This is a genomic window from Pilimelia anulata (assembly GCF_014647895.1).
Taxonomy (GTDB): domain Bacteria; phylum Actinomycetota; class Actinomycetes; order Mycobacteriales; family Micromonosporaceae; genus Pilimelia; species Pilimelia anulata.
In genome coordinates, this window is the sequence record NZ_BMQB01000002.1 from 1 (window position 1) to 113,881 (window position 113,881).

The window sequence follows — 113,881 nt, forward strand, 5'->3', positions numbered from 1 at the left end:
GCTCATAACGACGGATCACACCTCACATCATCCGACACCACCACACTTTGAAGACACGCCCTAGGGGCGGGCGACCGGGGTCGGCGTCGGGACGCCGACCGACTCCGGTACCGGTACGGCCGCCGCGGCCTCCAGCGTGATCACCAGCCGCGCCCCGCGCGGGTCCGCCGGCTCGTACCGGATCGTGCCCCCGTTCAGCTCCACGAGGTGCCGCACGATGAACAGCCCCAGCCCGGTCCCCTTGACCCGCTTCTTGTCGCCGCTGCGCCGCGCCACCCGCTCGAACAGCGTCGGCCGGTCCTCCACCGGGATGCCCGGCCCGTGGTCCCGGACGGCGATCTCCACGCCCTCGCCCCGCCGCTCGGTGGTGATCTCCACGGGCGGGTCGCCGTACTGCACGGCGTTGTCCACCAGGTTGTGCAGGACCTGCCACAGGTGCCCCCGGTCGACCAGGGCCAGCAGGTGCGGGTCCACGCCCGCGCCGAGGGTGATCTCCGGCGGTACGGCGTCGGTGACCGTCTCGATCACCTCGGCCACCGAGACGGTCGCCCGGCGGGCCGTCACCACCCCGGCGTCCAGCCGGAACAGCAGCAGCATGTCGTTGATCATGCCGGTGAGCCGGCGGGTGTTCCGGTCGATCTTGCTGACCAGCTCCAGCCGCATGTCGTCGGGGAGTTCGGCCCACTCGGTCGTGAGCAGCTCGGACAGGCTGGCCACCGAGCTGAGCGGCTGGGACACCTCGTGCGAGACGATCGACATCAGGTCGCCCTTGAACGCCGCCGCCTCCATCAGCTCGGCGTGCCGCAGTTCCAGCTCGCCGTTGGTCGACTCCAACTCGGCCGCGTGCTCGGCCAGCCGGTCCTCGGCCGCCTGGCGCTCGGTCATGTCGACGAACGTGTTCACGTACGCCCGGGGGCGGCTCTGCTCGTCCAGCACCGGCGAGGTCATCGCCAGGACCGGCACCCGGCTGCCGTCGGGCCGGGTGACGTACCGGGGGAGGCCCGCGCCGGCCCGGTAGCCGGGGTCGCCGGCCTGCCAGGTGTACGGGGGGCGCTGGCCGACCAGGCCCGCCCGGGTGAGGCCGAGCAGCGTGCAGGCGCCGGGGTTGACGTCGATCACCCGCAGCTCGGCGTCCAGGACGACGACGGCCTCGGTGACCGAGGCGAGCAGCGTCCGGGTGAAGTCCCGCTCGGCGGCCAGCGCGTCGACCAGGCCGCGCTGCCGGTCGTCGGCGGCGTCGATCACGCCGGCGGTGCCGCCGAGGACGATGAGCAGGACGAGGACGAACGCGGTCGAGCTGAGCGCCACGGTCAGCGCCGGCTCGCCCCAGCCGGCCTGGATGATCGCCCCGGACAGCAGCGCGATGCCGAACGGCAGCAGCAGCAGCGTCGGCCCGACCCGGCGGGCCAGCGTGCCGCCGGGGCCGAAGCCCTCCAGCGGGCGCAGCAGGCCCTGGCCCGGCCGGACGGCGAAGATCCCCGCGGTCAGCGTGATCACGCAGAGCGCGGTCAGCGGGGTCATCGCCACCAGGGCGCCGACCGCGGGCACGGAGGTCTCCCGGAACAGGTACGCCAGCATCGTCACCGCGGCGATCGTCGCCGCGGCCGGGGCGAACACCTGGGGCCAGGTCACGTAGCGGGCCGGGCGCACGTCGAGGGTGGCCAGGGCGAGGCCGAGCAGCAGCAGGGCGCAGCCGGTGGCGGCGGACATCGGCGGGGCGATCCCGCCGTGGACCAGGTCCCGGGCGGCCTCGCCGGCGGGGGAGCGGTCGACGAGCCGGCCGCGTTCGAGGATGCCGAGCATGCCGATCAGGGACACCGCGCCGCCGAGTACCCGGACGGCCCAGCGCCGGGCCGCGCCGGGGCGGCCGACCGCGCCGCACAGGGCGGCGCCGGCGAGCACCAGGCCGACGGCGGCCTCCGGCGGCGGGGTGCCCACGCCGGAGGGCACGCCGGTGCCGCCGCGGGCACCGGCGAGCCACCGGGCCAGTGCCCCCGCGCCCAGCAGGATCGCGGTGGCACCGGTGAGGACCGCCAGCGCCGCGGCGAGGCGGTGTACTCCGGGAGAGCGCGGCACGCTCGACCTCCCACCCCTGCGGCGACGCCCAAGCCTAAACGAGAAAGTACCTCATGTCAGGACAGGAGAGGAAAGGTCCGATTCCCGGTTCCGCTAGCGCTTGCGGGCCAGCGTCAGGCCGTCGGCGAACAGCAGCATCACCGACTCGACCCGGTCGTCCTTGGCGACCAGCTCGTTGAACGCCTGCAGCGCGCGGGTGTCCGGGTCGGCGGCGCCGGGCTCCAGCACCCGGCCGCTCCACAGCACGTTGTCGACGATGACCAGGCCGCCGGGGCGCAGCCGGGGGATCAGCTCGGCCCAGTACCGCGCGTAGTTGACCTTGTCGGCGTCGATGAAGGCCAGGTCGAACTGCGGCTCGGCCGGCAGCGCGGCCAGCGTCTCGGTGGCCGGGCCCAGCGTCAGGGTGACCCGGTCGGCCACGCCGGCCCGCTCCCAGAACTCGCGGGCGATGGCCGTGTACTCCGGCGAGATGTCGAAGCAGGCGATCGTGCCGTCCGCGGGCAGCGCCCGGGCCACGGCGAGCGAGCTGAGCCCGGTGAACGTGCCCACCTCGACGGCGTTGCGGACGCCGGCGAGCCGGGTCAGCAGCCCGAGCAGGGTCGCCTGCTCGGGGCAGATCTGCATGGTCGCCTGGCCGGGCAGCGCCGCCCGGGTCCGGGCCACCAGCTCGCCGACGAGGTCGTCCGGCGGGGTGGTGTGGGCCAGCGTGTACGCGTGCAGCTCGTCCGGCAGGAACTTGTTGGAGGAAGCCATGCCCACACGCTAGTCCGCGCCCCGCCCGCCCGGGGCGGTGCGCTGCGTCACGCGGTACGCCCGGGGCGGGTGCGGCGCGGCCCCGCGGCGGCCGGCGTACCGGCGGCCCCGGGGCCGATGCGCGTGGGGGTCAGCCGGCGGCGACGCGGTCGGCGCCCTGCCAGACGAAGCCGGCCTCGATCACGACGACGGCCGCCGAGCGCAGGATGTCCTCGGTGTGCCGGTTCGCGTGGTGTCCGCAGAACACCAGCTCACCGCCGGCGGGCAGCCGGAAGATCAGCTTCGCGGCGGCGGCGCAGCGGTCGCAGCGCTCGGTCAGCTCCGGCACGACGTCCAAGCGAGGCGGCGGCAGCAGCGTCGACGACATGGCGACCTCCCTGGTCGGTAGCGGTGTGGTGCGGCACCCGTACCCATCGACCCGGCGCGCGGCGCATTGAGGGGAACGCCCCGCAACCCGGGCCGCCCCGCTCCCCGGGCGTCCGGTTGCCGGCCGGTTGCCGGCTCCTGTCGGCCGTCCGGCCGGCTCACTCCCGTTTGGCAACGCGCCGCGAACCGGGCGGCTCTCCGCACCCCGGACTGTCGTAAGTGGTCGCGGTGCGGTACCGCGGCTGCATCACATGTGAGGGAGACTTCGTGACCCAGCGAACCACCACCCGGTTCCGGAACACCCGTCGGATGACCCGCCGCGCCGCGGTCGGCGTCCTCGCCACCACCGGCCTGCTCGGCTCGGGCGTCCTCGTCGCCACCGGCGCGGCCGCCGCCACCACGCAGACCGTGGCGTACACCGCCACCGAGGACGGCTACACCGCCAGCGGCTCGGCGACCACGTCGACGGGTACCTGGGCCAAGCTCGTCTCCGGCCGCTCGGGCACGCAGGACTACCTCAGCTTCCTCAAGTTCAATGTGGGTGCGCTCGCCGCCGGCACCACGGTGCAGAAGGCGACGCTGACGCTGACCCGCGAGGAGGTCGCCCTCCCCGCCTCGCTGAAGATCAAGAAGGTCGGCACGACCTCGTGGACCGAGGCCGGCCTGACCCACAAGACCCGCCCGACCGTCGGCGAGGACGTGGCCACCGCCGCCCCGGCCGCCACCGCCGCGACCGTCGCGTTCGACCTGACCAAGGCCGTCCGCGCCGCCGGCACGTACGCCTTCGCGGTCAACGTGCCCAGCAACGACCGGCTCGCCCGGTTCAAGTCGTCGGAGGCCGCCGCCGGCAAGCCGACGCTGTCGCTGGTGCTGAGCAAGGCCGACACCCCGGCGCCGACCACCCCGACCACCGCCGCGCCGAAGCCGACCACCCCGGCCACCACCGCGCCGAAGCCGGCCGAGTGCACCGTCGACGCCAAGCTCGTCCCGACCTGCGGCGTGCTCTGGGGCGCCGCGGCCGGCGGGTTCTCCGAGACCCCGCGCGACCGGGCCCTGCGCGAGTGGGAGGCCAAGAGCGGCCGGACCGCCAGCGTCTACCACACGTACCACCGCGGCGACGAGATGTTCCCGACCAAGGCCGAACTCGCCATGGCCAACGAGCCCGGCAAGCCGCGCCTGCTCTTCCTGAACTGGAAGGTCGACTACGGCACCAACTGGGCCAAGGTCGCCGCCGGCCAGCAGGACGCCCGGATCGACAAGCTCTCGGCGTTCATCAAGGCCAACTACCGGGACAAGTTCTTCATGACCCTGCACCACGAGCCCGAGAACGACGTGATCGCCACCGCGGGCTCCGGCAAGACCGCCAAGGACTACGCGGCCATGTTCCGGCACACCGTCCTGCGGATGCGCGCCAACGGGGTCAGCAACGCGATCTTCACCACCGCGTACATGGGCATCGAGACCTACTACAACCAGGCCTGGTGGCACGACCTGTACCCGGGTGACGACGTCGTGGACTGGATCGGCCTGGACGCCTACGTCGCGTCGAAGCCGGGCGGCTACCACTACGGCACGCTGAAGGACCTGATGAACCGCACCACGGACAGGAACAAGTTCCCGGGCTTCTACAACTGGTACCTGGCCCACCACGCCGACAAGCCGCTGATGCTCGCCGAGTGGGGCGTCCACGAGTACGCCGCGGACCCGCGCGAGAAGGCCCGCACGCTGTCCAAGGTGCTCGCCGAGATGGACCAGTTCCCGAAGCTCAAGGCGATGTTCTGGTTCGACACCGCGAAGGACCAGAACGGCTCGGACATCCGGATCGACAGCTCGTCGGCCGCGCTCACCGAGTTCAAGAAGATCGCCGCCGACCGCCGGTTCGTGGTCAAGGTCCGCAACTGACCTCCGGCTGAACCGATCGTGGCCCCGTCCACCCGCTCCGGCGGTGTGGGCGGGGTCACAGCCGTTTCGGGCGTAGCTACCGTTCGGCAACCGCCGCTTACTCACAAGTACGGACCCGCGGGCGATTGCTAGATCCGCGACCCCCGACCGGGGGCCGTCGCCGTGCCAGGGAAGGCAGGGTCACGATGTCGCTGGGCGCCGGGCGGTTCGCCGCCGGACTCGTCGCCGCGGCCACCGCCGCGGGGGCGCTGCTCGCCGCGCCCGCGGCCGCCGCGACGCCGGCCGCCGCGCCCGCGCTGGCCGCCCCGGCCCCGGCCGCCGCGCCCGCCCCCGCCGCCGACCCCGGCGAGCTGATCGTCGGCCTGCGCCCCGGCGCGACCGCCGCCGCCCCGCTGGCCCGGCTCGCCCGCACCGTCGACATCGAGGCCGCCGCCCCGGTCGCCGGCCTGCCGGCCGCCGCGGTCGAGGTCCCCGCCGCCGACGCCGCGGCCGCCGTCGCCGCGCTGCGCCGCGACCCCGCCGTCGCGTACGTCGAGCGCAACGCCCGCGCCGGCATCGCCGCCGTCACCGCCAACGACTACTTCCGCACCGAGCAGTGGGGCCTGGACCGGATCGCCGCCCCCGCCGCCTGGCAGCGGACCACCGGCGACGCCGGCGTCACCGTCGCCGTCCTCGACACCGGCGTGCTCGCCACCGGCGACCTGCCGGCCGGGCGGATCGTGGCCGGGTACGACTTCGTCGGCAACGACGCCAACCCCGCCGACGACCACGGCCACGGCACGATGGTCGCCACGACCATCGCCGGCGGCGGCGACGACGCCGTCAACGGCGGGTACCACGGCGGCTCCGCCGGCCTGTGCTGGACCTGCCGGATCATGCCGGTCAAGGTGCTCGACGACACCGGCAGCGGCGACGTCGCCGACATCGCCGCGGGCGTCGACTGGGCGGTCGCGCACGGCGCCGACATCATCAACCTGTCGCTGGGCAGCGACACCGACAGCGCGCTGCTCAACCAGGCCATCGCGGACGCCGACGCGGCCGGGGTGCTGGTGCTCGCCGCCGCCGGCAACAGCGGCGTCGGCACCCGGTTCTACCCGGCGGCCAGCCCGCACGTGCTCTCGGTCGGCGCCTCGACGGCCGCCGACGGCCGGTACGCCTGGTCCAACTACGGCGCCACCTGGGTGGACGTCGCCGCGCCGGGCTGCGTCATCGCCGGCGACCGGTACGACTGGTGGCGGGAGTTCTGCGGCACCAGCGCCGCCACCCCCGTCGTCGCGGGCGTCGCCGCGCTGGCGCTCGCCCTGGACCCGACCGCCACGGTGGCCGACCTGACCGCCGCGCTGACCGGTACGACCGACCCGCTGACCTCGGCCTGGACCGCGCACGGCCGGGTCAACGCCCGGGCCGCGCTGGCCGCGCTCACCCCGGAGACCGGGCCGGTGGCCGGGGTGAACCGGGCCGCCGGGGCGCTGCTGCGCGGCACCGTCGCGCTGACCTACCAGGCCGCGGACGCCGACGGCGTCGGCGCGGTCGCGCTGCTGGTCAACGGCCGGCAGGTGGCCGCGGCGACCGGCGCCGGCCCGCACCCGTACGCCCTGGACACCGCCGCGCTGCCGCGGGAGACCGCGCTGACGGTGGCCGCCCTGGACGGCAACGGCAACGTCGGCACCGCCGCGGTGCCGGTCGTCGCCGACAACGTCCCGCCGGCCGCCAGGGCCAGCGCGGCCGCCGCGAGCCGGCCGGTCGCCGGGCGGGTCACGGTCACCGTCGCGGCCAGCGACGCCTCCGGCATCGACCGGGTCGAGCTGCTCGTCGGTGGCGCGGTCGTGGCCACCGACAGCGCCGCGCCGTACACGCCGTCGTGGAACTCCGGCACGCGCAACGGCACGTACCGGCTGTACACCAGGGTCCGGGACCGGGCCGGCAACGCCCGGCTGACCTCGGTCCTGGCCGCCGTCGACAACACCGCGCCGTCGGTCACCCGGATCGGCGGGCCGCGCGGCAACGCGCGGATCAGCGGGACCGTCGCCGTCCCCGCCCGGTCCACCGACGCCTCCGGCGTCGCCCGGGTGGAGCTGCTCGTCGACGACCGGGTCGTCGCCCGCGACACCCGCGCCCCGTACGTCCTGCCGCTCGTCGCGGCCCGGCAGATCCGCACGATGCGGGTCGCGCTGCGGTCGACCGACGCGGCGGGCAACTCCAGGCTCTCCCCCGCTTGGAGGTGGTACCGGTGACACAGGGAGGTGAAACCGATGTCCGCAATCCTCGGCCGGCTGCTGGCGCTCGCGCTGGCCGCCACCGTCGCCCTGGTGGCCGCGCCCCCCGCGAACGCCACCCCCAACTTCGGACCGGCCGTCGGCACCGTCCTGTTTGACGGCGACAGCAACGCGGTCCCCGGCTCGTACATCGTCGTCCTGCGCACCGACCCCGGCGCGGGCGGCGCGGCGACCGCTGCCGCCTCCGTGGCGAGCCGGTACGCCGCGACCGTCACCATGTCCTACGCCGGCGGGCTGCCCGGCTTCGCCGCCCGGATGTCGGCCGCCGCCGCCCGGCAGGTCGCCGCCGACCCCGCGGTGGCGTACGTCGAGCAGGACCGCTGGGTCCGCGCCAGCGGCGTGCAGCGCACGACCGCCTGGGGCCTGGACCGGCTCGACCAGCGCAAGCTGCCGCTGACCAAGCAGTACCGGTACCCGGCCGCCAAGGCCGTCGTCACCGCGTACGTGCTGGACACCGGCATCCGGATCACGCACAGGGAGTTCGCCGGCCGGGCCCGGTACGGGTACGACTTCGTCAGCGGGCGCAGCAACGCCAACGACTGCGAGGGGCACGGCACGCACGTCGCCGGCACCCTCGGCGGCGTCACGTACGGGGTGGCCAAGTCGGTGAAGCTGGTCGCCGTCCGCGTGCTCAACTGCTCCGGCTGGGGCCAGTACTCGCAGATCATCGCCGGGGTGAACTGGGTGACCTCGCACGCCCGCAAGCCGGCCGTCGCGAACATGAGCCTCGGCGGCGGCGCCTCGCCGGCGCTCGACGAGGCGGTGGAGCGGTCGATCGCCAGGGGCGTCACGTACGTCGTCGCGGCCGGCAACGAGGGCCGCAACGCCTGCACCGGCTCGCCGGCCCGGGTCGGCGGCGCGATCACCGTGGGCGCGACCGACGTCAAGGACCGGCGGGCGAGCTTCTCCAACTTCGGCCCCTGCCTGGACATCTTCGCCCCCGGCGTCGGCATCGTGTCGGCGTTCCGGCTCAGCAACACCAGCCTCGCCAAGGGCAGCGGCACGTCGATGGCCGCCCCGCACGTCGCCGGCGCGGCCGCGCTGCTGCTCACCCGCTGGCCGACGCTCACCCCGGCGAGGGTGGCCGCGCTGCTGGTCAGCCGGTCCACCCGGTCGCGGGTCGCGGGCCCCGGCACCGGGTCGCCGAACCGGCTGCTGTTCGTCCAGTGACCGCGGGCCCGGCGAGCCGGGCGGCGGCCCCGGGAACGACCCGGGTGCCGGGACATCATCCACGGCGTGTAACCATTGGGGCATCCCTCGAAAGTTACGCGTCGTAGTCGAGCGTGCGCCGAGGCGGGGCAGTCCGGGAACCGCCCGGCGGTCGCCCGATTCCTCAGCTACCTGCATCGACGCACCTTATGACGTCGGCCGTTCGGACCGTTTCCCTCGCTGAGTTGGACTACGTAACGTAGCTGGCTTACCGTGCCTTGCGGGTGGCCCCTGCACCGCCGCCCCGACACCCTCGGTCACCGCTGCCCGCCTCCGTCCCCCTCGCCCGCCGCCGCGGGCCGCCTCCCCGAAAGGGATCACCGATGCCCGGGTCCGGGTCCTTCGACGCCGTCTGGACATGGCTCGTCGACGCGCTCGGCGCGTCCTCCCGCCGGGAGCTGATGCCGCTGGGCATCGCCGGCCTGTTCGTCTGGGGCATCTGGCTGTACCGGGTGCTGCTCTCCCGGCTGGCCACCCCGGTCGTCAACGACTTCCGCACCACCGTCTCGGTGGTCGTGCCGGCGTACCGCGAGGACCCGGACATCCTGCTCGACTGCCTGCACACCTGGCTGGCCCAGGGCCCGGACGAGGTGATCGTCGTCCCCGACCTCGGCGACCGCGAGGTGATCGCCCGGCTCGGCGCGGTCGCCGACCCGCGGCTGCGGGTGCGCCCGTTCGCCCACCGGGGCAAGCGGTCGGCGCTCGGCGTCGGCATCCGCGCGGCCACCGGCGAGGTCGTCGTGCTCGTCGACTCCGACACCCGGTGGGAGCCCGGCCTGCTGGCCGCCGTGCAGATGCCGTTCGCCGACCCGGCCGTCGGCGGGGTGGGCACCCAGCAGAACGTGTACCAGCGCACCACGAGCGTGTGGCGGCGGATCGCCGACTGGCTGGTCAACCTGCGGTACCTGGACTACGTCCCGGCGATGGGCCGGGCCGGGGCGGTGGCCTGCCTGTCCGGCCGGACGGCGGCGTACCGGCGGGCGGCGATCCTGCCCGTGCTGCGCCACCTGGAGGACGAGTTCTTCCTCGGCCGCCGCTGCGTGGCCGGCGACGACGGCCGGCTCACCTGGCTGGTCCTCGCCTCGGGGTACAAGACCGTGCACCAGCCGACCGCCCGCGCGGTGTCGATGTTCCCGGACACCCTGCGCGCCTTCGTCAAGCAGCGGGTGCGCTGGTCGCGCAACTCGTACCGGTGCTACCTCACCGCCGCCTGGAACGGCTGGCTCTGGCGCGCCCCGCTGGTCACCAAGGTGACCGTGCTCCAGATCCTGCTCACCCCGCTGACCATGGGGTTGACGCTGGCATACCTGCTCGGCGGCCGGCTCGCGCCCACCCCGGCCGGGCTGGGCCTGGCGCTGGCCTGGATGCTGCTCGGCCGCGGCATCCGCGGCTGGTCCCACCTGCGCCGGCACCCCGGCGAGCTGCTCCTGCTGCCGCTGGTCACCCTCGTGGTCATCGGCATCGCGCTGCCGATCAAGCTGTACGCCCTGGTCACGATGAACCGGCAGGGCTGGCTGACCCGCGGCCCGGACCGGATCGGCGGCGAGGCGCAGACCGCGGCCACGCTGATCCCCGTACCGCGCCCGGCCGGGATGGAACCGGCGCCGCGGCGGGCGGGGGTGTCGGCGTGAACCGGCCGCTCGCCCGCCGCCCGTCCACCCGCCGGGCGGCGCTCGCGGCGGCCGTCGCGGCCGTCGTGGCGGCGTCCGGCGGCGCGCTGCCCGCGGCCGCCGGCCCGGGCGCGGCGCCCGCCCCGACCGCGCCCGCGCCGCTGAGCCCGGTCGCGCCCGCGCCCCCGGCCGCCGTGCCCGCGGGCACCGTCGCGGTCCCGGCGCCCGCGGCCAACCCGGCGCCGTCGGACCCGCCGACCCCGCCGGTCCCGGGGCCCGCGGCCGGCGTGCCGACGGCCCCGCCCGCGGCCGGGCCGGTCGTGCCCGCGCCGCTGGACCGCAGCCCGGCCGTGCTCGCGCAGCAGGCCGCGCTGGTCGCCGCCGAGGAGGCCCGGATCGCCACCCTGCGCGCGGTCGAGGCCGGCGCGGGCGAGCAGTGGCGGGCCGCGCCGTACCGGCTGCGGGTCGCCGGCGGGTTCACCCTCGTGCTCACCCCGCGCCCGGAGCCGTACACGTTCGCCGACCTGGCCGCGCTGGCGCCGACGACGTTCGTGCCGCAGGGGCGGCGGGCGTACCTGCTGACCGAGAGCCTGCTCGTCACCCGCGGCGCGACCCTGGACCTGGCCCGCCCGGCCACCACCGAGCTGCGGCTGGCCAGCGACCCCGGCGGGTACGTCAGCATCGTCTCGATCGGCGGCCGGCTGCTGCTCACCGGCGCCCCGCGCAACCCGCTGACGGTCACGAGCTGGAACCTGCGCCGCACCGCCCCGGACGCCGACACCGCCGACGGCCGCGCGTACGTCCGGACCATCGGCGGCGCCGCGGTGTTCACGGCCGTCCGGTTCCAGCGGCTCGGCTTCGGCGGGGGCGGCACCGGCGGCGTCAGCCTCGGCGGCCCGGCCACCCCCGCGGCGCCGCCGCGCCGGGCGATCCCGGACGCCGCCGTGTCCGCCCCGGTCCGCCCCGCGGCCGGTACGGCGGTGCCGCTGATCGTGCCGGACGCCCGGTACACCGCGGCCGCCCTGCCGTACACGCCGCCGGTGGTCCGCCGCAGCCGGTTCGTCGGCAACGCGTTCGGGCTGGTTCTGGACGGGGCGCCGCGGGCGGTCGTGGCCGGCAGCACCGTGCTGGGCAGCCTGGCCGACGGCGTGGTCCTGCACCGGGGCACCACCGACGCCCGGATCGACGGCACGACCGCGAGCGGCAACCGCGGCAGCGGCTTCGTGCTGGCCGACCGCGCGGCCCGCAACACCCTGGCCGGCTGCACGGCCGAGGCCAACCGGCAGGACGGCTTCACCCTGACCGGCGACGCCGGGGTCGACCACCTGCCGTACGGGCGGGCGCCGGACGCCGGCGCGGGCACCGCGGTGACCGGCGGGGTCGCCCGGAACAACCTGCACTACGGGATCGCGGTCGACGGCGCGGCCGGCGCCCGGATCCAGGGCAACTGGGTGGTCGGCGGCGACATGGGCATCGTCCTGCGCCGGACCGCCGGCGCGACCGTCACCCACAACCAGGTGCGCGAGTCGGCCCAGCACGGCGTCGCGGTGCTGGACGGCGCCGCCACCGTCGCCGACAACGTCATCGCCGACGTGCGCAACGGCGTGTACGTCCGGGACGCCGTCGCCGCCGTCCGCGGCAACACCATCACCAAGGCCAGCACGCACGGCATCGAGTTCCTCGGCGGGACCGACGGCTCGGCCGTCGCGGAGAACCTGCTGGCCACCACCGGCGGCTCGGCGCTGGACCTGTCCGGCGCGGCGGGGGAGATCGACCTGCTCGGCAACCGGACCGTCGAGCGCCGCCCCGAGCCGACCGGCTGGCGGGCGCTGGCGCAGCGCACGACGCCGACCACGGTGCTGTGGGCGCTGGTCCTGCTGGCGCTCGCCGGCACCGCGTTCCGCCGCCGGGCCCGGCCGGGGGGCAAGCTGCCGTACGCCCGCACCGCGCCGCCGCGGGCCCGCGGGCCGCGGTTCGGCCGGTGACGGGTGCCGCCGGGGACGGTCTCCCGCCCGGTGGACGCCCTCCCGCCGGGCGGTCCCGCGCGCGCCGGCGCTGGCTGGTGGGCGGCGGGGTCGCCGTCCTGCTCGCCGCCGGCGCCCTCGGGGCGCTCCTGATCCGAGTGGCCGCCGACCGAACCGTCCCCCCGGCGGCGGCCACTCCCACCCCCACCACCACCGCGCCGCCGCCGGCCGCGCCGCCCGCCGCGGGCGGCTGCCCGGCGCCGACCGCCACCGCGGCCGACGCGATGACGTTGCAGACGGCGCTGGACACCGCCGGCCCCGGCAGTTCGATCCGGCTCGCCGACGGCGTGTACCCCGGCCGGTTCGTTGTCGACGTCTCCGGCACCGCCGCGGCCCCGATCCACGTCTGCGGCGGCCCCGGCGCGATCCTGGACGGCGCCGGCCCCGACGCCGGGTCGGTGCTGCACCTGGACGGCGCCAGCGACGTCCGGCTGGTCGGCTTCACCGTCCGCAACGGGCGCAAGGGCATCCTGGTCGACCGCGGCCGCCGGGTCACCCTCGCCGGCCTGACCGTCGAGCGGATCGGCGACGAGGCGATCCACCTGCGGGCGTTCAGCAGCGACAACCTCGTCGAGCGCAACCTGATCCGGGGCACCGGCCTGCGCCGCCCGCAGTTCGGCGAGGGCGTCTACGTCGGCTCGGCCGCGGCGAACTGGTGCGCCGTCAGCTCCTGCGCCCCGGACGCCTCCGACCGCAACGTCGTGCGCGGCAACCGCATCCTGGGCACCACCGCCGAGGCGGTGGACATCAAGGAGGGCACCACCGGGGGGCAGCTCGTCGGCAACGTGTTCGACGGGTCGCGGCTGGTCGGCGCGTACGCCGACTCCTGGGTGGACGTCAAGGGCAACGGCTGGACGATCCGCGGCAACCGCGGCCGCGCCTCCCGCGGCGACGGCTTCCAGACGCACGCGGTCGTACCCGGCTGGGGGCGCGGCAACGTGTTCGCGGGCAACGCGGCGGCGGTGTCCGGGCCGGGCTGGGGGTACCGGTTCAGCCCGGCCCTGGACAACCGCCTGTCCTGCGACAACACGGCCACGGGCGCGGCCCGCGGCCTGGCCAACGTCCCCTGCCGCTGACCCCCGCCGCGGCCGCGTGCCGCCGACCCCCGCTGCGCGGCCGGTCGCCCGCGGTGGGTGGCCGGGCGGCGCGACCCGCGGTCAGGGGGTGAGGAAGGACGTGATCGAGGCACGCAGGCCGGCGGGGTCCAGGCCGTGCCACCGGGCGTGGTCGGCGGGCGTGCCGTACCGGCGCAGGTCCGCCCGCCCCACCCCCAGCGCCAGCAGCCGGTGCGGCAGGTCGCGCAGCGCCCCGGCGACGACCCGGCTGGACGTGCCGGCCAGGTACGGCTCGACCAGCACCACGTCCCGGCGGGCCAGCGCCCGCAGCCCCGCGGCGTCGAACGGCCGCGGCGTGTGCGTGTAGGCGACGGTCACGTCCAGCCCGGCCACGGCGGCGAGCACCGGCCGCAGCATCGGCCCGACCGCGAGCACCACCGGCGCCCCCGGCCCGCCGGTGTGCAGCGGCACGACCCCGTGCGCCCCCGGCCGGGACAGGTGGTTGCGCTGGCTGCTCAGCCGCAGGTACACGCTGGTGTCGGCCGCCGCGGCGGCGCGCAGCAGCGGCGCCACCTCGGCCGGGTGGCCGGGCACGTGCACGGTCCAGCCGTCCAGGGTGTCCAGCAGCGCGACGTCGCCGGGGGACTGGTGCGTGCGCCCCATCGCCGCCCCGTCGTACGACGCGCCGACCGTCGCCACGACCGCCCCGACGCCCTGGTGGTCCAGGTCCAGCTTGAGCTGCTCGAACGCCCGCTCGACCACGAACGGCGCGTACGTGTGCACGACCGGCCGCAGCCCGGTCAGCGCGAGCCCGCCGGCCACCCCGACCATGAGCTGCTCGCGGATGCCGACGTTGAGCACCCGGTCCGGGTGCCGGGCCGCGGCGCCGGCGAACGCCGCCGCGGAGATGTCGGCCAGGACCAGCGCCGTGCGCGGCTCGTCGGCGAGCAGGTCGGTGGTCGCCGCGATGAACGCCTCCCGCATGCTCACCCCCCGATCCGGGCCACGACGGCGTGCGGCCGCCCGGGCAGGGCGATGCCGAGGGCGCCGGCCAGCTCCCCGTGGTCCCGGCCGTCCACCGCGGCGGTGCTCCACCCGTGCGCGGCGAACCGGGTGGCGATGCCGCCCGGCCAGCCGTGGGTGGCGGAGCCGTTGTCCACCACGACGGCGGTGAGGCTGTCCAGGCCGGTGGCGCCGGCGTACGCGATGGCCTCGTGGTTGCTGCCCTCGTCCAGCTCGCCGTCGCCGAGCAGCACGTACACCCGCGGCGTCAGCAGGCCCTGCGCCCGCAGCCCGAGCGCGGTACCGACGCCGAGGCCGAGCCCGTGCCCGAGCGAGCCGGTGCCGACCTCCACGCCGGGCACCCGGAGCCGGTCCGGGTGGTGGCCGAGCGGCGAGTCCGGCCCGGCGAGGTCGTCCAGCCAGTCGGCCGGGATGAAGCCCTTCGCGGCGAGCACCGCGTAGTACGCGGCCGGACCGTGCCCCTTGGACAGCAGGAACCGGTCCCGCTCCGGATCGTCGAGCCGGTCGGGGGCGACCCGCAGCACCCGGTCGTACAGCACCCAGAGCACGTCCAGCGTGGAGTGTGCGCTGGTCGCGTGCTTCTCGTCGCCGGTGAGCCGCCGCAGCAGCGGCCCGAGCCGGTCCCGATCCGTGGTCGTCGTGACGGTCATGGCGCTAGCCTGCAAGGTGAAGTTGACTTCAACTCAAGGCCGGCGGGGGCGGATGTGGCGGAGCTGACCATCGGGGAGCTGTCCGGGCGCAGCGGGGTGGCCGCCTCGGCCCTGCGGTACTACGAGCGGCTCGGCCTGATCCGCAGCGTCCGGACGGCCGGCAACCAGCGCCGGTACGACCAGAGCGAGCTGCGCCGGGTGTCCTTCGTCCGGATCGCCGCCGCGGCCGGCGTCTCGCTGGACGAGATCGGCGCCGCGCTGGCCGAGCTGCCGGACGGCCGGACGCCGACCCGGGCGGACTGGGCGGCGCTGTCCCGGCGCTGGCGGGACCGGCTGACCCAGCGGATCGCCCTGCTGGAGCGGCTGCGCGACGACCTGAGCGACTGCATCGGCTGCGGCTGCCTGTCGCTGCGCGCCTGCCGCCTGGCCAACCCCGGCGACACCCTGGCCGCCGAGGGCCAGGGCCCGCGCCGCCTCCTGCGCGGCTGATCCCCCGCACCCCTTGACGGGGGCCGGTGCGTGTGCTTACATAACCAAGTAGTTCTAGAACTTACTAGTTATGGAGTGCGAGCGTGGACGAGGAGTTGGACGCGGTGTTCGGGGCGCTGGCCGACCCGACGCGGCGGGCGATCCTGCACCGGCTCAAGGCCGGCGAGGCGAGCGTCGCCGCGCTGGCGGAGCCGTTCGCGATGTCCCAGCCGGCCGTCTCCAAGCACCTGCGGGTACTGGCGGAGGCCGGGCTGATCACCCGCAGCCGCCGCGGCACCGCCCGGCTCAGCCACCTCGACGCGGCCCCCCTGCGGGCGGCGGCGGCGTGGCTGGCCGAGTACCGCAGCTTCTGGGCCGAGAGCCACGGCCGGCTCGACGCCCTCCTGGCCACCCTGCACCGGCCGACCGACGAGGATCGGCCGCCCGACGAGAAGGAGTAAGCCATGTCCGGCAAGACCGAGATCATCGCCGCCGCCGACCAGCCGACCATCGAGATCCGGCGCGAGTTCGCCGCCCCACGCGACCTCGTGTACCGCGCCCACGTCGACCCCGAGCTGCTGCCCCAGTGGCTCGGCCCCGGCCGGCTGACCCTGCGGATCGACCGGCTGGAGGTCCGCGACGGCGGCCGCTGGCGGTACGCCCACGTCGAGCAGGACGGCACCGAGTACGGCTTCCGGGGCGTCTTCCACGGCGAGCCGTCCGTCGACGGCATCGTCCAGACCTGGGAGTACGAGGGCGCGCCCGGCGCGGTCAGCCTCGAGTTCGCCACCTTCACCGAGGCCGACGGCCGGACCCAGCTCCGGACGGTGTCGGTGTACCGGACGGTCGCCGAGCGGGACGCGATGATCGCCAGCGGGATGGAGTCCGGGGTGGAAGAGGGGTACACCCGCCTGACGGAGCTGCTGGGCCGACAGACCGCCACGGCCCGCTGACCCCGGCGTGGCGTGCCCTCCCGGGGCGCGCCACGCCGGCGTACGGCGCGTGTTCGACCGGGCGCCCCGGCACGCGGTCGCGCCCGAGTGGCGAGTCATCGGGCCCGGGAGGTGGTCAGGCGCCGGGGGTCAGGGCGCCCGCGATCGCGTCGAAGAGGTCGGCGTCGGTCTCCCGCTGCCACGGCGGCAGGTCGGCCCAGTCGGCGACGTACGACGGCTTCGGATCGGGGAAGTGGCGGTGGATCTGCCCGATCCAGCACAGCGCCACGAACCGCCCGCGCTGTTCCCGGCTCAGCTTCACCCATGCGCCGGCCGTCGCCGCCGCGAACTCCCGGACCTGCCGCTCGACCGCGGCGGCGCTCGCCCGCTCCCAGTCCGGCGTGTCCGCCCACGGCGCGACGTACCCCGGCTTCGGCTCGCCGGGGAAGTGCCGGCGCACGCCCTCGATCCACGCCCGCCGGAACGCCCGGCCCGGTTCGCTGTCCGACATCGGTCCTCCTATGTGGTGCCCGGGATGAGTGTGGCCAGATTGTCGTCGAGGGCCCGGACCCGACGGTCCCGGCGCAGCGGCGCCAGCGCCACCCGCACGTCGGCCAGCCGCTGCGCCACGACGCCCGAGTCGTGCGCCGCCGCCAGGTCGACCGCCGCGTCGCCGTACCGCTCGATCCGGTCGACGTCCCGCTGCTGCGCCGCGGCGATGACCAGGTCGGCGAGCACCCCGCCGCGCCGCCGGGCCGACAGCGGCCGGTCGAGGACGGCGTCCAGGGTGGCGATGGCCCGGCCGGGCTGCCCGAGCAGGACCGCGCAGGCGCCGCGCTCCTCGGCCAGCCGGCCGCCGTCGAAGCGCAGCCAGCCCAGCGGCGGCGCCGGGGGTGCGCCCGCGGCCGCGGCCAGCGCCCGGGCGCAGCCATCGGCGTCGCCGAGGGCGGCCCGCGCCCGCGCGGCCACCGCCGCCACCCAGTGCCGGGTGGGCAGGGCGCCGTCGCCGTCGCGCGCCGCCGCGCCCGCGCTGGCCAGGAGCGCGTCGGCGTCGGCGGGCCGGTGCTCGTACAGCGCCACGTAGGCCCGCCGGGCCAGCGCGCACGCGTGCCGATCGGCGTGGCCGGCGTCGCGGGCGGCGGTCGCCGCGAGGTCGTGGGCGTGCGCCGCGTCGCCGTACCGGCGCAGGTCGAGGAAGATCTCCCCGGCCAGTTGCAGCGCCTCGCTCAGCGCGCCGAGCAGCCGGGGCGAGCGCCCGCCGTCGCGGACGGCGCCGAGGATGACGGCGACGTGCGCCCGCACCTCCGGGAGCAGGACCCGCTTCGGCGAGGTCACCACGAACCGCCGCCAGAGCGCGGCGCCGCGGTCGGCCAGGGCGTCGGCGGTGGCGGTACCCCGGCCGGCGGCCGGCATGGCGGCGAGCGCGACGGCGATCCCCGCCGTACGCAGGATCTCGCGGCGCTGCACGTCCCCGTCCTCCGCGTGGTCGCCCGGCCCGGGCGACCAGCGTAGGCCGCAACCCGCCACCGCCGCGTGCCCCGCCCGGTACATCCGCGCCGGGCGGCGGTGGTCCGAAGGTCAACATGACGTCAGGTACCGAATTCACGGTGATCAGGTACCTGACGCCATGATCCGCACCGGGAGCCGCGCGCGGCGACCGGGAGCGGCGCGCCCGCCTCGGGAAGCGGTCAGGCGGCGCGGGCGGGGTGGCGGGTGGGTGGGGTGAGGATGGCGGCGTCGCCGTGGCGGCGGAGCTTGTGCCAGCGCATCCGGGCGCCGCTCAGCGCCGCCAGCACCGCCCGCATCACCACGAAGTACATGAGCTGCCGGTACACGAGCTGCTGCAACGGCAGCAGCCAGATCGCGCGCAGCCGCTCCCCGTCCAGCCGGAACGCCACCGCCGCCGTCGCGAGCTGCGCGGTCAGCATCACCAGCCAGGCCGCGGCGGTCAGCTTCAGGTCGTAGAAGAAGACGCCGTACAGCGCGAACAGGTCGATCAGCCCGGCCAGCAGCGGCAGCACCACCTGGAACAGCACCAGCAGCGGCAGCCCGACCAGCCCGAACCGCCGCCCGCCCGGCCCGTCGTCGCGGGTGCGGCGGTGCTTCCACATGGACTGGATCGTGCCGTACCCCCAGCGGTACCGCTGGGACCAGAGCTGGCGCAGGCTCGTCGGCACCTCGGTCCACGCCCGGGCCGACTCCTCGTACACGACGCGGTGGCCGGCGCGGATGACCGCCATCGTCAGGTCGGTGTCCTCGGCGAGCGTGTCGCTGCTGACCCCGCCGACGGCGAGCAGCGCCGAGCGGCGGAACGCGCCGATCGCGCCGGGGACGGTCGGCATGACGCCCAGGATGTCGTACATCCGGCGGTCCAGGCTGAAGCCCATCACGTACTCGATGTGCTGCCACGCGGCGAGCAGCCCGCGCCGGTTGCCGACCTTGACGTTGCCGGAGACGCCGCCGACGGACGGGTCGGCGAAGGGCTGGACGAGCCGGCGGACCGACCCCGGTTCGAGGACGGTGTCCCCGTCGACCATGACGATCAGCTCGTGCCGGGCGGCGGCGATGCCGATGTTGAGCGCCTCGGCCTTGCCGCCGTTCGGTACGGAGATCAGCCGGACGCCGGGCAGGGCCAGGCCGCGGACGATCGCCGCGGTGTCGTCGGTGGAGCCGTCGTCCACGACGATCACCTCGATGCCGGGGTGGTCGCCGCCGGCGAGCGAGCGGACGGCCCGGGCGATGCCGGCGGCCTCGTTGTACGCGGGGACGATGACCGTCACCGGGTCGGTGACCGGCGGGCCCCAGCGGAAGTCGGGGTGCCGGCGGCGGCGCAGGTGCCGGCGGGTGGTGACCAGCAGCAGCGCGATCCGGGCGACGGTCAGCACCCCGATGGCGAGGAACACCACCAGCAGGGCGTCGACGGCGCGGTCGGCGAACCGGATCGAGCCGATCAGGACCCGGCCGCGCAGGGTCAGGCTGTCGGCGGCGATCGGGTTGGCCCGGAAGGACGGCGGCGCGGCGCCGGGCGCGGCGGCAGCCACCTTCGCCTCGCCGAGCACCTCGCCGGGGGTGCTGAACCGGTACCCGGCGGCGCTCATCGACTCGAGGTACCGGTCCAGGGCGGCGGCGGTCTGGCTGCGGTCGCCGCCGGCGTCGTGCAGCAGCACCACGCCGCCGCGGCCGTCGGCCGGGGTCATGTTGGCGGTGATCGCGTCGACGCCGGGGCGGGCCCAGTCGCGGCTGTCGAGCTGGGTGAGGACGTTGAGGTACCCCTCGGCGCCGGCCTCCCGGTAGACCGGCCAGGAGGCGTTGTCGATGGCGCCGTTGACCGACGAGTACGGGAACCGGATGAGCCGGGCGGTGATCCCGGCCGCGCCGGCGAGCGCGACCTGGGTCTGGCTGCTCTCCAACTGCCGGCGCCAGGCCGGGACGGCGGCGAGCTGGGGGTGGGAGAAGGAGTGCACGCCGATCTCGTGGCCCTCGGCGACGAGCCGGCGGACCAGCTCGGGGTGCTTGGTCACCTGGCTGCCGACGACGAAGAAGGTGGCCCGGACGCCGTGCCGGTAGAGCACGTCGGCGATCCGCGGGGTCCACACCGGGTCGGGGCCGTCGTCGAAGGTGAGCAGCAGCGTCCGGTCCGGGATGCCGTACGTGCGCATGCCGGCGGGCGTGTCCTCGATCAGCGGGCCGCCGTCGCGGATCGCCGCCGGCACCGCGTTGTCGGCGCCGCCGGTCAGCTCGTGGTCGGGGGCGAAGCCGTTGGCGAGGTACGCGTTGACGGCCAGCACGCCGAGCGCCGCGATCAGGACGCCGAGGGCGATCGGGAGCGTCGTGGTGCGGGCGGCACGTCGTTGGTCGCGAATGCGCTTGCGGTCGGTCACCGGTGGGTACCGGGCAGTACGACCGGCGACGGAACAGCCCGCGGAGCGGTCGGACTGATCCCCGGTCCGGGGTCGGCGGGCGGTCCGCCGGGGGTGACCGATCCGCCGAATGCGCTCATCGCGGTGAACACCAGATAAGCGACGGAAAGAACACCGAAAAGGTATGCGGTACGGGCCAGCCGACGGCGTCGGCGACCGGTCGAGTCGACAAATACGGGGGTGTGCGGCATGGCCGTTTCCGGGCCTTTCTCCGGGCCGGTGAGTGGGCTGGCCGGGGCCTCGTGGCCAGCCGGTTCGTCGAGTGTGTCGCCGGTGTCCGCGGCTGCTGAACGCCCAGGTGGATGCGCGTCCGGGGGATTGGCGTGCGTCACCCGACCAGTACTACCAGAATGGCATCGATAAATCGACTGAGCTTGATCCAAATTCGCTGTGAGCGAGACCGGAGGGAAAATAGCGCACATTGTCGGCGGTGTGACTCCCGACATCCGATGTAGGCGAATCGCCGTCGATGTCCTACTCTTTGGCCCGGGGCGGCCGCCGGGGTGGCGGGCGTTCACGGGTGGCGCACGGACGACCCGCGGGGGCCGTTTGCGAGTTACATTCGTAAACGATGACCTACCCTGATGCGAGGCTCCGACAGCGACCCGGACCGGGGAGCAGCGCCGAGTTCTAGGGGGCAGATGTGGCTGCAGTACCGCTGGAGCACCCCACCGTCCTGGTCTTCGACGATGAGGACGACCTCCGTGAAGTGATGTGCCGAATGCTGGAGCGCAAGGGCTTCACCGCCCTGCCCGCGGGCGACCCGAACGACGCCGTCGCGGTCTGCAAGGAGCACCAGGGGGACATCCACGTGCTGCTCGCCGACCTGGGCATGCCCGACGCGATCGGGCTCGGGGTCGCGCGCGACACCCGGGCGGTCCGGCCCGGCATCCGGGTGGTGTACGTCTCGGGGCTGCCGAAGGAGAGCGCCGTCAGCCGCGGCCTCCTGCACGACGAGGACACCGTGATCCAGAAGCCGTTCACGACGGACGGGCTCGTGGCCGCCGTCCGGGAGATCCTCGCGGCCTGAGCGGCGGCCCGGACCCGCGCTCAGCTCGCCGGCTCCCCTGCCGAAACTGACCCAGCGCCGGCCGCGGCGGCGCGCCCGATCGACGGGACCCGGAGGGCGTACTGTGGATGATCTTGGCGAGATCGTCGATGAATTCCTCGTGGAGAGCTACGAGAATCTCGACCAGCTCGACGGCGACCTCGTGGCCCTGGAGCGGGAGCCCTCGCGGGAACTGCTCTCCGGCATCTTCCGCACGATCCACACGATCAAGGGGACCAGCGGCTTCCTGGCGTTCGGCCGGCTGGAGACGCTGACCCACGCGGGCGAGTCGCTGCTGTCCCGGCTGCGCGACGGCGTCCAGCCGGTCACCTCCGACACGATCTCCGTCCTGCTCGCCATGGTCGACGGGGTGCGCGCGCTGCTGGCCAGCATCGAGGAGACCGGCGCCGAGGGCGACATCCCGGTGGACGAGCTGATCGGCCGGGTCAACGCCCAGATCACCGACGGCGCCGAGGCCCCGATCGGCACGGCCACCGCGGCCGAGCCGCCGGCCGCGGGCACCGACCCGGCCGCCGGCCCCGAACCGGCGGCGGGTACCGAGCCGGCCGCGGCTGCCGAACCGGAAGCCGGCACCGCCGCTGGCGTCGAGCCCGCCGCGGGCGCCGGGGGGCCGCCCACCGACGCCGACGCCGAGGCCGTCCTGCCGCCGCGCGCCGGGACCGGCGCGCCCACCGACGCCGTCAGCCCCGAGGTCGACCCGGCGGCCGCGGCCGCCGCGGCGGCCGACGCCGCCCGCCGGCCGCTCGGTGAGCTGCTCGTCAACGCCGGCGCCGCCGTCGACACCGACGTCAACTGGGCGTTGCAGAAGCAGACCGGCGGGGACGAGCGCCGGCTCGGCGCGATCCTGCTGGACGAGGGCAAGACCAACGCCGCCGCCGTCAACGAGGCGCTGGACCGGCAGGGCCGGCGCAGCGCCGGCGACGCCACGATCCGGGTGGACGTCGACCTGCTCGACTCGCTGATGAACCTGGTCGGCGAGCTGGTGCTCGTCCGCAACCAGCTCGTCCGGGCCGCCACCGACGCGGCCGACCCGGTGATCGTGCGGACCACCCAGCGGCTCAACCTGATCACCAGCGAGCTGCAAGAGGGCATCATGAAGACCCGGATGCAGCCGATCGAGCAGCTCTGGCTCAAGCTGCCCCGGGTGGTCCGGGACCTGTCCACCGCCTGCGGCAAGCAGGTCCGGGTGGCGATGGTCGGGGCCGACACCGAGCTGGACCGCAGCCTGCTGGAGGCGGTCAAGGACCCGCTGACCCACCTCGTCCGCAACGCCGTCGACCACGGCATCGAGGACCCGCAGCGGCGGGTGGCCGCCGGCAAGGCCGCCGAGGGCACGCTGACCCTGAAGGCGTACCACGAGAGCGGCCACGTCACCGTCGAGGTGATCGACGACGGCGCCGGCATCGACGTGGAGAGGGTGCGGGCCAAGGCCGTCGAGCGGGGCGTGGTGACCGCCGCCGAGGCGGAGCGGATGGAGCCCCGCGAGGTCATGATGCAGGTCTTCCAGCCGGGCTTCTCCACGGCGGAGAAGGTCACCAACGTCTCCGGCCGCGGCGTCGGGATGGACGTGGTGAAGACCAACATCGAGCGGATCGGTGGCGCCGTCGACGTCGACTCGACGCTCGGCGAGGGCACCACCTGGCGGCTGACGATCCCGCTCACCCTGGCGATCATCCAGGCCCTGACCATCGACTCGGGCAGCGACCGGTACGTGATCCCGCAGGTCGCCGTGCACGAGCTGGTCTACGTCGACGGCGACCACACCCGGATCGAGTACGTCTCCGGCGCGCCCGTCTACCGGCTGCGCGGCAAGCTGCTCCCGCTGGTCCGGCTGGACGCCGCCCTCGGCCGCCCGGCCGCCGGCGACGACCGCGGCGTGTACGTGGTGGTACTCCAGGCCGACGGCCGCCGCTTCGGCGTGGTCGTCGACCGGGTGCTGAACACCGAGGAGGTCGTCGTCAAGGCGCTGACCGCCCGGTTCAAGGAGATCGGCATGTACGCCGGCGCGACGATCCTCGGCGACGGCAAGGTCGCGCTGATCCTCGACGTGCCGTCGCTGGCCCGGCGCTCGCACCTGTCGGCGGCGGTGGCCGAGCGGATCGAGGCCGAGCAGGAGCGCGAGGTGGTGGCCGCCGGCACCGAGGTGAACCGGCTGCTGGTCACCTCGGTCGGCGCCCGGCGGGTGGCGATCCCGCTGGACACGGTCACCCGGCTGGAGGAGTTCGCCGCCGCGGCGATCGAGTGGGTGGGCAACCGGGAGGTCGTCCAGTACCGCGGCCGGATCCTGCCGCTGGTCCGGCTGTCCTGGCTGCTCGGCGTCGAGGCCGCGCCGCCGGGGGAGAGCGTCGCCGCCGTGGTGTACACCGAGCGGGGCCGCAGCATCGCCCTGGTGGTCGACGGGATCGTCGACATCGTGGAGACCGCGGCCGCCGAGCGGGCGGACATCGACGACGACGGCGTGGTCGGCTCGGCGGTGATCGCCCAGCGGGTGACCGAGCTGCTGGACGTCCGCCGGGCGATCCTGGCCGCCGACCCGCACTTCTACGCCGACTCCGGCGACGCCCTGGTGGAGGCGGTATGACTACTCGTCAGTACGCCACGTTCGAGGTCGAGGGCGCCCTGTTCGGGGTCGATGTGGACCACGTGCAGGAGGTACTGTCCTTCTCGGAGTACACCGCCGTGCCGCTGGCCCCGGAGGCCATCGGCGGCCTGTTCAACCTCCGCGGCCAGGTCATCGCCGCCGTGGACATGCGGGTGCAGCTCGGCCTGGAGCGGCACGCGATGGACGGCCCGGTCATGAACGTCATCCTGCGCGTCGGGGACGAGCCCGTCAGCCTGCTGGTCGACCGGATCGGCGAGGTGGTCTCGCTGGACGAGCGCCACTTCGAGCCGCCGCCGGACACGCTGGGGGGCCCCGCGCGGGCGCTGGTGCAGGGTACGTTCAAAGTGGACGATCGACTCATGCTCGCCCTCGACGTCACCGCCGCCGCCGACACCCACTGATGTCGACACGCCGTGTCGACACACCGCTGATGTCCGACACATCACCGACGTCCGAGCGCCGATTCGAGCCGATTTTCCGAATGCCGGACCGGGGACCGAGCACCCGCCGGCGCAGCCGGCGCCGGTCCGGTGGGCCGCCCGTCCGCGGCCTGCCGGCGGGGGAGAGGAAGGGCGTGGATGTACAGCCTGGTCAGCGCCTCGGTGCTGGGGTTCGACCTGACCCGCCTCGCCGGCGGGTCGGCGGTCGCGCGGGTCCTGCTGCGCGCGCTGACCCTGCGCCACGAGGACCTGCCGGTACTGGCCGCGGCGCTGCCCGGCCCGGACCGGCGGGCCGAGCTGTGGCTGGAGGTCGAGCAGGCCGCCGCGCGGGTGCCGACGATCCGCAAGCTCGGCGACGAGGTCACGCTGGAGACGCTGGGGCAGGTCCGGACCGCCCCGATCGGCTCCGTTGACGGCCTGCTCGGCTGCCTGCGCCACGACATCCTGTCCTGGACCTGGACCGGCTCCGGCCGGGAGGCCCGGCAGAGCGAGGAGGCCGAGCGGGCCACCGCGGTGCTCTGCGACGCGGCCGTCGCGGCGTACCTGCGCGACCAGCTCCCCGACGGCACCCGGCGGCAGCTCGGCGCCGGCTGGGTCTCCTCGGCCCGGCGGCTGCCCATCCCCGGCCCGATCGACCTGGGGCCGCACCACGCGGCCGTGAAGAACCTGCTCACCGAGGTCCGCAGCCTGGCCCCGACCGCGACCCGGCGGCTCGTCCGGGCGGGCGAGGACCAGCGGCGCAGCCAGGCGTCCGGCTGGGCCACGGCGGTCCACTCGGCGTCCTGGGCGGCGTACCTGTCGGACCGGGTGCGCACGGCCGCCGCCGCCCAGCTCCTGCTGGTGGAGGCGCTGGACAACGGGGTGGTCACGCTCGCCGACCGGGCGGCCGGGGTGTGGAACCTGGTCAGCGGCGCCGTCCAGGCGCTCGTGGTCCGGGACCTGCTGGACACGCAGGCCGCCTACCGGCTGGTAGCCCCGGTGCTGACCGTGCTCGGCCCGGCCTGGCTGGACCGCTCCAAGTAACCCGGATTGCGCTTGGTGACGGAGTAAATCCGTAGGGTGAGGGTAGACCCTAAGCTCCGCCAGCCCGGGGGCCGATAGTGTCGCGCACCGCTCGCGGTGCCCCGGCTACCGCTCGGAGGACCCCACGTGATCTCGGTTCTCGTCGTCGACGACTCCGTCGTCGTCCGCCGGCTCATCCAGGACGCCCTGGCCGGTGCCGGGGACATCGAGGTCGTCGGTACCGCGCCGAACGGCCGCCGCTCGATCGAGCAGGTCGCCGCGCTCCGCCCCGACGTCGTCACCATGGACATCGAGATGCCCGAGATGAACGGCATCGAGGCCGTCCGGGAACTGCGCCGCGCGGGCGAGCGGGTACCGGTGATCATGTTCAGCACGCTCACCGCCAACGGGGCCTCGGCCACCCTCGACGCGCTCAGCGCGGGCGCCACCGACTACGTCACCAAGCCGGCCAACACCGGCAGCGTGAACGCCTCGATCGCCGCCGTCCGGGAGCAGCTCGTCCCGCGGATCCGGGCGCTCGGCAGCCGCGGCGCCGCCCGGCGCGGCGCGGCCGGCGCTGCCGCCCCGCTCGCCCCCGCGGCCCCGACCGCCGCGGCCCCGACCGCCGCGGCCCCGGCCGCCCCGGCCCGCCCCGCGCCGCCCACCCGGCCGACGCCGCCGGCCCGGCCCGCCAACCCCGCGCCCGCCGCCGCGCTGCCCGCCCGCCCGGCGGCGCGGCCCGCCGACCGGGACCGCCAGCCCCCGACCTCCCAGCGCGACGGCCGGGTGCCGGGCCTCACCCACCGGCCGGTCGTGGCCGCCGCCCGGGCCGTACCGCGGCCGGGGATCGGCACCGGCCGGGTCGACGTGCTCGCCATCGGCTCGTCCACCGGCGGGCCGGACGCGCTGGCCAGGGTGCTCGCCGCGCTGCCGGCCGGGCTGCCGGTACCGGTGGTGGTCGTGCAGCACATGCCGCCGGTGTTCACCACGATGTTCGCCGACCGGCTGGACCGGACCGTCGCGCTGGCCGTCCGGGAGGCCGCCGCGGACACCCCGCTGCGCCCCGGCCACGTGTACATCGCCCCCGGCGACCGGCACCTGGAGGTCGTCCGGCGGGGGACCGAGGTGGTCACCCGGCTGACCGAGGCGCCGCCGGAGAACTCCTGCCGGCCCGCCGTGGACGTGCTGTTCCGCTCGGTCGCCGCCACGTACGGGCGGGGGACGCTCGCCACCGTCCTCACCGGCATGGGCCACGACGGGCGGGCCGGCGCCGACGTGCTGCACCGGGCCGGCGCCGAGATCGTCGTCCAGGACGAGCAGTCCTCGGTGGTCTGGGGCATGCCCGGCGCGGTCGCCGAGGCCGGCCTCGCCGACTCGATCAAGCCGCTGGCCGCCATCGGCGGGTACCTGGCCGGGCGGGCCGGCGCCGGCCGGGCCGCGGCGGGGACCGCCCGGTGACCGCCCCCACGCTGCCGGCGGCGGAGTTCGCCTACCTGAGCGAGCTGCTGCGCCGCGAGTCCTCGATCGTGCTCGGGCCGGACAAGGAGTACCTGGTCCAGGCCCGGCTGCTGCCGCTGGCCCGCAAGTCCGGCGCGGCCAGCGTCGGCGACCTCATCGCGAGCGTCCGCCAGCGCGCCGACCGCAGCACCGTCCAGGCGATCGTGGACGCGATGACCACGAACGAGACGTCGTGGTTCCGGGACAACGAGCCGTACGCCGCGCTCACCGCCACCGTGCTGCCGCAGCTCCTGGCGGCCCGGTCGGCGCAGCGCCGGCTGCGGGTGTGGTCGGCCGCCTGCTCCAGCGGGCAGGAGACGTACAGCCTGGCGATCACGCTGCACGAGTTCCTGCCGGCCGGCTGGACGTACGAGATCACCGCCACCGACATCTCGGCCGACATGATCGCCCGGGCCGAGGCCGGCCGGTACAGCCAGATCGAGATCAACCGGGGGCTGCCGGCGCGGATGCTCGTGCACTACTTCGAGCGGGCCGGCGCGCAGTGGCAGGTCGCCCCGCTGCTGCGCCGCAACGTCCACTTCCAGCGGCTCAACCTGGTCGCGCCGCCGTCGGCGATGGCGCCGTTCGACCTGGTCTTCCTGCGCAACGTGCTGATCTACTTCGACATCCCCACCAAGCGCACCGTGCTGCGCCACGTGGGCCGGCTCATGCGGCCGGACGCCTGGCTGTTCCTCGGCGCGGCGGAGTCGACGATCGGCGTGGACGACAGCTTCCGCCGGGTCGCCGCCGGCCGGACCTTCGCGTACCAATCGGGCCGCCCGGCGGGCAGCGGACAGGGAAAGGGCTGAGGCGCATGCGGGCACTCATCGTCGACGACTCCCGCGCGATGCGGCGCATCCTGCGCCGGATCGTCGAGGGGCTCGGCTTCACCGCCGTCGAGGCGGGCGACGGGCAGGCCGCCCTGGACGCGATCGCCGCGCTGGACACCCCGCCCGACCTGGCGCTCGTCGACTGGAACATGCCGGTGATGGACGGGCTGGCCTTCGTCAGCGCCGTCCGGGCCGAGCCGGGCCTGCGCCGGATGACCGTCGTCATGGTCACCACCGAGAGCGAGCAGAGCCAGATCGTGCGCGCGCTGGCCGCCGGGGCGCACGAGTACGTCATCAAGCCCTTCACCCCGGAGTCGCTGGCCGAGAAGCTCGCCCTGCTGGGGCTCGTACCGAACGGAGCAAGCCTATGAGTGGCGACGAGGCGTTCATCGAGCCGACCGACGTCGACCTGAAGGACATCGCCGACCAGGTCTGGGCGTCCTACCTGGACCCCGACGGGGTGGCCCCGCTGGAGCTGGCCGACGGCCCGCCCGGCGCCTTCGACGCGCACGCGTCGATCTCGATCACCGGCCCGTGGCACGGGCACGTCGTGGTCGCCTGCTCGCGCGGCGCGGGCACGGCCGCGGCCGCGGCGTTCCTGGACCAGCCGCCGGAGGACATCGGCGAGGACGACCTCGCGGACACGCTGGGCGAGCTGGTCAACATCATCGGCGGCAACGTCAAGAGCATGCTGCCGCCCGGCTGCCTGCTCGCGCTGCCGCAGGTGGTGCTCGGCGCGGGCGCGGTCACCCGGCTGCCGGGGGCCACCCGGATCTGCGAGCTGGCCGGCGCGTGGCAGGGGGAGCCGGTATCGATCAGCATGTGGCACGAGAAGAGGGAGGGCTAGCCGTGAAGATCCTGATCGCGGACGACAGCCGGGTGATGCGCCAGATCGTGACCCGGACGCTGCGCCAGGCCGGGTTCGACGGGCACGAGCTGGTCGAGGCGGCGGACGGCACCCAGGCGCTCGACCTGGTCACCAAGGAGCACCCGGACCTGGTGATCTCCGACTGGAACATGCCCGGCCTGACCGGCATCGAGGTGCTGCGCCGGGCCCGGGCCAGCGGCGCGGACATGCCGTTCGGCTTCGTCACCTCGGAGTGCACCGAGGAGATGCAGAAGCAGGCCGAGGACGCCGGCGCCCGCTTCTTCATCGTGAAGCCGTTCACCGCCGAGCGCTTCGATGAGGTGTTATCGCCGATTATCGGGGCATGAGTACAGGTATGACCGTCACGCTGCCCGGGCTGCTACAGGTGCGCACACTGCTCGACGACCTGCTGGACCCGGAGGTCGAGGTCGTCCCCGGCGACCCGACGAAGACCGACGACCTGCCGAAGACGCTGGTCGCGCTGTACGTCGACAACTCCTCCCGGCTCGTCGCGGTCCTCGGCCTGGACCTCCCGCTGGCCGCCAACGCCGGCGCGTCGCTGGGCCTGCTGCCGCCCGGCGGGGCCGAGGACGCCGTCGAGGAGGGCGCGCTCACCCCGCCGCTGGAGGAGAACGTCCGCGAGCTGTGCAACATCTTCGCCAGCCTGCTCAACCGCGAGGGCGGGCCGCACGTGAAGCTGCACCAGGTGTACCCGCCCGGCACCGAGGCGCCGTCGGACGCCCGCGCCTACCTGCTGGCGCTCGGCCGGCGGGAGGACGTCCGGGTCAGCATCGCCCGGTACGGCACCGGCCGGCTCGCCCTGGCGCTGGCCGAGGAGTAGCCGCCCTCAGGACCAGGTTCGGCCGGTGAGCCGCTCGTACACCTCGACGTACCGGGCCCGGGTGGCGTCCACCACCTCGGCCGGCACGACCGGGGCGGGCGGGCGGCGGTCCCAGCCGGCCCGGGTGGACCAGTCGCGGACGAACTGCTTGTCGTACGAGAACTGCGGGCCGCCCGGCTGCCACCGGTCCGCCGGCCAGAACCGGGACGAGTCGGACGTCAGCACCTCGTCGGCCAGCGTCAGCGTGCCGTCGGCGGCCCAGCCGAACTCCAGCTTCGTGTCGGCCACCAGCACCCCCCGCTCGGCCGCGACCGCGGCCCCCCGGGCGTACACCGCCAGCGTGATCCGGCGCAGCTCGGCGGCGGTGTCCGCGCCCACCGCGCCGGCCACCTCGGCGTGGGTGAGGAACTCGTCGTGCGCGCCGACCGGCGCCTTCGTCGTCGGGGTGAAGATCGGCTCGGGCAGCCGGTCGCCCTCCACCAGCCCCGCCGGCAGCGCCACGCCGGAGACGGCGCCGTGCGCGGTGTACTCGGCCAGGCCGAGGCCGGCGAGGTACCCGCGGGCGATGCACTCGACCGGCACCATCCGCAGCCGGCGGCAGCGGATCGCCCGCCCGGCCAGCTCGGCCGGCACGTCGTCGGCCGAGATCACGTGGTGCGGGACCAGGTCGGCGAGCTGCTCGAACCACCACAGCGACAGCGCGGTGAGCAGCCGCCCCTTGTCCGGGATCGGGGTCGGCAGGACGACGTCGTAGATCGACAGCCGGTCCGAGGCCACGAGGACCAGGTCCTCGCCGTCGGCGTACACGTCGCGCACCTTGCCCGAATGCAGCAGCTCCACGCCGCGGCCCCTTCCCGTCGGTCACCCAGGGCCACGACGGTACCGACCGCGGGCGCCGCCGCCGCCCCCGGGGCGGCCGGCGCTACGGGGCGTCGGCGGGGACCGCCGGCTCGGCGTCGGCCCCCTCCTCGCCGCGGCGGCGCAGCGGGTGCTCGGTCGCCCTGCGGCCGTACCCGGCGGTGATGAAGCGCAGGATGGCCAGCATGACGATGGCGATCGGGACGGCGATGAGGAACCGGATCAGCGCGTCCTCGATCGTCAGGTCGCCGGTCACCAGGACCCGGTAGAACGCCGGCGCGGAGATCGCCAGCGCGATGATGAGCGTGGCCGGACGGATCACGGCTCCTCCCGGCGGGTGCTGCGCCGGCGGCGCCGGCGGCTGGGCAGGGGCGTGGCGCCGAGCCGGGCGGCCAGCAGCGCCGCCCAGGCATGGCCGGTGGCCGGGGCGCCGTCGAGCAGCGCGACCGGCAGGCCCAGGTGCAGCGGGCTCGCCGGGTCGCCGGTGGCGGCGGTGTCGTACAGGGCGATCGCGTCCACCTCGCCCATCCCGGCCAGGTGCCGGGACGTGTCGCCGGTCTTGCGGGTGGCGTCGACCACGGCCCAGACGTCCGAGGCGTCCAGCGCCAGGCAGATCTCGTCCACCCAGCCGGCCGGACGGCCGGACAGCGGTACGTCCAGCACGATGACGTGCGGGTGGTCGACGGTACGCAGCGTGACGGCCTTGCGGGCGGCCTCCGCGACGTCGGCGATCCGGCGGGACGAGTGCAGCCCGGTGCCGCCGAGCGAGTCGGCGACGACGAACAGCGCGTTCTTGCCGATCCGGAGCTGGTCGATGACCTGCTCGGCGATCGGCAGGGCCGCGGACAGCTCGCCGGCCAGCACCAGCAGGTCGTCGGAGCGGGTGGGCAGGGGCGGCGCGGCGGGCAGGGTGGCGAGCGCCTGGAGCGCGGCCCGGTACGGGTCCTCGTCGGTGGCCCGGGCGGCCAGCTCGGCGGGCACGCCGAGGCCGACGAGGTCGGCGGTCCGCGGGCCGGCACCGGTCGCCGGTACGGCGGGTGGCGACTCGGCGGCGGTGGGCAGGGCCGCGGGCGTCACGTGCAGGCCCGGCGGGGGCGCGGTCGTGGCGGCGGGCGGCGGCCCGGACGGGGCGGGCAGCCCCGAGGCGGTCGCGGGCGCCGGCGGCTCGCCGGGCGGGAGGAGTGGGCTGCGCTCCGGCGCTGGCGGCGCCGCGGGGGCGTGGTGCGCCCGCGGGTCCACGCCGGGCCTGCCGGGCGCGCGCGTGCCGGGCTCCTGCATGCGCGGCTCGCGCATGCCCGGCTCGCGCCTGCCCGTTCGGCGCATGTCCGGTTCGTGGATGCCGGGTTCGTGCATGCCGGGTTCGTGGATGCCGGGTTCGTGCATGCCGGGTTCGTGCATGCCCGGGTGGGGCGTGCGCGGCTCGCGTGGGCCCGGGTCGCGGCGGCCGGGGCCGTCGATGCCCGGACCGGCGCCGTGGGCACCCGGCGGCTCCGCGCCGCCGTCCGGGCCGGTGCGGCCGAGGGGGCCGGCGGGCCCGGCGGCGATGTCCGGCAGGCCGGCGTCGCCGAGGGCGGCGCGGAACAGGTCGGTGATGTCGGGGTGGTCGGCGGGCTCGCCGGTGAGCGGGCCCGGCGGGCGGGGCGCGGCGGCGTCCGGGGACATCCCGGGCGGGGTGGCGGCGCGGCCGGGCGTGGCGCCGTTCGACTCCGCCGCGGCCGGGGCGCCGTTGCGCGGCCCGTCCGCGCGGCGCAGCCGGTCGTCGCCCGGGGCGTTGCCCGGCCGCGTCGGGTCGACGCGCCGGCGGCCGGCCCCCGGCCCGTACATCGGCCCGGCGTTGGCGGCCGGGTTCTCGTCGATGGGGTCCCGGACCGGCGGGGTGTCCGTGACGAACGCGGACACCCCGCCCTCCGGTGTGGCGGCGCCGGCCGGGGTGGTGCCGGCCGTGGTGGCGTGCGCCGCCGGGGATCCGGCCGGGGTGGCGGCCGGTCCGATGAGGCCCTGTTCGGTGCTGTCCGGGAGGCGCAGGCCGCCGCGCAGCCCGGCGAGCACCTCGGCGAAGTTCGGGTTGGCGGTGGAGACGAGGTTCCCGCGCACGGGCGGCCCCGCCGGCGCGGCCCCCTCCGGGCGCTCGGCCCCGGGCGCCGCCCCGGCCGGGTACTCCCCGTCGGGCGCCCCGGCGGGGAGGTCGCGCGTCGCCGCCGCACCGGCCGCGGGCCGGTCGGCCAGCGCCGGGTCGGTCGTCGGCCGATCAGCCTGTGACAGGCGGTCGGTCGTCGCCCGGTCGGCCGCCGGGCGGTCGGCCGCGGTCCGGTCGGGCGCGGGTCCGCCGGCGGGCGCCGCCGGGCGGTCGAGCGCGGCCGGGCGGTCCAGCCCGGCCGGGCTGTCCGGTACGGCGGGCCGGTCGGCCACCGCCGGCTTCTCCCGCGCCGCGGGCCGGTCGGCCACCGCGGGCTTCTCCCGGCCGGCGGGCCGGTCGGCCAGCGCGGGCCTCTCCCGGCCGGCCGGCCCATCGAGTACGGCCGGCCGGTCCACGGCGGCCGCGGGGCCGGAGCCCGGCGCCCCGGTCAGCGAGGTGGCGAAGCCGACCGGCGGCGCCGCCGCGGCGGTGGCGGCGGGGCTGGACGCGGCCGGGTCGATGTCGTCGGCGAACGCGCGGGCCCGGGCCGGCTCGGGGGCGGGGCGGGCGGCGCCGTTGGCGGCGGGGCGCGGCGGGGGAGCGGGGGCGGCGCCGTCGGCGGCGCGGGCGTGCCGGCCGCGGGGGGCGGGGCCGTCGGCGTGCGCCTCGATCAGCGCGAGCAGCGGGTCGATGTCGCCGCCGCCGCGCGGCGCGTCGTCGACCGCCGGCGCGGCGTCCTCGGTCGGGTCGTCGACCTCGACGGACAGCTCGTAGTGCTCGCGGGCGAAGAAGCCACCGAGGCCGCCCCGGCGCACCTTGTCAGCCGAGATGATCCGGGCGGACGCGCCGTACTCCTGGCGCACCTGCGCCAGCAGCGGCTCGATGGCCGGACCCTCAAGCAGCACCCGCGTAGGCACCGCTCACCACCCCAATCGTCTCGATCGGCGCCGTGGCACCGGCCAGCTCCGTGTACGAGAGCACCGGCTCCGGCCGCGCGCCGGCCTGGAGCAGCCGGTGCAGCGCCGGGCGGAGCTGCGGCGAGCAGGCGAGGACGGGGCGGATGCCCTGCTCCTCGGCCGCCGTGGAGATGCGGGTGAGGTCCGCGACGACCAGTTCGGCGTGATTGCTGTCGATCGCGAGGAACGTCCCGCTCTCGCCCGGCCGCAGTGCCTCCAGCAGCGAGTGCTCCAGTTGTGGGTCGAGCGTGATGACGGCCAGCGGCCCCCGCCCCGCGTACTGGGCGGCGATCGCCGGGCCGAGGGCGGTCCGCGCCGCCTCGACCAGCCCATCGTGCTCCGTGGAGACCTTGGCGCGCAGCGAGAGTGCCTCAAAAATCCGGACCAGGTCACGGATCGGGACCTTCTCGTCCAAGAGGGATTGCAGCACCTTCTGAACCTGGCCCAGCGAGAGCTGCGCCGGGGTAAGCTCCTCGACCACCACGGGGTGGCTGCGCTTGACCATCTCGACCAGCGCGCGCACGTCCTCGCGGCCGAGCAGGCGGCTGGCGTTGGACCGGACCACCTCGGCCAGGTGCGTGATGATCACCGAGGCGCGGTCGACGACGGTGGCGCCGGTCATCTCCGCCTGGTGGTGCAGCTCGGCCGGGACCCACTTGCCGGCCAGGCCGAACACCGGCTCGGTGCCGGCGCGGCCGGGCAGGCCCTGCAGGCCGTCGCCGATGGCCAGGACGGTGCCGGGCGGGGCGTGGCCGGAGGCGGTGTCGATCCCGCTGATCCGGATCGCGTACCCCGACAGCGGCAGGTCCAGGTCGTCGCGGGTGCGCACCGGCGGCATCACGATGCCCATCTCCAGCGCCATCTTGCGGCGCAGCGCGCGGACCCGGTCCAGCAGGTCGCCGCTGGTCGGGTCGACGAGGTCGACCAGGTCCGGGGCGAGCGCCAGTTCCAGCGGGTCGACCCGCATCTCGCCGATGAGCGTCTCGGTGGAGTCCGGGGCCGGGCGGGTGTCGTCCGGCTCCTCGACGGGCTCCTCGACGGCGTTCTTCATCCGGCTGGCGGCGAACAGCACGCCGGCGCCGACGATGAGGAACGGCAGCTTGGGCAGGCCGGGGATGAGCACCAGGGCGACCGCGGCCCCGCCGCCGATCTGCAGGGCCTTCTTGTGCCGGCCGAGCTGGGTGGTGACGCTGGAGCCCATGTCGCCCTCGTCGGCCGACCGGGTCACGATCAGGCCGGTGGCCACGGACAGCAGCAGCGCCGGGATCTGCGACACCAGGCCGTCGCCCACGGTCAGCAGCGAGTAGGTCTCGATCGCCTCCTGCGGCGACAGGCCCTTCTGCAGCATCCCGACGGCGAAGCCGCCCAGCAGGTTGATCGCGGTGATGATGATCGCGGCGATCGCGTCGCCCTTGACGAACTTGGAGGCGCCGTCCATGGCGCCGTAGAAGTCGGACTCGGCGGACACGTCGGCCCGGCGCTTCTTCGCCTCGGAGTCGTCGATCAGGCCGGCGTTGAGGTCGGCGTCGATCGCCATCTGCTTGCCGGGCATCGCGTCCAGGGTGAACCGGGCGCCGACCTCGGCGACCCGCTCGGCGCCCTTGGTCACGACGACCATCTGGACGATGACCAGGATCAGGAAGATCACCAGGCCGACGACGATCGAGCCGCCGACGACGAAGTGGCCGAACGCGTCGATCACCTTGCCGGCGAAGCCGTCGGTGAGCACGAGGCGGGTGGCGGAGATGTTGAGGGCGAGGCGGAAGAGGGTGGCGACCAGCAGCAGCCCGGGGAAGACGGAGAACTCCAGCGGGCGCTGGACGAACATGCTGACCAGCAGGATCAGCAGCGCGCCCGTGATGTTGAGCGCGATGAGCAGGTCGAGCAGCAGCGAGGGCAGCGGCACGACCATCATGACGATGATCATGATCACGCCGACCGGAACCACGAACTGACTCAGCTTCTTGGAGTTCACCGGCACCCTTTTCCCGGGCATCGTCGGTGGGCTACTCCCTGCCCTTGCCTTGCCGTCCTGGCAGCCCTCACGTTCGGCAGTCGTTGGATCACCCTGAGCGATACTCACCAAACATTTCGGGGGAACTCTGCCCGTTCGGCGCGTGCTTGCGCACCGGCTGTCCGATCCGGGGGCGGCCGGGTCAGGACGACTCCTCCAGCTCGCTGCTCGGCGGCGGGTGGTGCATGCCGGCGGCCGAGCCCTTGGCCTTCAGGCTCATGATGAACGCCAGCACCTTGGCCACCGCGCCGTAGAACTGGGGCGGGATCTCCTGGCCGATCTCGCAGTTGTCGTGCAGCGCCCGGGCCAGCGGCACGTCCTGGACCAGCGGGATCCGGTTCTCGGTCGCGATCTCGCGGATCTTCCGGGCCAGGTTGTCGGCGCCCTTGGCGATCATCTTCGGGGCGCCCCGCTCCGGCTCGTACCGCAGCGCCACCGCGACGTGCTTCGGGTTCACCACGATCACGTCCGCCTTGGGCAGGTCCGCCATCATCCGGTTCCGGGCCATCGCGATCTGCCGGGCCCGGATCTGGCCCTTGACGTGCGGGTCGCCCTCGGTCTTCTTGTGCTCGTCCTTGATGTCCTGCTTCGACATCCGGAGCTGCTTGTTGGTCCGCCGGCGGACCACGATCACGTCGGCCAGCGCCATCGCCAGCCCGGCCGCGGCGGCCACCCGGATCAGGCTGGTCACCGCGCCGCTGACCGTGCCGAGCAGGTTGGCCAGCGGGATCCGGCCGGAGTACATGAGCTGCGGCAGCAGGTCCTTGATCTGGTAGTACAGCACCGCGCCGAGCACCGAGGTCTTGATCAGCGCCTTGACGCCCTCCCACCAGGCGTGCGGGCCGAACTTCTGCTTGAACCCGTTCCACGGGTTCAGCCGGCTGAACTTCGGGATGAACAGCTTGGTGGCGATGTGCAGGCCGCCCTGCGCGGCGACGCCGCCGACGCCGAGGACGAGCAGCGTGACCGCCAGCGGCCCGACCGCCACGCCGACGGCGATCATCGCGTCGCGCAGCATCGGCCCGAACCGGGTGGGGTCCGGGTCGGTGATCGTCGCCGGTACGGTCTCGAGCAGCCGCCGGGCGCTGGCCACGGCCGACTCCATCATCATCGGGATGAGGAAGCTGGCCGCGAGCATCCCGACCCAGGCGCCGACGTCGGGCGACTTCTGGATCTGGCCCTCGCTGCGCGCCTGCTTGAGTTTCTGGGGAGTGGGTTTCTCGGTCTTCTCGCCGCTCATCCCGCCGGGTCACCCCCCGCCGCTGAGCCCGACGACGGCCCGCACCGCCGTCTCGATGATGGCCTCCAGCGCCTGCGGGAGCACGGTCAGCGCCGTGCCGACGATGGTCAGGGTGAGGAAGATCTTGGCCGGGAAGCCCAGCGAGAACGCGTTCAGCGCGGGCGCCACCCGGTTGAGCAGGCCCAGCCCGACGTCGGTGAGGAACAGCACGACGATGAGCGGCCCGGCCATCTGGAGCGCGGTCAGGAACAGCGCCGTCAGCCCCTCGGTGAGCAGGGCGCTGAGCCGGCCGATGGACAGCGCGCCGGTCAGCGGCAGCAGCTCGTACGACTCCAGGAACCCGCGCAGCACCAGTTGGTGCCCGTTGGTGACGAACAGCAGCGTGACCGCGATCAGGTTGTAGAACCGGCCGAAGATCGACGTGGACGTCTGGGCCAGCGGGTCGAACGCGAACGCCAGCGCGAAGCCGCCGAACAGGTCGATCAGGTCGCCCGCGGCCTGGACGGCGGCGAAGAACAGCGCGGTCACGAAGGCCAGCGCGGCGCCGATCACCACCTGCTCGACCACGGCCACGATGACCGGGCCGGGCTGCGCCGCCGGTACCTGTCCGGTCAGCTTCGGCGCCATCGGCAGGGCGAGCCCCACCGCGAGCAGCGCCTTGACCGGGCCGGGGATGACCCGGCTGTTGAACGGCGGGCAGAGCACCAGCCACGCGGCGGCCCGGACGCTGCCCAGCAGCAGCGCCAGCAGCGTGGCGGCGGAGAGGTCGAGGTCCACGCTCAGCCGGCTCCGAGCAGGTCGGGGATGCGCTCGAACAGCGCGATGGTGAAGCTGATCATTTCGTGCAGCATCCAGTTGCCGGCGACCAGCAGCGCCACCCCGATGGCGATCGCCTTCGGGACGAAGGACAGCGTCGCCTCCTGGATCTGGGTGACCGACTGGAACAGCGAGATCGCGAAGCCGATCAGCAGCGCGGTGAGCAGGATCGGCGCGGACAGCTTCGCGGCGATCGTCATCGCCTGCAGGCCGAGCGTGATGACCTGGTTGTCGTTCACGGCGGTACCCCCGGTCAGTAGCTGGCCACGAGGGCGGTGATGATCAGTCCCCACCCGTTGACCATGACGAACAGCAGCAGCTTGAACGGCAGCGCGACGGTGACCGGCGGCAGCATCATCATGCCCAGCGACATCAGGGACGCCGAGACGACCATGTCGATCACCAGGAACGGGATGAAGATGACGAAGCCGATGATGAACGCGGCGCGCAGCTCCGACAGCACGAACGCGGGGATCAGCGTGGTCAGCTTCACGTCGTCGGCGTTCGCCGGTCGGGGCTCGTCGGCGACCTTGGTCAGCAGGGCGATCTCGTCCGGCCGGGTGTGGTCCAGCATGAACGTGCGCAGCGGCTCGATGCCGGCCTTGAACGCCTGCGACTGGTTCATGTCGCCCTTGAGGTAGGGCTGGACGCCGGCCTTGTTCATGTCGCTGAGCACCGGGCCCATGATGAACATGCTGAGGAACAGCGCCAGGCCGGCGATCACCTGGTTCGGCGGCACGGTGGTGAGGCCGAGCGCGTTGCGGGTGATGCCCAGCACCACGAAGACCTTGGTGAAGCAGGTGCACATCAGCAGCAGTGCCGGCGCCACCGACAGCACGGTGAGGCCGAGCAGGATGACGATCGACGCGGACGGCTTGCGGGCCTTGCCGCTCGTGCCGGTGTCGGTCCCGCCGATGTCGATCGAGATGCCGCCGTCGTCGTCGGGGGCGGGCGCGGCGACGAACGCCGTGCCGTCGCCCGGCGCGGCCGCGAGCACCGCAGCCGGCGCGGCCGCCACCGCCGCCGGCGGACCCACTGCCGCCACCGGACCCGCCGCAGCAGCGGCCGCGGGCGGTGTCGCTGCCGCGGGGGCCGCCGCGAGCGCGGTCAGCACCGCCGCGGCCGCCGCCAGCAGGACGCCGGCGAACAGGGCCAGCGCAGCCGGCCGGCGGCCGGCGCGGGAGCGGGGGCGGGTGGCGCGGGGGTGAGCGGTCAACGGCGGACCGTCCGGTCGCGCAGCACGGCCACGGCCTGCCGCCACACCCGCGGCGACAGCGCCGACCCGGCGAGCGCGTCGGCCACCGCCGAGTGCCCGCCGCCGGGCGCCACCGGCCCGAGCGGCGACAGCGGCGACGCCGGGCCCGCGGGGGGCGCCGACCCGGCGGTCGGCGTCGACCCGTTCCCCGGTACGTCGCCGAGGATGCCCGGGCCGACCGGCTCCCGCCGCTCGGCCGCGGCCGCGGGCGCGGCCAGCGCGGCGGGGTCGACCTCGCCGAGCAGGCTGACCCGGTGCTCGGTGACGCCGACGATGAGCCCGCGGTCGGCGACCCGGACGACCGCGACGGCGGCGCCCCGGCCGATCTGGGTGCGGGTGAGCACCGACAGGGCGCCGGCCGACCGGCCGCCCAGCGGGCGTCGGACGACCCGGGCGAGCAGCCACATGAGCCCGAAGACGACCAGCAGCGAGAAACCGATGCGGAGGATGAGTTCCAGCACGGCGGCCGTCCTTCCCTACCGCTCGGCGGCGATGATCTCGGTGATCCGCAGGCCGAAGTTCTCGTCGATGACGACGACCTCGCCGCGGGCGATGAGCCGGCCGTTGACCAGCAGGTCGGCGGGGGAGCCGGCGGCCCGGTCCAGCTCGACGACGGCGCCGGGGGAGAGCGAGAGCAGGTCCCGGACGTTCATCCGGGTGCGGCCCAGCTCGGCGGAGACCTCCATCTCCACGTCGTGCAGCAGGTCCAGGCCGCTGCGCATGGGCGCGGCGGCGGCCGGGGCCGGCCCGGCCGCGGCGTCGGCGGGGCCGCCCGGCCACTGGTCCATCCGCAGCGCGAGCAGCGCCCGCGGTTCGGCGCCCTCCAGCAGCGGTACGACGACGCCGTCGCCCTTGGACAGCAGCCCGGACAGCGCCACCTCGGGCTCCATGAGCTGGCCGGGGTCGACGACCACCGGCCCGACGGCCCCGGCGGCGGCCTCCAGCGCGGGCCGGACGGCCGAGGCGAGGTCGAGGGCGCCGAGCGGGCTGTTCTCCAGCGCCTGCACGAGGTCCTCGCCGACCACGACGACGATCTCGCCGGTACCGGCGCCGGTGAACCGGGCGGTGACCGCCTGGCCGGCGGGCAGCGCGCCGGGCGGGGCGGTGGCCGGGTCGCCGACGGCGAGCGACTCGGCGGTGGGCAGCACCGCCAGCGCCGCCTCGGCGGCGCCGCGGGCGAGGTGGAGGCGGGTGTCGGTGGCGGTGGTCATCCGTGGCTCTCCTTCGGCGGCGGCACGATCAGGCAGGCCAGGCGGGCGCCCTGGTTGCCGGGTACGGCGTGGGCGAACGTGGTGTCGTTGACGGTGATCTCCAGCGGCAGCGCGACGGGGTGGCCGAGCGGCACCACGTCGCCCGGCGCGAGCTTGACGATCTCGTCGGTGCGCATGGTCATCCCGCGGAACCGGACGGCCACGTCGATCGGGGCGCTGACCAGCCCGGCGGCCAGGTTGGCGTGGGCCCGGTTCAGCTCGGCCTGCTCGGCGGCGGTCAGCTCGACGGCGTCGGCGTCGGTCTCCAGGACCGGCAGGATCGTGGTGAACGGCAGGCACAGCGTCGCGCTGGACTCGACCTCGCCCACCTTGACCTCGAAGGTGGCCACGACGACGGCGTCGCCGGGGGACTGGGTCCGGACGAACTGCGGGTTGTACTCGATCGTGCCCAGTTTGGGCTGGATGTCCACGAGTCGCTCGAAGCCGTACCGCAGCTCCCCGAGCATCCGCTTCAGCAGGTCCTGCAACAGCGGCGTCTCGACGTCGGTCAGCTCCCGCTCGGGCTGGACCCCGCCGGGCCCGCCGAGCATGTGGTCGATCGCGGCCATCGCCACCTGCATGGGCAGCTCGAACAGCATCGTCCCGGTCAGCGGCTCGACGGTCACCGCGGCGACGACGGTGGGGTTGCCGAGCTGGCCGATGTACTCCTCGTAGGTGAGCTGGTCGACCGAGAGCAGGTTGGCGGTGCAGTTCACCCGGAGCCGGGTGGTGAGCAGGGTGCCGGCGTTGCGCCCGTACGTCTCGAAGGCGATCTGGAGCATCCGCACGTGCTCGCGGGAGAGCTTGATCGGGCGGCGGAAGTCGTAGGGCTGCGGCCCGCTGCCGGTGCCGCGGCGCATCCGCCCCGTGCGGGCCGGGGTGGCGGGCGACGGCGAAGTGGTCACGCCCCCATCTTCGGCGCTTCGGGTACCGACTCATGGGCAAATGAGCCGGATACCCGAAACACGCTCGGAAACAGGCGTGACCGCTGCGTCGCTTTGGGTAGTCGTGTCCCGACTACTGCGTGACGAACTCCTTGAAGTAGATGTCGTACACCTGGTCCTCGTACGCTTCCTTTACTTCCTCGATGAGTTCTTTCTTGGCCTTTGCCCGACCCGCCGGGGTGGACAGCTCGGCCAGCTTCTTCTCGTTGTACAGCGCGATCGTCAGGTCCAGCGCCTTGGCGCCGTCCAGCTCCGCCTCGGCGTCGGCCGTGGTCTGCAGGGCGATCGCCACCCGCAGGAAGTGGCCGTCCTCCAGGTTGATCGTCACCGGGTCCATGGCCACGATCGGGCCCGGCTCCGGCTTCTCCTCCGCCTCGGCGTGCGCCTCGCCGGTGCCGAGGAAGAAGTACGCCCCGCCGCCGCCGAGCAGCAGGACCACGCCGAGCACGATGATCAGCAGCTTCTTCTTCGACTTCTTCGGGGCCTCCTGAACGGCGCCCTCTTCTGGCTTGTTGCTCATGGTTCCTCTCCTCTCTGGTCAGTGGGGCTTGGATTCCTCGCCGGCGGCGGACGGAAGGAGTTCCTTCTGTGCCGCCGGCAGGTTGGACAGGACGATCACGTCGACCCGGCGGTTCTGGGTGACCGCCCGCGGGTCCTTCGGGTCGATCAGCGGCTTGGTGCCGGCGAAGCCGGCGGCCAGCATCCGGTCCTCCGGCAGCCCGAGGGCGTGCAGGGCCCGGACGACGATCGAGGCGCGGGCCGTGGACAGCTCCCACGCGCTCGGGTAGTTGATCGTGGGGACCTTGAGCTGGTTGGTGTGCCCGTCCACCTCGATCTTGTTCGGCAGCTTGACGAGCTGCGGCGCCACCGCGCGCAGGATCGTCTCGCCGCCCGGCTGCAGGTCCGCCCGGTCGCCGGCGAAGACGACGTCGGACGAGATCACGCTGACCACCAGGCCGCGCTCGTCGATGGTGAACTTCACCTGGTCGTCGAGCTTGTCCTTGCGCAGCGCCTGCTTGATCTTGCGCTCGACCTCCTTGAGGTTGTCCACCTCCTTGGCGGCGGCCTGCGCGTCGGTCAGCGCCTTGCTGCGGCTGGCCGCGGCCATGGCCGCCTTGACCGCCTTCTGGGTCTTGGCGTCCTTGGCCAGGTTCTCCGCGATCGGCGTGCTCAGGTCCGAGTCGGCGCCCTGCCGGATCGGCGGGATCACCTGCGGGTGCGCCTGGGTGCCCGGGATGGCGCTGGCCTGCCCGTTGAGCGCCGCGCTCGACACGCCGAAGCCCTGCGCCAGGCTGTTGGCCAACTGCGCGAACTTCTTCTGGTCGACGGTACTCATCGAGAACAGCACCACGAAGAGCACGAAGAGCAGGGTGAGCATGTCGGCGTACGAGACGAGCCACCGCTCGTGGTTCTCGTGCTCTTCCTCGTGCCCGCCGCCGTGCTTCTTGCCCTTCTTGGCGGACTTGTGCGACATGAGCTATGCCGCCTTCTTCTTGTCGTCCGCCGGCGCGCTGCCCGGCGGCAGCAGGCTGGTGAGCTTCTGCGCCACCAGGCGCGGGTTCGAGCCGGCCTGGATCGCCAGGACGCCCTCGATCGCCAGCTCCATCTGGTCGCAGGCGACCTCGCTCAGCCGCTTGGTCCGGTTGGCCAGCGGGAGCCAGATCAGGTTCGCCGTGAGCACGCCCCACAGGGTCGCGACGAACGCCGCGGCGATGGAGTGGCCCAGCGTCTCGGGCTTGTCCAGGTTCTCCAGCACGTGCACGAGGCCCATGACCGTACCGATGATGCCGACGGTCGGGGCGTAACCGCCCATGCCCTCGAAGATCTTGGCGGACGCCTTGTCGGCCTTCCGCTTGGCGTCGACCTCGGCGTGCAGGATCTCGCCCAGCTCCTCCGGGTCGGTGCCGTCGATGGCGAGCTGGAGGCCGCGCTTGAGGAACGGGTGCTCGACGTCCTTGGCGGCGTCCTCCAGGGCCAGCAGGCCCTCGCGGCGGGCCCGCTCGGCGAGCTTGACGACGGCCTCGACCAGGTCGGCCGGCGGCGGCAGCTTCGGCAGGAACGCGTTCTTCATCGCGTTGCCGATGCCGATGGAGTCCTTCAGGATGCCGCCGGCCATGGCCGCGGCGAACGAGCCGCCGAACACCAGGAGCATCGACGGGAGCAGCAGGATGGAGGCGGGCGAGCCGCCCTCCATGATCTGCACGACGAAGACGATGATGATGCCGGCGATGACACCGATGAGGCTAGCGGGATCCATCATCGCTCCTTTCGGTGCAGCGGTACGACGTTGGTGACGTCAGCGGAGTCGGAGTCGGGGTCGTCGTCGAACACCGGTTCGGGCGTGGGCTCCATCCGCTGCGCGGCGGAGATCAGCGAGGCCCGGTAGGTGCGGACCAGCTCGATGAACTCGGGTACCGACTCGGCGATCACGTACTTGGTGCCGTCCACCAGCGTGATCACGGTGTCCGGCGTGCAGTCGGCACGCTCGACCAGGTCCGGGTTCAGGGCGAACGCCGGGCCGTTGAGGCGCGTCACGAGTATCACGACGACATTCCATCCTTGGTGTGGTGGTAGCCGCGGCCGGGTGGGACCGCGGTGGTGGTGGTGTGGTGGTGTGGGCCCATCCGTGGGCCGCTGACCTCACCAATCGACCGCCCGGCCGGGGGCTTGAGGACTGCGCGGCCCAAAGCCGCCGGACCGGCGGTGCGCGGGGTGTGGCGAAAGGTGACCACGTAGCGTGTCGGTATGGCGGTGGCGAACCTGTGGGGAATCGGCGGCCGGGCGCGGCGGCGGGCCGCCCGGTGGTGGCCGGCGCGGCGCCGGGACCGGGTGCTGGCGGCCGCCCTGGTGGTCGTGCTGCTCGCGGGGCTGGTGTGGCTGGCGTGGCCGGCCGGCACCCCGTTCACCCGGACCGCCGCCACGATCACCGTGGCCTCCGGCCCGGACGGCGGCGAGCAGGTCCCGCTGGACACCACCTTCTACCTGCCCGACGGCGCCTCGGCCGCGAGCCGGGCGCCGGCCGTGCTGCTCGCCCACGGCTTCGGCGGCACCAAGGACTCCGTCCGGGACGACGCCGAGGACCTGGCCCGCCAGGGGTACGCCGTACTCACCTGGACCGCCCGCGGCTTCGGCCGCAGCGGCGGCCGGATCCACCTCAACGACCCCGACCACGAGGTCCGGGACGCCCAGCGGCTGCTCGACTGGCTGGCCGCCCGCCCGGAGGTCCGCCGGGACGCCGCGGGCGACCCGCGGGTCGGCGTGGTCGGCGGCTCGTACGGCGGCGGCCTCGCCCTGGCCCTGGCAGGCGTCGACCGCCGGGTCGACGCGATCGTCCCCCTGATCACCTGGAACGACCTGCCCGGGGCGTTCCTGCCGAACGCGGCCGGCGGCCCGCCGGCCGCGGGCGTGTTCAAGAAGGCGTGGGCCTCGCTGTTCTTCGGCCGCGGCGGCGGCCCGACCGGCGGCGGCACCGGCGGGGCCAGCGGCACCGACGGGGACGGCGGGGCGCCCGGCGGCGACGCGCCCGGCGGGCTCACCGGGATCGGCGGGCCGGCCGGGGCCGCCGGGGACCCGGCGTGCGGGCGGTTCGCCGCGGACGTGTGCGCCGCGTACCAGCGGATCGCGCGCGCCGGCGAGGCCGACGCCGCCACCCTCGCCCGGCTGCGCCGGGCCAACCCGGACGTCCGGGCGATCCGCGCCCCCACCCTGCTCATCCAGGGCGAGACCGACACGCTGTTCCCGCTGGGCGAGGCCGACGCCAACGCCCGCGGCATCGCCGCCACCGGCACCCCGGTCCGGGTGGCCTGGTTCACCGGCGGGCACGACGGCGGGGACGGGCCGACCAGCGACCGGGACCGGGTCCGCGCGCTCACCGGCCAGTGGCTCGGCCACTACGTCTCCGGCGAGCTGGGCCGCCCGGAGAACAGCTTCACCTACTCCCGGGTCGCCGGCTTCGCCGTCGGCGAGCGCGGCCTGGTCGCCTCCGGGTACGCCGTCGACTACTACCCCGGCCTCGCCGGCACCGACCGGCGCGAGCTGCCGCTGGCCGGCGACCCGCAGCGGATCGCCAACCCGCCCGGCGGCGCCCCCGCCGCGATCTCCGCGCTGCCCGGCGCGGGCGCGCTGTCGGCGCTGGCCGCCGCCGGGATCGGCGCCGAGATGCCCGGCCAGCACGCCGACTTCGGCTCGGCCGAGCTGACCGAGCCGCTGGACCTGGCCGGCGCGCCGACGATCACGCTGCGGGCCGCGTCGCCGACCGGCTCGGCGACGCTGTTCGTCAAGCTGTACGACGTGCCGCCCGGCGGCACCCCCACCCTGCCCGGCGGGCAGGCGGCCCCGGTCCGGCTGACCGGGCTGCCGGCCGACATCGGCGCGGCGCGGCCGGTCACGGTGACCCTGCCCGGGCTGGTGCACCGGTTCGAGGCCGGGCACCGCATCCGGCTCACCGTCGCCACCACCGACCAGGCGTACGCCACCCCGGCCGACCCCGCCGTGTACACCGTCGGCCTCGGCGACGCCCCGCTCGTGCTGCCGGACGCCCCCGGCACCGAGATCCCCACCGGGGCGGCCGTGTGGCGGTGGGCGCTGCTGGGGCTGCTGGTGCTGGTGGCGCTCGGCGTGCTCGCGGGGGTCCTGCTCGGCCGCCGCCGGCACCGCCGCACCGACGTCGCCGTCGACCCGGACCACGCCGACACCCCGCTGGTCGTGCGCGGGCTGCGCAAGGAGTACCCCGGCGGCTTCGTCGCCGTCGACCGGGTCGACTTCACCGTCGGCCGCGGCCAGGTCGTCGGCCTGCTCGGGCCCAACGGCGCCGGCAAGACGACCACGCTGCGGGTGCTGATGGGCCTGACCCGGCCGACCGCCGGCGACGCGCTGGTGTTCGGGCACACGCTGGCGCCGGGCGCGCCGGTGCTGTCCCGGATCGGCTCGCTGGTCGAGGGGCCGGGCTTCCTGCCGCACCTGTCCGGGGTGGCGAACCTGCGGGCGTACTGGGCGGCCACCGGCCGGGCCGAGGACGAGGCGCACTTCGCCGAGGCGCTGGAGATCGCCGGCCTGGGCGACTCGGTGCACCGCCGGGTGCGCACGTACAGCCACGGGATGAAGCAGCGGCTCGCCATCGCCCAGGCGATGCTGGGCCTGCCCGAGCTGCTGGTGCTGGACGAGCCGACCGACGGACTGGACCCGCCGCAGATCGCCGCCATGCGCCAGGTGCTGCGCCGGTACGCCGCCGACGGCCGGGCGGTCCTGGTCTCCAGCCACCTGCTCGCCGAGGTGGAGCAGACCTGCACCCACGTGATCGTGGTGAACAAGGGCGCGGTCGTCGCCAGCGGCCCGGTCGCCGACATCGTCGGCGACTCGCCCACCACCCAGTTCGGCGTCGCCGACGCCCGGGCCGCCGCCAAGATCATTGGCGACATGGTCGGCGTGGTCTCGCTGGACCCGGACGACATCGGCGGCCTCGTCGTCGACCTGGGCACCGTACCGCGGGGCGCCGCGGTCGCGGCGCTGGTGCGCGCCGGCATCCGGGTGGACAGGGTCGTCCCCCGGCGCCGGCTCGAGGACGCGTTCCTGTCGCTGGTCGGCGAGCAGACCCGAGGAAGTGGTGACCGATGACCGAGGCCCCCGCCGCGCCGGACCCCGCCGACGCCACCGTCCGCACCGTACCGCCGCCGGCCGCCCCCGGCCCGGACGGCGGCGCCCGCGGCTACCGCCCCGGCCGCACCCTGCCGCTGGCCGCCGAGTGGCGCCGGCAGGCGGCCCGGCGGCGGACCCAGTTCACCCTCGCCGGGATGGTGCTGCTGCCGCTGATCGTGCTGCTGGCGTTCCAGTTCGGCGGCGGGGACGACGACGGCGGCGGGCGGCGCGGCGAGTTCAGCAGCCTGGCCGAGCTGGCCACCGCCGGCGGGCTCAACTTCGCCGTCTTCACCGTGCTGGTCTCGTCGTCGTTCCTGCTCGTCGTCGCCGTCGCGCTGTTCTTCGGCGACACCATCGCCAGCGAGGCGAGCTGGGGCAGCCTGCGGTACCTGCTCGCCGCGCCCGTGCCGCGCTCCCGGCTGCTGCTGGCCAAGGTGGTCGTCGCGGCCGGCTACGCCGTCGCCGCCGTGCTGCTGCTCGCCGCGACCGCGCTGCTGCTGGGCACCCTGCGGTACGGCTGGCACCCGCTGGCCAGCACCGTCGCCGCCGACATCCCGGCCGCCGTCGGTACCGCGCGGCTGGCCGGCATCGTCGGCTACCTGCTGCTCAACCTGTCGGTGGTGGCCGCGCTCGCGGTGCTGCTGTCGGTGTCCACCGACGCGCCGCTGGGCGCGGTGGGCGGCGCGGTGCTGCTGTACATCGTGTCCAGCATCCTCGACCAGATCGAGGCGCTCGGCGGCCTGCGCGAGTGGCTGCCGACGCACTACGGCCAGGCGTGGCTCGGTCTACTGTCGACGCCCGCGCAGGCCGACGACATCGTCCGCGGGGCGTTCGCCGCCGTCGCGTACACCGCGCTGTTCCTCGCCCTGGCGTGGTGGCGGTTCGTCCGCAAGGACGTCGTCAGCTAGTGGAGCTGTTCGGGTGACCGCGCCGGGGCGGACCGGTTGTGGCTACTCTTTGCGTTCGCCCCGTAACCTGACGGGATGGATCTGCTGACCCCGTCCGCTCCCACCGGCGCCGACGGTCCGCAGCCGCGCCCGACGCTCCGGGACGAGATCTTCTGGCTGGTCCCGATCACGCTGACGCTGCTCGGCATGGTTATCTTCCTCTTCCTCAACCGCGGCATCGGCCCGGACATCGCGGCGATCCTCACGCTGCCCGTCGAGGCCGCCGGCGTGATCGTCGCGATCCTCGGCGCCCGCGGCGTCAGCCTCGCCCGCGACCCGCGCCGCCCGCGCGCCCCCGGCCGCAAGCGCTGGTGGGTCGCCGCCGTGCTGTCGGTGCTGCTGGCCGGGCTCAGCGTCGTCGTGTACCGCAAGCACCGCGAGCCGGACCCGTACGCGTACCTGTCCGGCACCATCCGGATCGGCTACGTCGAGCCCGGCTATCCCGGTTGGAGCACCGGCGCCAACACCGGCGGCCAGGGCTTCGACCTGTCGGTGGCCAACGCGATCCTCGACTACTTCCCGCGCGCCACCGGCATCGAGTGGGTCCCGCTGGACAGCCTGGAGCACCGGCTGGAGGCGCTGGAGGGCCCGTGGGGGCCGAGCCGGCTGGCCCCGGTCCACCTGGTGATCAACAACCTGAGCATCACCGAGGCGCGGCGGCAGCGGATCGACTTCGCCGGCCCGTACTACCGGGACGAGGAGGGCTTCGCCACCCCCGACCGCACCGCCCGCAGCATCCACGACATCCGCAAGGTGTGCGTGCCGAAGGGCTCGACCAGCGAGGACCGGCTGAAGAAGCTGGGCATCCGGGTCGTGGTCGACATCTCCGTCCAGGCGTGCTTCCAGCGCTTCTTCAGCGGCCAGGAGGCCGGCCTGTCGGTCAGCACCGACATCTCCATCCTCCAGGCGTACGTCGCCGCCCAGCCCGCGGAGAAGCGCCGCGAGGTACCGCACTTCGTCCCGGTCGGCGGCGAGCAGTACGGCATCGGCCTGCCGAACAACCGCCCCAAGCTCTGCGAGCGGGTCAACGAGGCGCTGCAGAAGTTCCTGGACATCAACTGGGGCATCGAGTTCGACCAGACCCTCGGCCGGCTGGGCGTGAACCGGACGCTGTCCGGCGGCGGCAGCCGCCAGCCCACCGAGCTGGCCCCCTGCGAGCCGGCCGGCTCCTGGCTGAAGTGAGGCCCGGCTGACCTCCCGACCGTCGGGAAAGGTCTGACCTTCCCGTCGTTGCCGGTTCCCCGGACGGCCCCGCGGCGGCGGTGGCACCCTCGCGATTGAGTGGCGCGGGGGGAGGCTCGGCATGGCGGACCGGGGGAGCACACCGCCGCCCGCCGGGCCGGCGCCCGCCCCCGACGAGCCCGCCGCCGCTGTCCCTCACCCCCCGAGCGGGGCCCTCCCGGCCGCCGGCTCCGGCGCCGCGGGCGGGGGCGCCCCCGACGGCGCCCCGGCCGGGGCCGCTCCCGCGCGGCGGTCGCGGGCGGTCCGGGTCATCGCGGGCCTGCTCGGGCTCGCCGCCGCCGCGGCCGCCGGCTTCGCCGCGGGCCGGCTGAGCGCGCCCGCCGCGCCGGCCGACCCGGCGCACCCGCCCGCGGCCGCCGGCGCCCGCGGGCTGGCCGCCGTCGAGGACGGCTACCAGATCATCCCCGTCGCCGCGACGCTGCCCGCCGGCCGCCCGGCCCCGTTCCGCTTCCGCATCGTCGGCCCCGACGGCCGCGTGGTCACCGCGTACGCCGCGCTGCCGGGCGGCGAGCTGGAGCTGACCACCGTACGGCGGGACCTCACCGGCTTCCGCCGGGTCGCCGCCACCCGCGCCCCGGACGGCACCTGGACCGCCGCAGTGATCGCCGACGGCGCCGGCGCCCACCGGGTGATCGCCCACTTCCGCCCCGCCGGCCACGCCCGTACCGTCGTCGTCGGCCACGACACCCACGTGGCCGGCGACCACCGCCCGCTGCCGCTGCCCGCCCCGGCCGGCGTGGCGGCGGCGGACGGTTACGAGGTCGGCCTGGACGGCGGCCTGGCCGCCGGCGGGCGCTCCCGGCTGACCTTCTCGGTGAGCCGGGGCGGCGCGCTCGTCGGCGACCTGACCCGCCGGGGCGGGTCCAACGGCCTGCTGACGGTGTACCGGGTGGGGGACCTGGCGACGCTGCCCGCGGACGCGATCAGCACGCCGACGCCGGGACTCCAGGCGTTCGACGTGCAGGTACCGGCGGGAGTGGGCGCGTACCGGATCTTCTTCGACTTCGTCCACGGGGGCCGCCCACACGCGGCATCCTTCACCCGCACCACCGGCCCGCCCCCCACGGCCCCGTAGCGAACCTCAGCCGCCGTTCATGACATCGGTGATCAACGCACGCGCTTCCGCCCCGTACACCGCCTCGGCCTGAAGGTGGGCGAAGAGGGTGGCATAGCGCGCGATCTCCCGCGGCTGGGTGACCTTGATGGCCGCGGTGGGCGTCTCCAACGCCACGGTGCCGCCGTCGAGGATCCAGAATCCGATGCCGGCGATGGCGTACCGCCGGGCGTCGGCCGGGACGATGCCCACGGACACGTACGGCCGCCGCATCACCGACAGCAGGTGGGTGAGTTGGTCGAGGTGCTCCTGCGCCGGTCCGCGGCGGGTGCGTACGGCCTGCTCGCCGAGCACCACCACGATCCGCTTGCCGGGCGCGAGCGCGGCCGCGGTTCGCTCGGCCCGCATCGCGACGGTCGCCTCGGCGTCGTCTGGCGCGCCGAGGAACGGGTACCAGAACGCGAGCATCCGCCGGATGTACGCCTCGGTCTGGAAGATCCCCGGCAGCAGGACCGGTCCGTGGATCCGGAACAGCCGGGTCCGCCGGTACGTCTCCACCGAGTGCAGGTCGCCGAGCCGCCTCATCCCGGCCCGCGCCTGTCGGTCCCATTCGAGGTAGGACGAGTCGAGTGAACCGGCGAGGGCCAGCAGGTCCGGTATTCGCTCCGCCGCGTCGCAGGCAACGCACCAGTCCCGCACGGTCGCCGGACCGGCCGCCTGCCCACCGGACTCGATCCGGCTGACGCTGCTGGGATGGCAGCCGATCCGCTCCGCGAGCGCCCGTCCCGTCAGGCCCGCCGCCCGGCGGACCTGACGGAGTCGGAGGCCGAGTTCCCGGCGGGCCCGGCCGGCGCTACTGCCGGGATCGGAACTCATCGGCGGGGAGGGCCCGGCGCCATACCTCCTCGAACGCGCGCCGGCAGAAGCCGACGAGGTCCGGGTCGGTGGTGGTCTCGAAGGAGGCGTTGGTGCCGGCCCCCGCGTAGTGCAGGAACAGCGCCAGCCGATCGTCGAAGACGTAGAAGTCGCTCTCGCCGGCGGGAATGTCCATCGCGGCCAGTGCGTCGTGGTCGGTCACCACCCAGCCCTGGACGATCAGGCTGCCGCGGTCCGTTCGGTAGAGCGTGGGGGAGCCGCTCGGCTCCGAGCCCGGATCCTTGCCGATGAACGTCAGGTGCATGGCCAGCCTCCCCGCGCGGGACCCCTCGTGGTCGCTGCGGGTGACCCTATCCGGCCGCTCCCGGGCGCGTGCCCCCCGACGCAACACCGCGCAAACCCCTTGCGCTCACGCACCATCAGCCACCGGTCGGGCGGCGACATGTGGCGAGCGCCGGGGGAAAGAGTGCTGCCCCCGACCGGGGGTCGGGGGCAGCACGGGCTCACGCGCGTCAGCGCTTGAGGTTGACCAGGTCCTCGAGGAGCTGGTCGCTGGTCGTGATGACCCGCGAGTTCGCCTGGAAGCCGCGCTGGGCGATGACCAGGTTGGTGAACTCCTGCGCCAGGTCCACGTTCGACATCTCCAGCGCGCCGGACTGCAGCGTGCCGCGGCCGCCCGAGCCGGCGATGCCGAACTGCGCCGGACCCGAGTTGACCGTGTTGCGGTACATCGAGTCGCCGGCCTTCTCCATACCCGACGGGTTGTTGAAGGTGACCAGGGCGAGCTGGCCCAGCGGCTGCTTGAGGCCGTTGGAGTAGACGCCGTTGATGACGCCGTCCTGCGAGATGGTGAACGACTGGAGCGAGCCGGCCGAGGAGCCGTTCTGGGTCTGCGGGTTGACCGTCGAGGCGCCGGCGTACGCGGTGATGCCGTCGAGGTCGGCGCTGACGCCGGTGCCCGGGTCCACGACCGGGCTGCCGCCGGTGTAGGCGCCGGTGGCGTCGAAGGTCAGGGTGCCGGACGTGGTGGTGCCGCCGTCGTAGGAGACGTTCCAGTCGGTGGCGTTGGCCTTGGTGAAGGTGACCGACAGGGTCGACGAGGCGCCGGCGGCGTCGTACACGGTCATCGAGGTGGTGACCGCGGTGTTGACGGCCGAGCTGCCCGGCAGGTTGCCGCTGAACGTCGCCGAGGTGGTGGCCAGCGGCGGGAGCAGCGCCGAGATCGGCAGGGTGATCGGGCCGGGCGAGCCGTTGGTGTTCACGGTGCCGGCGGCGTTGGCCTGCCAGCCCTGCACCTGGAGACCGCCGTTGGTGACCAGCGTGCCGTTGGTGTCGAACGAGAACGAGCCGTTGCGGGTGAACAGCGTCTCGGAGCCGTTGTTGACCGCGAAGAAGCCGTCGCCCTGGATCATCAGGTCGGTCGTCCGGCCGGTCATCTGGGTCGCGCCCTGGGTGAAGTTCGTGGTGATGCCGCCGAGCCGGACACCGAGGCCGACCTGGGCGGGGTTGGTGCCGCCGAGCGCGTTGGGGACCGGCCCACCGGCCGGCTGGATCATCTGGCTCAGCGTGTCCTGGAACGTCGACTGGCTGCTCTTGAAGCCGGTGGTGTTGACGTTCGCGATGTTGTTACCGGTGACGTCCATCATCGTCTGGTGGGCGCGCAGGCCGCTGATGCCGGAGAAGAGCGAGCGAAGCATGTAATCGTCGTCCTTTGCGGTAGGGAACGTGACGGTGTGGGTACGTCGGGTCAGGCGTGCACGGTGGTGACGGACGTGAGCGGGATGCTCTGGTCGCCGATCTTCAGCGTCGGCGAGCCGCCGTTGAGCGTGGCCGACGTGACCTTGCCCGTGGCGGTGGTGCCCTCGGAGTCGGTGTACGTGACGGTGCGGCCGACCATGTTGCTGGCGCTGAGCAGGGTCTGCGCCGACAGCATGTCCGCCTGGGACTTGGCCATCTCGTTCAGCTTCTCGACCTGGGTGAACTGGGCGGTCTGGGCGAGGAACTGGGCGCCGTCACTCGGGCTGGTGGGGTCCTGGTAACGGAGTTGGGCGACCAGCAGCTTCAGGAAGGCTTCCTGACCGAGGTCGTTGCCCGGCGTCTTCTCGGTGCTGGGGAACTTGCCCAGCACATCCTTGATCGACGAGCTGGCACCGGTTCCTGAGGAGATGGGGTTGGTCATTTTCGGCTTCCTCTCAGACCTGGACGTCGACCCGGCCGCCGGCCAGGACGGTGGGCTGGTTGCGGGTGTGTACGGCGGGCTCGGGCGTGCCCGTGGCGTCGCCGCCGCCGGACCAGCCGCGCGGGGCGGCGAACTGCTGCTGGGCGTTGCCCTGGCCCGTACCGGAGCGCAGGTCGAGCTGGCAGTCGGTGAAGCCGGCGTCGGTCAGCTCGCGGCGCAGGTCGGGCAGGGCGGCGCGCAGCGTCTCCCGGCCGGCCTCGGTGCCGCCGGCGAGCTGGACGGCGATGGCGCCGTCGCGGACCTCGGCGACCACGCTGACCGGGCCCAGGTCGGCCGGGTGCAGGTGCACGGTCAGCCGGTGGATGCCGTCGGCGTCGAGCTTCAGCGGGGTCAGGTGCATGGCGACCTGGTGGGCCGGCGGGGCGGGTGTGGCCGGTGCGGCGGGCGTGGCCGACTGGGTCGGCGCCGGGGCGGCGGTGGGCGCCGGGGCGGGCGCGGCCGCGTGCGGCTGGACCGGCGGGGCGGCCGGGGCGGGCGCGGCCTCGGCCGGCACCGCGGCGGGTGCGGCCTCGGCAGCCGCCGGCCCGGTGCCGCCGGTCGGTGCGGCGGGCGCGGCGACGGCCGGCGCGGCCGCGGTCGGGCTGCCGGTCGCGGCCGCCGCCGGGCGGTCGGCCGGGGCCGGGACGGTCGCCGCGGCGACCGGGGTCGCCGGGGTCGCGGTGGCCGGCGCGGTCGCCGGGGCGGTGGTGGCGGCCGGGGTCGGCGTGGCGGTCGGGGCGGCAGCGGTGGCCGGGGCGGCGGCCGGGCCGGTGCCGGTGGCCGGGGTGCCGGCCGGCTGGCCGGCGTCGGCGAGCATGGCCGGGACGGCCGGGGCCGCGGCGGCGGCCGGGGCGGGCGTCGGCACGGCGGTGCCGGCCGGCAGCTCGGTCGTCGCGGCGGTGAGCGCGCGGGCGGCGATCGCCGGCACGGCCGGGGTCGCCGGCGCGCCCGCCGGGTCGGCGGTCGGGGCCGGCGCGGCGGTGCCGGTGGCGGCGAGCAGCGGCGCGGCGGCCACGGCGGCGAGGGCGGCGAGCTGGCCCGCGCCCGTACCGATCATGGGCAGCACGGCGGCGGCCGGGTCGCCGGCCTCCTCCTGGTTGCCGCCGGTGCCGGTGTCGGCGGTGCCGGTGTCCGCGGCGTCGGTCGGCGTGCCGTCGACGGCGGCGGCCAGGGCCGCGTCGAAGTCGCCGGCGCCGGTGTCGGCGGCGGTACCGGCGGGCTTGCCGGCGCCGGAGCGGGCGGCGGCGGCCGGCGCCGGAGCGGGCGCCACGGGCATCATGGGCGTGGTCATGCGGTGGTTTCCTCCTGCTGGACGAGCGCGGTGCGGGGCGAGCGCGGTGCTGGGCGGTGCTGTACGAGGGTGGAGCTAGCCGAGGGCGGCGAGGGCCCGCTGGACCTTCGGCACGTAGGCCCGGGTCTCGGCGAACGGTGGGATCCCGCCGTACTGGCGGACGGCCCCGCCACCGGCGTTGTACGCGGCGATGGCCAGCGGCAGCGAGCCGAACTTCTTCAGGTTGCCCTTCATGATCCGGGCGGCCCCGTCGATCGCGGAGCGCACGTTCATCGGGTCGACGCCCATCTCCCGCGCGGTCGCCGGCATGATCTGCATCAGCCCGCGGGCGCCGGCCGGGCTGACCGCGCTGGGGTTGTACCCCGACTCGACCTTGGCCAGCGCGGCGAGCAGCTTCGGCGACACCCCGTGCTTGGCGCCGGCGGCGTTGAACAGGTTCGCGTACGGCACGTCGCTCACCCGGTTCCCGCCCACCGCGCCGGTGGCCGCGGTCGCGGAGGTGGCCGCGACGGCCGTCGGCGGGACGATCCGGCGGATCGAGGTCGGCTTCTCCCAGATCGTCTCGATCTTGACGTTCTGGCCCGGCTGGGGCGCGTGCAGGATCTTGTTGTCGCCGACGTAGATGCCGATGTGGTGGGCCGGCTCGCCGAAGGTGATCAGGTCGCCCGGCTTGGCCTGCGCGATGCCCTTGACCTCGGTGCCCTTGCGCGCCTGGTCCGCGGCGATCCGCGGCAGGTCGACGCCCAGGTCCTTGAACACCCGCTGGACGAGCCCGGAGCAGTCCAGGCCCTTCTTCGGGTCGGTCCCGCCGAAGACGTACGGGATGCCGAGGTACTTCTTGGCGTCCGCGACGACGTCCTTGCCGCTGACCCCGCCGGCGGAGCCGGCGGCGGTGGACTTCTGCGCGGCGGTGGCGGTGGTGAGCTGCTTGGCGAACGCGGCGGCGTTCGCCTGCGCCGTGCTCGCGCTCTGCGTCAGCAGGTTCTGGTGCGCCGACTGGAGCGTCGCGATGCGGCCGACCATCTCGGTGAGGCTCACGTGTGCGTGCTCCTCTCGCCGCGGGTGGCGCCGTTGATGGCGATCTCGTCCAGCGCCCGCTGCTCGGCGGACGCGTGCTTGGCCTTGGCGGCGGCGGCGTGCCGCTCGCCCAGCCGCTCGACCACGCGCCGGTTCTTGGCGGCGTCGGCGAGCCGGTCGGTGCTCTCGGCGACCTCGAGGTCGGCGTCGTCGATGCCGCGGTGGGCGGCGGCCAGGCCGGCGGCGAGCGCCTGCCGGGCGGCGATGGCGGCCACGACGGCGCGGCCGGTGCCGTTGGCCGGCAGGTCGCTGTCGCGCAGGGCGCCGCGGCGCTCGTCGGCGCGCTGGCGGGCGGCCGCGGACGCGCCGCGGGCGCGGACGACCTCGGCCTTGCGCACGTCCTCCTGCGCCTGCCGGGCGCGCAGGACGCCGGTCAGCTTGAAGGTGCCCATCAGCCCTCCAGCCCGTGCGCGTTGGCCATGGTGGCGCCGGCGGTGAGCAGCGTGACCAGGTCGTTCCAGGCCGCCGCCGCGGTGCTCGGCTTGTCGAAGTCCTGCCGGAGGAAGTCGAGGATCTGCGGCCACAGGACCTGCGCCAGGTCCGCCTCCGGGTTGGTGCCGGTGACGTACGCGCCGATCTCGACCAGCTCGCGGACGTCCCGGTGCGCGGCCAGCAGCCGGCGCAGCGCGGTGGCCGCGGCCCGTTGTTCGGCGGACGTGACCGTGGTGGCCAGCCGGGAGATCGACTCAAGTGCGTCGATCGACGGGAAGTGCCCGGCGGTGGCGAGCTTGCGGTCCAGCACGACGTGGCCGTCGAGGATCGACCGGGCGGCGTCGGCGATCGGCTCGTTGTGGTCGTCGCCCTCGACGAGCACGGTGTACAGGCCGGTGATGGTGCCGCGCTCGCCGGGGCCGGCGCGCTCCATCAGCGAGGCGAGCATGCCGAAGACCGACGGCGGGTACCCGCGGGTGGCCGGCGGCTCGCCGACCGACAGGCCGACCTCGCGCTGGGCCATCGCGGTCCGGGTGACCGAGTCCATCATCAGCAGCACGTCGGCGCCGGTGTCCCGGAACCACTCGGCGATCCGGGTGGCGGCGAACGCCGCGCGCAGCCGGACCAGCGGCGGCTGGTCGCTGGTGGCCACGACGACGACCGAGCGGGCCAGGCCCTCGGGGCCGAGGTCGTTCTCGATGAACTCGCGGACCTCGCGGCCCCGCTCGCCGATCAGCGCGATCACGTTGATCTGGGCGTCGGTACCGCGGGTGATCATGGACATCAGCGTCGACTTGCCGACGCCGGAGCCGGCGAAGATGCCGAGGCGCTGGCCGCGGCCGACCGGGACGAGGGTGTCCAGGGCGCGGACGCCGAGCGCCATCGGCTGGGTGATCCGCTGCCGGGCCAGGGCGGCCGGGGGGGCGGCGTTGATCCCGACGTACGTGCAGTCGAGCAGCGGGCCGAGCCCGTCCATCGGGCGGCCGAGGCCGTCGAGCACCCGGCCGCGCAGGCCGCCGCCGACGGGGACCTGGAGCGGGGCGCCGGTGTTGACCGCCGGCGAGCCGCTGCCGACGCCGTTGAGCGAGCCCAGGGGCAGGCACTGGAGCCGGCTGCCGTCCAGGGCGGTGACCTCGGCCAGCATCTCGTCCTCGCCGCTGCCGATGCGCAGCAGGTCGCCGACGCGCCCGCCGATCCCCTCGACGGTCAGCCGCAGGCCGACGGCGCCCGTCACCGAGCCGGTGACGAGCGGGGCGGCCGCGTGGGTGGCACGCGTCAGGCGATCGGCGAGAGCGATGGTCACGAGGCGAGAACCTCCCGGGCGCGGGCGAGCGCGTTGGCGACGGTGGCATCGATGCGGGTGACGCCGTAGGTGGCGGTGGCATCACCGGGCTGGAGGTCGGGGTCCGGGTGGACCGTGACCGTCCGACCATCAATACTCTGGGTCGCCGCGGTTGCGGATCCGGTGAGCGCCCGGTGATCGGCAGGGTGCAGCCGCACCGTCACGTCCTCGGTGGTCGGCGCCATGGCCAGGGCCCGGCGGACCGCGTGCAGCGCGCTGTCCGGGTTCTTGTCGATCTCGTACCCGATGATCGCTTCCGCCAGCGCCGTCGCCGACGCGAGGATCGTGGCGGTCAGGTCGCCCATGGCCGCGGTCTCCCGCTGCTCGATGCCCCGGACCGCGCCGGCCACCGCGGCCATCGCCCGGTGCAGGGCGGCGTCGCGGGCGGCGTCGGCCGCGGCCGTGGCGGCGGCGAGCCGCTCGGCGGCGGCCGCGGCGGCGATCCGGGCCGCCCGCTGGCCCTGGGCCCAGCCGTCGGCGTAGCCGGCGGTCCGGGCGGCGTCCTGCTGGTGGGCGACCAGGTGGCTGGGCGCCGGTACGGCCTCGCGCAGGTCGGTGCCGAAGTCGGCGGCCGCCACGGCCGCCGCGTCGGCCCCACGCAGCACGCTGGGCTGGGTGGCCCCGGGCGCCCCGTCGGTCGCCCAGGGGGCCAGCGTGGCCTCAGTCGACGAACTCATCGTCGTCACCACCCCGGTTGATCTCGATCTGGCCGGACTCCTCCAGCGAGCGGATCGCCTGGACGATCTTCGCCTGGGCCTCCTCGACCTGGCGCAGCCGGACCGGGCCGAGCAGGTCGATCTCCTCGGTGAGGTTCTCCCGGGCCCGCTCGGACAGGTTCCGGGTGACCTTGTCCCGGACGGTGTCGCTGACGCCCTTGAGCGCGATGGCGAGGTCGTTCATCTCGACCGAGCGCAGCACGAGCTGGACGGCGCGGTCCTCGAGCAGCGTGATGTCCTCGAACATGAACATCCGGCGCCGGATCTCCTCGGCGATCTCCGGGTTGCGGGCCTCCAGGCCCTCCAGGATCAGCCGCTCGGTACCCCGGTCGGCCCGGTTGATGATGTCGACCAGCGGCTGCAGGCCGCCGACGGTGGACAGCTCGGTCGGCTGGAGCACGGTGGAGATCTTGCGCTCCAGCGCCTGCTCGACCTGGCGGATGATCTCCGGCGAGGTGCGGTCCATCACGGCGATCCGGTGCGCGACGTCGGCCTGCACCTCCGGGGTGAGCCCGGACAGGATCTGCGACGCCACGGTGGAGGTGGCGTGCGCGAGCACCAGCGCGATGGTCTGCGGGTGCTCGTGCTGGATGAACGAGAGCACCTGGCGCGGGTCGGCGTGGTTGATGAACTTGAACGGCATGTCGGTGACCGTGACCGAGAGCCGGTCCAGGATCGCCGCGGCCTTCTCCTTGCCGAGCGTGGCCTCGAGCATCTCCCGGGCGTGGTCCAGGCCGCCGGTGGTGGCCAGCCGGTGCGTGGAGGCCATCAGCGCGAACTCGTCGAGCACGCCGTGGGCGGTGTCGGCGTCGACCGACTCGATCCGGGCGATCTCGGCCATCAACTCCTCGACCTCGCCCTCCCGCATCTGGGCGAGAATCTTCGACGAGTCCTCCTTGCTCATCTGCAGCAGCATCACGGCGGCCTTGCGCAGGCCGGTCATCTCGCCGGTGGTCGCAACAGTCGACATCTGGCTCATCCCCTCCCGCTTCAGCCGCGCCGGTCGGCGAGCCAGCTACGCAGCAGCACTGCGACTTCCTCCGGCTGGTTGGCCACCATCTCGGAGATCTCCTCGCGACGGTTCACGCCGTCGTCGCTGCCGGCCTCCAGCGCCCGGGCACCCCGGCCGCCCTCGATCGCGCGGGCCGCGTCGGCCTCGGCGATCAGCGCCGCCTGCATCTCGGCGAGCTGGGCGATCTCGTCGTCGGTCAGCTTCTTGCGCTTCTTCCGGCTGCCCAGCCAGGCCAGCAGGATCAGGATCAGCACGATCAGGACCAGCCCGCCGGTCTTGGCCATGCCCAGGAGCTGCTCGTTCTTCTCGGCCGCGGTGGCCTTGTCCGAGTCGGCCTTGGCGCTGTCGGCGGCGGCGGTGCTGAACGGCGCCATCGTGACGGCCATGGTGTCGCCGCGCTGCGGGTTCAGGCCGACGGCCGCGGACACCATCTGCTGCACCTGGGTCTGGTCGATCCCGGCCGCGGTGGTCTGGTCCAGCAGGACCGAGACGCTCAGCCGGCGGACGCTGCCCGGCGCGGCCTTGCGGGTCTCCTCGACGACGCCGACGGCGTTGCGCCGGGCCTCCTCGGTCGAGTCGTACTGGCCGCTGCCGCCGTTGGCACCGTTCGGGACCTGGATGTTGTCCGGGCCCAGGACGCCGCCGCTGCCGCTGCCGGCGCCGGTGTACTTCTCGTTCTTGGTGGTCTCGGTCAGCGGCGGGACGGCCGGGTCGGCCACGTACCGCTGCGACTTGGTCTCGGTCTCGTCGAAGTCCAGCTCGCTGGTGGTCTTGACGATCGCCTTGCCGGGGCCGACGAGGTTCTCCAGCATCTTGGTGACGGCGCTGTTCATCCGCGTGTCGAAGTCGCTGGTGGCCTTGTCGCGCTGGTCGCCGCCGGACGCGCCGCCGGCGGTGCCGCGGCCGTCGCCGGTGGACAGGACGGTGCCGGCGGCGTCGGCGACGGTCACGTTCTTCGGGTCGAGGCCCTCGACCGAGGAGGCGACCAGGTGGACGATCGCCTGGACCTGCTCGTCGTCGAGCGAGGCGCCGGCCCGGGTGGTGATCATGACGGACGCGGTGGTCTTCTTCTCGTCGTCCGAGAAGATGTCCTTCTGCGGCAGCACCAGGTGCACGTTGGCGCCCTGCACGCCGTCGATCGACGTGATGGTCTTGGTCAGCTCGCCCTCCAGGGCGCGCTGGTAGCCGATGTGCTGCATGAAGTCGCTGGTGGTGACGCCCTGCTTGTCCAGGAGCGCGTAGCCGGTGTCGGCCTGGGCCGGCAGGCCCTCGCCGCTCATCTGGATCCGCAGGTCGTAGACCTGGTCGTTCGGGACCATGATGGTCTTGCCGCCGTCGGTCAGCTCGTACTCGACGCCGGTGCCGGACAGGTTCTCGACGATCGCCGCGGCGTCCTCGCCGGACAGGTTCGAGAACAGCGGCGCCATGGCCGGCTTCGACGCCCAGGTGGCGAAGAAGTATCCCCCGATGGCCAGCGCCAGGATCCCGAGGATCGTGACGGCCTTCTGGCCGGTGGTGAAGGAGGAGAAGATGCCGCCGAGGCGGCGCAGCGGTGCGGGAATCCGGTCACCCATATCAGGCCTGCATCCTCATGATCTCTTGGAACGCCTCTACTGCCTTATTCCGCACCGCCGTCGTGAGCTGGGTCGCGATGCCCGACTCGGCGGAGGCGATCATGTAGTCATGGACATCGGACAGGGTGCCGGTGGCGGCCTGTACCGAAAGGTCGCTGGTCTTGTTCTGGAGGTCCTGCACGTTCTGGAGGCTGCTCGCCAGGGTGGTGGCGAAGTCCGCGCCCCCCGTGGCCTCGGTGGCGCCGAGGTCGAGCTTGGTGTCGATCGGGGCGATGGCCTTCGGGCCCTGGATGCCGGCCAGGGAGCCGATGGCGTCGATCGGCGACGTCACGCGCTACGTCCGAGCTGGAGGGCCGCCTCGTACGCGCCCTTGGCCCGGTCGACGACCGCGAGGTTCGCCTGGTATCCGCGCTGCGCCATGATCAGCGATCCCATCTGCTCGGAGAGGTCGATGTCCGGGTACCGGACGTTGCCGTCCGCGTCGGCCAGCGGGTTGTTCGGCTCGTGCACGATCCGGCCGGCCGCGTCGCCGAACGCCACGCCGCCCACCTGGGCGCCCTTGCCGTCGGCGGCCTCCTGCGCGATCACGAACCGCTCCTGGAACGCGGGGCCGCTGGTGGAGGCGGCGTTGTTCATGTTCGCGATGTTGTCGGAGACGGAGTCGAGCCACTTGCGGTAGACGGTGACGCCGCTACCGGCGATTCCGATCGAGTCGAACAGCGTCATGGTCAGGACCCCTTGATGACGGAGCTCAGGCTGCTGTACTTGTTGTCCAGCGCGCGGAGCATGAGCTGGTAGCGCAGGCCGGTGTCGATGTTCGACAGCGTCTCGCGGTCCAGATTCACGTTGTTGCCGTTGAGGCGGGTGGGCTCGAGCGACTCTGCGGTGGTGGGCTCGACCGCATCGATGTACCCGGCGTTGTCGGTGGACTCGACCGCGCTGCGCAGCGCGTCCTCGAACTGGACGCGGCCGGCGCGGAAGCCAGGGGTCTCGATGTTGGCGATGTTGTTCGCCGTCACGCGCTGGCGCTGGGCCAGACCCGTGAGTGCGACGCGCAGAGCTGCCGAGGACACATCGTCGAACACTTCGCAGCCGCTCCCCTCTTGGCTTTGCTGCGTCGGTCGCCTTGTCCGTGGCGGTGGTGGTGAGCTCCTTGCTCACCCACTACATTCGGTGGCTCCGGTAGCGACACAATGTGATGCTCGGTTGCCGGTCGGTTGCCCCTCGCGAATCCGGCCGAAAAAGCGCGAGGGACCCCACCGCTTGCGCGGGGAGTCCCTGATCGGGCGCTTGCGGCGCTAGAGCGCCTGGTCGACGTACGTGGGCGGGGTCTTGCCCGGATTTCCGTTCTCGACCCGCGCGGCGAACGCCGCCTGCCGCCGGTTGGCGGTCATCGTGCCGGTCAGGGCCTGCGCCGCGGCGAGCTGCCGCCGCAGGATCGCCTCCGCGCGCGGGCGCAGCTCGGTCGGCAGCGGGCCGATGTCGGCCGGCGGCCGCCAGGGCGGCGGGCTCGCGAGGTCCCGGTACCGGTGGCTCTCGGCGATCAGCGTCTCGACGGCCTCGACGTCCGCCTCGCAGGCGTCCAGGGCGGCGACCCAGGCGGTTCGCCACTCGTCGGTGGTCATCGCGGGGGCCTCAGGCGGCGCTGGCGGCGGTCGTGGCCGCGGCCTCGCGCCAGGCGTCGCGCAGCGGCTCCATCAGGGCGCGGCAGCCCGCCACCCGGTCGGCGTCGCGGCGGACATTGGCCTGGATCAGCTCGGTCATGACGAACTCGTACAGCCGGGCCAGCCCGGGGCCGCCCTCCCACGCGTCGGTGTCCAGCGAGGCGCGCAGCTCCAGGACGATGTCCTGGGCGTGCAGGAGCTGCTGCGAGGCGGCGCCGCGGTCGCCGTCGCGCAGGGCCTGCTCGCCGCGGGCGAGGTCCAGGACCAGCCGGTCGTACAGCATCACCAGCAGCCGGGCCGGCGAGGCGGTGGCGACGGCGTCGGCCAGGTACCGGTTGCGCAGGGCGTCGTTCGGCATCGTCATGAACTGCTCACCTTTGGTCGGGGTCGGGCGGGTGGTGGTTACCGGTCCCGGCTAGGACGGAAGGCTGTTGATCTGACCGGCGAGCCAGCTCGACTGCTGCTGCATGGAGCTGAGCGCCGTCTCGAGGGCCGTGAACTGGCGCTCGAGGGTGTTCCGGCGGATCTCCAGGCGGGAGTCCCACTGTGCTACTCGGTCGTTGAGGTCGCCGATGAAGTCATTCTTGCGCTTGATCATCCCGCCGAGGATGCCCTCCTTGGCGCCCACCGACGAGCCGTCGGTGGGCAGCCGGACGCCCTCGGTGGCGATGAGGCTGAGCGCCTCCAGCTTGCGGCCGACGCCCTTGGCGCTGTCCCAGCCGGGGTTGAAGGCCGTGCTGGCGTTGGCGTGGGCCACGTTGTCGTACGAGTCGAACAGCGCCTGGGTGCCGAGGGAGTCCTCGCTGTAGGCGGTGTTGAAGGTGTCCTTGTTGAAGGTGATCTTCCCGTACCGGTCCACCTCGATGCCGACCTTGCTGAAGCTGCCCAGGTCGGCCCCGCCGCCGGCGATGGCGCCGGTGATGTCCTGGCTGAGCTTGCGCATGGTCGCGTCGCCGGCGAGCGGGCCGGCGGCGACGTCGCCGCTCTTCTTCTTGGTCTGGGTGGCGATCTCGGTCAGGGCCGCGTTGGCGGCGTCGACGAGCGCCTGCACCTTGGTGGCCATGGCGGCCGGGTCGGCGCCGATGGTCACGGTCACCGGGTTGTCGCTGGCGCCCTGCACCTTGTTCGCGGTCACGGTGACGCCGGGGATGACGTCGGTGAAGGTGTTGCTGGCGGAGGTGATGGTGTAGGTGTTGGTGGTGCCCACGGTGAGCTGCGCGTCGGCGCCCTGGGCGGTGATCGCGGCCGCGCCGAGGTCCAGCGCCGCCGGCACGTCGTCACCCGGGTCGCCGTTGGCGAACGCGGTGGCGAAGGCGGAGTTGGCGCCGCTCTCGGTGGCGGTGAGCTGGAGCGTGTACTGGCCGGGGGAGACCTGGACCGCGGCGGCCTTGTAGGCGGCGTTCGGGGTCTCGTTGATCTTCTTCACGACCGACGACAGCGAGGCGTCGGCGGGGGTGATGGTCGTGGTGCTGCCGTCGGCGAGCAGGATGTCCATGGTGCCGCCGGTGATCACCGGGGAGCCCGTGGCGTCGGTGGCGGAGGTGACGCGGCCGCCGAAGGTGACGGTGTGGGCGGCGGCGAGGCTGTCCACCTTGAAGGTCAGCGAGCCGGTGGCGGCGCCGTTGCCGGCGCTCACGCCGGCGGCGTCCGAGCTGGACGTGGCCTTGACGGCACCCCAGGAGCCGGCGGTGGTCAGTGCCTTCGAGGCGGTCACCAGCGCGGCCATCTTGGTGTTGATGGACTGGTACGCCGTGACGGCCTTGTTCTGGGCCGTGATCTTGTTCTTGAGCGCCGTCTGTGGCATCGACTCGACGGACATGAGCTTGGTGATCAGGCTGGTCGTGTCCAGACCGGACGCGAGGCCGTCGACGCTCATTGCCATGGTCGGCTCCCTACGGTGGGGTGGGATGGTGCGGGGCGGCCGGCGATGACGCCGACCGCCCCGTATTCAGTTGTTATTCAGTTTTATGTGAAGTTTTGGGATCAGCGGAGCAGCGACAGCACGCCCTGCGAGGCCTGGTTGGCCTGCGCGAGCATGGCGGTGCCCGCCTGGGACAGGATCTGCGAACGGGTGAAGTTCATCATCTCCTGCGCCATGTCGGTGTCACGGATCCGCGACTCCGACGCCGACAGGTTCTCCGTGGCGACGCTGACCGAGTTCAGGGTGTGCTCGAACCGGTTCTGCACCGCACCGAGCTCGGCCCGCTGGGTCGAGATCTCGGTGACAGCCGCCTGAAGGGTGGTGCTGTCGGTGATGTCAACGGCCGCAACAGCGGCGCCGGCGGTGAAGTCGGCGAGCGCGGTGGCGGTGATGTCGATGGTGTCGGTGTTGGCGTAGCCGACCTGGAAGGCCAGCGCCGCGCCACCGAACAGGGCGACACCGTTGAACGTGGTGTTCGTGCCGATACGGGCGATCTCGGTGTTCAGCTCATCGAACTCGGCCTGCAGAGCAGCCTGCGAGTCGGTGTTCTGGACACCGCTGTTGTACTGGACGGACAGGTCGTTCATCCGCTGGAGCATGCTGTGCACCTCGGTGAGGGCACCTTCAGCGGTCTGCGCGACGGAGATACCGTCCTGGGCGTTACGAGCACCAACCTTGAGCCCGCCGACCTGCGCACGCAGGCCCTCGGAGATCGCCAGACCAGCAGCGTCGTCGGCCGCCCGGTTGATCCGGAAACCGCTCGACAGCTTCTCCAGCGACTTGCTCATCTGGCCGTCCGTGACCGACAGGTTACGGTGGGCGTTCTGAGCAGCGATGTTCTGGTTGATACGGAGACCCATGACTTTTCCTCCTTGATATTGGGTCGAGAACCGACCATCCGTGGCCGGTCACCATAGGTATTCGGCTTGCTACGGAGCGTCTTTAGTTGTTACCCGACGAAGTCGGGGGCTTTTTCAGGCCGCGGCGGGGGCGACGCGCATGCCGTTCGAGTCGGTCAGCGACAGCCGGCTGGTCAGCGAACCGCGCGCGGCGACCTGGGCGTAGTAGGCGGCCCGCCGCCGGGCGACGCAGCCCTCGGGGCGCTCGGTGGTCGCGACCAGCTCCGGGTCGAGCTGGGTGTTGATGCCGTCCTTGAGCAGCGCCAGCGCCTCGGCGCGGAGCTGCGAGACGCGCGACTCCGTCACGCCCAGCTCCTCGGCGATCTCGGCCATCGGGCGCTCCTGGAGGAAGTACCGCGAGACCACCAGGCGCAAACGGTCCGGAAGGGCCTCGATCGCGTCGTGCAGGTACCCGATGCGCTCGCGGTGCAGCAGCGTCTCCTCGGGGCCCGGGGTGCGCTCGGTGACCATCTCCTCCGCGGCACCGGCGGTGAAGCCCTGCAGGCTCAGGACGACGGCGCGCTGCACGTCCTCCTCCACGGCCTCGATCTCGTGCACGCCGACGCCCAGGGCGCCGGCCAGCTCGGTCGGGGTGGGGGTGCGGCCCAGGGCGGCGGTGAGCTGCTGGCGGGCGGTGTCCGCCTGGCGGGCCCGCTGGCGGACCGAGCGGGAGGCCCAGTCCTGGCCGCGCAGCTCGTCGAGCAGCGCGCCGCGGATGCGGGTCGAGGCGAACCGGGCGAACGGGATGCCGCGCTCGGCGTCGAAGGACTTGGCCGCGGTCACCAGGGCCGCCAGGCCGGCCGACGTCAGGTCGTCGCGCTGCACGTGCGAGGGCAGCCGGCCCAGCATCTCCCGGACCAGGTGGCCGACGAGCGGCATGTGGGCGCGGATGAGCTCTTCCAGCTCGCGGCTGACGGGGGTGGCGGTGGCGGTGGTGGTCATCGCGGTCCCTTTCCAGGCGGTGCCGGCGTTCTCCGGTGGTGGAAGCGCTCGGCGTCGTCGGACAAGAACCAGATTCGGGATTCACGGGTACCGGTTCGGTACGCGCTCAGTTGCCGCCCGGTTGCAATGAGTCCCGAGAAGGGGGCTGTTTCCCTCAGCCGCCCCGGCGCAGTGCCGAACGGATAGCTCGTAAGGGGCCGCAACCGGCCCTGCTGCAGCCGAACGAGGGGGAGCCGCAGTGAGCCTGACGGACCTGTCGAGCGTCCTGTTCCGGACCCGCGAGTTGATGGAGTTGCTCCTGTTCAAGCTGGAGGAGGAGCAGCTCCTGCTGACCGCGGGGCGGTCGCGCTGGCTGGCGCACGCGACCCGCGAGGTGGAGATGGTGCTGGAGCAGATCCGGCAGACCGAGGTGCTCCGCGCCGCCCACTCGCAGGCCGTCGCCGCCGAGCTGGGCGTGAGCATGGACTCCAGCCTCACCCAGCTCGCCGACGCCGCCCCGCAGCCGTGGCACGACCTGCTGCACCAGCACCGCAAGGCGTTCCTGACCCTGACCGCCGAGATCAGCGGCATGGCGGAGACGAACCGCGACCTGCTCACGGCCGGCCAGCGCGCCGCCCGCGAGACGATGCTCATGGTGGCCGGCTCGGTCGAGACGTACGGCCGCGACGGGCAGACCGTCGTCGCCGATCGGCGGGCCCGACTCGTGGATGAGGCGATCTGATGGCGAGCACCTTCGGCGGCATCTCGACCGCGCTCAGCGCGCTCTACACCCAGCGGTACGGCATGGAGCTGGCCGGCCAGAACGTCGCGAACGCGAACACCGAGGGCTACACCCGGCAGCGGGCCAACCTGACCCCGGTCGGCGGCGCGACCGTCCCCGCGCTGTACGCCACCCCGAACCACCCGGGCGGCACCGGCGTGCGGGTCGACGCGGTCGACCGGCTGCGCGACGCGTTCCTGGAGAACCGCGGCCGGGCCGAGCACTCGCAGAACAGCTTCCTCAAGGGCAAGCAGGAGCTGATGGTCCGGATCGAGAACGTCTTCGCCGAGCCCAGCGACACCGCGCTGGCCTCCCAGCTCTCCGACTTCTGGGCCGGCTGGGGCGACGTGGCCAACCGGCCCGGCGACGCCGCCGCCCGCACCCAGCTCCTCCAGCGCGCCGAGGTCGTCGCCGACGGCCTGCGCTCGGGGTACGACGCGCTCGGCTCCCAGTGGGAGACCACCCGCACCCAGCTCGACGCCCTCAGCACCCGGGTCAACACCACCGCCGACGCGGTCGCCCAGCTCAACCAGGCGATCACCCAAGCCCAGGCGGCGAACCTGCCGGTCAACGAGATGCGCGACGAGCGGGACCTGCGGCTGATGGAGCTGGCCGAGCTGGCCGGCGCCACCACGGTGGCCCGGGAGAACGGCGCGGTCGACGTGTTCGTCGGCGGCTCCACCCTGGTCGGCGGCTCCACCGCCCGGCACCTCGCCGTGACCGGCGCGAGCCGGCTGCAGGACCAGGCCGCCACGCCGATCGAGATCAGGTGGGTCGACAACAACCTGCCGGCCGGCGTCGCCGCCGGGTCGATGGGCGCCGGGATGGACGCGCTCAACACCAGCATCCCCAAGTACGCCGGCCTGCTCGACGACGTCGCGCGCAGCCTGGCCACCGAGGTCAACGCCGTGCACAGCACCGGCTGGGGCCTGGACGGCAGCACCAACCGGGACCTGTTCGTCGACACCACCGCCAGCGTCGGCATCACCGCCCGCACCATCGGCGTCGGCTTCACCGACCCGTCGGCGCTGGCCGCGAGCCAGGTCAACGGCACCCTGGACGGCAGCAACGCGACCCGGATGGGCGCGCTCTCCGCGCTGACCAACGGCCCGGACGCGCAGTACCGCGCGATGGTCGTCGGGCTCGGCGTCGAGTCGCAGTCCACCCAGCGCAAGTCCGAGATCCAGTCCCGGGTCACCGCGGACATGGACGCGCTGCGCTCCGCCGACTCCGGCGTGAACCTGGACGAGGAGATGACCAACCTGGTCAGCTACCAGAAGGCGTACGAGGCCGCCGCTCGCGTGCTGACCAGCATCGACGAGGCCCTCGATACTCTCATCAACCGCACCGGCCTGGTCGGGAGGTAACCACCGATGTCCATGCAGATCCGTTCCACCCAGCAGTCCATCGCCGCCCGGGTCATGCGCAACCTGCAGAACAACCTGCACGAGACCGGCCGGCTGCAGGAGCAGCTCTCCAGCGGCAAGACGATGTCCCGCCCGTCGGACTCGCCGACCGGCGCGGTCTCGGCGCTCCAGCTCCGCGGCCAGATCCGCTCGCTGGACCAGTATACCCGCAACGCCGACGACGGCATCGGCTGGCTCGGCACGCTGGACACCAGCATGACCACCAGCCTCAGCCACGTCCGGCGCGCCCGGGACCTGGTCGTCACCGGCCGCGCCGGCACCACCGCCGGCTCGCCGCAGGCGCGCGAGGCGCTCGCGGTCGAGGTCGACAACATCCGCGAGGCGCTGATCGACCTGGCCAACACCAAGTACCTGGACCGCCCGGTCTTCGGCGGCACCACCACCGGCACCGCCGCGTACACCGCCGCCGGCGTCTACGACGGCGAGCCGACCGGCCCGAACCGCACCGTGGACCGGATGGTCGGCGACGGTACGGTGGTCCGGGTCGACGTCACCGGCCCCGAGGTGTTCGGCGCCGAGGGCTCGCCGACCCAGATCTTCGACCTGCTCACGAACATCGCCGCGGACCTGCGCTCGAACAACCAGGCGGGCCTGTCCACCGGCCTCGGCGACCTCGACACGGCGATGCAAAACCTGCAGACGCAGCTCGCGAACGTGGGCGCCAAGTACAATCGGATCGAACAAATGCGGCAAACGGCCACGGACCGGTCGCTGAGCCTGGCGACTCAGCTCTCGGACGTGGAGGACATCGACCTGCCGCAGACGATCATGGAGATGCAGATGCAGCAGACGGCGTACCAGGCGGCGCTCTCCACCACCGCCAAGGTGATCCAGCCGTCGCTCGTCGACTTCCTCCGCTGATCGCCGGCCCGGCCGACGGCCGGCGGGCCGTAGCCCGAACTCGCTGACGAGGAGCGCATGTCCGATCAGCCAGGCGGCGACCTGCCGGTCATCGAGTTCGTCGCGCCCATGCCCGGCTTCCCGCGGCACCGGCGGTTCGTGCTGGTCCGGCTGGACGAGGACGGGGTGCTCTGCGCCCTCACCTCGGTCGAGGACCCCGAGCTGCGGTTCCTCGTCGTCCCGCCGGTCCCGTTCTTCCCGCGGTACGCCCCCGAGCTGCCCGACGAGGCGCTGGAGCTGCTCGGCACCAGCGACCCGGAGCGGATCCTGCTCCTGCTGGTGATCACGGCGGGCGCCTCGGTCGCCGAGAGCACCGCCAACCAGCTCGCGCCCATCGTCATCGACCAGGTGAGCCGACACGCCCTCCAGGTGGTGCTCAGCGGCAGCGATCTGCCGGTGCGCGCCGAGCTGATGGCCGCGGCGTAAGGAGCGATCGATGCTTGTCCTGACCCGGCGGCCCGGCGAGAGCGTGCACATCGGCGACGAGGTCGTCGTCACCGTCCTGGAGACCCGCGGCGACGTGGTCCGGATCGGCATCCGGGCGCCCCGCACCATCCAGGTGCACCGCGAGGAGATCTACCGCGAGCTGCAGGAGGCCAACCGCGCCGCCGCCTCGCCGTCCGAGGACGCCGTCCGCGACCTCGCCAGCCTCCTGCGCCCCAAGCCGCCGGAGGAGTAGCCCGCAGCCGACCCGCGCCCGCCGCTGCCCGGCGGGCGCGTCGGCGTGCCCGCCCCCTTTTCCGCGCCGTTCGGCGACGTCGGACCTTTGCGGACGGTGTCCGACCTTTGTGGCGGGCCCGGCTCTTGCGAGGGGGTCGGGGGACGGCAAGGATCGGGTGCGGATGGGCACAATCCGACACCGGCGGAAGGGTCGACGATGGGTTACGTCACCACCAGCGACGGGGCACGGATCCACTACCACGACTGGGGCACCGGCGCCCCCGTCGTGTTCAGCCACGGCTGGCCGCTCACCGCGGACAGCTGGGAGGCGCAGCGGCTGTACCTCGCCGAGCAGGGGTACCGCTGCCTCGCCCACGACCGGCGCGGCCACGGCCGCTCCTCGCAGACCTGGCACGGCAACGACATGAACACCTACGCCGACGACCTGGCGGCGCTGCTCGACCACCTCGACCTGTACGAGGTCACGCTCGTCGGCTTCTCCACCGGCGGCGGCGAGGTCGCCCGGTACGTCGGCCGGCACGGCACCCGCCGGGTGGCCCGGGTCGCGCTGGTCTCCGCGGTCCCGCCGTTCATGCTGCGCACCGACGACAACCCCGACGGCGTACCGGGGGAGGTCTTCGACGGCCTGCGCGCCGCCTCCCGGGCCGACCGCTCGCAGCTCTACCGCGACCTCGCCGACGGCCCGTTCTTCGGCCACAACCGGCCCGGCGCGGACCGGTCGCAGGGGATGCGGGACGCGTTCTGGCGGCAGGGCCTGCAGTCCGGCCACCGCAACGCGTACGAGTGCATCGCCGCGTTCTCGGCCACCGACTTCCGGTCGGACCTGGCCGCGTTCGACGTGCCCACGCTCGTCATCCACGGCGACGACGACCAGATCGTCCCGTTCGAGGTCGGCGGCCGGGCCTCCGCCGGGCTGATCAAGGAGGCCGAGCTGCGGGTGTACGAGGGCGCCCCGCACGGCATCACCGACACCCACCGGGACCGGCTCAACGCCGACCTGCTCGCGTTCCTCCGCTCGTGACCCCCGGCGCCGAGCCGCCCCCTTCCGGCAAGGAGCCGACATGCCCGACGGACCCGACACCATCGTCCTCATCCACGGCCTCTGGGTCACCCCGCGGAGCTGGGGCGCGTGGGTCGACCGCTACCGCGGCCGCGGCTACCGGGTGCTGGCGCCCGCGTACCCCGGCTTCGAGGTGGAGGTCGAGGCGCTCAACGCCGACCCGACCCCGATCGAGCGGGTGACGCTGCCCGGCATCCTCGACCACCTCGTCGGCATCATCGGGAAGCTCGACCGGCCGCCGATCCTGATCGGCCACTCCGCCGGCGGCGCGCTCACCCAGATCCTGCTCGACCGCGGATACGGCGCGGCCGGCGTCGTGCTCAACTCGGCCCCGACCGAGGGGGTGGCGGTGGCGCCGCTGTCCCAGCTCAAGTCGACGTTCCCGGTCCTGCGCAACCCGGCCAACCGGCACCGGGCGGTGCCGTTCACGCCGGAGCAGTGGCACTACGCGTTCGCGAACACGTTCGGCGAGGCGGAGTCGCGGGAGCTGTACGAGCGCTTCCACATCCCGGGGCCCGGCGGGATCGTCTGGAACGGCGTGCTGGCCAACTTCCAGCCCGGCCACCAGGACGCGTGGGTGGACTACGGCAACGCGGCGCGGCCGCCGCTGCTGTTCCTGTCCGGCAGCGAGGACAACCTGATGCCGCCGCGGATCCAGCAGTCGAACCTGAAGCACTACCACGGCGAGGGCACGATCACGGAGATCGAGGAGTACGCCGGCCGCGGCCACCTGATGCCGGTCGAACCGGGCTGGGAGCAGATCGCCGACCACGCCCTCTCCTGGGCGGAGAACCACACCCGCCGCTGACCGCCACCCCGCCCCGCCGGCTCTTCGGCGATCATGGGGTCAGGTACCTCCGCGCGGTCTCTCGAGGTGCGTGACCCCATGAGCGCGGGCCGGCTGGCGGGCGGTTCAGTCGAGGCGGGGCGGGCGCTGGGTCGACGGCGAGGACGCTGGCCGCACTCGCCGTCCCCGGCGCAGACGATTGTGGCTGTAGCCACGAATCAGTAGCTGATACTCTAGGCCACAGCCATCAAATCATCGTCCTGATTCAGGGTTGTGGCCATGAAGAGCTCCACCGCAAGGCTCAGCCGACGAGCCCTCGACCGCCGGTTGGCCGGCGCTGCCGCCGCGCTGCGCGTGCCACCGCCGCCCGCGGGCTGGATCCGCGCCATCCGGGACGCACTGGGCATGTCCGCCGCGGACCTATCCCGGCGCATGGGTGTCAGCGGCGCCACGGTCAGCGACATCGAACGATCCGAACGCGACGGCCGGGTCCGCCTCGACACGCTCGGCCGCGCGGCGGACGCGCTGGACTGCGACCTGGTCTACGTGCTGGTTCCGCGCACCGGGCTCGACGACTTCGTCCGACGTACCGCGATGAGGCGGGTGCGCGAGCAGGTCGCCGCGGTCGACCGCGGCATGGATCTGGAGGCGCAGTCGACCACGATCGACGAGAGCGCGGTACTCGCCGAGGTGGAGCGCTTGATCGACTCCGGACTGGTTTGGAAGTGAGCCGGTTCGCCCAGCCGCCCGGTGCGACCCCGCTGGAACTCGACGACATCGAGGGACTCCGCCCGTCGTGGGTCACCACGCTCGGCGACCTCAACGAAGCGGAGGCCGAGAACGTCCTACGTGGCCGCATGTGGGCGGCGGGCCGCCGGGCGAAGTGGTGGTACCTGGACGAGGCCGCCCTGCGGGACCTGCACCGCCGGCTCTTCGGGGAGGTCTGGCGGTGGGCGGGGGAGCTGCGACGCCGGCAGACGAACATCGGCATCGAGCCGTACCTGATCGCACCGGCCCTCCGGGACCTCCGCGACGACCTCCGGGTCCAGGTGGGCCTGGACCGAGACGGCGGGCCGGCGCTGCCGGTGGACGAACTGGTGATCCGGTACCACCACCGTCTCGTGGTGATCCACCCCTTCCGCAACGGCAACGGCCGGCTGTCCCGCCTGGCGGCGGACCTGCTGATGGCCGACCTCGGCGGCCCAGCGCTGACCTGGGGCGGCACGGACCTGGTCGCCCCCTCGACGCTCCGCGGCGAGTACCTGGCCGCGCTGCGGCGGGCCGATGGCGGGGACTTCGCCAGCCTGCTGACCTTCGCCCGTCGATGAGCCCTGCGGCCGGTGCCCGCAAGTCGGCATCGGGGGTACCCGGCCGCGGGGGTCGGCGGACGCGGCAGCGCCCGGCCCCCTGAGGAGGGGCCGGGCGCTGGGTGTGCGCGGGTTACTTCAGGAGGACGCCCTTGGTCTTGAGCCAGGCGGTCGGGTTGATCGCGTTCTCGTGGGTCGCCGGCGGCGCGTGGACGTGGACCTCGAAGTGCAGGTGCGGCCCCGAGGAGTTGCCCGACGAGCCGGTGATGCCGATGAGCTGCCCGGCGCTCACCTTCTGCCCCACCTTCACGTACGGCTTGCGGGCGAGGTGGCAGTACCGGGTGACCACGTTCGCGGCGTGCTTGATCTCCAGGTACCAGCCGCAGCCGCTGATGCTCACCGAGCCGTCCTTGTCGCAGCTGTAGCCGCGCGGGACGTTGCAGTACACGCCGATGACCTGGCCCGCGGCGGCGGCGCGCAGGGCCGCGCCCTTGCGGATGGCGATGTCGATGCCGTCGTGGCCGGGGCGCCCGGCCTCGCGGAAGCCGCTGCCGGCCGCGCCGGGCACGGGGGCGGTCCAGCCGTACTTGCTGACGACCGCGCCGGTGGACGTGGTGGGCTTGGTGGCCGGCGGGAGGACCTGGCCGGCGCCCGCGCACGGCGGGATCTTGGCGCTGCCGCGGACGATGTACGCGTCGGAGGCGTAGCGGCCGCCGGAGAGGCGGTTCCACAGGTTCGTGGTCCGGACGGTGCCGTAGATCTTCTGGCCGACGACCTGGCAGACCAGGGCGAGTCGGGTGCCGGTGCGCACGGTCGAGGTGCGGGCGGTCACCGTGGACGGTCCGTAGCGGACGTTCAGCGTGCCGGAGACCTTGACGGTGCCCATGACGTTGGCGGCCGCGGCCGGCATCGGGGACCCCGCGAGCGTGCCGATGGCAACGCCCAGCGAAGCCAGGATCGTGATCGCGAGGTGGCGTGGCCTGCCCATCCCGACGTGCTCCTCCCCGGGCGTATCGGGTGGTCAACGCCCACTACCAAGGGTCGGCAGCCGGCGTTTGACCGGCGTTGCCCGCGGAGTGCCAACGGGTTGCAACCACGCCCATCACTGCGGTGCACTCGCGCACCGAACGGGACCGAGAGGCCTCCCGGGCGGATGCGTCGATCCGCGCGGGAAACCCCTCGGCGAGCGTGCGGGCGGGCGTTGTCGGGCCGGCGGTCAGCGGGCGACCGGGCGGCGCGGCTGCCAGAGCACCACGATGGAGATCAGGACGACGACGGCGGCCAGCGGCGCGTACTGCCGGTGCTGGAACCACAGGACCGGCAGGCCGACGACCGGGATGCGCAGCCGGGCGGTGCCGCGGACGTTCTCCCGCGGGACCGGCGTGGTGTCGTTGGCCTTGTTCGCGTCGCCCTTGGTGACCAGCGTGCCGTCCTTGCGGTGCTTGACCAGGCGGTGCAGGAGCAGCTTGCCCGGCTGGGCCGGGTCGTCCATCAGGATCACGGTGCCCTTGGGGATGTCGCCCACCCGGTCCTTGGCGACCGGGGAGGTGGCGACGACGTCGCCGACCCGGATCGCCGGGGACATCGAGCCGGAGATGACGACCGAGGTCTGCCAGCCGAACGCCACCGGGGCGAGCGACCAGGCGATCATGCCGACGGCGAGCGCCAGGACGAGCCGGCGGACCAGGGTCAGCGCGGTCACGCCGTGGTCCCAGACCCGCTGGACGCGGGTGAGCTGCGGGGCCGGCGCCGGCGGCGCGACGACGGCCGCGAGCGGGCCGGCGGCGGCCAGCGCCGCGGCCGGGGCGAGGGCCGGGCGCGGGGCGGTGCCGGGCTCCTCCGATACGGGGCGGGTGGGGTTGGTGGCCGCGCCGGTGGGGTTCGCGGCGACCGCGGCCGCGCGGGCGGCGAGCACGTCCGATACGCCCACGGGGGCGGCGGCCGGCACCGCGCCGGCGGGCGTGACCGGTACGCCGGGCGCCACCGCGGGGGCGGCGACCGGCACAGTAGCCGGCACGACCGGTACACCGGGGGTCGCCGGGACGGCCGGGGCCGCCGGGGCGACCGGCGCCGCAGCGCCGGCCGGGTCAACCACCGGACGCGGGTAGCTGTCCGTGATGTCCGGTTCGGGAGTGGCCGTGACGGCGTCGACCGGGGCCGCGCCGATGGCGGCGGGGTCGGTCGCGGGCAGGGCCTCCGGCGTCTCCCCCGCGCCGCGGCGGCCGCGCAGGAGTCGCCAGGGCCCACCCTTGGCTGCGTGGCGTGCAGGTGCGGACATCCGCCTCGTCCCCCTCCGAACGACGTGTTCTCACTGAAGGGGAGAGTCGGCCGTACGGCGGCGGACATGAGCTGATCGGGTTACCGCTCAGCACCGCCCGGGTGCGGCCGATAAGTGGGTCCACGACGGCTGGCGACCCGGGAGGACCCGAATGCTCCGCGCGTATGGACGGCACCTACACGACACCTGGCGTGGCGTGTGGGCGATGCTGTTCTTCGGCGCCTTCGGGCTTCTGATCATCTTCGGCTCGACCCCGCAGAACATGGCGGACCCCGTCCGGATGTCGCAGATCGCCAGCGTGGCGCTGAGCGACGACGACTCGGGCCACGCCATGTTCGACGTTACCCGACTGCGGCCGGGCCACCAGGTGAGTCGGTGCATCGCCGTCCGGTACGACGGGCTGCCCGGCGGCAGCGAGGTCCGGCTGGTGGCGCAGAACATCAACGACACCACGCCCGGCGGCGCGACCCTGGCCGACCACATCCGGGTGCAGGTCAGCCGCGGCACGGTCGGCTCCTCGGCGAGCTGCACCGGGTTCGACGGCGCCGCCATCTACGCCGGCTCGCGCAGCCTGTCCGACCTGGGCGTGGCCGGCGGCGTCGGCACCGGCTGGACGCCCGTACCGAACCAGACCCGGGTCTTCCGGATCACCATCTGGCTGCGCAGCGACGCGCCGCAGAACCTGCAGGGCAAGAAGTTCAACGCGGACCTGATCTGGGGCATGACCACCGTCGGCAGCGCTCCCCCCGCGCCGCCGACGGCCGCACCGACGACGACCCCGCCGCCGGTGCCGACCGATCCGCCGGTGACGACGCCGCCGACCGACGACGAGGACGCGCCGGGCGTGGTCCCGACGACCGAGCCGTCGCCGACCGGCACCCCCCAGCCGGACGTCAAGCCGAGCCGCAGCACGCCGGGCGACAGCCTGCCGACCCTCACGCCGACGGCGGCGCCGCCCGCGGTGCCGGACAACGGCGGCGGGGACGGCAACAACGGCGGCCAGCCGCGGAACGGCGACGGCGGTGGCGGCGGCGACACCGCCCGCGGCCCGATCGGCAACGCGGTGAAGGGCATCTCCAACGCGGTCGGCAAGGCCACCGAGGGCCTGACCGCGTTCACCAAGGCCGCCGGCAAGGCCGCGGCGGCGGCGGCGAAGCGCCCGCAGTACCCGTTCGTCTCGATCGGGATCATGTTCCTCTTCCTGCTGGCGCAGGACCGGTTCGACCGGCGGGACCCGAAGCTGGCGCTGGCGCCGGTGATGAGAGAGCCGTACCTGATCTTTGCCGAATCGGCCGAGGCTGCCGACAGGACAGGTGACTACATCAGGTTCGACGAGCCGAAGGGGGGGTGAGCGATGCAGACGCGGGTCAAGGCGGGGGAACTCGTACCGATCGAGGATCGGGTGCAGTGGACTCTCGGCACCCGGCTCGTCTTCGCCATCCTGGTCGGGGCCGTATGGCTGACCGGCCTCGGGGGCAAGGCGCACGGGGACACACACGTCTGGGTACTGGGCCTGGTCGGCTGGCCGCTGGTGACGGTGCTCGCGCTGTTCGCGGGCCGGCTCGGCCGGCGCGTCGCGCGCACGTCGCTCACGGCGACGATGCTGGGCGACGGCGTCTTCCTGGCGTTCGCCTGGTGGGCCACCGGCGCGCTGGGCAGCCCGCTGAGCTACCTGGTCATCCTGCACGCCATCTCGGTGACGCTGCTCGCGTCGTTCCGGACCGGCGCCAAGCTCACCGTCTGGCACAGCATGCTCGCGCTGCTGCTGCTGGAGGCGACCCGGGCCGGCGTGATCGGCACGTCCGGCGCCGACTTCTCGCAGGGCAACCTGTGGCTGTACCTGGCGGCGATGTGGACGGCCGTGCTCGGCACCGCGTCCTTCGCCGCGCACAACGAGCGGGAGCTGCGCCGCCGCCGGTACGACAGCGAGGTGCTGCACCAGTTCGGCCTCGACGTCGTCGCCAAGGCCGACTCGGCCGGCGTCGCCGTGGCCCTGGCCGAGTTCGCCCGCGCCGAGCTGGGCGCGCACCGGACCGCGGTGGTCGCGTACAGCGCGGACACCAACGACAGCCAGGCGGCCAACCGGCTGCTCGCCGTCCTCGTCGACGGCGACCGGGACGCGATCGTGCAGCGCATGATCGCCACGCCGTACCGCACGTCGGTCGTCACGGCCGCGACCGCCTCGGGGCAGACCCTGCTGCGCTCGCGCCTGGACGGGTCCTCGGACCCGTGGCTGTCCGAGGTCATGCCCGGCGCCCGTGCGGTGATCATCGTGCCGTTCGCGCTGGAGCAGGTCCGCGGCGCGCTCGTCATGCAGATGGGCCGCAGCGGCAACTGGGCGCCGCGGGTCGAGCGGCGGGTCGTGAACACCGCCGAGCAGGCCACCAACCAGGCGGCCGGGGCGCTGGAGCTGTCCGTGCTCACCGAGCGCCTGCGCGCGCTGTCGCACACCGACGGCCTGACCCGGGTGGCCAACCGCCGCCGCTTCGACGAGGTCCTGGAGACCGAGTTGCAGCACGCGGCGGCCACCGGTACCCAGCTCGGGCTGCTGCTGGTCGACATCGACCACTTCAAGCGGCTCAACGACACGTACGGCCACCAGGTCGGCGACGAGGTACTGCAGCAGGTGGCCAAGGCCATCCGCAACGAGTGCCCCGACCCACACCTGGTCGCGCGGTACGGCGGTGAGGAGTTCGCCGTCGTCCTGGTCGGCACCGACCCCGTGGGCGGCCTCGCGGCCGCCGAGGGGGTCCGCCGGGCCATCGCGAACTCCACCAGCTCGGTCGCCGTCACGGCCAGTCTCGGCGTGGCGTCCTACCCCGGCCACGGGCTCAGCCCCGCCGAGGTCATCGCGGCCGCCGACGCCGCCCTTTACCGGGCGAAGGCGAACGGCCGCAACCAGGTACAGGCCGGCGAGGCTGCCGCGCCGAGCAAGTTCGGCCGAACGGCCGACAGCGTCGAGCTGCCCGCTCAACAGGAAAGTTCAGGCAGCCCGACCACTGCCCGATGAAGAATGCAGGCGTCGCAGCGGCGCTGGCTACAGGAGACGCAGGAGGATCCCATGGATGGGCACACGCACGTAGCTTGCGTGCCGCAGCAGCCGCCGCGCGCACGTGACCGGTGGCGCGGAGCCGCCGTCGTGGTGGGACTGGTGGCGAGCGCAGCGCTCGTCTGGCAGTCCACCCAGGCGGCGTTCTCGGCCACGACCGGCAACCAGGACAACGCCTTCGGGGCGGGTCGGGTCACCCTCACCGACAACGACTCCGGTTCCGCGATGTTCACGGTGCCGGACCTGGCGCCGGGTGACACCGGCAACGCATGCATCGAGGTCACCTACGGCGGGAACCTGGCCGCCGACGTGAAGCTCTACACCTCGAACTACAGCGAGACGGACGGCGCCGCCGACACGGTGACGCTGGACAATCACCTGAGCATGCGGATCGAGCAGGGTTCGGGTTCGTCGTGTGCCTCCCCGGGCACGTACTCGGACCTGGCCGGCGGCTCGCCGGGCACCCTGATCGACACCATCCGGACGGCACGCACCAACTACGCGAACGGCTACGCCGCGTGGTCGCCGACCGGGTCGAGCAGCGAGACCCGCCCCTACCGCTTCACCTACACGCTGTCCGCGGCCACGCCGAACACGGCGCAGGGCGACGGCCTGGAGATCGACTTCAACTGGGAAGCGCAGAACACCTGATAGGCGCGCCCCTCCCCGGGGCGCAACGCAAGTGACCGGTGCCGGGTCGCGCGGAACCCGCGCGGCCCGGCACCCGGCTTTCCACCCCCCGCTCCCGCGAGGAGTACGCGATGAGCGACCCCGCCGCCCCCGGCGCCGCGTACCTGCGACACCGGCCGCTGCATACCGAGGACCGGCGCCTCGTCGGCTTCACCCTGCTGGTCGGCCACCCGCGCGACACCCCGGCGGCGCAGCGCCCCGAGCGCGCCGCCGCCGCCCTGGCCCACCACCTCGCGGACCGCGACCGCGCCGACCTGGCCGGCGGCCGCCAACTCCTCGTCCCGCTGCCGGAGCCGCTGCGCACCGGCGAGCGGCCCGTCCCGTTCGGGCCCGAGGTCATCGTCACCGTCCCGCTGACCGCCGACGGGGACGACGCCACCGGCGTCGGCAAGCTCGCCGCCGACGGGCACGCGGTCGTCCTGGCCGGCGGCGGCACCGTCGCCGACCCGCGCCTGCTCGACCTCGCCAGCTACGTCACCCTCGACCTCGGCGCCGACCCGGACCGGCTGCGCGAGCTGACCGACACCTGCCGGCGCGGCGCCCGCCGCGGGCGGGTCCGGCTGATCGGCGGCGGCATCGCCACCGCCGCCCACCGGGCGTCCGCGGAGCGGCTCGGCTGCGAGCTGCTGGAGGGCCCGCTGCTGGACCACCCCGGCACCGGCGCGGGCGCCGGCTCCCGGCTCGGCCGGATCCAGCTCCTCGCCGCGCTGCGCCGCGAGGGCACCCCGCTGGACGAGATCGTCTCGATGGTCGCCCGCGACCCCGCCCTGGCGTACCGGCTGCTGCACGCCACCAACTCCGCCGCCGCCGGGCTGCCCCGGCGCGTCTCCTCGGTCCGCGAGGCCGTGGTGCTGCTCGGCACCGGGCGGGTCCGGCAGTGGGTGTCGATGATGGCGCTCGCCGACCTGGCCGACGCCCGGGAGGCGGCGCTGGTACCGGCGGTCGCCCGGGCCCGGATGTGCGCGGACGTGGCCGACCGGCTCGGCGCCGACCCCGAGGCCGGGTTCACCGCCGGGCTGCTGCTGGCCGTCGCCGACCTGGTCGGCGGCCCGGTCGGGCCGCTGGCCGCCCGGCTCCCGCTCGCGGCCGACCTGCTCGCCGCCCTCGCCCGGGGCGCCGGCGAGCTGGGCCGCGCGGTCGCCGCGGTCCGCGGGTACGCCCGGTGGGCCGCCCCGGCGGCCGGCTGGCCGCTGCCGCTGCCCGAGCTGACCACGCTGTACCTGGACGCCTTCGCCTGGTCGGCCCGCACCCTGTCCGCCGTCGCCCCCGCCACCTGACCGCCCCCCGGGCCGGCGGTCCCCGACGGCCGGCGCGGGGCGCAACCCGGCCGGGCCCGCCGCCGGCGGGGTTAGGGTCGGGGGGTGGCGGAGCGGCTCGTCTGGTGGGGGCACAGCACCGTGTGGTGGGAGCAGCAGGGCGTGACCCTGCTGACCGACCCGGTGCTGACCGACCGGCTGGCCCACCTGCGCCGCCGCCGCGGCCCCACGCCGGCGCTGCCCGGCCCGCCCGACGTGGTCCTGATCTCCCACCTGCACGCCGACCACCTGCACGTACCGTCGCTGCGCCGGCTCGCCGGCACCCGGCACGTGGTGCTGCCGGTCGGCGCGGCGGCGTTCGTCCGGCGGGCGCTCGGGGCGCGGGCCGCCGCCCGGTGCGTGGAGTTGCCGGCGGGGCGGGAGTGGTCCGCGGGGCCGCTGACGATCCGGGCCGTGCCCGCGGCCCACCCGTACGGGCGGCACCCCTGGTCGCGGCGCCGCGCCGCCGCCGTCGGGTACGTCGTGTCCGGCCGCCGCCGGGTCTGGTTCGCCGGCGACACCGCCCTGCACCCGGAGATGGCCGTGTTCGGGCCGGTCGACCTCGCCCTGGTCCCGGTCGGCGGCTGGGGCCCGACGCTCGGGCCCGGCCACCTCGACCCGGTCGGCGCGGTCGAGGCGGTCCGGCGGGTCGGCGCCCGGCGGGCGATCCCGATCCACTTCGGCACCTTCTGGCCGGTCGGCCTCGACGCCGTCCGGCCGCACCTGTTCTTCGACCCCGGCGGGCGGTTCGCCGCCGAGGCCGCCGCCCGCCTGCCCGGCGTCGCCGTCACCCTGCTGCACCCCGGCGCGGCCACCGAGCTGGACCCGGCCCCCGCCCCGCGGCCCGGCGGCCCGGCGGTGGGGGAGCGGTGACGCCCGTCCTGCTCTCGCTGCTCGGCGCCGTCGCCGTCGGCGCCGTGCTGCCGGTCATCCCGACGGGCGCGGCGGTCAGCGGCGCGGCGGCGTTCGCGCTGCACCACCACCCGGCGGCCGTACCGCTGGTGGTCCTCTGCGGCGCCGCCGGCGCCTGGGCCGGCGACCTGGTGGTGTACGCGGCCTGCCGGTGGGGCGGCGAGCGGCTGGCCCGGCGGCTGCGCTGGCTGCGCGACGGCGAGCGGGTCGGCGCCCTGGCCGACCGCCTGCGCACGGGCACCGTCCCGGTCCTGCTGGTCTCCCGGCTGGTCCCCGGCGGCCGCGTCCCGATCCTGGTGGCCGCCGCCCTGACCGGCCTCCCGGTGGCCCGCTTCGCGGCCGCCAACGCCCCCGCCTGCCTGCTCTGGTCCGCGGCCTACGCCGCGGTCGGCCTGGCCGGCGGCGCCCTCTTCACCGAACCGTGGCAGGCCGTCCTCGCCGCGGTCCTGGCCGTCCTGTTCCTCTGGCAGACCACCACGGCCCTCACCGGGCGCCGCCAGCGCCGACCCCGACCTCGGACCGACCGGACCGACCCCCACCGCGACGGCGACCCGCCGAACGGCACTGCGCGGGAGGGGGTGGGTGCCCCGGCAGGGGATCAAGCCTGACCGCCCCGGCCGGGGCGCCCACCCCCTCTCCCGCGCCCACCGCGAACGCCGCGCCGCCCCGGTGCGACGAGGAGCAGCGCACCGGGATCCCCGGGTCAGGACTCCGCGGCCCCGGTCGGGGCGGGGGCCAGGCCGAGGCCGTCGCGCCAGCGCACGAGCTGCCGGTGCACCGCCACCGGCCCGTTCAGCTCCCCCTCGACCCGCCAGGACGCCGGGTGCACCAGCACCCCCTCGGTCTGCCACCCGCCCAGCCCGCCGTGGTTGCCCACCAGCTCCTCGAACGCCGCCACCTCGTCGGTGTCCGGATCGACCGTCGAGATCACCACCAGGTCGCCCACGTGCGCCCGCCGCTGGTGGTCGCGCAGCGCCCCCGCGGCGTGCGGCCCGTACGGCGCCAGCGGGTCCGTCCCCGTCACCCGGCCGGTGGCCAGGTGGTGCACCCCGCGCGCCCCGACCGCCACCGGCCCGCCCGCGTCGTCGACCACCACCAGCCCCACGCCCGGGTGCCCGGCCAGCCCGCGGATCAGCCCCGGGTACGCCGCGTCCAGCTCCGCCCGGGTCGCCCGCCCCGGCAGCCGGGTCAGGTACACCAGCGCCAGGTTGCCCGACGCGGCCACGACCACCTCGTCGGCCGCCGCCCCGTCGGCCGCGCCCGCGTCGGTGGCCGCGCCGACCAGCCGGTGCACCACCTCGGTGAGCGTGCGCCCGTACCGCTGCCGGAACGTCGCCCCCTGGCTCTGCCCGTGGTCGGAGAGCACCACCAGCTCGTACGCCCGGCCGCCCGCGTGGGCGGCGAGCCGGTCCAGGATGCCGACGACCCGGTCCAGGTCCTCCAGCACCCCCATCGCCTCCGCCCGGGCCGGGCCGACGTGGTGGGCCACCTCGTCGTAGTCGACGAAGTCGCAGAACACCACCGGTGCCCCGGCGGCGAGCTGGTCGGCCACCAGGGACACCGTGAGGTCGCGCAGCAGGACCGTGGTGACCGGGCGCAGCAGCAGGTACCGGCCGCCCCGGCGGACCCGCGGCCAGACCCGGCGCAGCCGCTGCACCCGGGCCCGGTGCAGCTCCCGGAGCAGCTCGCCCACGCCGAGCACCAGCGCCCGGGCCAGGCCGTACGGGCTGGTCATGAACGCCGCGTACGCCCGCGAGCGGACCGGCAGCGTCCCCCGGCTGATCGTCAGCAGGCTGGTCGCCGCGCCGCCGGTGAACACGTTGCTCACGCTCGCCCCGCCGCCGGCCAGCAGCCCGCCGGCGAGCTGCTCCTCGACCTGCGCGGCGTCCCGCGGGCGGCTGCACACGAGCATCCGGCCGGCCGCCTTGTCGTACCAGCGGAAGGCCGGCACGGCCCGGTCGTCGCCGTACATCAGGCCCGCCTGCGCGGCCGGGGTGGTCGCCGGCAGGCCGGTGTGCCAGCGGCGCAGCCGGTACCGGCCGGAGCGCAGCCACTCGCCGAGGTGGGGCAGGTTCCCGGCCCGGACGGCCCACTGCAGGATCGGCGCCGCCACCCCGTCGAGCTGGATGATCAGCAGGCCGGGCGGGCGCGGCCCGGCGGCCCGGCCGCGGCGGCGCAGCATCCGGCGCAGCGTCTCGGCGATGAACGCGTCGTCGGTACCGGCGTCGGCGAGCCAGTGGATCAGCGCGGAGAGCACCGCGGCCAGGAACGCCGCCACGAAGGCCAGGGCGAAGTGCGAGGGGGGCAGGTCCCGGTCCAGCCACAGCGCCACGTAGATGACGATGGCCTGGACGAACACCCCGACCACCAGCGCGCCGTACCCGCCCAGGACCGTGGCCACGACCAGCAGCAGCGGCCGCAGCACCGCGCCCACGGCGGCCACCAGCAGGACCAGCCAGAGCATCGACAGCAGGCCGCCGGCGTTCACGCCGGGCAGCAGCCACAGGGTCAGCGACAGGACGACGAAGGAGATCACGAAGCCGCGCAGCAGCGACCGCACCCGGGCCACCGTCGGCCGCCAGTCCCGCAGGACCGCCAGGCCCAGCCGGGCGCGGGCGCGCGGGCCCCCGGGGGGCGGTTGCGGAGCCGCCGACATGCCCCCACGATCGCACAGGACGGGCCGCCGCGACCGGCGCCCGGCGATCTTCACCCGCCGGCCGCCGCCCCGGCCGGGGCGGTCAGGCCCGGGCCCGGGCGGTCCGGCGGGGCGGGCGCTTCTTCTCCACTGTGGGCAGGGCGCGGGACAGCACCGGCGCGAGCAGGCTCGAGTACGCCGTGGTCAGGTGGTTGTTGTCCCGGTACACGAGCGTGTTGGCCACCACCGGCGGGCAGGCCGTCGCCGTGCACAGCCAGGGCAGCGGGTCGATCACGTGCACCCCGGCCCGGCGCAGCGCGGCGGCGACGACGGTCCGCCGGCCGATCTCCGGTACGGCGTCGCGGCGGACCCGCTGGCAGGCCCGGGCGTCGTTGACGTGGGCGACCAGGCAGGGCAGTACGTCGTCGCGCAGGTGCGGGGTGGTGTTGATGAACGCCACCCTCGCCCCGGCCGCGGTCAGGTGGCGCAGCGTCTCCCGCCAGCCGGCCAGCCACACCTCGGCACTGTCCGCGCCGCCGTCGGGGGCGGTGGTGTACGTACCGGTGTTCGACGTGATGACCAGCTTCGGCTTCAGCTCCCGGATGCGCTGGAGCGCGCCCCGGCGCCAGCGGGAGCAGTCGTGCAGCAGCCGCCGGTCGGTCCGCCCGTAGACGAGCACCGAGGCGGGGGCGCACTCGTTGCGGATCCACACCGACAGCTTCCACCGGCGCTGCTTGGCGATGGCGTCGACGGCGTTGAACCAGTGCGCCGCGTGCGAGTCGCCGAACAGCACGACCGTGGTCGACGACGTCCGGTCGCCGTACACGCAGTGGGTGAGCTGGTGCGACGGCCGCTCGCTGGCCTGGCAGCCGTCGGTGTACGGCGCGGGCAGGTTCTCGGCCGCGGCCTGCAGCGGCGGGGTCAGGTTGGCCGGCACGATCGTGGGCTTGTTGCTCGCGGTGAGCAACTGGCTGAGCCGACCCTGCGGCGACGGCGCGGTGGCCACGGCGGCCCGGGCGTCGAGCTGCTCGCCGCGGCCGGTCGGCGGCGGGATGGACTGGGTGGCGACCAGCGCGGCGAGCGCGGTGGCCACCGACAGGGCGCCGCCGAAGGCCAGCCCGCGGGTGGGCGCACGGCGCAGCGCGGGCAGGTGCCGGACCGGGTTCTCCAGCAGGTGGTGCGACAGCGCGGCGACGCCGAGCGCGAGCAGGACCAGGTACAGGCCCTGGCGCGGGTCCAGCTTCGGGCCGAGGACGACCGCGCCGAAGGTGAGGAACGGCCAGTGCCACAGGTACCAGGAGTAGGAGAGGCGGCCGAGGTACTGCATCGGGGCCAGGCCGAGCGCCCGGCCGACCGGGCCGCGGTACCCGCCGGCGCCGGCGGCGAGCACGGCCGCGGTGCCGAGCACGGGCAGCAGGGCGGCCCAGCCGGGGAAGTCGGTGGTGTCGGTGTACAGCGTCGCCGCGGCCAGCACCGCGGCCAGCCCGGCGGGCCCGAGTACGGCCGCCGCCCGGCGGGGGAGCCGGGCGAGCCGGCGGGCGCCGAGCGCGAGCAGCACGCCGACGGCCAGCTCCCAGGCCCGGGTGGCGGAGCTGAAGTACGCCCAGTGCGGCGCCGCCTCGGTCAGCACGACGCCGAGGGCGAACGAGGCGGTGGCGAGCCAGCCGACGATGGCGGCGAGCCGCCGGGTGGGCACGCCGGTGCCGCCGCGCCGCCGGTACAGCGTGACCAGGCCGACCAGCAGCAGCGGCCACAGTAGATAGAACTGCTCCTCGACCGCGAGCGACCAGAAGTGCTGTAGCGGCGAGGGTGGGTCGCCGTGGTTGAAGTAGTCGGTGCCGACCCAGGGCAGCCGCAGGTTGATCGCGTACGTGGCGCTCGCCAGCGCGTCCAGCGCCGTCCGGGTCGCGCGCAGCGGCTGGAGCAGCCAGGTGGCGACGAGCACGCCGAGGATCACCGGTACGGCGGCGGGGATCAGCCGCAGCGCCCGCCGGGCGTAGAACCGGCGGATCGAGACGGTGCCGCCGGCGGCGACCTCGCGCAGCAGCCCGGTGGTGATCACGAAGCCGGAGATGACGAAGAACACGTCCACGCCGACGTACCCGCCGCCGAGGGTGACGCTGCCGGCGTGCCCGAGCACGACGAGCAGAACCGCGACGGCGCGCAGCCCCTCGATGTCGGGGCGGAAGCCGTCGGGGCGCGGGCTGCGGGGCGGACCGATCGGCCGGTGGGCGGCGGCTCGGAAACCGGTCAGCGGCGACTGCATGAACATGCGGGCGTCAAACCGTCTCGTCTTCGGGGGTCGTCCAGCGACGGCAACGGTACCTCACCGGCGGGAAATCGGAGGCCGGAGGTGGTGCGGGCGGGCCGACACGCCGCCGTGTCGACGTGAGATAAGCCACTGGTCGCCGGCCCGCGGGGTTCATCTCAGTGACGCAGGGGGTTCACCCCCGCGTGGGCGAGGACGAACCACGCGGTCGTTCCGACGTGCCGCACGGGGAAGTACCCCGACGCGGAGTCGCCGGTCGGCAGCGGCCCGGTGGCGGCGACCAGGCCGGCGCCGGGGGGCAGCGCCCGCCCGCCCGCGGTCTGCCCGGCGCCCAGCCGCTCCTGGGCGAGCACCAGCGTGTCCACCAGGTCCGGCCAGCGGTCGGCGGCGCGGGCGTCGCGGCGGGCGGCGCAGGCGTACTGCGCGGTGCCCTCGCACCACACGGCGTACGGGTCGGGCCCGGCGCCGTCGGCGCCCAGCACCCGGCTGGCGCTGCTGAACGTCGCCCCGGTGATCCGGGTGCCCGGCGGCAGCGCGCTGTTCGCCCGGTCGGCGGTGTCGGTGACGGTCAGCGCCCGGTGCACGAACTCCAGCGCCGGCCGGCTGCGCAGCCGGACCGCGGCGAGCCAGGGGTGGAGCTGCGCCTCCAGCGTGGCCGCGCCCCGGTCGATCGCCGCGCCGTCGGGGGAGAGGGCGGACCAGCACTCGTCGGTGCCGCTCCACAGTCGAGCGACGAACCGCTCCGCGTGCGCCCGCTGGCGCAGCCAGACGGCGTCGCCGGTGGCCGCGGCGAGCGCGCCGAACAGGACGATCAGCGCGGCGTTCTGCGCGGTGGTCACCGACGGCAGGGTCCGGCCGGTGCCGTCGACGCCGGAGCCGAAGCCGCGCAGCGGGCCGGCCGAGCGGCACTTGGCCACGATCCAGGCGCCGAGCCGGGCGGCCCCGACGGTGTACCGGCGCAGCCCGGTCCGCCGGCCCAGCGTGGCCAGCGCGATCCCGGCCCAGGCCAGGTCGCCGGTGTGCGAGCTGCGGAAGTCGAACGGGCCGTCGGTGTTGACCGTCCCGTCCGGCCGGATGAACCCGTACGGCTGGGTGACCCCGCCCGCGGCGAACGGCCCGACGGTGTACGCCTGGCGCAGCCGCCCGTCGGCGAAGTCGGGGTCGTGCTCCTGCGCGTACAGCAGCGCGTCCCCGAGCAGCCGCGCCCGGGCCCGGGCGGGCGCGCCGGGGTCGGTCAGGTAGGCCAGGATCGCGATGGCCGCGTCGTAGGTGAACGCGGTGGCGTGCAGGCCCATCTGGTCCGCGTAGGACTGCGGCAGCCGCAGGTCCGCCGGGCCGCCGCCGGCGGCGTCCATCATGGTGTCCAGGAACACGAACGCCCGGCTTCGGGCGGCGGACCGGGCGGCGGCGGTCCGGGTCGGCACCAGCTCCGCGCTGGCGCGCGGGGCGGGCGGGGCGGCGGTGGCGAAGGCGGTCATCCGACCTCCCGGGGGCGTATGTCTGATTTACACCACTTTAGCCGGTTGGTCTCGCCCACTCGCACCGCCCTCCGCGCGCTCAGCCCCGTCCGGAGCCCACGTCGGCGTACCGTAGCAGCGTCCCCACACCGCCGGTCAGCGGCGCCGCCCCCGCCGCGACCAGCATCAACTCGGCGTCCGTGCAGGTCAGGGCCCGGACCAGCGCGGCGTCGGCGCGGTCCCGGCGGGGCGTGGCCACGCCCATCGCGTGCAGGTCCGCGGGCTCGGCGCCGAGCTGCGTCGGCTCCGGGCCGACCCACAGCCTGCCGGTCGCCGACGGGTCGTCGACCAGCAGCAGGCCGTCCGCCGCGCCCCGCTGCAGCGCCGCGATCGCCGCGGCCAGGCCGGTGTCGGCCGGCGCGCCCCGCCCGTGCTGGACGCCGAACCGGTCCAGGGCCGCCCGGGCCCGCCGCTCGGCCACGTCGGCGATCGCCCGGATCGTGGCGTCGTCCAGCGCCGCCGGGTCCGCGCCCGCCCCGCGCGAGCCGGCGTCCGTGCGCACCGCCCGCTCCCGCCAGCGGGCGGGCAACTGGTCGATCAGCTCCGGTACGGCGTGCTCGTCCCCGCCGACCACCAGCACCTCCGCGCCCAGCCGGTCCGCCAGCTCCGCGGCCGCCGCGGCGACGTCGCCCGCGTTGCGGTGCCAGGTCTCCTCGGCCGCCCGCTGGTACCGCGGCGTCGCCCAGCCGCCCGGCTTCACCTTCCGGATCGGGAACTCCTCCGACCCGGTCACCGCCAGCGAGCGCGCCACGCCGCCGGCCGACACGCCGCTGAGGTCGGCGCCGGTCCGGTCGGCCACGATCTGCAACCAGCCGATCTGCTCGCCCCGCTGGGCCAGCATCGGCAGCACGTGCGGCAGCGGACCCCAGTGGGCGATGTCCCGGCGCGGCGGCGCGCCGAGCACCTCGTCCAGCACCACCATCCCGTCGGTGGCGAACAGCGCCAGCCCCGCCGGGCCGCTGGGCGCCGGGTCGTGGCCGAGGACGGCGTCCTCCAGCGCGGCGATCGTGGCGGGGTGCGCGCCCGCCGCGACGAGCTGCTCCATCGCCCGCCGCCAGCGCAGCCCGATGGCCACGTTGGCGTTGGGCACGTTGGTCGTCACGTCCAGGTACACCGAGGCCCACGGGCCCGGGTGGGCGTACAGCGGCCGGAGGAACTGCAGATTCATCATCAACACCTCGCCCTCGTCGCGGATCCCCCTCTCCTACCCGCTGGCGGCGTTCGCACGCGCGGCCCGTGGCAGGCTGGCCCGTATGACCCTCACCGCGGTGAACCCGGCGACCGGCGACGTTATCGACACATACCCGACGATGGACGCCGCCGCGGTCGACGCCGCCCTCGGCCGGGCCGCCGACGCCGCCGCCGCGCTGCGGGCGCTGGACCCGCCCGAGCGGGCCGCCCGCCTGCGCGCCGCCGCCGACCTGCTGGACGCCGAGCGGGACGCCGTCGCCGCCACGATGAGCCGGGAGATGGGCAAGCCGGTCACCGGCGCGCTGGCCGAGGTGGCCAAGTGCGCGGCGGCCTGCCGGTACTTCGCCGCGCACGCCCCGGCGTTCCTCGCCGACGAGCCGCTGGCCGACCCCGGCGCGGTGGGCGCGGCGCGGGCGTTCGTCCGGTACCGGCCGCTCGGTCCGGTCCTGGCCGTGATGCCGTGGAACTTCCCGCTCTGGCAGGTGGTCCGGTTCGCCGCGCCCGCGCTGATGGCCGGTAACCCCGGCCTGCTCAAGCACGCCTCGAACGTCCCGGCCACCGCCCGGTACCTGGGCGAGCTGTTCACCCGCGCCGGCTTCCCGCCCGGCGCCTTCGCCGCGCTGGCGATCGGCGCGGACGCCGTCGCCGACGTCATCGCCGACCCGCGGGTGGCCGCCGTGACGCTGACCGGCAGCGAGGGCGCCGGCCGGTCGGTCGGCCGGGCCGCCGGGGCGGCGCTGAAGAAGGTCGTGCTGGAACTCGGCGGCAGCGACCCGTACCTGGTGCTGCCCTCGGCCGACGTCGACCGGGCCGCCGCCGTCGGGGTGACCGCGCGCTGCCAGAACAACGGGCAGTCGTGCATCGCGGCGAAGCGGTTCATCGTGCACGCCGACGTGTACGACGCCTTCCTGGCCGCGTTCACCGCGCGGATGGCCGCGCTGCGCGTCGGCGACCCGCTCGACCCGGCCACCGAGATCGGCCCGCTGGCCACCCGGTCCGGCCGGGACGACGTCGCCGCGCAGGTCGACGACGCCCGGGCGCGCGGCGCGACCGTCCACTGCGGCGGGACGGTCCCGGACCGGCCCGGCTGGTGGTACCCGCCGACGGTCGTCACCGGCGTCACGCCGGCGACGCGGATGTACCGCGAGGAGGTCTTCGGCCCCGTCGCCGCCGTGTACCGGGTGGAGTCGGCCGAGGCGGCGGTCGCGCTGGCCAACGCCACCCCGTTCGGCCTGGGCGCGAACGTGTGGACCGGCGACCCGGCCGAGGCCGACCGGTGCGTCGAGGGGATCGTGTCGGGGGCGGTGTTCGTCAATGGGATGACCGCGTCGCACCCGGAGCTGCCGTTCGGCGGGGTGGGGGTGTCGGGGCACGGGCGGGAGTTGGCGGCGCACGGCATTCGCGAGTTCTGCAACGCCCGCACGATCTGGATCGCCTGACGCCCGCCGCCCCCGGCCCGTCGCCCTCCGCCCCTCCGGCGGTTGTCCGCGGCCCGCCGCCGGCCGCCCGCCGCGCGGCTCGGCGGCCGGGGCCCGGGGTCAGCGGGCCGTGTCGGCCGCGCCGCGGTCGGGGAGCAGGGCGTGCAGCAGCGCGTACGCCGGCAGCAGCGGGTGCAGCAGCGCCGCCCCCAGCCGCCCCACCGGCGCGTACGCCCAGCCGGCCACCGTCGGCCGCTCGACCAGCGCGGCCACCCCCTGCGCCACCCCGCTGAGCAGTGCCGCGGCCAGGTACGCCGCCGTCGCCGACCACGCCCCGAGCAGCGGCGCCAGCACCAGGTATCCGGTCGCGGCCGCCGGCGCGACCAGCTTGGCCGCCGCCCGGGCCGCGGCCAGCGGCGACCGTCCGTACCGGACCGCCGCGACCAGCCCCGGCAGCGCCCCGGCCAGCCGCCGCCGCTGCGCCCGCAGCAGCCCGGCCGGGCCGGTCGGCACCGGCACGTACGCCCGGGCCGACGCCACGTACCCCACCCGCCACGCCCGGTCCGGCGGGTCGAGGTCGGCGGCGAACGGCGAGTCCGGGTGCGCCCACCGCCAGCGCCGGCCGTCGGCCCGCTGGCCCGCGGCGAGCGCGCCCAGCGACCGGCCGGGCCGCCAGGCGGCCAGGTGCGGCAGCACGGCCGCCCGCCGGCACACCCACAGCCCGGTCGGCGCGTCGACCAGCGCCCCGGCGGCGGCCTCGGCGCCGACGACGACCCGGAACCGCCCGTCCAGCCAGGCGTCCTGGGCCCGGGCGAGCGGGTTGGCGGCGGCGTTGCGCGCCCGGGTGTGCGCGACCACCGCGCCCAGCCCCGGGTCGGCGGCCAGGGCCGCCGCGCACCGGTCGAGGGCGTCCGGGGCGAGCAGCACCCCGGCGCCGACGAACGCGAGCAGGTCGCCGGTGGCGTGCGCGGCGCCGTGCCGGGCCGCGTCGTGCCCGGCGACCGGCCGGTCCAGGTGCAGGACGGTCAGCGGCGCGCACAGGGCGAGCCGTTCGAGGGCGGCGGCCGTACCGTCGGTCGAGCCGTTGTCCACCGCGATCAGCTCGGCGCCCGGCTGCTCCGCGGCGAGCGCGCCCAGCCGGGCGGCCGCGTCGGCGGCCTCGTCCCGGACCACGACGACCACGCTGAGCGCCGCCCCGCCGCCGGGCCCGCGGCCGGGGTCGGCGTACCGGCCGTACGCCAGGTACAGCAGCACCGCCGTGCCCAGCAGCGCCGCCGCCGGGTACCCGTACCGCAGCGGCGCGGCCAGCACCAGCGGCGCGGCGGCGAGCAGCAGCGCCAGCAGCGGGGCCAGTCCGATCAGGACGACCGCCCGCTGGACCCCCGGCCGGGCCCGGTCCGGGCTCGATGTGCTGCGCACGGCGCTCTCCGCTCGTTGATCCCCGGACGACCGGCCCGACCACCCCGGTCGGTCCATCGATGATCGCGCTTACGTTCCCGGTGCGCAGTCCCGCCGCCGGAGTGCCCGCCGCGCCGCCCGGCCGACGCCGGAACGCCGGAAATCGGGCAGCGTACGCGTTATCGGCAGGTGTCGATCCCCGGTCCGGCCGGATCAACGGGTGGTCAGAACGGGGTCGGGTTAGGACAATGTGCAGATGCTCGTCGCTCTCGCTCCGCCACCGCACGCCGCCGGCTCGCTGGCGGCCGCCGACCCGGGCGTCGCGCTGTCCGGGATCACGCTCGTGCTCGTCGTGCTCGGCGTCTTCACGGCGTACGGCCTCGGCTTCGCGCACGCCACGCTGCGCCGCGCCCGCAAGGACTACGCGGTCACCCGCAAGGCCCTGCCCACGCTCCGCAAGGGCATCTACAACGCGTTCACCACGACGTTCGGCCGGCTGATCCTGGTGGCGGCGGTGGTCGCCGCGACGATGGCCTGGTCGGCCAGCCACGGCAGCCCCACCTGACCGGCGCCGGGGCCCCGGCCGGCGGGGTCCCGGCCGTCAGGCCGGCGGCAGGGTCAGGTGGGCCCACAGGGCGCGGTGGTCGCCGCCGGCCAGCGGCCGGGTCGCGTACCCGCGGACGCCGATCCGGCGGTCGGCGAGCACGTGGTCGATGGTGACGGGCGGGATCCGGTCCCCGTCGTACGGGCCCCAGGTGCCGGCCAGCCCGTCCCCGGCGACGGCGCCGACGTCGCGGTACCCGGTGTCGAGCAGGTCCCGCAGCAGCCGGTGGTCCAGGGTGGCGTTGAAGTCGCCGATCAGCAGCCGGAGCGGGCCGTCCGGCGTCGCGCGCGGCTGGGCCCGCAGGTCCACGGTCCACCGGTCGATCGCGTCCAGCGCGCTGGGCGCCCGCGGGTGCACCGACTCCACCGCCACCGGCGGCGACCCCGGCGCCGCCAGCACCGCCCGGGCCTGGCTGAAGCCGCCCGCGTTGCGCCGCACGCCGGTCTCCCGCAGCGGGAACCGCGAGTACAGCGCCGACCCGGTCGTGCTCGGCTCCGGGTTGGTCACCCGGTGCGGGAACTCCGCGAACCGGGTCGACATCGCCGCCTCGGTCGCGGCCGTGTACTCCTGCACCGCGATCACGTCGGCGCCCCGCTCGCGGACCAGCGCCGCCAGGTCGTCCACGGACGCGGTGCCCTTGAGCATGTTGGCGCTGACCACCAGCAGCGGCGAGCCGGGCCGGGGCGGGCCCTGGTGCACGATCGTCCGGGGTACCACCAGCCCGGCCAGGACCAGGCCCGCGACCGCCGCCGCGGCGGCGATCCACCAGCGCCGGGCGAGCGCGGCGACGAGCACCGGCAGGGCGGCCGCCGCGGCGACGTACGGCGTGAAGGCCACCAGCATCACCAGCGGCCCGCGCTCCAGCCCGAAGCCGCGCAGCACCGCCCAGCCGACGAAGGGCAGCGCGACGGCGGCGGCGAGGAGCGTGCGGGGCATCGGCCAAGGCTGCCACCGCCGGGCCACCCGCCGGATCCGGCGACCGCCCGGCGTTGCCCCCGCCCCGGCCGCGCCCGGGCCCGACCCGGCCGCCCCACCGGTGCCCTTTTCCGCTCTTTCCGCCCGTTCCGTCATGCGCGGCCGGCGCCGGGCTCAGTAGGCCAGGATCAGGGTCTGGTACCGGGCCGAGACCACCTCGACGCCCACCAGCGTCGGGACCTGGGTCGGGCTCGTCCGCTGGGTCTGGTCGCCGGCGCCGAGCTTGCCCTCCGCGTTCGACCCCCAGCACCACACCGTCCGGTCGGTCCGGGTCGCGCACGTGTGCCGGAAGCCCGACGACACGCTCCGCCAGGTCGTCGCGCTGCCGACCTGGACGGGGCTGAGCTGGTCGGTGGTGTTGCCGAGGCCGAGCTGGCCGTACGTGTTCTCGCCCCAGCACCACAGCGTGCCGGCCGAGCGGATGGCGCAGGCGTGGTGGTCGCCGAGGGAGACCCGGGTCCACGTGGTGTTGCTGCCCACCTGGGTGGCGCTGGACCGGTCCGTGGTGTCGCCCTGGCCCAGCTCGCCGTTGCCGTTGTACCCCCAGCACCACAGCGTCCCGCCGGAGCGGGTGGCGCAGGTGTTGTTGTACGAGGCGGAGACGCCGTTCCAGGTGGTGTTGCTGCCCACCTGGGTCGGGCTGGTCCGGTCGGTGGTGTCGCCCTGGCCCAGCTTGCCGAGCTGGCCGTGGCCCCAGCACCACAGCGTGCCGTTGGTCCGCGTCGCGCAGGTGTGGTACGTGCCGCCCGAGAGGCTGTTCCAGGTGGTGACGCTGCCGACCTGGGTGGCGCTGGACCGGTCGGTGGTGTCGCCCTGGCCGAGCTGGCCGTAGGCGTTGCGGCCCCAGCACCAGACGGTCCCGTTGGTCCGGGTGGCGCACGAGTGGTGGTCGCCGACCGTGACGGCGCTCCACGTCGTCGCCGCGCCGACCTGGGTGGGCGCGAGGCGCGGGACGGTGTCCCCCTGGCCCAGCGCGCCGTACGTGTTGTACCCCCAGCACCAGAGGGTGTCGTCGGTGCGCAGCAGGCACGCGTGGTTCTCGTGGGCGGCCCCGCCGATCCAGGTCGAGCCGCTGGTGGCGAGGACGGAGCTGTTCGTGTGCAGGCCGGTCTGGCCGGTGTCGTTCCAGCCCCAGCACCACACCGTGCTGTCGCTGCGCAGGCCGCACGAGTGGTTGTTGCCGGCCGCGGTGCTGCTCCAGGTGGTCGCGCTGCCCACCTGGGCGGGCGAGGTGCGGTCGTTGGTGTCGCCGGCGCCGGTGCTGGCGTCCCGGCCGTACCCCCAGCACCACAGCGTGCCGCCGGACCGGGTGGCGCAGGTGTGCCAGCCGCCGGTGCCGACGCCGTTCCAGGTGGTGTTCGAGCCCACCTGCGTCGGGGTGTCCAGGTCGGTGGTGTTGCCCTGGCCGAGCTGGCCGTGGTTGTTGTCGCCCCAGCACCACAGCGTCCCGCCGGTCCGGGTCGCGCAGGCCGCGTTCTCGCCCGCCGACACCCCGTTCCACGTGGTGTTCGAGCCGATCTGGGTGGCGCTGGACCGGTCCGTGGTGTCGCCCTGGCCCAGCTCGCCGGTGGCGTTGTCGCCCCAGCACCACAGGGTGCCGCCGGTGCGGGTGCCGCAGGAGTGGTCGTCGCCGGCGGACACCCCGTTCCAGGTGGTGTTGGAGCCGACCTGGGTGGGGGAGGTGCGGTCGGTGGTGTCGCCGACGCCGAGTTCGCCGGTGGCGTTGTCGCCCCAGCACCACAGGGTGCCGCCGGTGCGGGTGCCGCACGTGTGGCCCTCGCCGGCGGCGACCCGGTTCCAGGTGGTGTTCGAGCCGACCTGGGTGGCCGTGTTGCGGTCGGTGGTGTCGCCCATGCCGAGCTGGCCGCTGGCGTTCTCGCCCCAGCACCACAGGGTCCCGTCGGTGCGGGTGGCGCAGGTCGAGGCGTCGCCCACCGACACGGTGCTCCAGGTGGTTCCCGCGCCGACCTGGGTGGGGGACATCCGGTTGGCGGTGTCGCCCTGGCCGAGCTGCCCCTGGCCGTTGGCGCCCCAGCACCACAGCGTCCCGTTCGTCCGGACGCCGCACGAGTGGCTGTACCCGCCGGCGACCCGGTTCCAGTTCGTGTCCGTGCCGACCTGGGCCGGCGTCCCGGCGAGCCCGATGATCTGGCCGGTGACGTACATCGACCCCTCGGCGAAATTTGCATAGAGGGAAAGGTTGCTGGCCGGGTTATTGGTGGCGCCGCTGAATGCCGCCAGCACCGGCCGGACGCCCGCCACCAGCCCCACCAGCAGGGCCAGCACGCCCGCGTACGTGGACAGCCGCCACCACGGGGACGGCACGCGATGCGATCGCATACCGCCCGCAGCGGGGTCGAAGGGCGGCATATCCGCCTCCCTCACTGGCCGGGACCGGGCACAATTCCTGAATGCGTCATTCGGCAGGCGCCATTCCGAACTGAGTTCGCCCCGCTGTTTCGCCGCACCATTGCCACGAAGCAACCGGGCGGCGCCCGGGCGGGCCGATTCGACAATTCGATTAATGCGCGCCGCGAAAAAGACGGTGGCCGAGCGGCGGTCCGCCGGGCATGCTGGGCAACCATGGCCGACCCGCTGCGCGTGACCGACCGCCTGCTCATCCCGGGCGGCGAGCTGAGCGTGCGCTTCTCCCGCAGCTCCGGGCCCGGCGGCCAGGGCGTGAACACCGCCGACAGCCGGGTCGAGCTGTCCTTCGACGTGGCCCGCTCGCCGGCCGTCCCGGCCGACCTGCGGGCCCGGCTGCTGGACAGGCTGGCCGGGCGCCTGGTCGACGGCGTGCTGACCGTCGTGGCCAGCGAGCACCGGGCCCAGCTCGCCAACCGGGCGGCGGCCCGGGCGCGCCTCGCGGCCCTGCTGGCCGCCGCCGCGGCGCCGCCCCCGCCGGATCGCCGGCCGACCGCGCCGAGTCGCGGCGCCCGGCGCCGCCGGGCGGACGCCAAGCGGCAGCGGTCCGCGCTCAAGGAGGGTCGGCGGCGCCCGCCCGGCGACTGACTGGTTACCCCGCCGTTACGCAACGTCGAGCCAATGCCGATCCCGGCCCCTGAACCAGTAACTCTCCGTATCCGTTTGAGAAGGTAGCCGGCGGCGTCGCTCCCCGCGACCGGGGCTGCCGGGGCACACCGAGCCTCGGGGAGTGAATGTGTTACTACGGGTGGGCGCCGGCCTCGTCGGCGCGACAGCGGTACTGGCGATGGCCGGACCGGCCCTCGCCGGCGGCGGCAAGGGCCACGGCGGCAAGGGCGACGACGATGACCACGGGCGGCCGGACCGGCCGTCGATCGTGCAGCTCGAACGCGGGCTGCCGGCGCGCGCCGAGGGCTCCTGCGGGCGGTACGGCAAGCTCGACCTGCGCAACCGGGACCGCTGGTCGTTCGAGCTGTCGAGCAAGCGGTACCGCAAGGGCAGCGAGGTCCTGGCGGTGCTCGCGTCCTTCGACACCGACCGGGACGGGCGGGCGGACAGGACTGTCCGGATCGACCGCGGCGGGCGGGACGACAACGACCTGACCAACCGCCGCGGCAGGGCGCACGCGTGGGCGGTGACCCGCAGCGGGTACAAGCTGCTGGCCGCCCGGGCCGTGGTCACCGGCAGCGACCGGTGGTCGTTCCGGCTCGCCGACGCCTGCGCCGGGCCCCGCTACCGGCCGCACGACCCGCGGCCGATCCCCATCCCGCCGCCGGAGGTGGAGCCCGAGCTGCCGGTCACCGGTGCCTCGATGGGCGGGATGCTCGGCGGCGGGGTCGGCCTGCTGAGCATCGGCGGGCTGGCACTGCTGGCGATCAAGCTGCGGCGGCGCCCCACGCCGGCCGAGCTGTCCGACGGGCTCTGACCCCGGCGGAGGAGCGGGCGGGCAGCCGGTGAGTCCGGGTCCGCCCGATCCGCGGAGCACCGCCGCGATCCGCCGTACCGGTCCCCCGGGTACGGCCGGGTCGCGGCGGTTCCGCGTGCGCCCGCCCCGCGGCCGCCGCCCCGGGCCGCCCCGGGCCGGGCGCCGCCGCGGGGTCAGGCGCTGAACCGGCCGCGGACGACGTTCGGGGCGCTGCGGCTGGCCAGCCAGCCGGCGAACTCGTCCGGCGGCAGCGGCCGGGAGATCAGGAAGCCCTGGAACACGTTGCACCCCTCGCGGACGAGGTACGCGTACGTCTCCCCGTCCTCCACCCCCTCGGCGACGACCTCCAGCCCCAGCGCGTGCCCGAGCTGCACCGCCGAGCGGACCACCGCCCGGTCCCGGTGGTCCACCGCGACCCGCTGGACGAACGACCGGTCGATCTTCACCTCGTGCAGCGGCAGCTCGCGCAGCCGCCCGAGCGAGGAGTACCCGGTCCCGAAGTCGTCGATGGACAGCCGCACCCCGAGCCGGTGGAGCTGGTCCAGCACCGCCTCGGCGGCGGCCGGGTTCGCCATGATCGTGCTCTCGGTGATCTCCAGGGTGAGCGCGCCGGCCGGCACCCCGGTCTGGCCGAGCAGCCGCTGCACGACCTCGGGCAGCGTCGGGTCGTGCAGGCTGTTGGGGGAGAGGTTCACCGCGACGTGCAGCGCGTGGCCGGCGCGCCGCCAGGCGGCGCACCGGCGCAGCGCCGCCTCCAGCACGTGCAGCGTCAGCGGCCGGATCAGCCCGGAGTGCTCGGCCAGCGGGATGAACTGGTCCGGCGGGATGTTGCCGAACGTCGGGTGGTGCCACCGGCACAGCGCCTCGGCGCCGACCACGGTGTCGGTGTGCGGGTCCAGCTTGGGCTGGAACACCACGAGCAGGTCGTGCCGGTCGATGGCGTCGCGCAGGTCGGTGATCAGGGCCAGCCGGTCGGGGGTGTTCTGGTCGTCGGCCGGCAGGTACACCCGCAGCGCCGTGTGCCCGGTCTTCGCCGCGTACATCGCCACGTCCGCCCGGCGCAGCAGCGTCTGCGCGTCGGTGCCGTGGTCCGGGGCGACGGCGATGCCGATGCTGGCCCTCGCGCTCAGCGACAGCGGGCCGCGCTGGACCGGGCGCTCCAGCTCGCGGACCAGGTCGCTGCCCAGGTTGACCGCCTCGACGACGGTCCGGACCCGGCGCAGCAGGACGGCGTACTCGTCGCCGCCCAGCCGGGCGACCTGGCCGCGGTCGGCCACCGACTGTTGCAGCCGGGCCGCGACCTCCTGGAGCACCGCGTCGCCGGTCTCGTGGCCGAGCGCCTCGTTGACCTCCTTGAACCGGTCCAGGTCCAGCAGCAGCACCGCCGGCCCGTGGTCGTCGTGCCGGGTGGCGTCGAGCGACTCGTCCAGCAGCGCCTGGAAGTGCTGCCGGTTGGGCAGCCCGGTCAGCGGGTCGTGCAGCGCCAGGTGCTCCTTCTCCTCGGCCTCCCGGCGCAGCCGGTCGACGAGGTGGGCCCGGGCCAGCGCGACGCTGGCGTGGTTGGCCAGCGCGCCGAAGAGGCGCAGGTGCTCGGTGTCGAAGCCGCCGACGTCCGGCATGCTCTCGGCGACCAGCAGCACGCCGGTCTCGTCGGCGAGCGGCACCGGTACGGCCAGCCCGTCGCGCGGCGGCAGGTCCGGGCCCTCCAGCGCGCCCGGCTCGGCCCGCCACAGCACCGGCTCGCCGGCCAGCGCGGGGGCCCACCAGTCGTCGACCGGGGCGTGCGCGAACAGCGTGTCGATCTGCCGGTCCCGGCTGGTCAGCCGGGTGCGGGTGGCCGGGTGCCCGGCCAGCGCGGGGACGATGAGCTGGGCCTCGCCGGCGCGCAACTGGTCGCGGGCCTGCTCCAGCACGACCCGGATCAGCGCCCGGGTGTCGCCGGAGCCGTCCAGGGCGCGGGTGAACGCGTACAGCTCGTCCACCCGGGCGTGGCCCTGCTGCTGGGTGACGAACGCCCGGTACGCCAGGTAGAGCACCACCGACACGACCCCGAGCAGCACCAGCGTCCACGGCGTCCGGGCCACCCCGATCGCGGCGACGATGCCCAGCGACGTGGTGATCAGGACGAACGGCTCCCCGCGCAGCGCCGACGGCAGCCGCCGCCACTCGCCCGGGTCGTCGTGCAGCGCGATCGCCGCGGTGACCAGGATCGCCGCGACGGTGTCGGCGAGCAGGACCGCGGCGTAGATGGCGAGCCAGTCGGTGAACCGCCGCGGTACGCCGGCGCCGCCCAGCCCGACGAACGTCAGCGCCGCCACGCTGGCCTGGACGCTCCACAGGGACAGGTTGAAGCCGAGCTTGAGCCCGCGCTGCCCGCGCAGAAGGAGCAGCCCCAGCCCGCCGCCGACCACCCGCGCCCCGACCACCAGCAGCGGGTCGAGGTGGACCAGCGCCAGCACCAGCGGGATCTCGCTGATGCTCATCCCGTGGCTGCCCCGGCGCACCCGCAGGTGCACGACGAAGCCCTCGGTGACGGCGAACAGCGCGATCAGCACCGGCAGCCAGTAGTCCACCGGGACGACCAGCCCGCGCATCGCATACGTCAGACCGAGGACGCCGAGAGTGGCCGCACCGAGCACGATGCCCAGCGCGGCCACGCGGCTATCGGGGCCGAGGCCCCCGCGCGGGCGCGCGCCCGGGGCGGTCATCGGCCACCCCGGCGCGGCGCGCCGGGCCGGTCAGCCCCAGGAGGCGCTGCCCCAGGAGCGCCCACCCCACGAGGTGCCGCCCCAGGACGTGCCGCCCCACGACGTGCCACCCCAGGAGGTGCCGCCCCAGGACGTACCGCCCCAGCTCCGGCCGCCCCAGGACGTGCCACCCCACGAGGTGCCACCCCAGGACGTACCGCCCCAGGACGTGCCGCCCCACGAGGTGCCGCCCCAACTGGTGCCGGCCCACGAGCTGCCGGTCCAGCCGGTGCCCGCCCAGTTCGAGCCGTTCCACTGGCCACCGGTCCATGCTGACCCGTCGTCGGCGGCGGCGGTCCAGACTTGCGGATTCCAGCTCTGCCCGAAAATGTCCTGTTCACCCGTGAGGGCGACGCCGGTCGGCCCGTCCTGTACGTGGTACGAGCCGCGCGCGCCCTCCAGCGTGCCCAGCCCGGTCGCCCGGTTCGGCGCGCTGAAGTGCTGGTTGTACAGCAGCGGGGTGAGCGTGAGGAGCGCGTCGCGCACGTCGATCTGCCGGTACCGGGTGCCGTTCTCGGTCGGCTGGATGCTGTCGCCGCTGGTGATCAGGATCCGCTTGACCTGGTCCGGCGTCAGGTACGGCCGCTGCTGGAGCAGCAGCGCCGCCGCCCCGGAGAGCACCGCGGTGGCCTGCGAGGTGCCGCTGCCGCGGAAGAACCGCCCGGCCACCACGCCGCCGGGGTACCGCTCGTCCAGGAACGAGCCCGGGTCGCGCAGCGAGACGATCGACTTGCCGGCGGCCAGCACGTCCGCCAGCCGGTCGCCGGTGCCGGCGGCGCTGAACGCGGCCAGCCGGTCGTCGCCCCGGGCGGTCGTGCCGAGGGTGTCGGTCGCGCCGACGGCGAGCACCCGCGGGTTGAGCGCCGGCATGGTCAGGTCGGCGCTCGCGCCGCCGTTGCCGGCCGCGGTGGCCACGACGATCCCGTGCCGCCACGCCGCGTCCACGGCGAAGGCCAGCGGGTCGAGCCGGTAGTCCTGGCCGGAGTCGGTGCCGAAGGACAGGTTCAGGATGCGGATGTTCAGGTCGTCGTCGTTGCGGTGCGCGACGACCCAGTCGATCGCGGCGATGACCTGCGAGACGTCCGCGGCGCCGTCGTAGCTGCCGACCTTGATGTTGATCAGCTTGGCGCCCGGCGCCACGCCGGCGAAGTCGCCGTCGCCCGGCACGCCGGTGCCGTCGTTGCCGGCGATGATCCCGGCGAGGTGGGTGCCGTGGCCGAAGGTGTCGAGGTACCGGCGGTCGTCGGACTGCGACTCGAACGACAGGTCCGGCCCGTTCACGACCTTGCCGGCGCCGGTCAGGCCCTGCACGGGCACCACGCCGGTGTCGATCAGCGCGACGCCGACCCCGCGGCCGGTGATGCCCTGCCGCCAGGCCCGGCGGGCGCCCAGCTCCTCGGTGACGTTGGTCATCGAGGTGGCGTCCCCGGCCGCCGACCAGGCGTCGTCGCTGCTGAACCGGACGGTCCCGTCCGGGGTCGCGGCGAGGACGCCGGGGAGGGTGGCCAGCCGGGCGACCGCGGTGGCGGGCACGGCGGCGACCAGGCCGTCGATCAGGCCCAGCCGGGCGCCGACGGTGCCGCCGACCCGGGCGACCGCCCGCTGCGCGGCGGCCGGGCTGTCGTACCGGACGATCACGTCGACCGTCGCGTCCCGGGCCGGGGCCGGCGGGGCGACGAGCGTGCTGACGGCGAGGGCCGCGGCGGTGAGCCCGCCGAGCAGGCCGAGCCGGCGTTGCGGTGCGGGCCCGTCGGCGGGCCGGACGAGAGCGTGCATGGCTGCCTCCCCACAGTCATACGTACTACCGAGTCTCCGCCGAATGGCCGATGGTCGCTGTCGTCCGGCTGGACAAATCGGGTGCAGGCAGGGCCGAACCGGCGGGGTTCCGGTCGGACTTTTACCCGACGGCACTTCGCCCGAAACACGAAATTGACGGCACTCGCCGGAGAGATGGCGAAATAGCCGTTAATAATCGGATGTTTAGCGGCCGCGGCGGTCGGGCCGGGCGGGAGGGGCGAGCGGGGCCGCTGGGGCGGGTCAGGCGCTGCGCCAGTGCGGGTCCGAGTGCGCGGCCAGCCGGGCGTCCGCCTGGATGAACAGCTCGCGCAGCTCGGCGACCGCGCCGGGCCGGCGCTCCAGCGCCCGCTCCAGCCGGATCCGCCACGCGTCGGCCTCGGTCAGCCGGGCGTCGTAGCAGCGCGGGTTCACCACGCGGTGCCGGGTCTGGATCAGCGCCCGCCGGTACTCCGGTCCGAGCACGTCGGCGATCCGGTCGACGAGCCAGACATAGTGGGCACCGGTCTCACAGGCGGTGACGAATACCCGGGCGGCGTTCCAGGCCAAGGCGGCGGGGTTGGGCATACTGGCGACTCCATCACTACGGAATGTCACCAAGTGTCGGCCCGGGGCGCCGGCGGCGGCAACGCCCCGAACGGCCCGTCCGCACCGCCGACCCGGTCAGGCCACCATCAGCGTGAACGCCACCTGGTGCACCTTCCCGGCCACCTGGAACTGGAGGAACAGCCGCTGGTCCCCGCGCTCGCCGAACAGCGGGTGGAAGCTCACCACGCCGTCGGTGGGCGGGTCGCCGTTGGCGTTGGCCGGCAGCGGGTGCATGTGCATCAGCCGGCCCGTGCGCACCTCGAACACCGCCAGGTGCGCGTCCGCCCCCAGGTACTTCTGCAACTGCGCGGGGGCGCCGTTGGCGGTGAGCCGGAACTGCAGCGCCCGCTGCTGGCCGACGATCAGGTTCGCGATGCCGTCGGTCCGGGTCACGGTCACCTCGCCGGAGGTCTGCGCGTCCACCGGCGCCGGCACCGGGTCGGGGGTGGTCGGGCCGTAGATGGCGAACGGCAGGCCGGTCACCGTCGGGTCCGGCAGCGGGACGCCGGTGCGGCCCTTCGGCACGAACTCGGCGTACAGCCGGTACTGGCCGCCGTCGCGGATCGTCACCGGTACCCGCCACACCCCGCCGGACAGCGTCGGGTGCAGGTGCTGGTACTGGCTCAGGTCGTCGCGGATGACGAACAGGTGCAGCGACTTGGTGTGCACCGTCTCGAACTCGGTGTGCGGCGTGCCGGCCGGGCCGAGCAGCTTGAACGCCACGTTCGTCGTGCCCCGCTTCGTCGGCAGGGTCACCGGCTGCATGACGAAGCCGTCGTACGCGTCGGACAGCCCGTCCATGTTGTACGTCGGGGTGGGGGAGGGGGTCGGCCGGGGCGCGGACGCGCCGGCCCCGCCGCTGTCGCGCGACTGGAATGCGTACGTCAGCGACCCGGCTGTCACCAGGGCCGCCACCGCGAGTGCCACCCGCGCGTACGGCGGCAGACTCGGCGCCGTTGTCGTGGACACGTGGGCTCCCTCCCACACCACACACGCGGGCGCGGCCCGACCGGTTCGATCGGGCCGCGCCCGCCGCGGTGCTACTTCTTCTCGGCGAACTGCGCGTTCGCGGCGAACTGCGCGGGATTGCGGGCCGCCCCGGTCGGGCGGACCAGGAACAGGCCGCCGGCCATCGAGCTGACGGCCACGGTGCCGTTGCGCAGGAACGGGTTGATCTGCCAGGTGCCGGCGAAGCCGCTGCTGTCGTCGGCCGGGTACACGTCGAAGTAGCCCAGCTCGGCGTACGAGTCGGGCAGCTTGCTCGCGTCGTGGATGCGCAGGCCCGCCTTGTACGTGGCCTGGTACATCATGGTGCCCACGTTGTACTCGTTGTGCCGGATCGCCTGGAGGTCCCCGGTGCGGTCGGTCTTGACCAGCTTCGGGTTGTCCAGGTCGGAGATGTCCCAGACGAACGACGGGGAGCCGGGCGCGGTGGTGATCAGCTCGTCGTTCTGCACGACGTACTTCCAGTCCCGGGTCCGGTCGCCCTGGTGGATGTAGCTGGCGCCGGGGTACGTGCCCTTGCCGATGAGCTTCGGCGACTTCGGGTCGGTCACGTCGATGATGGTGAAGTTCTTCACCGAGTAGTTGAACGAGATGTGCTTGCCGGCGTGCTCGGAGTCCGGGCCGGCGTACTTCTCCGGGATGTTCTCGTGCACGTACCCGTCGCCGCTGTAGCAGCCGAGGTTCACCGGCCTCAGCGGCTCGGCCAGGCTGATCATGTGGTTGCCCGAGCCGCAGGTGTTCGAGCCGACCGCGTGCAGGACGCCGGCGTCGGCGTCGATCGAGATCGTGTGGATGTTGCCGATCTCGGCGTAGTGGTGGTCCGGGGCGAAGGTCTGCGGGGCGGTCAGGCCGCGCAGCCGCTTCAGGTCGAAGACCTGGAGGCCGTGGGTCTTGATGCCGTCGGCGCCGACGTACGCGGTGTCCTTGTACACCCGCACGTCCCGCCACGAACTCTGGGTGCCCTCGTGCGAGGGCAGGTTGCCGACGTACACCGGGTTCAGCGGGTCGGTGACGTCGATGAAGGCGACCCCGTTGGACCGGCAGAACAGGATGTACTCCCTGCCGGTGCCGGCGTCCGCCCAGTGCCACATGCTCGACGAGCTGCTCCCGCCGCCCATGTCGGTGAGCGGCAGGACGCTGAGCAGGTCGACGTTGCGGCACGCGTACCCGGCGGCCTTGCCGTCGGTGCACGGCACCGCGGCGCCGCGCAGCCGGCTCGCGGCCGCCCAGCTCGGGGTGTAGTCGGCGAGCATCCGGCGCGCCTCGGCGCGCCCCTCCTCGGTCCGCAGGTCGTGGGCCGCGGCGGGCGGGGCCGCCGCGACGGTGAGGGCGAGCGCGCCGAGCGCGAGCCCGGCGAGGCGCAGTGCTCTGGCCATGGGGGTGGTGGCTCCTCTCGCAGCCGCCGACCCCGTGGGACGCGCGCGGGCGCGGCGGGGTCGGGGTGCGGGTCGGTGGTTGCGGGGGCGTGATGCGGGGTGGGCGGGTCGCGGGTGTCGCGCAGTGATGGCCGTCACTGGTATTCCGCCCACGCTAATGAGGCCGGCGTCGATGCGTCAATACGCCGGCCCGCCCCGCGGCGGGTGGGGCGCCGGAGCGCGCGCCCCACCCGCCGCCCGGCTCAGCCCGCCCGGACCAGCCGGGCGGCCGCCGTGCCGAGCCCGGTGGGCGCGACCGCGCTGACCGGCACCGGGGTCGGGTAGCGCAGGTCCGCCGCCCCGTACCGGCGGCAGTCCCGGTGCCAGACGAGGATGCCGCTCATCCAGTTCTGCAGGTCGGCGGCGTACGCGTCCAGCGCCGCCCGCTCGGCGGCGGCCAGCCCGAGGTCGGCGGCGAGCTGCGGCAGCTCGGTGTCCACGATCAGCTCGAACTGCGCCAGCCGGGCGTCCATCAGGTCGTGCACCACCGCCAGCGCCCGGTCCCGGCCGCAGCGCAGGAAGTGCTCGACCACCAGGACGGCGTTGTGCAGCTCACCCTCGAACTCGATCTCCTTGCGGTACGAGTACACGTCGTTGAGCAGGCACGCCCAGTCCTGCGCCGCGTTCTCCAGCGACTGCACCGGCCGGGCCCGGAACAGCGCCGCCGGCAGCGCGTCGCCGCGGCGCAGCCGGCACAGGCTCATGGTCAGGTCGGAGCCGAACGTGCGCCGGCGCATCTCGATGTAGTCGACCGGGTCCGGCACCCGGTTGGTCGCCTGGTTGGTCAGCTCCCACAGCCAGCTGTCGAGCATCGTCTCGACCGCCCGGCGGAACGCCGCCCGGTCGGCCGCCGGCAGCGGCCCCGCGGTCCGCTCCCACAGGTCGGCCAGGCCGCGCTCCAGGCCGTTGGCCGGCACCGGTACCGGCTCGCCGGCCAGCGGCATGCACAGCCGCAGCCGGTCGTTGCACGCCTTCGCCCCGGCCAGGTCGGCCCGCCGGTTGAACACCAGCGGGTAGTAGTCGTCGGCGTACGTGCCCCAGGCCAGCCAGCCCGAGCTGAGGTCCAGCCCCTCGGCGCTGGCGTCGGGGTGGATGCCGGCCGCGCACAGCGGCAGGTCGATGTCGCGCAGCATCTTCTCGTTCCACACGCCCTCGGCCAGGATGCCGACCCGGTGCGCCCAGGCGACCACGTTCTCCCGGGCCGCCGCGAGGTGGCCGGAGGTGCGCGCCGGGTACGGCATCCGGAAGTCCGGGACCGGCACCGGCCCGACCCGGCGGAACGGCACGCTGCCGTGCCGGCGCAGCCGGCCCGGCGCGGTGCGCAGCAGCGAGGTGGCGATCCGCAGCGCCGAGGTGCCGAGGTCGGCGGCGCCGGCCGCGCCGGCGTTCATGTACCGGCTGGACCGCAGGTGCCACTCGTGCCCGCCGGCCTGCCAGTCCTGCAACCCCTTGGCGTACGCCAGCACCGCCGCCCGCCCGGCCGGGTCGACGCCGTGCGCGTCGAGCAGCAGCGGCACCTCGGTCAGCGCGGTGTGCTCGAACTGCTGGAGCCGCGAGGTGAGCAGGTCGTTCACCGCCTCCGCCGCCTCCTGCGTGGCGCAGCCCAGGAACCGCTCGAACACCAGCACGCCGTTGGACAGCTCGCCCTCCTGCCCCACCTCCCGCTCGTACGAGAACAGGTCGTTGCGCAGGTGGACGGCGTCGGCGAAGGTGTCCCGCAGCACCTCCATCGGCCGGGTCGCGGCGATCGCCGCCGGCACCTCGGCGTGCGCGACGTGCTCGATCAGGTTCGCCGACCAGGGGGCGCCGCCGACCTTGCGCCGCATCTCGACGTACTCGATCGGGTTCGACACCCGGTCGGCGTTGATGTTGGCCAGCTCCCACAGCGACTCGTCCAGCAGCGCCGCGGTGCTGGCGATGAACCGCCGGCGCCAGTCCGCCGACCGGTACGGCACCGTCCGGTTCCACAGGTCGGCCAGGCCGCGCTCGACCGGGTTGGTCGGCGCCTCGGTGATCGCGCCCTCCGCCGGCATGAACAGCGCCAGCCGGTCCAGGTGGGCGCGGGCGCCGGCGAGGTCCCGGCTGCGCTTGAACAGCTCCAGAAAGTGGTCGTCGAAGTAGAACACCCAGACGTACCAGTCGGTGACCAGGTCCAGGTCGGCCGCGCCGGCGTCCGGGTGGGTGTACGCGCAGAGCAGCGCGTAGTCGTGCGCCGCCAGGTCGGCCTCGGTCCAGACGACCGTGCCGTGCTGCGGTACGTCGATCATCTCCATCTCGCGCGCCCACGCCATCGTGTGCGTGCGGGCCCCGGCGAGGTGCGGGTTCAGCCGCGCCGGGTACGGCGTGTAGAACTCGGGCAGAGTGAATGGCTGCATGCTGCACCTGGGCCCTTCCGCGCCGGGGGATCGGCGCTCGCCTCCCCAACCAACCAAGACAATCGGTCGAAACCAACCCCTGAACCCCCAAAACCCCCGTACGGACGGGGTCGCCGCATCGGTGGATTTGCGGCCCGCCGCCGGGTCCGGCGTACCTAGGATGGTGCTGTGCGGGAAGTGGTCGGCCCGGGCGCGCGCCTGGCTTGGGAGCCGGCGGCGCGGATCGCCACGATCACGTTCACCGACCCGGCCGGCCGGGCCACCGGCGCCGACGCCACCAAGCTCGCCGGCGCGCTGGCCACCTGGATCGGCGCCGACGGCGCCCCGTTCGGCCTGCTCGGCGACGCCGCCGGGCTGCGCGCGATGGACGCCGAGTACCGCGCCGTCTGGGGCGCCTTCTTCCGGGCCCACCGGCGCGAGGCGCGGATCGCGCTGTTCCACCTGGGGCCGCTGGTCCGGGTGGGCGCCGAGATGTTCCGGCTCGGCACCGGCGTGCCCATGCGGACGTTCGGCGACGAGGCCGGCGCCCGCGCGTGGCTGCGCGGGTCGGGGATCGGATGAGCGGGCCGACGTTCGACGACATCTTCGCCGTGATGGCGCGCGCGTCCGTCGGCGACGGCGCCGCCCGGGTGCAGCTCCCCGCCGAGCCGACCGTCACCGACGTCGAGACCCGGTTCGCGGTCGCGCTCAACGTCCTGCTCGACGACCTGGAATACCGCGAGGCCGAGCGGCGGCGGGCCGAGGAGCGGCTGCGCCAGGCGCAGAAGATGGAGGCCATCGGCAGCCTGGCCGGCGGCGTCGCACACGACTTCAACAACCTGCTCTCGGTCATCCTCGGGTACACCGACCTGCTGCTGGAGACCGGCGCGGCCGGGGATCTGGAGGAGCTGCGCACGATCCGCCAGGCCGCCGAGCGGGCGGCCGAGCTGACCGGGCAGTTGCTCGCGTTCAGCCGCAAGCAGGTGCTCGCCAGCGTCGTCCTCGACGTCAACGCCGTGCTGGGCCGGCTGCTGCCGATCGTCCGCCGGCTGATCGGCGAGGACGTCGAGCTGGACGTCCTGCGCGGGTCCGCGCTGTGGGCGGTCAAGGCCGACGCCGGCCGGTTGGAGCAGGTGATCCTCAACCTGATCGTCAACTCGCGGGACGCGATGCCGCGCGGCGGCCGGATCACCGTCGAGACCGCCAACGTCGACCTGGACGACGAGTACGCCGCCCACCACGTCGACGTCTCGCCCGGCCCGTACGTGATGATCGCCGTCACCGACACCGGCACCGGCATGGATACCGCCACCCTGCGCCGGGTCTTCGACCCCTTCTTCACCACCAAGGAGGTCGGCAAGGGGACCGGGCTGGGCCTGTCCACGGTGTTCGGCATCGTCAAGCAGAGCCGCGGCAACGTGTGGATCTACAGCGAGCCGGGCCGCGGTACGACGGTCAAGGTCTACCTGCCGCGCACCCACGAGCGGCCCGCCCCGCCCGCCCCGGCCGACCCGGCCGCCGCCGGCGGGCGCGAGTCGGTGCTGCTGGTCGAGGACGAGCCGCAGGTGCGGGCGCTGCTGCACCGGATCCTCGGCGAGAACGGCTACACGGTCACCGAGGCCGCGGGGCCGGCCGCCGCGCTGGACCTGCTGCGGGCCGGCGAGGTGCCGGTCGACCTGCTGGTCACCGACGTGGTCATGCCGGGGATGAGCGGGCCGCAGCTCGCCGCGGCGGCGGCCGAGCACCGGCCGGAGCTGCGGGTGCTGTTCCTGTCCGGGTACCCCGACCGGACGATCACCCACCACGGGGACCTGGACGAGCGGGCGGCGTTCCTGCAGAAGCCGGTGGTGGCGCCGGCGCTGCTGCGCAAGGTCCGCGAGGTGCTGGAGCCGGGGGAGTAGGCGCTCCTTCCCGTCCTGCCGCCGCGGCTCGCGGGGCGTTCGCCGGGGCTGCCCGGGCGCGGCCGGGCCCCGGCGGTCGCGAGTACCGCCGGGGCCCGGTGTCGCGCTGCTCAGCGGCTGATGTTGCCGCCGGTCTCCAGCAGCGTCTTGAGGTCGCTGAGCACCCACGGCCACCCGCCGCCGCCGGCCTCGGCGTCGCCGTCGCCGGCGGTCATCGCGGCGACCGACGGCGCGTTCGCCAGCTCGTGGGTGAGCGTCAGCTTGCAGACGCCGTTGGCCTGGCCGACGATCTCGTACGTCAGCGTGGTGAAGCCCTCGGCCGCCGCGGTCGGGTCCATCAGCATCCGCCAGGTCTGGACCAGCTTGCGCGGCGGGTCGGCCTCCAGCACCTCGCCGTCGACGATGATCTCGGGGATGTCGAAGCCCTGCTCCACCGCGGACTTCTTCATCTCCTCCGAGGCCCGCACCCGGTACGCGCCGCCGGCCCGCAGGTCGTAGGAGACGTGGCCGCCGTAGCCGTACCTCGCGCCCCACTCCTCGGACGTGATCGCTTCCCACAGGCGCTCGGGCGTGGTGCGGATGTAGACGCGGTGTACCTGCACGGTCATGGTTGTTCCTCCAGGGTCTGCTTGAGCGCGGCCAGGGCGGCCACGTGCGGCGCGGTGTACTTGTCGATCCACCGGTCGTGGATCAGCCGGATCGGGACCGCGTTGAGGTGGTGCAACTTCTCCCGGCCCGACCGGCGCGTGGTGATGAGCCCCGCCTCCTCCAGCACCCGCAGGTGCTTCATCACCCCGAACCGCGTCATCTCCAACTCGGACTCCAGCTCGGTCAGCGTGCGGCCGTCGCGCGCGAAGAGCAGGTCGAGCAGGAAGCGGCGGGTCCGGTCGGCGAGTGCCTTGAACACCCGGTCGTCGTCCTCCATCGCTGATCAAAATAGGTGACCATTTGGTCACGTGTCAAGCCCGGGTGATCACGGCGCGCCGGCTGCCGGGAGAGGTGGAGCCGGCGGGAGCGCCGGGCGGCGGAGCGGCCGGGTCACCGCCGGGTCGGGGTGCCGTGCCCGGTGCCCGCGGGCGCGCCGGCGTCGTCGGACCCGCCGTCGGACCCGCTGTCGGGGTCGGGGTGGTCGGCGTCGGGGTCGGCGTCCGCGTCGGGGTGGTCGGCGTCGGTCAGCGGCAGGCGGACCGTGAACGCCGTCCGCCCCGGTACGCTCGCCACCGCCACCGTGCCGCCCAGCGCGCCCACCACCGCCGCGACGATCGACAGCCCCAGGCCGGTGCTGCCGGCCGCGCGCGACCGCGAGCTGTCCCCGCGGGCGAACCGCTCGAACACGTGTGCCAGGATCGCCGGGTCGATCCCCGGCCCGGCGTCGGTCACGGTGATCTCGGCGTGCCCGACGGCCGCGCCGACGGCGACCGTGACCCTGGTCCCCTCGGGGGTGTGCGTGCGGGCGTTGGTCAGCAGGTTGGCGAGCACCTGGTGCAGCCGCTGCGGGTCGCCGGTCACCACCACCGGCGTCTCGGGCAGGTCGAGCTGCCAGTCGTGCCGCGGCCCGGCCGCGTGCGCGTCGCTGACCGTGTCCACGGCGAGCAGCCGCAGGTCCACCGGCTCCATCGCCAGCGGGCGGCCGGCGTCCAGCCGGGCCAGCAGCAGCAGGTCCTCGACCAGCGTCGTCATCCGGCGGGACTCGGCGTCCACCCGGCGCAGCGCGTGCTCGATCCGCTCCGGTACCGGCGCCGGCTCGCGCTGGGCCAGCTCGGCGTAACCCCGGATCGCCGCCAGCGGCGTGCGCAGCTCGTGGCTGGCGTCCGCGACGAACTGCCGGACCCGGGTCTCGCTCGCGTGCCGCGCCCGCAGCGCGTCGCCGACGTGGTCGAGCAGCCGGTTCAGCGCCGCCCCGACCTGGCCCGCCTCGGTCCCCGGGTCGGTGTCCCGCGCCGCCACCCGGACCGGCAGCGACACCTCGCCGCGGGCCAGCCGCAGCTCGGTCACCCGGGCCGCCGTCGCGGCCACCCGGTCCAGCGGCCGCAGCTCGCGCCGGATCGTGTACGCCCCCACCAGCCCCGCCAGCAGCAGCGCCGACAGCGAGAACGCCCCGCCGGCCACCGCCACCCGGATCAGCGTCTCCTGCGCGTTGGCCAGCGACAGCCCGGTGATCAGGACGTCGCCGTTGCGCCCGCGGTGGGCCAGCACCCGGTAGTCGCCCCGCCCGGCGAACGTGTACGTCCGCGGCTGCTCGTCCACCGGCACCGCCCGCAGGCGGCCGCCGAGCTGGCCGGTCACGTCGACGGACTCGCCGTTCTCGCCCACGATCAGCGCCGCGTCCGGGGTGCCGCCGATCAGCCGCGCGGCCAGCGTGCCCACCGGCGCGCCCGGCGGCACCCGGAACTCCGGCCGCGGCCGGGCCGGGTCGGCATCCCCGCCGGGCCCGCCCGGGCCGCGCCCGGAGAACGCGTCGTTGGCCCGGCCGGCGGCGCCGAGGAGCTGGGCGTCCATCTGCTGGTACAGCACCCGGTGCAGGATGACCTCGGTGACCCCGGCCACCGAGAGGCAGGCCAGGGCGAGCAGCGCGGTCAGCAGCGCGACCAGCTTGCTGCGCAGCGACCGCGGGCGCCGCCAGCGGCCGCGCCGCACCGCGTCCGCGGTGCCCCCGTCCGCCCCGGCGGTAGCGGTCCGGCCGACGCCGGTCGGGGTACCGGTCGGGCCGGCGCTGGTCGCGGTACCGGTCGGGGCGGTGCCGGTCGGGCCGGCGCCGGGTGGGGTGGCGCCGGGCGGGTCAGTCGGCGGGTTTGAGGACATAACCGGCCCCGCGCATCGTGTGGATCATGGGCTTGCGGCCGGCGTCGATCTTCTTGCGCAGGTACGAGATGTACAGCTCGACGACGTTGGCCTGGCCGCCGAAGTCGTAGTTCCACACCCGGTCCAGGATCTGCGCCTTGCTGAGCACCCGGCGCGGATTGCGCATGAGGTACCGCAGCAGCTCGAACTCCGTCGCCGTCAGGTTGATCTCCTCGCCGGACCGGCGCACCTCGTGGCTCTCCTCGTCCAGCGTCAGGTCACCGACGGTGAGCGGCGCGTCGGCCGCCATCGCCCCGCGGCCGGCCCGCCGGATCAGCCCGCGCAGCCGCGCCACGACCTCCTCCAGGCTGAACGGCTTGGTCACGTAGTCGTCGCCGCCCGCCGTGATCCCGGCGATCCGGTCCTCGACCGAGTCCTTCGCGGTGAGGAACAGCACCGGCAGGTCCGGGTGCTCGCTGCGCAGCCGGCGCAGCACCTCCAGGCCGTCCATGTCCGGCAGCATGACGTCGAGGACGACGGCGTCCGGCCGGAACGACCGGCCCGCCCGGACCGCGCCGGCCCCGTCGCCGGCGGTCTCGGTCTCCCACCCCTCGTACCGCAGCGCCATCGACAGCAGCTCGGACAGCGTGGCCTCGTCGTCCACGACCAGCACCCGGACGGGGCTGCCGTCGGGCCGGAGGAGCTGGGGGCGGGGCTCGGAAGTCGTCACCGTCATGGTCCGATCGTCGCGCCCGCGGGTACGGGCAGGCTGTCGGTTCACTGTGCTGGACCTGTGGATCCGTCACCGAATGTATCGAAAACCGGCACCCCCCGCCCCCGCCCCGCCGGGTGCACCCGTGGTCGGCGGGTGACGGCGGTTCGGTGCTGGTGGCGGGGCGCCCGGCGGGGTCAGCCGGTGGTCGTGGGGGGTGCGGCGGTGCCGGTCGGGGCCGGGGCCGCGCCCGCGCCGCCCTGCGGCGGGCCGCCGGGCCCGCCCTGCGTGCCGGTACCGCCGGCGCCGTTGCCGGTGGTGCCCGCCCCGCCCGGCGCGTCGCCGGATCCGTTCGGCCTGCCGCCCGGTGCGCCCGGCGGGCCGGGGGCGCCGGCACCGCGCTGGCCGCCGTCCATCCCGCTCGCGCCGCCCCCGCCGCCGGGTCCGCCGCCCGTGCCGCGCCCGCCCCGGCCGTCGCCGTCCGCGCCGCCGCCCCAGCGTCCGGGACCGCCGCGCCCGCCCCGGTCGCCGTCGACCGCGACCGGGCCGCCGCGGCCGCCGTGCTGGCCGATGAGCAGCCCGGTGGTCAACCCGGCGCCGCCGCACAGGACGGCCGCGACGAGCAGCCCGACGAGGAAGGCGACCACCACGGGCCGCCCCGGCCGCCGCCACCGCCGCCGACCACCCCGCCCGAACGCTGCACCCGATCCGGCGGCACCACCCGGCCCGCGCGCGTGGCCCGGCCCGGCCGGCACCGGGCCGCTCGGCGCGCCGAGCCCACCGGCTTGGGCCGCGCCCGCTCGGGGCGCGTCCGGCTGCGCCGCGTCCACCGGAGCCGCGGGAGGCGGGCCGGTCCGGGTCGCGTCCGCCGCCCGCGGCGCGGCCGGCGCCGGTGCGGCCGGTGGGGAGTCGGGGCCCGGCGCGGCGGGCTGGCGGTCGGCGGGCTGGGCCGGGTCGGTGCTGGGCATCGGGCGCTCCTTCGGTGGTAACTGATCTCCCCACCGACTGTGCGGCCCGCCCCCAGCAGGCCACTGTAGGGACGCTGTGCCCCTTCTGTGAGCCCACCGCCCGCCCGACGCGGCACTCGCCCCGCCCGCCTGCCGCGGCCGGCCCGGCGTCGGCCGGGTCAGGTCGCGGCGTTCGACCTGGCCAGCCGCACGTGCGTCACCGCCGCCGAGGGCGCGACCTCCGTCGCCGCGTACCCCGCCGGCTCTCCCTCCCCGAACCCGTCGAACAGCCGCGCCCCGCCCCCGAGCAGGATCGGCACGACGACCAGGTGCAGCTCGTCCAGCAGCCCGGCGGTCAGGTACTGCTGGAGTGCCGCCGCCCCGCCGCCCAGCCGGACGTCGGCCCCGTCCGCGGCCTCGACCGCCCGCTCCAGTGCCGCCTCGATCCCCTCGGTCACGAAGTGGAACGTGGTCCCGCCGGCCATCACCAGCGGCGGCCGCGCGTGGTGGGTGAGGACGAACACCGGGTGCCGGTACGGCGGCTCGTCGCCCCACCAGCCCCGCCAGGCGCCGTCGCCCCAGCCGCCCCGGACCGGCCCGAACATGTTGCGGCCCATGATCGTCGCCCCGATGCCGATGTCGCCGGCGGCCATGAACCCGTCGTCCGTACCGGCCTCGCCGCCGGTGGCGCCGATCATCCGGCGGAAGGTGCGGGTGGCGTACGCCCACTCGTGCAGCGGCTCCCCGCCCACGCCGAGCGGGTGGTCGGGCCCCTGGCGCGGCCCGGCGACGTACCCGTCGAGCGAGATCGAGATGTTGTGCGCGCGCAGCCTCGGCATCCGGCCCCCTCCGTCGGCCGCCCCCGGCCGGGGGCGGTCCCGCGCGAGCATACGACCGGACCCCGACATGGCGTCCGGTTCGTCCGGTTCGC

Annotated in this window: 107 protein-coding genes; 45 read left to right on the forward strand and 62 right to left on the reverse strand. The window is 74.8% G+C overall.

The window, feature by feature from the left end; translation table 11 throughout:
- Nucleotides 1–60: 60 nt before the first annotated feature.
- The 3 genes from IEY94_RS04775 to IEY94_RS04785 all read right to left on the reverse strand — a co-directional run bounded on the left by IEY94_RS04775 (nt 61) and on the right by IEY94_RS04785 (nt 3,196).
- Nucleotides 61–2,076 carry a PAS domain-containing sensor histidine kinase gene (locus IEY94_RS04775; RefSeq protein ID WP_189168838.1) on the reverse strand — a complete coding sequence of 672 codons (2,016 nt, stop codon included), beginning with the start codon at nt 2,074–2,076 and terminating at the stop codon, nt 61–63.
- A 93-nt stretch (nt 2,077–2,169) separates the two neighbouring features.
- Nucleotides 2,170–2,829, reverse strand: coding sequence for an O-methyltransferase (locus tag IEY94_RS04780; protein WP_189168839.1), 660 nt, complete (start codon nt 2,827–2,829; stop codon nt 2,170–2,172).
- Nucleotides 2,830–2,959: 130 nt separating this feature from the next.
- Nucleotides 2,960–3,196: a DUF7455 domain-containing protein gene (locus IEY94_RS04785; protein WP_189168840.1), complete on the reverse strand. Its 237-nt coding sequence runs from the start codon at nt 3,194–3,196 to the stop codon at nt 2,960–2,962.
- A 266-nt stretch (nt 3,197–3,462) separates the two neighbouring features.
- Between IEY94_RS04785 and IEY94_RS04790 the strand changes: the two genes are divergently transcribed.
- The 6 genes from IEY94_RS04790 to IEY94_RS04815 all read left to right on the forward strand — a co-directional run bounded on the left by IEY94_RS04790 (nt 3,463) and on the right by IEY94_RS04815 (nt 13,292).
- Nucleotides 3,463–5,097 carry a CBM96 family carbohydrate-binding protein gene (locus tag IEY94_RS04790; protein WP_229783336.1) on the forward strand — a complete coding sequence of 545 codons (1,635 nt, stop codon included), beginning with the start codon at nt 3,463–3,465 and terminating at the stop codon, nt 5,095–5,097.
- 185 nt (nt 5,098–5,282) lie between these two features.
- Nucleotides 5,283–7,331 carry a S8 family serine peptidase gene (locus tag IEY94_RS04795; RefSeq protein WP_189168841.1) on the forward strand — a complete coding sequence of 683 codons (2,049 nt, stop codon included), beginning with the start codon at nt 5,283–5,285 and terminating at the stop codon, nt 7,329–7,331.
- 18 nt (nt 7,332–7,349) lie between these two features.
- Nucleotides 7,350–8,543, forward strand: a complete 1,194-nt coding sequence (locus IEY94_RS04800; RefSeq protein ID WP_189168842.1) for a S8 family peptidase — start codon at nt 7,350–7,352, stop codon at nt 8,541–8,543.
- 362 nt (nt 8,544–8,905) lie between these two features.
- Nucleotides 8,906–10,213 (forward strand): glycosyltransferase family 2 protein, encoded by a 1,308-nt coding sequence (locus IEY94_RS04805; protein ID WP_189168843.1) that lies wholly within the window; start codon nt 8,906–8,908, stop codon nt 10,211–10,213.
- Nucleotides 10,210–12,177 (forward strand): right-handed parallel beta-helix repeat-containing protein, encoded by a 1,968-nt coding sequence (locus IEY94_RS04810; RefSeq protein WP_189168844.1) that lies wholly within the window; start codon nt 10,210–10,212, stop codon nt 12,175–12,177. Before IEY94_RS04805 ends, IEY94_RS04810 begins: the two co-directional genes overlap by 4 nt.
- Before the next feature lie 77 nt (nt 12,178–12,254).
- Entirely contained in the window at nt 12,255–13,292 is a 1,038-nt protein-coding gene (locus IEY94_RS04815; RefSeq protein ID WP_229783337.1) for a right-handed parallel beta-helix repeat-containing protein, read from the forward strand.
- An 81-nt stretch (nt 13,293–13,373) separates the two neighbouring features.
- On the opposite strand, the gene IEY94_RS04820 is transcribed toward IEY94_RS04815, so the two are convergent.
- Both IEY94_RS04820 and IEY94_RS04825 read right to left on the reverse strand, forming a co-directional pair.
- Complete coding sequence (locus IEY94_RS04820) at nt 13,374–14,255, reverse strand: transketolase family protein (RefSeq protein ID WP_189169326.1); 882 nt, start codon at nt 14,253–14,255, stop codon at nt 13,374–13,376.
- Nucleotides 14,256–14,257: 2 nt separating this feature from the next.
- Nucleotides 14,258–14,944 carry a thiamine pyrophosphate-binding protein gene (locus IEY94_RS04825; protein WP_189168845.1) on the reverse strand — a complete coding sequence of 229 codons (687 nt, stop codon included), beginning with the start codon at nt 14,942–14,944 and terminating at the stop codon, nt 14,258–14,260.
- 54 nt (nt 14,945–14,998) lie between these two features.
- Between IEY94_RS04825 and soxR the strand changes: the two genes are divergently transcribed.
- From soxR to IEY94_RS04840, 3 genes are all read left to right on the forward strand, one after another.
- Nucleotides 14,999–15,433: a redox-sensitive transcriptional activator SoxR gene (gene soxR / locus IEY94_RS04830; protein WP_189168846.1), complete on the forward strand. Its 435-nt coding sequence runs from the start codon at nt 14,999–15,001 to the stop codon at nt 15,431–15,433.
- Nucleotides 15,434–15,516: 83 nt separating this feature from the next.
- Nucleotides 15,517–15,873 (forward strand): ArsR/SmtB family transcription factor, encoded by a 357-nt coding sequence (locus tag IEY94_RS04835; protein WP_189168847.1) that lies wholly within the window; start codon nt 15,517–15,519, stop codon nt 15,871–15,873.
- Between the two features lie 3 nt (nt 15,874–15,876).
- Complete coding sequence (locus tag IEY94_RS04840) at nt 15,877–16,365, forward strand: SRPBCC family protein (protein WP_189168848.1); 489 nt, start codon at nt 15,877–15,879, stop codon at nt 16,363–16,365.
- Nucleotides 16,366–16,480: 115 nt separating this feature from the next.
- Here the strand turns inward: IEY94_RS04840 and IEY94_RS04845 are convergent, their stop codons facing one another.
- The 3 genes from IEY94_RS04845 to IEY94_RS04855 form a co-directional block, all read right to left on the reverse strand.
- Complete coding sequence (locus IEY94_RS04845; protein ID WP_189168849.1) at nt 16,481–16,855, reverse strand: hypothetical protein; 375 nt, start codon at nt 16,853–16,855, stop codon at nt 16,481–16,483.
- 8 nt (nt 16,856–16,863) lie between these two features.
- Complete coding sequence (locus tag IEY94_RS04850; RefSeq protein WP_189168850.1) at nt 16,864–17,811, reverse strand: NsdA family TPR-like regulatory protein; 948 nt, start codon at nt 17,809–17,811, stop codon at nt 16,864–16,866.
- Between the two features lie 221 nt (nt 17,812–18,032).
- On the reverse strand, nt 18,033–20,225 hold the full coding sequence (locus IEY94_RS04855; RefSeq protein ID WP_189168851.1) for a bifunctional polysaccharide deacetylase/glycosyltransferase family 2 protein: 2,193 nt from the start codon (nt 20,223–20,225) through the stop codon (nt 18,033–18,035).
- Nucleotides 20,226–20,907: 682 nt separating this feature from the next.
- On the opposite strand from IEY94_RS04855, the gene IEY94_RS04860 reads away from it, so the two are divergent.
- The 10 genes from IEY94_RS04860 to IEY94_RS04905 all read left to right on the forward strand — a co-directional run bounded on the left by IEY94_RS04860 (nt 20,908) and on the right by IEY94_RS04905 (nt 29,413).
- Nucleotides 20,908–21,294, forward strand: coding sequence for a response regulator (locus tag IEY94_RS04860; RefSeq protein WP_229783338.1), 387 nt, complete (start codon nt 20,908–20,910; stop codon nt 21,292–21,294).
- Nucleotides 21,295–21,397: 103 nt separating this feature from the next.
- A complete protein-coding gene (locus IEY94_RS04865; protein WP_189168852.1) occupies nt 21,398–23,914 on the forward strand; it encodes a chemotaxis protein CheA in 2,517 nt (838 codons plus the stop codon).
- Complete coding sequence (locus IEY94_RS04870; protein ID WP_189168853.1) at nt 23,911–24,336, forward strand: chemotaxis protein CheW; 426 nt, start codon at nt 23,911–23,913, stop codon at nt 24,334–24,336. The genes IEY94_RS04865 and IEY94_RS04870 overlap by 4 nt, the downstream gene beginning before the upstream one ends.
- A gap of 177 nt (nt 24,337–24,513) precedes the next feature.
- Complete coding sequence (locus IEY94_RS04875; RefSeq protein WP_189168854.1) at nt 24,514–25,398, forward strand: hypothetical protein; 885 nt, start codon at nt 24,514–24,516, stop codon at nt 25,396–25,398.
- 126 nt (nt 25,399–25,524) lie between these two features.
- Nucleotides 25,525–26,835, forward strand: a complete 1,311-nt coding sequence (gene cheB / locus IEY94_RS04880) for a chemotaxis-specific protein-glutamate methyltransferase CheB (protein WP_189168855.1) — start codon at nt 25,525–25,527, stop codon at nt 26,833–26,835.
- Nucleotides 26,832–27,683 carry a CheR family methyltransferase gene (locus tag IEY94_RS04885; RefSeq protein WP_189168856.1) on the forward strand — a complete coding sequence of 284 codons (852 nt, stop codon included), beginning with the start codon at nt 26,832–26,834 and terminating at the stop codon, nt 27,681–27,683. Before cheB ends, IEY94_RS04885 begins: the two co-directional genes overlap by 4 nt.
- Before the next feature lie 5 nt (nt 27,684–27,688).
- Nucleotides 27,689–28,075, forward strand: coding sequence for a response regulator (locus IEY94_RS04890; protein WP_189168857.1), 387 nt, complete (start codon nt 27,689–27,691; stop codon nt 28,073–28,075).
- The gene (locus IEY94_RS04895; protein ID WP_189168858.1) at nt 28,072–28,551 is read left to right on the forward strand and encodes a chemotaxis protein CheX; all 480 of its coding nucleotides are present in this window, start codon (nt 28,072–28,074) and stop codon (nt 28,549–28,551) included. Before IEY94_RS04890 ends, IEY94_RS04895 begins: the two co-directional genes overlap by 4 nt.
- Before the next feature lie 2 nt (nt 28,552–28,553).
- On the forward strand, nt 28,554–28,919 hold the full coding sequence (locus IEY94_RS04900) for a response regulator (protein ID WP_189168859.1): 366 nt from the start codon (nt 28,554–28,556) through the stop codon (nt 28,917–28,919).
- Nucleotides 28,916–29,413: a hypothetical protein gene (locus tag IEY94_RS04905; RefSeq protein WP_229783339.1), complete on the forward strand. Its 498-nt coding sequence runs from the start codon at nt 28,916–28,918 to the stop codon at nt 29,411–29,413. The genes IEY94_RS04900 and IEY94_RS04905 overlap by 4 nt, the downstream gene beginning before the upstream one ends.
- 6 nt (nt 29,414–29,419) lie before the next feature.
- On the opposite strand, the gene IEY94_RS04910 is transcribed toward IEY94_RS04905, so the two are convergent.
- The gene (locus tag IEY94_RS04910; RefSeq protein ID WP_189168860.1) at nt 29,420–30,253 is read right to left on the reverse strand and encodes a phosphoribosylaminoimidazolesuccinocarboxamide synthase; all 834 of its coding nucleotides are present in this window, start codon (nt 30,251–30,253) and stop codon (nt 29,420–29,422) included.
- 82 nt (nt 30,254–30,335) lie between these two features.
- Nucleotides 30,336–30,593, reverse strand: a complete 258-nt coding sequence (locus tag IEY94_RS04915) for a hypothetical protein (RefSeq protein WP_189168861.1) — start codon at nt 30,591–30,593, stop codon at nt 30,336–30,338.
- 859 nt (nt 30,594–31,452) lie between these two features.
- Between IEY94_RS04915 and IEY94_RS24245 the strand changes: the two genes are divergently transcribed.
- Entirely contained in the window at nt 31,453–31,863 is a 411-nt protein-coding gene (locus IEY94_RS24245) for a Cys-every-fifth RiPP peptide CefA (protein ID WP_373291237.1), read from the forward strand.
- 1,418 nt (nt 31,864–33,281) lie between these two features.
- On the opposite strand, the gene flhA is transcribed toward IEY94_RS24245, so the two are convergent.
- The 12 genes from flhA to IEY94_RS04985 all read right to left on the reverse strand — a co-directional run bounded on the left by flhA (nt 33,282) and on the right by IEY94_RS04985 (nt 43,406).
- On the reverse strand, nt 33,282–35,318 hold the full coding sequence (flhA, locus tag IEY94_RS04930; RefSeq protein ID WP_189168862.1) for a flagellar biosynthesis protein FlhA: 2,037 nt from the start codon (nt 35,316–35,318) through the stop codon (nt 33,282–33,284).
- A gap of 181 nt (nt 35,319–35,499) precedes the next feature.
- On the reverse strand, nt 35,500–36,597 hold the full coding sequence (locus IEY94_RS04935) for an EscU/YscU/HrcU family type III secretion system export apparatus switch protein (protein ID WP_189168863.1): 1,098 nt from the start codon (nt 36,595–36,597) through the stop codon (nt 35,500–35,502).
- Nucleotides 36,598–36,606: 9 nt separating this feature from the next.
- Nucleotides 36,607–37,374 carry a flagellar biosynthetic protein FliR gene (locus IEY94_RS04940; RefSeq protein WP_189168864.1) on the reverse strand — a complete coding sequence of 256 codons (768 nt, stop codon included), beginning with the start codon at nt 37,372–37,374 and terminating at the stop codon, nt 36,607–36,609.
- Nucleotides 37,375–37,376: 2 nt separating this feature from the next.
- The gene (gene fliQ / locus IEY94_RS04945) at nt 37,377–37,652 is read right to left on the reverse strand and encodes a flagellar biosynthesis protein FliQ (RefSeq protein WP_189168865.1); all 276 of its coding nucleotides are present in this window, start codon (nt 37,650–37,652) and stop codon (nt 37,377–37,379) included.
- A gap of 14 nt (nt 37,653–37,666) precedes the next feature.
- A complete protein-coding gene (gene fliP / locus IEY94_RS04950) occupies nt 37,667–38,629 on the reverse strand; it encodes a flagellar type III secretion system pore protein FliP (protein ID WP_229783341.1) in 963 nt (320 codons plus the stop codon).
- Nucleotides 38,626–39,129, reverse strand: a complete 504-nt coding sequence (locus IEY94_RS04955) for a flagellar biosynthetic protein FliO (RefSeq protein ID WP_189168866.1) — start codon at nt 39,127–39,129, stop codon at nt 38,626–38,628. Before IEY94_RS04955 ends, fliP begins: the two co-directional genes overlap by 4 nt.
- A gap of 15 nt (nt 39,130–39,144) precedes the next feature.
- On the reverse strand, nt 39,145–39,879 hold the full coding sequence (gene fliN / locus IEY94_RS04960) for a flagellar motor switch protein FliN (protein ID WP_189168867.1): 735 nt from the start codon (nt 39,877–39,879) through the stop codon (nt 39,145–39,147).
- Entirely contained in the window at nt 39,876–40,823 is a 948-nt protein-coding gene (locus tag IEY94_RS04965) for a flagellar motor switch protein FliM (protein WP_229783342.1), read from the reverse strand. Before IEY94_RS04965 ends, fliN begins: the two co-directional genes overlap by 4 nt.
- Before the next feature lie 112 nt (nt 40,824–40,935).
- Entirely contained in the window at nt 40,936–41,382 is a 447-nt protein-coding gene (locus tag IEY94_RS04970; protein WP_189168868.1) for a flagellar basal body-associated FliL family protein, read from the reverse strand.
- An 18-nt stretch (nt 41,383–41,400) separates the two neighbouring features.
- Complete coding sequence (locus IEY94_RS04975) at nt 41,401–42,336, reverse strand: flagellar motor protein MotB (RefSeq protein ID WP_189168869.1); 936 nt, start codon at nt 42,334–42,336, stop codon at nt 41,401–41,403.
- A 3-nt stretch (nt 42,337–42,339) separates the two neighbouring features.
- Nucleotides 42,340–43,119 carry a flagellar motor protein gene (locus tag IEY94_RS04980; protein ID WP_189168870.1) on the reverse strand — a complete coding sequence of 260 codons (780 nt, stop codon included), beginning with the start codon at nt 43,117–43,119 and terminating at the stop codon, nt 42,340–42,342.
- The gene (locus IEY94_RS04985; protein ID WP_189168871.1) at nt 43,119–43,406 is read right to left on the reverse strand and encodes a flagellar FlbD family protein; all 288 of its coding nucleotides are present in this window, start codon (nt 43,404–43,406) and stop codon (nt 43,119–43,121) included. The genes IEY94_RS04980 and IEY94_RS04985 overlap by 1 nt, the downstream gene beginning before the upstream one ends.
- A 201-nt stretch (nt 43,407–43,607) precedes the next feature.
- Here IEY94_RS04985 and IEY94_RS04990 point away from each other — a divergent pair, with 201 nt between their 5' ends.
- The 4 genes from IEY94_RS04990 (at nt 43,608) to IEY94_RS05005 (ending at nt 49,760) form a co-directional block, all read left to right on the forward strand.
- Entirely contained in the window at nt 43,608–46,475 is a 2,868-nt protein-coding gene (locus IEY94_RS04990; RefSeq protein ID WP_189168872.1) for an alpha/beta fold hydrolase, read from the forward strand.
- Entirely contained in the window at nt 46,472–47,404 is a 933-nt protein-coding gene (locus IEY94_RS04995) for a DUF2705 family protein (protein WP_189168873.1), read from the forward strand. Before IEY94_RS04990 ends, IEY94_RS04995 begins: the two co-directional genes overlap by 4 nt.
- Before the next feature lie 75 nt (nt 47,405–47,479).
- The gene (locus IEY94_RS05000) at nt 47,480–48,625 is read left to right on the forward strand and encodes a substrate-binding periplasmic protein (RefSeq protein ID WP_189168874.1); all 1,146 of its coding nucleotides are present in this window, start codon (nt 47,480–47,482) and stop codon (nt 48,623–48,625) included.
- 121 nt (nt 48,626–48,746) lie between these two features.
- Nucleotides 48,747–49,760, forward strand: coding sequence for a DUF8832 domain-containing protein (locus tag IEY94_RS05005; RefSeq protein ID WP_189168875.1), 1,014 nt, complete (start codon nt 48,747–48,749; stop codon nt 49,758–49,760).
- A gap of 6 nt (nt 49,761–49,766) precedes the next feature.
- On the opposite strand, the gene IEY94_RS05010 is transcribed toward IEY94_RS05005, so the two are convergent.
- The 19 genes from IEY94_RS05010 to IEY94_RS05100 all read right to left on the reverse strand — a co-directional run bounded on the left by IEY94_RS05010 (nt 49,767) and on the right by IEY94_RS05100 (nt 65,703).
- Entirely contained in the window at nt 49,767–50,615 is an 849-nt protein-coding gene (locus IEY94_RS05010; RefSeq protein WP_189168876.1) for a helix-turn-helix domain-containing protein, read from the reverse strand.
- Nucleotides 50,593–50,919, reverse strand: coding sequence for a DUF6879 family protein (locus tag IEY94_RS05015; protein ID WP_189169407.1), 327 nt, complete (start codon nt 50,917–50,919; stop codon nt 50,593–50,595). Before IEY94_RS05015 ends, IEY94_RS05010 begins: the two co-directional genes overlap by 23 nt.
- Before the next feature lie 208 nt (nt 50,920–51,127).
- The gene (locus tag IEY94_RS05020) at nt 51,128–52,312 is read right to left on the reverse strand and encodes a flagellar hook protein FlgE (protein ID WP_189168877.1); all 1,185 of its coding nucleotides are present in this window, start codon (nt 52,310–52,312) and stop codon (nt 51,128–51,130) included.
- Nucleotides 52,313–52,362: 50 nt separating this feature from the next.
- Complete coding sequence (locus tag IEY94_RS05025) at nt 52,363–52,794, reverse strand: flagellar hook capping FlgD N-terminal domain-containing protein (protein WP_189168878.1); 432 nt, start codon at nt 52,792–52,794, stop codon at nt 52,363–52,365.
- Between the two features lie 13 nt (nt 52,795–52,807).
- Nucleotides 52,808–54,124 (reverse strand): flagellar hook-length control protein FliK, encoded by a 1,317-nt coding sequence (locus IEY94_RS05030; RefSeq protein ID WP_189168879.1) that lies wholly within the window; start codon nt 54,122–54,124, stop codon nt 52,808–52,810.
- 75 nt (nt 54,125–54,199) lie between these two features.
- Nucleotides 54,200–55,162, reverse strand: coding sequence for a transglycosylase SLT domain-containing protein (locus IEY94_RS05035; RefSeq protein WP_306341590.1), 963 nt, complete (start codon nt 55,160–55,162; stop codon nt 54,200–54,202).
- Complete coding sequence (locus IEY94_RS05040) at nt 55,159–55,593, reverse strand: flagellar FliJ family protein (RefSeq protein ID WP_189168880.1); 435 nt, start codon at nt 55,591–55,593, stop codon at nt 55,159–55,161. Before IEY94_RS05040 ends, IEY94_RS05035 begins: the two co-directional genes overlap by 4 nt.
- Nucleotides 55,593–56,936 (reverse strand): FliI/YscN family ATPase, encoded by a 1,344-nt coding sequence (locus IEY94_RS05045; protein WP_189168881.1) that lies wholly within the window; start codon nt 56,934–56,936, stop codon nt 55,593–55,595. The genes IEY94_RS05040 and IEY94_RS05045 overlap by 1 nt, the downstream gene beginning before the upstream one ends.
- A complete protein-coding gene (locus IEY94_RS05050; protein ID WP_189168882.1) occupies nt 56,933–57,652 on the reverse strand; it encodes a FliH/SctL family protein in 720 nt (239 codons plus the stop codon). The genes IEY94_RS05045 and IEY94_RS05050 overlap by 4 nt, the downstream gene beginning before the upstream one ends.
- On the reverse strand, nt 57,636–58,661 hold the full coding sequence (gene fliG / locus IEY94_RS05055) for a flagellar motor switch protein FliG (RefSeq protein ID WP_189168883.1): 1,026 nt from the start codon (nt 58,659–58,661) through the stop codon (nt 57,636–57,638). Before fliG ends, IEY94_RS05050 begins: the two co-directional genes overlap by 17 nt.
- Nucleotides 58,662–58,681: 20 nt before the next feature.
- Nucleotides 58,682–60,277: a flagellar basal-body MS-ring/collar protein FliF gene (gene fliF / locus IEY94_RS05060; RefSeq protein WP_189168884.1), complete on the reverse strand. Its 1,596-nt coding sequence runs from the start codon at nt 60,275–60,277 to the stop codon at nt 58,682–58,684.
- A 1-nt stretch (nt 60,278) separates the two neighbouring features.
- A complete protein-coding gene (gene fliE, locus IEY94_RS05065) occupies nt 60,279–60,608 on the reverse strand; it encodes a flagellar hook-basal body complex protein FliE (protein ID WP_229783343.1) in 330 nt (109 codons plus the stop codon).
- Entirely contained in the window at nt 60,605–61,003 is a 399-nt protein-coding gene (locus IEY94_RS05070) for a flagellar basal body rod protein FlgC (RefSeq protein ID WP_189168885.1), read from the reverse strand. Before IEY94_RS05070 ends, fliE begins: the two co-directional genes overlap by 4 nt.
- Before the next feature lie 2 nt (nt 61,004–61,005).
- On the reverse strand, nt 61,006–61,362 hold the full coding sequence (gene flgB / locus IEY94_RS05075; protein WP_189168886.1) for a flagellar basal body rod protein FlgB: 357 nt from the start codon (nt 61,360–61,362) through the stop codon (nt 61,006–61,008).
- Nucleotides 61,363–61,575: 213 nt separating this feature from the next.
- On the reverse strand, nt 61,576–61,902 hold the full coding sequence (locus IEY94_RS05080; RefSeq protein WP_189168887.1) for a hypothetical protein: 327 nt from the start codon (nt 61,900–61,902) through the stop codon (nt 61,576–61,578).
- 10 nt (nt 61,903–61,912) lie between these two features.
- Entirely contained in the window at nt 61,913–62,305 is a 393-nt protein-coding gene (gene fliS, locus IEY94_RS05085) for a flagellar export chaperone FliS (protein ID WP_229783344.1), read from the reverse strand.
- A gap of 51 nt (nt 62,306–62,356) precedes the next feature.
- Entirely contained in the window at nt 62,357–63,823 is a 1,467-nt protein-coding gene (fliD, locus tag IEY94_RS05090; RefSeq protein WP_189168888.1) for a flagellar filament capping protein FliD, read from the reverse strand.
- Nucleotides 63,824–63,924: 101 nt separating this feature from the next.
- Nucleotides 63,925–64,722 carry a flagellin N-terminal helical domain-containing protein gene (locus IEY94_RS05095; RefSeq protein WP_189168889.1) on the reverse strand — a complete coding sequence of 266 codons (798 nt, stop codon included), beginning with the start codon at nt 64,720–64,722 and terminating at the stop codon, nt 63,925–63,927.
- Between the two features lie 114 nt (nt 64,723–64,836).
- Complete coding sequence (locus IEY94_RS05100) at nt 64,837–65,703, reverse strand: sigma-70 family RNA polymerase sigma factor (protein WP_189168890.1); 867 nt, start codon at nt 65,701–65,703, stop codon at nt 64,837–64,839.
- 238 nt (nt 65,704–65,941) lie between these two features.
- On the opposite strand from IEY94_RS05100, the gene flgN reads away from it, so the two are divergent.
- The 9 genes from flgN to IEY94_RS05145 all read left to right on the forward strand — a co-directional run bounded on the left by flgN (nt 65,942) and on the right by IEY94_RS05145 (nt 72,646).
- Entirely contained in the window at nt 65,942–66,424 is a 483-nt protein-coding gene (gene flgN / locus IEY94_RS05105; protein ID WP_189168891.1) for a flagellar export chaperone FlgN, read from the forward strand.
- A complete protein-coding gene (gene flgK / locus IEY94_RS05110) occupies nt 66,424–67,830 on the forward strand; it encodes a flagellar hook-associated protein FlgK (protein ID WP_189168892.1) in 1,407 nt (468 codons plus the stop codon). The genes flgN and flgK overlap by 1 nt, the downstream gene beginning before the upstream one ends.
- Nucleotides 67,831–67,836: 6 nt before the next feature.
- Nucleotides 67,837–68,751 carry a flagellin N-terminal helical domain-containing protein gene (locus tag IEY94_RS05115; protein ID WP_229783345.1) on the forward strand — a complete coding sequence of 305 codons (915 nt, stop codon included), beginning with the start codon at nt 67,837–67,839 and terminating at the stop codon, nt 68,749–68,751.
- Between the two features lie 57 nt (nt 68,752–68,808).
- A complete protein-coding gene (gene fliW / locus IEY94_RS05120) occupies nt 68,809–69,216 on the forward strand; it encodes a flagellar assembly protein FliW (protein ID WP_189168893.1) in 408 nt (135 codons plus the stop codon).
- Nucleotides 69,217–69,226: 10 nt separating this feature from the next.
- Complete coding sequence (csrA, locus tag IEY94_RS23925; protein WP_189168894.1) at nt 69,227–69,469, forward strand: carbon storage regulator CsrA; 243 nt, start codon at nt 69,227–69,229, stop codon at nt 69,467–69,469.
- A gap of 198 nt (nt 69,470–69,667) precedes the next feature.
- The gene (locus IEY94_RS05130; protein WP_189168895.1) at nt 69,668–70,492 is read left to right on the forward strand and encodes an alpha/beta fold hydrolase; all 825 of its coding nucleotides are present in this window, start codon (nt 69,668–69,670) and stop codon (nt 70,490–70,492) included.
- Between the two features lie 40 nt (nt 70,493–70,532).
- Complete coding sequence (locus tag IEY94_RS05135; RefSeq protein ID WP_189168896.1) at nt 70,533–71,339, forward strand: alpha/beta hydrolase; 807 nt, start codon at nt 70,533–70,535, stop codon at nt 71,337–71,339.
- 258 nt (nt 71,340–71,597) lie between these two features.
- Nucleotides 71,598–72,047 (forward strand): mobile mystery protein A, encoded by a 450-nt coding sequence (locus IEY94_RS05140; RefSeq protein WP_189168897.1) that lies wholly within the window; start codon nt 71,598–71,600, stop codon nt 72,045–72,047.
- The gene (locus IEY94_RS05145; RefSeq protein WP_189168898.1) at nt 72,044–72,646 is read left to right on the forward strand and encodes a mobile mystery protein B; all 603 of its coding nucleotides are present in this window, start codon (nt 72,044–72,046) and stop codon (nt 72,644–72,646) included. Before IEY94_RS05140 ends, IEY94_RS05145 begins: the two co-directional genes overlap by 4 nt.
- Nucleotides 72,647–72,758: 112 nt before the next feature.
- On the opposite strand, the gene IEY94_RS05150 is transcribed toward IEY94_RS05145, so the two are convergent.
- Both IEY94_RS05150 and IEY94_RS05155 read right to left on the reverse strand, forming a co-directional pair.
- Nucleotides 72,759–73,613 (reverse strand): peptidoglycan DD-metalloendopeptidase family protein, encoded by an 855-nt coding sequence (locus IEY94_RS05150; protein WP_306341591.1) that lies wholly within the window; start codon nt 73,611–73,613, stop codon nt 72,759–72,761.
- Between the two features lie 228 nt (nt 73,614–73,841).
- A complete protein-coding gene (locus IEY94_RS05155; RefSeq protein ID WP_189168899.1) occupies nt 73,842–74,903 on the reverse strand; it encodes a signal peptidase I in 1,062 nt (353 codons plus the stop codon).
- A 151-nt stretch (nt 74,904–75,054) separates the two neighbouring features.
- On the opposite strand from IEY94_RS05155, the gene IEY94_RS05160 reads away from it, so the two are divergent.
- The 6 genes from IEY94_RS05160 (at nt 75,055) to IEY94_RS05185 (ending at nt 81,457) form a co-directional block, all read left to right on the forward strand.
- Complete coding sequence (locus tag IEY94_RS05160; RefSeq protein WP_189168900.1) at nt 75,055–76,254, forward strand: hypothetical protein; 1,200 nt, start codon at nt 75,055–75,057, stop codon at nt 76,252–76,254.
- A gap of 3 nt (nt 76,255–76,257) precedes the next feature.
- Nucleotides 76,258–77,913: a GGDEF domain-containing protein gene (locus IEY94_RS05165; RefSeq protein ID WP_189168901.1), complete on the forward strand. Its 1,656-nt coding sequence runs from the start codon at nt 76,258–76,260 to the stop codon at nt 77,911–77,913.
- A gap of 141 nt (nt 77,914–78,054) precedes the next feature.
- Nucleotides 78,055–78,603, forward strand: a complete 549-nt coding sequence (locus IEY94_RS05170; protein WP_189168902.1) for a TasA family protein — start codon at nt 78,055–78,057, stop codon at nt 78,601–78,603.
- 110 nt (nt 78,604–78,713) lie between these two features.
- Entirely contained in the window at nt 78,714–79,919 is a 1,206-nt protein-coding gene (locus IEY94_RS05175) for an HDOD domain-containing protein (protein ID WP_189168903.1), read from the forward strand.
- A gap of 84 nt (nt 79,920–80,003) precedes the next feature.
- Nucleotides 80,004–80,810: an MBL fold metallo-hydrolase gene (locus tag IEY94_RS05180; RefSeq protein WP_189168904.1), complete on the forward strand. Its 807-nt coding sequence runs from the start codon at nt 80,004–80,006 to the stop codon at nt 80,808–80,810.
- A complete protein-coding gene (locus IEY94_RS05185) occupies nt 80,807–81,457 on the forward strand; it encodes a DedA family protein (protein WP_189168905.1) in 651 nt (216 codons plus the stop codon). The genes IEY94_RS05180 and IEY94_RS05185 overlap by 4 nt, the downstream gene beginning before the upstream one ends.
- Nucleotides 81,458–81,552: 95 nt before the next feature.
- On the opposite strand, the gene IEY94_RS05190 is transcribed toward IEY94_RS05185, so the two are convergent.
- The 4 genes from IEY94_RS05190 to IEY94_RS05205 form a co-directional block, all read right to left on the reverse strand.
- Nucleotides 81,553–83,505 carry an alkaline phosphatase family protein gene (locus IEY94_RS05190; RefSeq protein WP_189168906.1) on the reverse strand — a complete coding sequence of 651 codons (1,953 nt, stop codon included), beginning with the start codon at nt 83,503–83,505 and terminating at the stop codon, nt 81,553–81,555.
- 82 nt (nt 83,506–83,587) lie between these two features.
- Nucleotides 83,588–85,756: an acyltransferase family protein gene (locus tag IEY94_RS05195; protein WP_189168907.1), complete on the reverse strand. Its 2,169-nt coding sequence runs from the start codon at nt 85,754–85,756 to the stop codon at nt 83,588–83,590.
- A gap of 155 nt (nt 85,757–85,911) precedes the next feature.
- Nucleotides 85,912–87,231, reverse strand: coding sequence for a Tat pathway signal sequence domain protein (locus IEY94_RS05200; RefSeq protein WP_189168908.1), 1,320 nt, complete (start codon nt 87,229–87,231; stop codon nt 85,912–85,914).
- Between the two features lie 79 nt (nt 87,232–87,310).
- On the reverse strand, nt 87,311–88,438 hold the full coding sequence (locus IEY94_RS05205; RefSeq protein ID WP_189168909.1) for a baeRF2 domain-containing protein: 1,128 nt from the start codon (nt 88,436–88,438) through the stop codon (nt 87,311–87,313).
- Nucleotides 88,439–88,523: 85 nt separating this feature from the next.
- Between IEY94_RS05205 and IEY94_RS05210 the strand changes: the two genes are divergently transcribed.
- Nucleotides 88,524–89,900: an aldehyde dehydrogenase family protein gene (locus IEY94_RS05210; RefSeq protein WP_189168910.1), complete on the forward strand. Its 1,377-nt coding sequence runs from the start codon at nt 88,524–88,526 to the stop codon at nt 89,898–89,900.
- A 99-nt stretch (nt 89,901–89,999) separates the two neighbouring features.
- Here the strand turns inward: IEY94_RS05210 and IEY94_RS05215 are convergent, their stop codons facing one another.
- On the reverse strand, nt 90,000–91,298 hold the full coding sequence (locus IEY94_RS05215; protein ID WP_189168911.1) for a glycosyltransferase: 1,299 nt from the start codon (nt 91,296–91,298) through the stop codon (nt 90,000–90,002).
- Nucleotides 91,299–91,533: 235 nt separating this feature from the next.
- Here IEY94_RS05215 and IEY94_RS05220 point away from each other — a divergent pair, with 235 nt between their 5' ends.
- Nucleotides 91,534–91,842, forward strand: coding sequence for a hypothetical protein (locus IEY94_RS05220; RefSeq protein WP_189168912.1), 309 nt, complete (start codon nt 91,534–91,536; stop codon nt 91,840–91,842).
- Nucleotides 91,843–91,878: 36 nt separating this feature from the next.
- Here IEY94_RS05220 and IEY94_RS05225 read toward each other — a convergent pair whose 3' ends face one another.
- Entirely contained in the window at nt 91,879–92,817 is a 939-nt protein-coding gene (locus IEY94_RS05225; protein ID WP_189168913.1) for an endonuclease/exonuclease/phosphatase family protein, read from the reverse strand.
- A 153-nt stretch (nt 92,818–92,970) separates the two neighbouring features.
- A complete protein-coding gene (locus IEY94_RS05230; protein WP_189168914.1) occupies nt 92,971–95,181 on the reverse strand; it encodes an RCC1 domain-containing protein in 2,211 nt (736 codons plus the stop codon).
- 258 nt (nt 95,182–95,439) lie between these two features.
- Here IEY94_RS05230 and arfB point away from each other — a divergent pair, with 258 nt between their 5' ends.
- The gene (gene arfB, locus IEY94_RS05235; RefSeq protein ID WP_189168915.1) at nt 95,440–95,868 is read left to right on the forward strand and encodes an alternative ribosome rescue aminoacyl-tRNA hydrolase ArfB; all 429 of its coding nucleotides are present in this window, start codon (nt 95,440–95,442) and stop codon (nt 95,866–95,868) included.
- A 148-nt stretch (nt 95,869–96,016) separates the two neighbouring features.
- Nucleotides 96,017–96,706: a hypothetical protein gene (locus tag IEY94_RS05240; RefSeq protein WP_189168916.1), complete on the forward strand. Its 690-nt coding sequence runs from the start codon at nt 96,017–96,019 to the stop codon at nt 96,704–96,706.
- Between the two features lie 173 nt (nt 96,707–96,879).
- Here the strand turns inward: IEY94_RS05240 and IEY94_RS05245 are convergent, their stop codons facing one another.
- The 6 genes from IEY94_RS05245 to IEY94_RS05270 form a co-directional block, all read right to left on the reverse strand.
- On the reverse strand, nt 96,880–99,363 hold the full coding sequence (locus tag IEY94_RS05245) for a putative bifunctional diguanylate cyclase/phosphodiesterase (RefSeq protein ID WP_189168917.1): 2,484 nt from the start codon (nt 99,361–99,363) through the stop codon (nt 96,880–96,882).
- Between the two features lie 81 nt (nt 99,364–99,444).
- Nucleotides 99,445–101,229 carry a S8 family serine peptidase gene (locus tag IEY94_RS05250; RefSeq protein WP_189168918.1) on the reverse strand — a complete coding sequence of 595 codons (1,785 nt, stop codon included), beginning with the start codon at nt 101,227–101,229 and terminating at the stop codon, nt 99,445–99,447.
- Nucleotides 101,230–101,490: 261 nt separating this feature from the next.
- A complete protein-coding gene (locus IEY94_RS05255; protein ID WP_189168919.1) occupies nt 101,491–101,814 on the reverse strand; it encodes a hypothetical protein in 324 nt (107 codons plus the stop codon).
- A 96-nt stretch (nt 101,815–101,910) separates the two neighbouring features.
- On the reverse strand, nt 101,911–102,804 hold the full coding sequence (locus tag IEY94_RS05260; protein ID WP_229783346.1) for a DUF8832 domain-containing protein: 894 nt from the start codon (nt 102,802–102,804) through the stop codon (nt 101,911–101,913).
- Nucleotides 102,805–102,875: 71 nt separating this feature from the next.
- Nucleotides 102,876–104,216 carry a choice-of-anchor B family protein gene (locus tag IEY94_RS05265; RefSeq protein ID WP_189168920.1) on the reverse strand — a complete coding sequence of 447 codons (1,341 nt, stop codon included), beginning with the start codon at nt 104,214–104,216 and terminating at the stop codon, nt 102,876–102,878.
- A gap of 242 nt (nt 104,217–104,458) precedes the next feature.
- The gene (locus IEY94_RS05270) at nt 104,459–106,630 is read right to left on the reverse strand and encodes a terpene synthase family protein (protein ID WP_189168921.1); all 2,172 of its coding nucleotides are present in this window, start codon (nt 106,628–106,630) and stop codon (nt 104,459–104,461) included.
- A 168-nt stretch (nt 106,631–106,798) separates the two neighbouring features.
- Here IEY94_RS05270 and IEY94_RS05275 point away from each other — a divergent pair, with 168 nt between their 5' ends.
- Both IEY94_RS05275 and IEY94_RS05280 read left to right on the forward strand, forming a co-directional pair.
- Nucleotides 106,799–107,191, forward strand: a complete 393-nt coding sequence (locus IEY94_RS05275) for an STAS/SEC14 domain-containing protein (RefSeq protein ID WP_189168922.1) — start codon at nt 106,799–106,801, stop codon at nt 107,189–107,191.
- Nucleotides 107,188–108,510 (forward strand): ATP-binding protein, encoded by a 1,323-nt coding sequence (locus IEY94_RS05280; RefSeq protein WP_189168923.1) that lies wholly within the window; start codon nt 107,188–107,190, stop codon nt 108,508–108,510. Before IEY94_RS05275 ends, IEY94_RS05280 begins: the two co-directional genes overlap by 4 nt.
- A 110-nt stretch (nt 108,511–108,620) precedes the next feature.
- On the opposite strand, the gene IEY94_RS05285 is transcribed toward IEY94_RS05280, so the two are convergent.
- From IEY94_RS05285 to IEY94_RS05310, 6 genes are all read right to left on the reverse strand, one after another.
- Nucleotides 108,621–109,118, reverse strand: a complete 498-nt coding sequence (locus tag IEY94_RS05285) for an SRPBCC domain-containing protein (RefSeq protein WP_189168924.1) — start codon at nt 109,116–109,118, stop codon at nt 108,621–108,623.
- The gene (locus tag IEY94_RS05290; RefSeq protein ID WP_189168925.1) at nt 109,115–109,435 is read right to left on the reverse strand and encodes an ArsR/SmtB family transcription factor; all 321 of its coding nucleotides are present in this window, start codon (nt 109,433–109,435) and stop codon (nt 109,115–109,117) included. Before IEY94_RS05290 ends, IEY94_RS05285 begins: the two co-directional genes overlap by 4 nt.
- 113 nt (nt 109,436–109,548) lie before the next feature.
- Complete coding sequence (locus tag IEY94_RS05295) at nt 109,549–111,312, reverse strand: sensor histidine kinase (protein ID WP_189168926.1); 1,764 nt, start codon at nt 111,310–111,312, stop codon at nt 109,549–109,551.
- Nucleotides 111,290–112,027: a response regulator transcription factor gene (locus tag IEY94_RS05300; RefSeq protein ID WP_189168927.1), complete on the reverse strand. Its 738-nt coding sequence runs from the start codon at nt 112,025–112,027 to the stop codon at nt 111,290–111,292. The genes IEY94_RS05295 and IEY94_RS05300 overlap by 23 nt, the downstream gene beginning before the upstream one ends.
- 173 nt (nt 112,028–112,200) lie before the next feature.
- A complete protein-coding gene (locus IEY94_RS05305) occupies nt 112,201–112,971 on the reverse strand; it encodes a hypothetical protein (protein ID WP_189168928.1) in 771 nt (256 codons plus the stop codon).
- Between the two features lie 158 nt (nt 112,972–113,129).
- Nucleotides 113,130–113,789 (reverse strand): dihydrofolate reductase family protein, encoded by a 660-nt coding sequence (locus IEY94_RS05310; RefSeq protein ID WP_189168929.1) that lies wholly within the window; start codon nt 113,787–113,789, stop codon nt 113,130–113,132.
- Nucleotides 113,790–113,881 lie beyond the last annotated feature (92 nt).

Coding starts and splice junctions, on each gene's coding strand:
- IEY94_RS04780 (WP_189168839.1), bottom strand. CDS start 2,829: ATGGCTTCCTCCAACAAGTTCCTGCCGGACGAGCTGCACGCGTACACG.
- IEY94_RS04785 (WP_189168840.1), bottom strand. CDS start 3,196: ATGTCGTCGACGCTGCTGCCGCCGCCTCGCTTGGACGTCGTGCCGGAG.
- IEY94_RS04795 (WP_189168841.1), top strand. CDS start 5,283: ATGTCGCTGGGCGCCGGGCGGTTCGCCGCCGGACTCGTCGCCGCGGCC.
- IEY94_RS04800 (WP_189168842.1), top strand. CDS start 7,350: ATGTCCGCAATCCTCGGCCGGCTGCTGGCGCTCGCGCTGGCCGCCACC.
- IEY94_RS04805 (WP_189168843.1), top strand. CDS start 8,906: ATGCCCGGGTCCGGGTCCTTCGACGCCGTCTGGACATGGCTCGTCGAC.
- IEY94_RS04820 (WP_189169326.1), bottom strand. CDS start 14,255: ATGCGGGAGGCGTTCATCGCGGCGACCACCGACCTGCTCGCCGACGAG.
- IEY94_RS04825 (WP_189168845.1), bottom strand. CDS start 14,944: ATGACCGTCACGACGACCACGGATCGGGACCGGCTCGGGCCGCTGCTG.
- IEY94_RS04840 (WP_189168848.1), top strand. CDS start 15,877: ATGTCCGGCAAGACCGAGATCATCGCCGCCGCCGACCAGCCGACCATC.
- IEY94_RS04845 (WP_189168849.1), bottom strand. CDS start 16,855: ATGTCGGACAGCGAACCGGGCCGGGCGTTCCGGCGGGCGTGGATCGAG.
- IEY94_RS04870 (WP_189168853.1), top strand. CDS start 23,911: ATGACTACTCGTCAGTACGCCACGTTCGAGGTCGAGGGCGCCCTGTTC.
- IEY94_RS04875 (WP_189168854.1), top strand. CDS start 24,514: ATGTACAGCCTGGTCAGCGCCTCGGTGCTGGGGTTCGACCTGACCCGC.
- IEY94_RS04890 (WP_189168857.1), top strand. CDS start 27,689: ATGCGGGCACTCATCGTCGACGACTCCCGCGCGATGCGGCGCATCCTG.
- IEY94_RS04895 (WP_189168858.1), top strand. CDS start 28,072: ATGAGTGGCGACGAGGCGTTCATCGAGCCGACCGACGTCGACCTGAAG.
- IEY94_RS04905 (WP_229783339.1), top strand. CDS start 28,916: ATGAGTACAGGTATGACCGTCACGCTGCCCGGGCTGCTACAGGTGCGC.
- IEY94_RS04935 (WP_189168863.1), bottom strand. CDS start 36,597: ATGAGCGGCGAGAAGACCGAGAAACCCACTCCCCAGAAACTCAAGCAG.
- fliN (WP_189168867.1), bottom strand. CDS start 39,879: ATGACCACCGCCACCGACACCCGCCTCCACCTCGCCCGCGGCGCCGCC.
- IEY94_RS04970 (WP_189168868.1), bottom strand. CDS start 41,382: ATGAGCAACAAGCCAGAAGAGGGCGCCGTTCAGGAGGCCCCGAAGAAG.
- IEY94_RS04975 (WP_189168869.1), bottom strand. CDS start 42,336: ATGTCGCACAAGTCCGCCAAGAAGGGCAAGAAGCACGGCGGCGGGCAC.
- IEY94_RS04980 (WP_189168870.1), bottom strand. CDS start 43,119: ATGGATCCCGCTAGCCTCATCGGTGTCATCGCCGGCATCATCATCGTC.
- IEY94_RS04990 (WP_189168872.1), top strand. CDS start 43,608: ATGGCGGTGGCGAACCTGTGGGGAATCGGCGGCCGGGCGCGGCGGCGG.
- IEY94_RS04995 (WP_189168873.1), top strand. CDS start 46,472: ATGACCGAGGCCCCCGCCGCGCCGGACCCCGCCGACGCCACCGTCCGC.
- IEY94_RS05000 (WP_189168874.1), top strand. CDS start 47,480: ATGGATCTGCTGACCCCGTCCGCTCCCACCGGCGCCGACGGTCCGCAG.
- IEY94_RS05005 (WP_189168875.1), top strand. CDS start 48,747: ATGGCGGACCGGGGGAGCACACCGCCGCCCGCCGGGCCGGCGCCCGCC.
- IEY94_RS05010 (WP_189168876.1), bottom strand. CDS start 50,615: ATGAGTTCCGATCCCGGCAGTAGCGCCGGCCGGGCCCGCCGGGAACTC.
- IEY94_RS05015 (WP_189169407.1), bottom strand. CDS start 50,919: ATGCACCTGACGTTCATCGGCAAGGATCCGGGCTCGGAGCCGAGCGGC.
- IEY94_RS05020 (WP_189168877.1), bottom strand. CDS start 52,312: ATGCTTCGCTCGCTCTTCTCCGGCATCAGCGGCCTGCGCGCCCACCAG.
- IEY94_RS05025 (WP_189168878.1), bottom strand. CDS start 52,794: ATGACCAACCCCATCTCCTCAGGAACCGGTGCCAGCTCGTCGATCAAG.
- IEY94_RS05030 (WP_189168879.1), bottom strand. CDS start 54,124: ATGACCACGCCCATGATGCCCGTGGCGCCCGCTCCGGCGCCGGCCGCC.
- IEY94_RS05040 (WP_189168880.1), bottom strand. CDS start 55,593: ATGGGCACCTTCAAGCTGACCGGCGTCCTGCGCGCCCGGCAGGCGCAG.
- IEY94_RS05050 (WP_189168882.1), bottom strand. CDS start 57,652: ATGAGTTCGTCGACTGAGGCCACGCTGGCCCCCTGGGCGACCGACGGG.
- fliG (WP_189168883.1), bottom strand. CDS start 58,661: ATGTCGACTGTTGCGACCACCGGCGAGATGACCGGCCTGCGCAAGGCC.
- fliF (WP_189168884.1), bottom strand. CDS start 60,277: ATGGGTGACCGGATTCCCGCACCGCTGCGCCGCCTCGGCGGCATCTTC.
- IEY94_RS05070 (WP_189168885.1), bottom strand. CDS start 61,003: ATGACGCTGTTCGACTCGATCGGAATCGCCGGTAGCGGCGTCACCGTC.
- IEY94_RS05080 (WP_189168887.1), bottom strand. CDS start 61,902: ATGACCACCGACGAGTGGCGAACCGCCTGGGTCGCCGCCCTGGACGCC.
- fliS (WP_229783344.1), bottom strand. CDS start 62,305: ATGACGATGCCGAACGACGCCCTGCGCAACCGGTACCTGGCCGACGCC.
- fliD (WP_189168888.1), bottom strand. CDS start 63,823: ATGGCAATGAGCGTCGACGGCCTCGCGTCCGGTCTGGACACGACCAGC.
- IEY94_RS05095 (WP_189168889.1), bottom strand. CDS start 64,722: ATGGGTCTCCGTATCAACCAGAACATCGCTGCTCAGAACGCCCACCGT.
- IEY94_RS05100 (WP_189168890.1), bottom strand. CDS start 65,703: ATGACCACCACCGCCACCGCCACCCCCGTCAGCCGCGAGCTGGAAGAG.
- flgK (WP_189168892.1), top strand. CDS start 66,424: ATGGCGAGCACCTTCGGCGGCATCTCGACCGCGCTCAGCGCGCTCTAC.
- IEY94_RS05115 (WP_229783345.1), top strand. CDS start 67,837: ATGTCCATGCAGATCCGTTCCACCCAGCAGTCCATCGCCGCCCGGGTC.
- fliW (WP_189168893.1), top strand. CDS start 68,809: ATGTCCGATCAGCCAGGCGGCGACCTGCCGGTCATCGAGTTCGTCGCG.
- csrA (WP_189168894.1), top strand. CDS start 69,227: ATGCTTGTCCTGACCCGGCGGCCCGGCGAGAGCGTGCACATCGGCGAC.
- IEY94_RS05130 (WP_189168895.1), top strand. CDS start 69,668: ATGGGTTACGTCACCACCAGCGACGGGGCACGGATCCACTACCACGAC.
- IEY94_RS05135 (WP_189168896.1), top strand. CDS start 70,533: ATGCCCGACGGACCCGACACCATCGTCCTCATCCACGGCCTCTGGGTC.
- IEY94_RS05140 (WP_189168897.1), top strand. CDS start 71,598: ATGAAGAGCTCCACCGCAAGGCTCAGCCGACGAGCCCTCGACCGCCGG.
- IEY94_RS05150 (WP_306341591.1), bottom strand. CDS start 73,613: ATGGGCAGGCCACGCCACCTCGCGATCACGATCCTGGCTTCGCTGGGC.
- IEY94_RS05155 (WP_189168899.1), bottom strand. CDS start 74,903: ATGTCCGCACCTGCACGCCACGCAGCCAAGGGTGGGCCCTGGCGACTC.
- IEY94_RS05160 (WP_189168900.1), top strand. CDS start 75,055: ATGCTCCGCGCGTATGGACGGCACCTACACGACACCTGGCGTGGCGTG.
- IEY94_RS05165 (WP_189168901.1), top strand. CDS start 76,258: ATGCAGACGCGGGTCAAGGCGGGGGAACTCGTACCGATCGAGGATCGG.
- IEY94_RS05175 (WP_189168903.1), top strand. CDS start 78,714: ATGAGCGACCCCGCCGCCCCCGGCGCCGCGTACCTGCGACACCGGCCG.
- IEY94_RS05190 (WP_189168906.1), bottom strand. CDS start 83,505: ATGTCGGCGGCTCCGCAACCGCCCCCCGGGGGCCCGCGCGCCCGCGCC.
- IEY94_RS05195 (WP_189168907.1), bottom strand. CDS start 85,756: ATGTTCATGCAGTCGCCGCTGACCGGTTTCCGAGCCGCCGCCCACCGG.
- IEY94_RS05200 (WP_189168908.1), bottom strand. CDS start 87,231: ATGACCGCCTTCGCCACCGCCGCCCCGCCCGCCCCGCGCGCCAGCGCG.
- IEY94_RS05205 (WP_189168909.1), bottom strand. CDS start 88,438: ATGAATCTGCAGTTCCTCCGGCCGCTGTACGCCCACCCGGGCCCGTGG.
- IEY94_RS05210 (WP_189168910.1), top strand. CDS start 88,524: ATGACCCTCACCGCGGTGAACCCGGCGACCGGCGACGTTATCGACACA.
- IEY94_RS05220 (WP_189168912.1), top strand. CDS start 91,534: ATGCTCGTCGCTCTCGCTCCGCCACCGCACGCCGCCGGCTCGCTGGCG.
- IEY94_RS05225 (WP_189168913.1), bottom strand. CDS start 92,817: ATGCCCCGCACGCTCCTCGCCGCCGCCGTCGCGCTGCCCTTCGTCGGC.
- arfB (WP_189168915.1), top strand. CDS start 95,440: ATGGCCGACCCGCTGCGCGTGACCGACCGCCTGCTCATCCCGGGCGGC.
- IEY94_RS05250 (WP_189168918.1), bottom strand. CDS start 101,229: ATGCACGCTCTCGTCCGGCCCGCCGACGGGCCCGCACCGCAACGCCGG.
- IEY94_RS05255 (WP_189168919.1), bottom strand. CDS start 101,814: ATGCCCAACCCCGCCGCCTTGGCCTGGAACGCCGCCCGGGTATTCGTC.
- IEY94_RS05265 (WP_189168920.1), bottom strand. CDS start 104,216: ATGGCCAGAGCACTGCGCCTCGCCGGGCTCGCGCTCGGCGCGCTCGCC.
- IEY94_RS05270 (WP_189168921.1), bottom strand. CDS start 106,630: ATGCAGCCATTCACTCTGCCCGAGTTCTACACGCCGTACCCGGCGCGG.
- IEY94_RS05280 (WP_189168923.1), top strand. CDS start 107,188: ATGAGCGGGCCGACGTTCGACGACATCTTCGCCGTGATGGCGCGCGCG.
- IEY94_RS05285 (WP_189168924.1), bottom strand. CDS start 109,118: ATGACCGTGCAGGTACACCGCGTCTACATCCGCACCACGCCCGAGCGC.
- IEY94_RS05290 (WP_189168925.1), bottom strand. CDS start 109,435: ATGGAGGACGACGACCGGGTGTTCAAGGCACTCGCCGACCGGACCCGC.
- IEY94_RS05295 (WP_189168926.1), bottom strand. CDS start 111,312: ATGTCCTCAAACCCGCCGACTGACCCGCCCGGCGCCACCCCACCCGGC.
- IEY94_RS05300 (WP_189168927.1), bottom strand. CDS start 112,027: ATGACGGTGACGACTTCCGAGCCCCGCCCCCAGCTCCTCCGGCCCGAC.
- IEY94_RS05305 (WP_189168928.1), bottom strand. CDS start 112,971: ATGCCCAGCACCGACCCGGCCCAGCCCGCCGACCGCCAGCCCGCCGCG.
- IEY94_RS05310 (WP_189168929.1), bottom strand. CDS start 113,789: ATGCCGAGGCTGCGCGCGCACAACATCTCGATCTCGCTCGACGGGTAC.